At 71.9% G+C, this 80842-nt stretch carries 80 protein-coding genes, 1 rRNA gene and 1 pseudogene; 52 read left to right on the top strand and 30 right to left on the bottom strand.

Features of this window, described 5'->3' with window-relative positions; all coding sequences use genetic code 11:
* Positions 1 to 88: ribosomal RNA gene (rrf, locus tag AB0M08_RS34535) — 5S ribosomal RNA — on the top strand; the annotation flags it as partial.
* Here rrf and AB0M08_RS34530 read toward each other — a convergent pair.
* On the bottom strand, positions 89 to 1828 hold the full coding sequence (locus tag AB0M08_RS34530) for a hypothetical protein (protein ID WP_364502685.1): 1740 nt from the start codon (positions 1826 to 1828) through the stop codon (positions 89 to 91).
* Here AB0M08_RS34530 and AB0M08_RS34525 point away from each other — a divergent pair.
* A complete protein-coding gene (locus AB0M08_RS34525) occupies positions 1787 to 2758 on the top strand; it encodes a Replicase polyprotein 1ab (protein WP_364502682.1) in 972 nt (323 codons plus the stop codon). The genes AB0M08_RS34530 and AB0M08_RS34525 overlap by 42 nt on opposite strands.
* Positions 2755 to 3759 carry an HAD-IIA family hydrolase gene (locus AB0M08_RS34520; protein WP_364502679.1) on the top strand — a complete coding sequence of 335 codons (1005 nt, stop codon included), beginning with the start codon at positions 2755 to 2757 and terminating at the stop codon, positions 3757 to 3759. Before AB0M08_RS34525 ends, AB0M08_RS34520 begins: the two co-directional genes overlap by 4 nt.
* 224 nt (positions 3760 to 3983) lie before the next feature.
* Here AB0M08_RS34520 and AB0M08_RS34515 read toward each other — a convergent pair whose 3' ends face one another.
* Positions 3984 to 4268 carry a hypothetical protein gene (locus AB0M08_RS34515; protein ID WP_364502676.1) on the bottom strand — a complete coding sequence of 95 codons (285 nt, stop codon included), beginning with the start codon at positions 4266 to 4268 and terminating at the stop codon, positions 3984 to 3986.
* A 125-nt stretch (positions 4269 to 4393) separates the two neighbouring features.
* Between AB0M08_RS34515 and AB0M08_RS34510 the strand changes: the two genes are divergently transcribed.
* Positions 4394 to 5674: a methyl-accepting chemotaxis protein gene (locus tag AB0M08_RS34510; protein WP_364502673.1), complete on the top strand. Its 1281-nt coding sequence runs from the start codon at positions 4394 to 4396 to the stop codon at positions 5672 to 5674.
* A gap of 61 nt (positions 5675 to 5735) precedes the next feature.
* Here AB0M08_RS34510 and AB0M08_RS34505 read toward each other — a convergent pair whose 3' ends face one another.
* Complete coding sequence (locus AB0M08_RS34505) at positions 5736 to 6071, bottom strand: SCP2 sterol-binding domain-containing protein (protein WP_364502671.1); 336 nt, start codon at positions 6069 to 6071, stop codon at positions 5736 to 5738.
* Positions 6072 to 6167: 96 nt separating this feature from the next.
* Between AB0M08_RS34505 and AB0M08_RS34500 the strand changes: the two genes are divergently transcribed.
* From AB0M08_RS34500 to AB0M08_RS34440, 13 genes are all read left to right on the top strand, one after another.
* Positions 6168 to 6923 carry a hypothetical protein gene (locus AB0M08_RS34500; protein ID WP_364502668.1) on the top strand — a complete coding sequence of 252 codons (756 nt, stop codon included), beginning with the start codon at positions 6168 to 6170 and terminating at the stop codon, positions 6921 to 6923.
* A 4-nt stretch (positions 6924 to 6927) separates the two neighbouring features.
* Positions 6928 to 7155, top strand: a complete 228-nt coding sequence (locus AB0M08_RS34495) for a hypothetical protein (RefSeq protein ID WP_364502666.1) — start codon at positions 6928 to 6930, stop codon at positions 7153 to 7155.
* 22 nt (positions 7156 to 7177) lie between these two features.
* Positions 7178 to 8023, top strand: a complete 846-nt coding sequence (locus tag AB0M08_RS34490) for a TlyA family RNA methyltransferase (RefSeq protein ID WP_364502662.1) — start codon at positions 7178 to 7180, stop codon at positions 8021 to 8023.
* Positions 8020 to 8907 (top strand): NAD kinase, encoded by an 888-nt coding sequence (locus tag AB0M08_RS34485; RefSeq protein WP_364502659.1) that lies wholly within the window; start codon positions 8020 to 8022, stop codon positions 8905 to 8907. Before AB0M08_RS34490 ends, AB0M08_RS34485 begins: the two co-directional genes overlap by 4 nt.
* A 52-nt stretch (positions 8908 to 8959) precedes the next feature.
* Complete coding sequence (recN, locus tag AB0M08_RS34480) at positions 8960 to 10717, top strand: DNA repair protein RecN (RefSeq protein WP_364502656.1); 1758 nt, start codon at positions 8960 to 8962, stop codon at positions 10715 to 10717.
* A gap of 73 nt (positions 10718 to 10790) precedes the next feature.
* Positions 10791 to 11969: a putative cytokinetic ring protein SteA gene (gene steA, locus AB0M08_RS34475; protein WP_364502654.1), complete on the top strand. Its 1179-nt coding sequence runs from the start codon at positions 10791 to 10793 to the stop codon at positions 11967 to 11969.
* 7 nt (positions 11970 to 11976) lie between these two features.
* Positions 11977 to 12903 (top strand): copper transporter, encoded by a 927-nt coding sequence (locus AB0M08_RS34470; RefSeq protein WP_364502651.1) that lies wholly within the window; start codon positions 11977 to 11979, stop codon positions 12901 to 12903.
* Positions 12904 to 12928: 25 nt separating this feature from the next.
* Positions 12929 to 13756 (top strand): hypothetical protein, encoded by an 828-nt coding sequence (locus AB0M08_RS34465; protein WP_364502648.1) that lies wholly within the window; start codon positions 12929 to 12931, stop codon positions 13754 to 13756.
* Between the two features lie 89 nt (positions 13757 to 13845).
* Positions 13846 to 15423 (top strand): lipid II flippase MurJ, encoded by a 1578-nt coding sequence (locus AB0M08_RS34460; protein WP_364502645.1) that lies wholly within the window; start codon positions 13846 to 13848, stop codon positions 15421 to 15423.
* A 222-nt stretch (positions 15424 to 15645) separates the two neighbouring features.
* Entirely contained in the window at positions 15646 to 16752 is a 1107-nt protein-coding gene (locus AB0M08_RS34455; protein WP_364502642.1) for a glycosyltransferase family 4 protein, read from the top strand.
* Positions 16752 to 18953, top strand: coding sequence for a hypothetical protein (locus AB0M08_RS34450; protein ID WP_364502640.1), 2202 nt, complete (start codon positions 16752 to 16754; stop codon positions 18951 to 18953). Before AB0M08_RS34455 ends, AB0M08_RS34450 begins: the two co-directional genes overlap by 1 nt.
* A gap of 123 nt (positions 18954 to 19076) precedes the next feature.
* Positions 19077 to 20777, top strand: coding sequence for a CTP synthase (locus AB0M08_RS34445; RefSeq protein WP_364502637.1), 1701 nt, complete (start codon positions 19077 to 19079; stop codon positions 20775 to 20777).
* Positions 20777 to 21352, top strand: coding sequence for an NUDIX hydrolase (locus tag AB0M08_RS34440; RefSeq protein ID WP_364502634.1), 576 nt, complete (start codon positions 20777 to 20779; stop codon positions 21350 to 21352). The genes AB0M08_RS34445 and AB0M08_RS34440 overlap by 1 nt, the downstream gene beginning before the upstream one ends.
* A 9-nt stretch (positions 21353 to 21361) precedes the next feature.
* On the opposite strand, the gene AB0M08_RS34435 is transcribed toward AB0M08_RS34440, so the two are convergent.
* Complete coding sequence (locus AB0M08_RS34435; protein ID WP_364502631.1) at positions 21362 to 22723, bottom strand: alpha/beta hydrolase; 1362 nt, start codon at positions 22721 to 22723, stop codon at positions 21362 to 21364.
* Positions 22724 to 22870: 147 nt separating this feature from the next.
* On the opposite strand from AB0M08_RS34435, the gene AB0M08_RS34430 reads away from it, so the two are divergent.
* Positions 22871 to 24130, top strand: coding sequence for an MFS transporter (locus AB0M08_RS34430; RefSeq protein ID WP_364502628.1), 1260 nt, complete (start codon positions 22871 to 22873; stop codon positions 24128 to 24130).
* 141 nt (positions 24131 to 24271) lie between these two features.
* On the opposite strand, the gene AB0M08_RS34425 is transcribed toward AB0M08_RS34430, so the two are convergent.
* A complete protein-coding gene (locus AB0M08_RS34425; protein WP_364502625.1) occupies positions 24272 to 25249 on the bottom strand; it encodes an NAD(P)-dependent alcohol dehydrogenase in 978 nt (325 codons plus the stop codon).
* Positions 25250 to 25296: 47 nt separating this feature from the next.
* On the opposite strand from AB0M08_RS34425, the gene AB0M08_RS34420 reads away from it, so the two are divergent.
* On the top strand, positions 25297 to 25713 hold the full coding sequence (locus AB0M08_RS34420) for a VOC family protein (RefSeq protein WP_364502622.1): 417 nt from the start codon (positions 25297 to 25299) through the stop codon (positions 25711 to 25713).
* Between the two features lie 45 nt (positions 25714 to 25758).
* Here the strand turns inward: AB0M08_RS34420 and AB0M08_RS34415 are convergent, their stop codons facing one another.
* The 3 genes from AB0M08_RS34415 to AB0M08_RS34405 form a co-directional block, all read right to left on the bottom strand.
* Positions 25759 to 26394, bottom strand: coding sequence for a maleylpyruvate isomerase family mycothiol-dependent enzyme (locus tag AB0M08_RS34415; protein WP_364502619.1), 636 nt, complete (start codon positions 26392 to 26394; stop codon positions 25759 to 25761).
* 465 nt (positions 26395 to 26859) lie between these two features.
* A complete protein-coding gene (locus tag AB0M08_RS34410) occupies positions 26860 to 27645 on the bottom strand; it encodes an SAM-dependent methyltransferase (protein ID WP_364502616.1) in 786 nt (261 codons plus the stop codon).
* Between the two features lie 25 nt (positions 27646 to 27670).
* A complete protein-coding gene (locus AB0M08_RS34405) occupies positions 27671 to 28867 on the bottom strand; it encodes a barstar family protein (protein WP_364502613.1) in 1197 nt (398 codons plus the stop codon).
* A gap of 133 nt (positions 28868 to 29000) precedes the next feature.
* On the opposite strand from AB0M08_RS34405, the gene ald reads away from it, so the two are divergent.
* The 9 genes from ald (at position 29001) to AB0M08_RS34360 (ending at position 38760) form a co-directional block, all read left to right on the top strand.
* On the top strand, positions 29001 to 30116 hold the full coding sequence (gene ald, locus AB0M08_RS34400; RefSeq protein ID WP_364502700.1) for an alanine dehydrogenase: 1116 nt from the start codon (positions 29001 to 29003) through the stop codon (positions 30114 to 30116).
* Positions 30113 to 31012 carry a site-specific tyrosine recombinase XerD gene (gene xerD / locus AB0M08_RS34395; RefSeq protein ID WP_364502697.1) on the top strand — a complete coding sequence of 300 codons (900 nt, stop codon included), beginning with the start codon at positions 30113 to 30115 and terminating at the stop codon, positions 31010 to 31012. The genes ald and xerD overlap by 4 nt, the downstream gene beginning before the upstream one ends.
* Before the next feature lie 114 nt (positions 31013 to 31126).
* A complete protein-coding gene (locus tag AB0M08_RS34390; protein WP_364502611.1) occupies positions 31127 to 32059 on the top strand; it encodes an AAA family ATPase in 933 nt (310 codons plus the stop codon).
* A 12-nt stretch (positions 32060 to 32071) separates the two neighbouring features.
* On the top strand, positions 32072 to 32746 hold the full coding sequence (locus tag AB0M08_RS34385) for a hypothetical protein (protein WP_364502609.1): 675 nt from the start codon (positions 32072 to 32074) through the stop codon (positions 32744 to 32746).
* Between the two features lie 103 nt (positions 32747 to 32849).
* Positions 32850 to 34025: a hypothetical protein gene (locus AB0M08_RS34380; protein ID WP_364502606.1), complete on the top strand. Its 1176-nt coding sequence runs from the start codon at positions 32850 to 32852 to the stop codon at positions 34023 to 34025.
* Between the two features lie 22 nt (positions 34026 to 34047).
* Entirely contained in the window at positions 34048 to 35163 is a 1116-nt protein-coding gene (locus AB0M08_RS34375) for an adhesin (RefSeq protein ID WP_364502603.1), read from the top strand.
* Between the two features lie 534 nt (positions 35164 to 35697).
* Positions 35698 to 36870 (top strand): segregation/condensation protein A, encoded by a 1173-nt coding sequence (locus tag AB0M08_RS34370; protein ID WP_364502694.1) that lies wholly within the window; start codon positions 35698 to 35700, stop codon positions 36868 to 36870.
* 296 nt (positions 36871 to 37166) lie between these two features.
* Positions 37167 to 38030, top strand: a complete 864-nt coding sequence (gene scpB, locus AB0M08_RS34365) for an SMC-Scp complex subunit ScpB (protein ID WP_364502691.1) — start codon at positions 37167 to 37169, stop codon at positions 38028 to 38030.
* Positions 37999 to 38760 (top strand): pseudouridine synthase, encoded by a 762-nt coding sequence (locus AB0M08_RS34360; RefSeq protein WP_364502600.1) that lies wholly within the window; start codon positions 37999 to 38001, stop codon positions 38758 to 38760. Before scpB ends, AB0M08_RS34360 begins: the two co-directional genes overlap by 32 nt.
* Positions 38761 to 38814: 54 nt before the next feature.
* On the opposite strand, the gene AB0M08_RS34355 is transcribed toward AB0M08_RS34360, so the two are convergent.
* Positions 38815 to 39498, bottom strand: a complete 684-nt coding sequence (locus tag AB0M08_RS34355; protein WP_364502598.1) for an SDR family NAD(P)-dependent oxidoreductase — start codon at positions 39496 to 39498, stop codon at positions 38815 to 38817.
* 46 nt (positions 39499 to 39544) lie between these two features.
* On the opposite strand from AB0M08_RS34355, the gene AB0M08_RS34350 reads away from it, so the two are divergent.
* The gene (locus tag AB0M08_RS34350) at positions 39545 to 40465 is read left to right on the top strand and encodes an aminoglycoside phosphotransferase family protein (RefSeq protein ID WP_364502595.1); all 921 of its coding nucleotides are present in this window, start codon (positions 39545 to 39547) and stop codon (positions 40463 to 40465) included.
* Between the two features lie 162 nt (positions 40466 to 40627).
* Positions 40628 to 41269 carry a hypothetical protein gene (locus tag AB0M08_RS34345; protein WP_364502592.1) on the top strand — a complete coding sequence of 214 codons (642 nt, stop codon included), beginning with the start codon at positions 40628 to 40630 and terminating at the stop codon, positions 41267 to 41269.
* A 24-nt stretch (positions 41270 to 41293) separates the two neighbouring features.
* On the opposite strand, the gene AB0M08_RS34340 is transcribed toward AB0M08_RS34345, so the two are convergent.
* The 5 genes from AB0M08_RS34340 to AB0M08_RS34320 are packed head-to-tail and all read right to left on the bottom strand — an operon-like array spanning position 41294 to position 45696.
* Positions 41294 to 42265 carry a branched-chain amino acid ABC transporter permease gene (locus AB0M08_RS34340; RefSeq protein WP_364502589.1) on the bottom strand — a complete coding sequence of 324 codons (972 nt, stop codon included), beginning with the start codon at positions 42263 to 42265 and terminating at the stop codon, positions 41294 to 41296.
* On the bottom strand, positions 42256 to 43092 hold the full coding sequence (locus tag AB0M08_RS34335; RefSeq protein WP_364502586.1) for a branched-chain amino acid ABC transporter permease: 837 nt from the start codon (positions 43090 to 43092) through the stop codon (positions 42256 to 42258). The genes AB0M08_RS34340 and AB0M08_RS34335 overlap by 10 nt, the downstream gene beginning before the upstream one ends.
* Entirely contained in the window at positions 43089 to 43778 is a 690-nt protein-coding gene (locus tag AB0M08_RS34330) for an ABC transporter ATP-binding protein (RefSeq protein ID WP_364502583.1), read from the bottom strand. Before AB0M08_RS34330 ends, AB0M08_RS34335 begins: the two co-directional genes overlap by 4 nt.
* On the bottom strand, positions 43775 to 44455 hold the full coding sequence (locus AB0M08_RS34325) for an ATP-binding cassette domain-containing protein (protein WP_364502580.1): 681 nt from the start codon (positions 44453 to 44455) through the stop codon (positions 43775 to 43777). The genes AB0M08_RS34330 and AB0M08_RS34325 overlap by 4 nt, the downstream gene beginning before the upstream one ends.
* Positions 44452 to 45696 (bottom strand): ABC transporter substrate-binding protein, encoded by a 1245-nt coding sequence (locus AB0M08_RS34320; RefSeq protein WP_364502577.1) that lies wholly within the window; start codon positions 45694 to 45696, stop codon positions 44452 to 44454. The genes AB0M08_RS34325 and AB0M08_RS34320 overlap by 4 nt, the downstream gene beginning before the upstream one ends.
* 107 nt (positions 45697 to 45803) lie before the next feature.
* On the opposite strand from AB0M08_RS34320, the gene AB0M08_RS34315 reads away from it, so the two are divergent.
* Both AB0M08_RS34315 and AB0M08_RS34310 read left to right on the top strand, forming a co-directional pair.
* Entirely contained in the window at positions 45804 to 46829 is a 1026-nt protein-coding gene (locus AB0M08_RS34315; RefSeq protein WP_364502574.1) for a helix-turn-helix domain-containing protein, read from the top strand.
* Positions 46795 to 47544 carry an SDR family NAD(P)-dependent oxidoreductase gene (locus AB0M08_RS34310; RefSeq protein ID WP_364502688.1) on the top strand — a complete coding sequence of 250 codons (750 nt, stop codon included), beginning with the start codon at positions 46795 to 46797 and terminating at the stop codon, positions 47542 to 47544. Before AB0M08_RS34315 ends, AB0M08_RS34310 begins: the two co-directional genes overlap by 35 nt.
* 29 nt (positions 47545 to 47573) lie before the next feature.
* Here AB0M08_RS34310 and AB0M08_RS34305 read toward each other — a convergent pair whose 3' ends face one another.
* The gene (locus AB0M08_RS34305) at positions 47574 to 47855 is read right to left on the bottom strand and encodes a hypothetical protein (protein WP_364502571.1); all 282 of its coding nucleotides are present in this window, start codon (positions 47853 to 47855) and stop codon (positions 47574 to 47576) included.
* Between the two features lie 80 nt (positions 47856 to 47935).
* On the opposite strand from AB0M08_RS34305, the gene AB0M08_RS34300 reads away from it, so the two are divergent.
* The 5 genes from AB0M08_RS34300 to AB0M08_RS34280 all read left to right on the top strand — a co-directional run bounded on the left by AB0M08_RS34300 (position 47936) and on the right by AB0M08_RS34280 (position 51242).
* Positions 47936 to 48754: a sugar nucleotide-binding protein gene (locus AB0M08_RS34300; protein WP_364502569.1), complete on the top strand. Its 819-nt coding sequence runs from the start codon at positions 47936 to 47938 to the stop codon at positions 48752 to 48754.
* Between the two features lie 67 nt (positions 48755 to 48821).
* Positions 48822 to 49517, top strand: a complete 696-nt coding sequence (locus tag AB0M08_RS34295; protein ID WP_364502566.1) for a Panacea domain-containing protein — start codon at positions 48822 to 48824, stop codon at positions 49515 to 49517.
* Between the two features lie 16 nt (positions 49518 to 49533).
* Positions 49534 to 50139 (top strand): hypothetical protein, encoded by a 606-nt coding sequence (locus AB0M08_RS34290; protein WP_364502563.1) that lies wholly within the window; start codon positions 49534 to 49536, stop codon positions 50137 to 50139.
* 48 nt (positions 50140 to 50187) lie between these two features.
* Positions 50188 to 50727 (top strand): ATP-binding protein, encoded by a 540-nt coding sequence (locus AB0M08_RS34285; protein WP_364502560.1) that lies wholly within the window; start codon positions 50188 to 50190, stop codon positions 50725 to 50727.
* A gap of 23 nt (positions 50728 to 50750) precedes the next feature.
* On the top strand, positions 50751 to 51242 hold the full coding sequence (locus AB0M08_RS34280) for a hypothetical protein (RefSeq protein WP_364502557.1): 492 nt from the start codon (positions 50751 to 50753) through the stop codon (positions 51240 to 51242).
* Here the strand turns inward: AB0M08_RS34280 and AB0M08_RS34275 are convergent.
* Positions 51205 to 51996, bottom strand: coding sequence for an alpha/beta fold hydrolase (locus AB0M08_RS34275; RefSeq protein WP_364502555.1), 792 nt, complete (start codon positions 51994 to 51996; stop codon positions 51205 to 51207). The genes AB0M08_RS34280 and AB0M08_RS34275 overlap by 38 nt on opposite strands.
* A 78-nt stretch (positions 51997 to 52074) precedes the next feature.
* Here AB0M08_RS34275 and AB0M08_RS34270 point away from each other — a divergent pair, with 78 nt between their 5' ends.
* Positions 52075 to 52665 (top strand): flavoprotein, encoded by a 591-nt coding sequence (locus tag AB0M08_RS34270; RefSeq protein WP_364502552.1) that lies wholly within the window; start codon positions 52075 to 52077, stop codon positions 52663 to 52665.
* A 9-nt stretch (positions 52666 to 52674) separates the two neighbouring features.
* Here AB0M08_RS34270 and AB0M08_RS34265 read toward each other — a convergent pair whose 3' ends face one another.
* From AB0M08_RS34265 to AB0M08_RS34250, 4 genes are all read right to left on the bottom strand, one after another.
* A complete protein-coding gene (locus AB0M08_RS34265; RefSeq protein WP_364502549.1) occupies positions 52675 to 54576 on the bottom strand; it encodes a metallophosphoesterase family protein in 1902 nt (633 codons plus the stop codon).
* 52 nt (positions 54577 to 54628) lie between these two features.
* A complete protein-coding gene (locus AB0M08_RS34260) occupies positions 54629 to 56011 on the bottom strand; it encodes an AMP-binding protein (protein ID WP_364502546.1) in 1383 nt (460 codons plus the stop codon).
* Between the two features lie 692 nt (positions 56012 to 56703).
* The gene (locus AB0M08_RS34255) at positions 56704 to 57699 is read right to left on the bottom strand and encodes a phosphatidylinositol-specific phospholipase C (RefSeq protein WP_364502543.1); all 996 of its coding nucleotides are present in this window, start codon (positions 57697 to 57699) and stop codon (positions 56704 to 56706) included.
* Positions 57696 to 58751 carry a glycosyltransferase family 87 protein gene (locus tag AB0M08_RS34250; protein WP_364502541.1) on the bottom strand — a complete coding sequence of 352 codons (1056 nt, stop codon included), beginning with the start codon at positions 58749 to 58751 and terminating at the stop codon, positions 57696 to 57698. Before AB0M08_RS34250 ends, AB0M08_RS34255 begins: the two co-directional genes overlap by 4 nt.
* Before the next feature lie 104 nt (positions 58752 to 58855).
* Here AB0M08_RS34250 and AB0M08_RS34245 point away from each other — a divergent pair, with 104 nt between their 5' ends.
* The 3 genes from AB0M08_RS34245 to prfH all read left to right on the top strand — a co-directional run bounded on the left by AB0M08_RS34245 (position 58856) and on the right by prfH (position 61265).
* A complete protein-coding gene (locus AB0M08_RS34245; protein ID WP_364502538.1) occupies positions 58856 to 59389 on the top strand; it encodes a hypothetical protein in 534 nt (177 codons plus the stop codon).
* Between the two features lie 140 nt (positions 59390 to 59529).
* Complete coding sequence (locus AB0M08_RS34240) at positions 59530 to 60654, top strand: RNA ligase RtcB family protein (RefSeq protein WP_364502535.1); 1125 nt, start codon at positions 59530 to 59532, stop codon at positions 60652 to 60654.
* Positions 60651 to 61265, top strand: a complete 615-nt coding sequence (gene prfH / locus AB0M08_RS34235) for a peptide chain release factor H (protein WP_364502532.1) — start codon at positions 60651 to 60653, stop codon at positions 61263 to 61265. The genes AB0M08_RS34240 and prfH overlap by 4 nt, the downstream gene beginning before the upstream one ends.
* Before the next feature lie 2 nt (positions 61266 to 61267).
* On the opposite strand, the gene AB0M08_RS34230 is transcribed toward prfH, so the two are convergent.
* Entirely contained in the window at positions 61268 to 62155 is an 888-nt protein-coding gene (locus tag AB0M08_RS34230; RefSeq protein ID WP_364502530.1) for a LysR family transcriptional regulator, read from the bottom strand.
* Positions 62156 to 62237: 82 nt separating this feature from the next.
* Here AB0M08_RS34230 and AB0M08_RS34225 point away from each other — a divergent pair, with 82 nt between their 5' ends.
* Entirely contained in the window at positions 62238 to 63431 is a 1194-nt protein-coding gene (locus AB0M08_RS34225; RefSeq protein ID WP_364502527.1) for an MFS transporter, read from the top strand.
* Between the two features lie 67 nt (positions 63432 to 63498).
* On the opposite strand, the gene AB0M08_RS34220 is transcribed toward AB0M08_RS34225, so the two are convergent.
* Both AB0M08_RS34220 and AB0M08_RS34215 read right to left on the bottom strand, forming a co-directional pair.
* Positions 63499 to 64473 (bottom strand): hypothetical protein, encoded by a 975-nt coding sequence (locus AB0M08_RS34220; RefSeq protein WP_364502524.1) that lies wholly within the window; start codon positions 64471 to 64473, stop codon positions 63499 to 63501.
* A 292-nt stretch (positions 64474 to 64765) separates the two neighbouring features.
* Positions 64766 to 65188: a hypothetical protein gene (locus tag AB0M08_RS34215; protein ID WP_364502522.1), complete on the bottom strand. Its 423-nt coding sequence runs from the start codon at positions 65186 to 65188 to the stop codon at positions 64766 to 64768.
* A 365-nt stretch (positions 65189 to 65553) separates the two neighbouring features.
* On the opposite strand from AB0M08_RS34215, the gene AB0M08_RS34210 reads away from it, so the two are divergent.
* Together AB0M08_RS34210 and AB0M08_RS34205 are read left to right on the top strand one after the other, a co-directional pair.
* The gene (locus tag AB0M08_RS34210; protein ID WP_364502519.1) at positions 65554 to 66108 is read left to right on the top strand and encodes a helix-turn-helix transcriptional regulator; all 555 of its coding nucleotides are present in this window, start codon (positions 65554 to 65556) and stop codon (positions 66106 to 66108) included.
* A 238-nt stretch (positions 66109 to 66346) separates the two neighbouring features.
* Positions 66347 to 67534, top strand: coding sequence for a cytochrome P450 (locus AB0M08_RS34205; RefSeq protein ID WP_364502516.1), 1188 nt, complete (start codon positions 66347 to 66349; stop codon positions 67532 to 67534).
* Here the strand turns inward: AB0M08_RS34205 and AB0M08_RS34200 are convergent.
* On the bottom strand, positions 67531 to 69435 hold the full coding sequence (locus tag AB0M08_RS34200) for a hypothetical protein (protein WP_364502513.1): 1905 nt from the start codon (positions 69433 to 69435) through the stop codon (positions 67531 to 67533). The two genes, AB0M08_RS34205 and AB0M08_RS34200, sit on opposite strands and share 4 nt — an antisense overlap.
* A 41-nt stretch (positions 69436 to 69476) precedes the next feature.
* Entirely contained in the window at positions 69477 to 70391 is a 915-nt protein-coding gene (locus tag AB0M08_RS34195) for a 5'-methylthioadenosine/S-adenosylhomocysteine nucleosidase (RefSeq protein ID WP_364502510.1), read from the bottom strand.
* 123 nt (positions 70392 to 70514) lie between these two features.
* On the opposite strand from AB0M08_RS34195, the gene AB0M08_RS34190 reads away from it, so the two are divergent.
* Positions 70515 to 71213, top strand: coding sequence for an NUDIX domain-containing protein (locus tag AB0M08_RS34190; RefSeq protein WP_364502508.1), 699 nt, complete (start codon positions 70515 to 70517; stop codon positions 71211 to 71213).
* Here AB0M08_RS34190 and AB0M08_RS34185 read toward each other — a convergent pair.
* Together AB0M08_RS34185 and AB0M08_RS34180 are read right to left on the bottom strand one after the other, a co-directional pair.
* Positions 71200 to 72291, bottom strand: coding sequence for an EamA family transporter (locus tag AB0M08_RS34185; protein WP_364502506.1), 1092 nt, complete (start codon positions 72289 to 72291; stop codon positions 71200 to 71202). The genes AB0M08_RS34190 and AB0M08_RS34185 overlap by 14 nt on opposite strands.
* 66 nt (positions 72292 to 72357) lie before the next feature.
* Positions 72358 to 73512, bottom strand: a complete 1155-nt coding sequence (locus AB0M08_RS34180) for a histidine kinase (protein ID WP_364502503.1) — start codon at positions 73510 to 73512, stop codon at positions 72358 to 72360.
* Positions 73513 to 73530: 18 nt separating this feature from the next.
* Between AB0M08_RS34180 and AB0M08_RS34175 the strand changes: the two genes are divergently transcribed.
* From AB0M08_RS34175 to AB0M08_RS34165, 3 genes are read left to right on the top strand one after another with little or no spacing between them, the layout of a single operon-like run.
* A complete protein-coding gene (locus AB0M08_RS34175) occupies positions 73531 to 74211 on the top strand; it encodes a response regulator transcription factor (RefSeq protein WP_364502501.1) in 681 nt (226 codons plus the stop codon).
* Between the two features lie 10 nt (positions 74212 to 74221).
* On the top strand, positions 74222 to 74470 hold the full coding sequence (locus tag AB0M08_RS34170; RefSeq protein ID WP_364502500.1) for an AMP-binding protein: 249 nt from the start codon (positions 74222 to 74224) through the stop codon (positions 74468 to 74470).
* Complete coding sequence (locus AB0M08_RS34165) at positions 74449 to 75204, top strand: SDR family oxidoreductase (RefSeq protein WP_364502499.1); 756 nt, start codon at positions 74449 to 74451, stop codon at positions 75202 to 75204. Before AB0M08_RS34170 ends, AB0M08_RS34165 begins: the two co-directional genes overlap by 22 nt.
* Positions 75205 to 75652: 448 nt before the next feature.
* Here the strand turns inward: AB0M08_RS34165 and AB0M08_RS34160 are convergent, their stop codons facing one another.
* Entirely contained in the window at positions 75653 to 76720 is a 1068-nt protein-coding gene (locus tag AB0M08_RS34160; protein WP_364502497.1) for an SEC-C metal-binding domain-containing protein, read from the bottom strand.
* Positions 76721 to 77033: 313 nt separating this feature from the next.
* Between AB0M08_RS34160 and AB0M08_RS34155 the strand changes: the two genes are divergently transcribed.
* Genes AB0M08_RS34155 through AB0M08_RS34140 form a run of 4 tightly spaced genes read left to right on the top strand, consistent with a single transcriptional unit; the run spans position 77034 to position 79954 of the window.
* Positions 77034 to 77273, top strand: a complete 240-nt coding sequence (locus AB0M08_RS34155) for a hypothetical protein (RefSeq protein WP_364502496.1) — start codon at positions 77034 to 77036, stop codon at positions 77271 to 77273.
* Positions 77274 to 77311: 38 nt separating this feature from the next.
* Positions 77312 to 77554: a hypothetical protein gene (locus tag AB0M08_RS34150; protein ID WP_364502494.1), complete on the top strand. Its 243-nt coding sequence runs from the start codon at positions 77312 to 77314 to the stop codon at positions 77552 to 77554.
* 19 nt (positions 77555 to 77573) lie between these two features.
* Entirely contained in the window at positions 77574 to 78212 is a 639-nt protein-coding gene (locus tag AB0M08_RS34145) for a hypothetical protein (protein WP_157441118.1), read from the top strand.
* On the top strand, positions 78209 to 79954 hold the full coding sequence (locus tag AB0M08_RS34140; RefSeq protein ID WP_364502491.1) for a hypothetical protein: 1746 nt from the start codon (positions 78209 to 78211) through the stop codon (positions 79952 to 79954). Before AB0M08_RS34145 ends, AB0M08_RS34140 begins: the two co-directional genes overlap by 4 nt.
* Here the strand turns inward: AB0M08_RS34140 and AB0M08_RS34135 are convergent.
* Both AB0M08_RS34135 and AB0M08_RS34130 read right to left on the bottom strand, forming a co-directional pair.
* The gene (locus AB0M08_RS34135; protein ID WP_364502488.1) at positions 79941 to 80645 is read right to left on the bottom strand and encodes a hypothetical protein; all 705 of its coding nucleotides are present in this window, start codon (positions 80643 to 80645) and stop codon (positions 79941 to 79943) included. The genes AB0M08_RS34140 and AB0M08_RS34135 overlap by 14 nt on opposite strands.
* A gap of 9 nt (positions 80646 to 80654) precedes the next feature.
* A pseudogene (locus AB0M08_RS34130) lies at positions 80655 to 80759 on the bottom strand (PIN-like domain-containing protein); the annotation flags it as partial.
* Positions 80760 to 80842: the final 83 nt, after the last annotated feature.

Raw genomic sequence — 80842 nt, 5'->3', positions numbered from 1 at the left:
CGGTCTCATTCCGAACCCGGTAGCTAAGCCCTCCAGCGCCGATGGTACTGCACTCGGGAGGGTGTGGGAGAGTAGGACGCCGCCGGACTTAACTTACGGTCGAGGGCCACCCCACACGGGGTCGGCCCTCGACTGCGTTTATGAGCACGTTCCCTAGTAACTTTGTGTTGAGGCAAGGCCGCCCGCACCGAGGGCCCGCCGCCGTACTTGGAAGGATTGATCCGTGACTACAGGACCGCAGGACGGCGGCTCCAGCAACCGCGACGACGAGGCTCGTGGCCGCGGTCGCGACAGCGGCGACGCCCGCCGCGGTGACCGGGGCGGATACCAGGGCGGCGATCGCGGTAACCGGACCGGTGACCGCGGCGGTTACCGCGGTGACCGCCCGCAGGGCGACCGTGGTGGTTACCAGGGTGGCGGCGACCGCGGTGGTTTCCGTGGTGGTGACCGTGACCGTGGTGGCTATCAGGGTGGCGGTGACCGCGGCGGTTCCCGTGGTGGCTATCAGGGTGGTGGCGACCGCGGCGGTTCCCGTGGTGGTTACCAGGGTGGCGGCGACCGCGGTGGTTTCCGTGGTGGTGACCGCGATCGTGGTGGTTACCAGGGCGGTGGCGAGCGTCGTAGCTTCCAGGGTGGCGGTGACCGGGGCGGGTTCCGTGGTGGTGACCGCGACCGTGGTGGTTACCAGGGCGGTGGCGACCGGGGCGGTTTCCGTGGCGGTGACCGCGACCGTGGTGGCTACCAGGGTGGCGGCGACCGCGGTGGCTATCAGGGTGGCGGCGACCGCGGTGGTTTCCGCGGTGGTGACCGCGACCGCGGTGGCTACCAGGGTGGCGGCGAGCGCCGGAGCTTCCCGAGCGGTGACCGTGACCGTGGCGGGTTCCGTAGTGATCGTCCGCAGGGTGACCGTGGTGGTTATCAGGGCGGTGGCGACCGGGGCGGTTTCCGTGGCGATCGTCCGCAGGGTGACCGTGGCGGGTTCCGCAGTGACCGTCCGCAGGGTGACCGTGGTGGTTACCAGGGTGGCGGCGACCGGGGCGGTTTCCGTGGCGACCGTCCGCAGGGTGACCGTGGCGGTTACCAGGGCGGTGGCGACCGTGGCGGGTTCCGCGGTGGCGACCGTGACCGTGGCGGGTTCCGCAGTGACCGTCCGCAGGGTGACCGTGGCGGTTACCAGGGTGGCGGCGACCGGGGCGGGTTCCGTGGCGGAGACCGCGACCGGCCGCGCGAGGGCTTCCAGGGTGGCTCCGGTGGTTACCGGGGCGACCGGGACCGTGGCGACCGTCCGCAGGGCGGCGGCTACCGGGGTGACCGTCCGCAGGGTGACCGCGGTGGTTACCAGGGTGGTGGCGACCGCGGTGGGTTCCGTGGTGGCGACCGTGACCGTGGCGGTTACCAGGGTGGCGGCGACCGGGGCGGGTTCCGTGGCGGAGACCGCGACCGGCCGCAGGGCGACCGTGGCGGCTATCAGGGCGGTGGCGACCGGGGCGGTTTCCGGGGCGGCGACCGTGACCGTGGCGGGTATCAGGGTGGCGGTGACCGGGGCGGGTTCCGTGGTGGCGACCGGGACCGCGGTGGGTACCAGGACCGCGGTGGGTACCAGGACCGGGGTGACCGGGGCGGGTTCCGTGGCGACCGTGAGCGGGGTGGCTTCCAGAGCGCCGGCCGGGACGGTCAGGAGCGGGACGCCGAGCGCGACGAGAACGGGCAGGCGGCCTTCAGGGCCCCGGAGATCCCCGCGGACGTCGTCGCGACCGACCTCGACGAGGAGGTGCGCTCGGAGCTGGTGAGCCTCTCCCGGGAGGTGGCCGACTCCGTCGCGCGGCACCTGGTGGCGGCCGGCACGATCATCGACGAGGACTCCGAGCTCGCGCTGCGTCACGCGATCGCGGCGCGCCGGCTGGCCTCGCGCATCGCGGTGGTCCGGGAGGCCGTCGGTCTCGCGGCGTACGCGGCGGGCGACTGGACGACCGCCATCGCCGAGCTGCGCACCTACCACCGGATGACCGGGCGGCAGACGCACCTGGCCGAGCTGGCCGACTGCGAGCGCGCGCTGGGCCGTCCGGAGCGGGCGATCGACCTGTTCCGGGGCGCCGACGTGGCGAAGCTGGAGAAGTCCGGCGCGATCGAGCTGCTGATCGTGGCGGCCGGCGCCCGGACTGACCTGGGTCAGCACGACGCCGCCGTGGCGATGCTCCAGGTCAAGGAGCTGACCACGGAGGAGAAGGCGGACTGGGCCGCGCGGCTGCGGTACGCGTACGCGGACGCCCTGCTCGCTGCCGACCGCCGTGACGAGGCGCGGGAGTGGTTCGCCCGGGCCGCCGCGGTGGACGAGGAGCAGCTGACCGACGCCGCGGAGCGTCTGCTCGAGCTCGACGGCGTGACCATCGAGGGCGACGACGACGACGAGGAGGACGAGGACGGTGCCGAGGAGGCCCGTGACGAGTCCGCTCGCGCCGACGACGACGACCTCGACGACGATGAGGACGACGACTACGAGGACGACCAGGACGAGGACGACGAGGACGACGAGGACGACGAGGACGACCTCGACGGTGCCGAGTACTCGGACGACCCGGTCGACGTGGCGGACACCGACGTCAACACCGACGCCCTCGACGATGACGACGATGACGAGGACGACGATGAGGACGACGAGGACGTGGCGTCCGCGAAGAAGGCGGAGAGCGTGAAGGCCGAGTCGAAGGACGAGAAGTCCGGCGACGAGACGGCCGACACGGAGAAGCCGAAGGCATGAGCGACCACCTCGCCGGCGCCTACGATCTGGTCATCTTCGATCTGGACGGCGTCGTCCTCCTGATCGACAGGCCGATCCCGGGCGCCGTCGAGGCGGTCGAGCGGCTGCGCGCCGACGGGACGCCGATCGCGTACGCGACGAACAACGCGTCCCGGCGCGCGGCCGAGGTGGCGGCGTTGCTCGACGGCGTGGGCGTGAGCGCGGCACCCGCCGAGGTGCTGACCTCGGCCGGCGCCGCGGCGGCCCTGATCGCGGAGCGGCTGCCGGCCGGCTCACCGGTGCTGGTGGTGGGCGCGGAGGCGCTGCGCGCCGAGGTCCGGGACGCGGGCCTCACCCCGGTCGAGTCGGCCGGGGACGCGCCGGTCGCGGTGGTGCAGGGGTACGGCCCCGAGGTGGGCTGGACGATCCTGGCCGAGGCGGCGCTGGCCGTGCGGGCGGGCGCCACCTGGTACGCGACCAACACCGACCGCACCCTGCCGAGCCCGCGCGGCCCGCTGCCGGGTAACGGCTCGCTGATCGCGGTGCTGCGTACCGCGCTGGACCGGGATCCGGACGTGGTGGTCGGCAAGCCACAGCCGGCCCTGTTCACCACGGCCGCCGCGCGCAACGGCGCGGGGCGGCCGCTGGCGATCGGCGACCGGTTGGACACCGACATCCAGGGCGCGGTCGGCGCCGGGATGGACAGCCTGCTGGTGCTGACCGGGGTGAGCGGCCCGGCGGACCTGCTGGCGGCCCCGGCCGAGCGACGGCCCACCTTCGTCGCCGCCGACCTGTCCGGCCTGTTCCGTCCCGCGGACCGGGCCCGTGTCCCGTTCTCCGGGACCGAGGTCGGCGGCTGGCGGGTCACCCGCTCGGGAGGGACCGCGGTCCTGGACGGCTCCGGTGACCCGATCGATGCCCTGCGTCTGCTGTGCGACTCGACCTGGTCGGGTGTCCCGCTCTCCGCCCTGTCGGGCGTTTCCGGGGCGGCCACCGCCCTGCTGCGCTCCTGGAATCTCTGACCCGGCCCATCGCGGCTCCGGCGACCCGAGGAGGGTCCCGACGCCTGGGCGCGGTTCACGGTTTGAGAGGGTTTCGCGGCCTGAGAGCGTGGCTGGGCGAGTGAGGCGGGGCTGGCTGGTGCTGAGGGGTGTCTCGCTTCGCTTGAGACACCCCTCAGCACCAGCCAGAACCGGGGCTCGCGGCACCCTCCCGGCCACCGGGTGGATCGCGCGGGGCGGGTGGGTCAGCGGTGGTGCATCTGGCGGCTGAGGTCGGCGAGCATGCGGCTGCAGTCCGGGGCCGTGTCGTCGGGGCGGCGCGGGGCGGCGGACGGTCCGGGCGCGGTGACGCGGCGGCGGGGCGGGAACGGGGCGTCGGGGTCGATGTGCAGGAAACCGTCGACCACCGCCTCGACCGGGGTGCTCATCCAGTCGAAGTCGGGGACGGCGACCTGCTCGCAGCGCTCGTGCAGGGTGGCGTCGGTGACCGTCGCGTCGATCCGCGGGATGTCACGGCGTCTGATGGACATGGTTCCTCCCGGGTGCCCGGGCCGGCCGGAGCCGGCCGCGAAGTGCGTATCGCAAGCGTGGCACCGAACAGCGGCGATCGCCCGGTAAAGGTCAAGCCAACCTCGGATCGGCCGAACAGACGAGTGTGAGCTCTCTGACCCTCCCCAGGGGTGCGCGCCTCTCCGAGTCGTCGTGGCAGTCCCGGCACCGGATCATCAGCCGGCTGCTCTGGTTCCACGTGCCGGTCTTCCTGGTGCTCGGCTTCCTCGGTCCGCGGCCGCCCTGGGAGACGGTGGCACTGGTCGGCGGGCTCGCGGTCTGGGCGGCGCTGGAGCGGGCGCTGCCGAGCCCGACGGGGAGGGCGTCGCACGTCAGCGTGGGGCTGATCGCGTGCACGTTCATCGCGATCGAGCTCTCCGGCGGGCAGATGTCCGCGCACATCCACCTCTACGCGATCCTGATCTTCGTGGCGCTGTACCAGATGTGGTCGCCGCTGATCTCCGCCGTCGTGGTCGTCGTGGTGCACCACGGGGTGCTCGGGCTGCTCGCGCCGGGGCGGGTGTTCGGCATGGCCCACATGTCGATCATGGAGGCGATCGGGATGGTCGCCGTACACGCGGGCCTGGCCGCCCTCGAGGTGACCGGCATCGTGATCTTCTGGCACTTCGCGGAGCAGGCGGAACGCGAGAACGAGGTGCTCGCGGCGCGGGCCGACGAGGCGCGGCGGGAGACCGAGCGGGCCGAGCGGGAGGCGCGGGAACGGGCCGCCGAGGACGTCCGGCTCCGGGGCGAGGAGTCCGCCGAAAGGGCCCGCCGGATCACCGCGGACGTCGCGGAGATCAGTACCGAGGCGCACGCGGCGATCTCGGCGGTCGCCGCGGTGGACCGGGAGCTCGCGGCGCTCTCCACGTCGGTGCACGACATCGCGGCCCGGTCGGCGGCGGCCGCGACCACGGCGGCCGAGGGTAAGGACGCGGCGGCCTCGGCGGGGGAGAAGGTCCGCGCCCTGGAGCGCTCGGTCGGCGAGATCGCCGACGTCAACGCGATCATCGCCTCGCTGGCCGATCAGACGAACCTGCTGGCGCTGAACGCGACCATCGAGGCGGCGCGGGCCGGGGAGATCGGCAAGGGCTTCGCCGTGGTGGCGAGCGAGGTCAAGGACCTGGCCCGGGAGACGGCCGCCTCGGTGGAGAAGGTGAACGCGGTGATCACCGCGATCGTGGCGGAGACCGACGACGTGGCGCAGACGTTCGGCGCGACCACCGGCGCCGTGGACGGGATCCACGAACTGCAGCTGAACATCGCGTCGTCGGTGGAGGAGCAGGCGGCGGTGCTGGCCGAGGTCACCAAGCAGCTGTCGAACGCGACGGCCGCCGCCGATCAGGTGCTGGCCGGACTGGAGACGCTCTCCGCGTCCCGGATCTGACGCGGGCTTTGTTTGAACCCTTGAGCATTCACGCTCGTATCTGGCGGCAAGATCGCGTCGCTTAGAGGAGCTTGCGGAGCTTGAGCAGGTCGAACGGGTTCGCCTTGATGGAGATCTGGCGGGACGCCAGTGCCCGGGTCACGTCCAGCGCGCCGTTGACCAGGGCGATCAGGTCGTCGCTCGCGGCGATCAGCGCGATCTTCGCCCGGGGGTCGTCGCCGTCCGCGATGTCGACCAGCCGTCCGCCGGTGATCCGCCCGTGGAAGGCGACGGCGAGGTCGGTGACCCGGCAGGCGAGCGTCCGGTCCAGGTCCAGCCGGCCCCGGGCCTCCGCGTTCGCGTCGAGCTTCGCGGCCAGCCCCAGTAGGGCCGTGCGGCAGTCGTCCACGGTGGCCATCGGCGTCTCCCCTCGCGACACCAGCACCGTACCTCAGGAAGTTGTCCTGGCAGGCCCGGTAGCGTGGCACCGGACAAGGTGAGAGGAGGAGCGATCATGCCGGATGCATGGCGGGCTTACCTGGACTTGGCGCTCGGTCTGACCGAGGCGCCCCGCAAGCGTGCGCAGAAGGTGGCCGGGGACCTGCTCACCCGGGGCGGTGCGACCGCCGTCCAGGTGCAGGGACTGGTCGAGGATCTGCTCTCGGCGGGTGGGGCGAACCGCGAGGCGCTGACCAGCATCGTTCGTTACGAGGTGGACCGGGCGCTCGGCCGGGTCGGGCTGGCGACGGCCGAGGAGGTCGCCGAGCTGACCGGCCGGGTCCACGACCTGGAACGGCGGCTGCGCGAGGCACAGGCCCGGGTGTCGTCGCCGGAACCGGGGACCCACTCGGCTCCCGAGGCGCCGGCGACCGCGTCGTCGACCGTACGGAAAGCGGCGGTTAAAAAGGCCGTGGCGAAGAAGACCGCGGCCACGGCGACGCCGAATGCGATGCCCGCGGCGGCGAAGGCTCAGGCCGCGCCGGCCAAGAGGGCGACGCCGGTCAAGAAGGCGGCGCCGCTGAAGAAGGCCACGCCGGTCAAGCGGGCGCCGGCGAAGAGGACGGCGCCGGCGACGTCCACAGCGGAGGCGCCGGCACCCGCTGAGAAGGCACCCGCGAAGAAGGCACCGGTGCGGCGGAAGCCGACCGAGGTGAGCTTCGTGGCGCCGCCGGAGAGCCCGGCCGCACCCGCCGTCCCCCGGAAGAGGGCGACACCGCGGCCGCGCACGAGCACCCAGTCCGACCCGGTCGCCGACTCCACGGAGGCATGACGCCGTGACCTTCCCCCACCCGGGCCCGCGTCCCGGTCCGCCGCCGTCGCCGGTCGAGGCCTCTTACCGTACGGATGAGAACGGGACGGTGGAGGAGACCGGGCATCCGGCGGTGGACGCGGTGCTACGGTCGCTGGCCAATGCCGCGCGGCTGGCCCCGGCCGAGCAGATCGCCGAGTTCGAGGCCGCGCACCAGGTGCTCCAGGAGACCCTGGCGAGCATCGACCGCTGAACCGTGAGATAAAAGGATCCTGATGGCACGTCGCGCGCGCCTCGACGCCGAGCTCGTCCGCCGTAGGCTGGCCCGCTCCCGGGAGCAGGCCGCCCAGCTGGTGGCCGCCGGCCGGGTGCAGGTCCGGGGGACCGTGGCCCAGAAGGTGGCGGCCATGATCGACCCGGCCGACCCGGTGATCGTCACCGGCGAGGACCCGCAGACCGAGTACGTCTCCCGGGGCGGCCACAAGCTGGCGGGTGCGCTCGCCGCGTTCGCTCCCGGCGGGCTGACCGTCGACGGCCGCCGCTGCCTGGACGCGGGAGCCTCCACCGGGGGCTTCACCGACGTCCTGCTGCGTGCGGGCGCCCGGCAGGTGGTCGCGGTGGACGTCGGTTACGGGCAGCTCGCCTGGCCGATCCGGACGAACGAGCGGGTCGAGGTCTTCGAGCGGACGAATGTGCGTACGCTCACGCCCGAGGCGATCGGCGGGCCGGTCGACCTCACCGTCGCCGACCTCTCGTTCATCTCGCTGCGGCTGGTGCTGCCCGCGCTCGCCGCGTGCACCGACGGCGATCTGGCGCTGATGGTGAAGCCGCAGTTCGAGGTCGGCAAGGAGCGCGTCGGCACCGGCGGCGTGGTGCGCGACTGGCGCCTGCGCGCCGAGGCCGTGCTGGACGTCGCGGCGGCCGCCGCCGGCCTGGGCCTGGGCGTGGTGGACGTGACCGCCAGCCCGCTGCCCGGCCCGAGCGGCAATGTGGAGTTCTTCGTCTGGTTCCGTCGCGGCGCTCCCGCCGCCGACCGGGAGCGGATCGAGGCTGTGGTCGAGGCCGGGCCCTCCGGTCTCGATCCCGACAAGTCCGAGGATCTCAACGTGGAGGCAGAATGACCCGCTCGGCCCTGCTGGTGACGCACACCGGGCGCCGGCAGAGTACGCAGCACGCGAGCGCGGTCGCGCTCGACCTGATCGCCGCGGGCTTCGAGGTCCGGGTGATCGCCGAGGAGTTCGCCGACCTCGAACTACCCCCCGAGGTGAAGGCGGTCGACGGCCCCGGCGCGGCCGACGACGTGGAGATCGTCCTGGCGCTCGGCGGTGACGGCACGTTCCTGCGCGCCGCCGAGCTGGCCCGGCCGGTCAAGGCGCCGCTGCTCGGTATCAACCTGGGCAAGGTGGGCTTCCTCGCCGAGGTGGAGATCGACCACATCGACGAGGTGGTGCGCGACATCATCTCCGGCGACTACACCGTGGACGAACGGCTCACCCTGGACGTCCGGGCGGAGTACGACGGCCGCCTGATCGCCGAGTCGTGGGCGCTGAACGAGGTCACCGTCGAGAAGGGGCAGCGGGCGCAGATGCTCGAGCTCCTCGTCGACGTGGACGGCCGGCCGCTCTCCCGCTACGGCTGCGACGGTGTGGTATGTGCCACACCGACCGGGTCGACGGCGTACGGGTTCTCCTCCGGCGGGCCGGTGGTCTGGCCCGAGGTGGAGGCGCTGCTGCTGGTTCCGATCAGCGCGCACGCGTTGTTCAGCCGGCCGCTGGTGACCGCGCCGACCTCGACGTTCACGCTGACCGTGGACCCGTACACCTCGTTCGCCGTGCTCTGCTGTGACGGTCGTCGCACCTGGGACCTGCCACCGGGTTCCACCGTGACGATCGAGCGGGGTGACCTGCCGGTGCGGCTGGTCCGGCTCGCGCCACGCCCGTTCACGGACACGCTGGTCGCGAAATTCCAGCTCCCGGTGGTCGGCTGGCGCGGGAATCGACGCTGATCAGACCACCCGCGGTAGGCATTTGTCGGACCGGGCCACTACCCTCTGCCCTGTGCTGGAGGAACTGCGCATCACCGGGCTCGGGGTCATCGAGGACACGACCCTGCGGCTGACGTCGGGTATGAACGTGATCACCGGCGAGACCGGCGCCGGCAAGACCATGGTGGTGACCGGTCTCGGACTGCTCTTCGGCGGCCGGGCCGACGCGGGCCGGGTCCGCGCCGACCCGGGCCGCGCGCTCGTCGAGGGACGGCTCCGTCTGCGGGGCCCCCTCGGCGACACCGTGCGGACCCGGGTGACCGACGCCGGCGGCGAGCCCGACGAGGACGGCTCGCTGCTGCTGAGCCGGACGGTGACCGCCGAGGGCCGGTCCCGGGCGCACGTGGGTGGCCGCGGCATGCCGGTCGCCACGCTCAGCGAGCTGGGCGAGCAGGTGCTCGCGGTGCACGGCCAGTCCGACCAGCTGCGCCTGCTGCGCCCGGCCGAGCAGCGGTCCGCGCTCGACCGGTTCGCCGGGCCCGAACACGAGAAGCTGCTGGACGGCTACCGGGAGGCGTATTCGCGCTGGCGCGCCGTGGCGGCCGACCTGATCGACCGGCGGCGCAACGCCCGGCAGCGCTCGCAGGAGGCCGACCTGCTCAAGCTCGGCCTCGACGAGATCACCCGGGTCGACCCGCAGCCCGGCGAGGACGAGGACCTGCGCACCGAGGTGCAGCGCCTGGAGCACGCCGAGGGGCTGCGGATCGCCGCCGCCCTCGCCGCGCAGGCGCTCGCCGGTGGTGTCGAGGTGACCGACGAGACGCCGGACGCGACCACCCTGCTCGGCACCGCCCGGCGCACGCTGGAGGGCCAGTCCGGGGTCGACCCGCGGCTGGGCGAGCTGGCGCTGCGGATCGAGGAGGCGGCCACCCTGGTCGGCGACGTCTCCTCCGAGCTCTCGGCGTACCTGAGCGAGCTGGACGCCGACCCGGCGCGGCTCGAGGCGATCTACGAGCGGCGGGCCGCGCTGCGCGCCCTGACCCGCAAGTACGCGGACGACGTGGACGGCGTGATCGCCTGGGCGGAGAACGCGAGGACCAAGCTCGCCGTGCTGGACACCTCCGACGAGCTGCTGGAGGAGCTGGACCGGGAGCGCCAGCGGCTGGCCGCCACGGTCGGCGAGCTGGCCGGCCGGCTGACCGCGTCGCGGCGGGAGGCGGCGGGCCGCTTCTCCGAGGCGGTCACCGTCGAGCTGGCCGGGCTGGCCATGCCACACGCCCGGGTGGAGATCGCGGTGGTGACGCGCGCCCCGTCGAAGGACGAGCCCGCGGTCGCCGTCGACGGCGAGGAACTGGCCGCCGGCGCGGACGGCGCGGACGAGGTGGAGCTGCGGCTGCTGGCCCACCCGGGCGCCCCGGCGCTGCCCCTGCAGAAGGGCGCCTCCGGTGGTGAGCTCTCCCGGGTGATGCTCGCGATCGAGGTGGTCTTCGCCGGGGCGGGTGGCCCGCCGACGCTGGTCTTCGACGAGGTCGACTCCGGTGTGGGTGGCACCGCGGCGGTCGAGATCGGTCGCCGTCTGGCCCGTCTCGCGCGTACCCACCAGGTCTTGGTCGTGACCCACCTGCCGCAGGTCGCGGCCTTCGCCGACCGCCATCTGGTGGTGGCGAAGGATACCGGTGGCGCCATCACCACGAGTGGGGTACGCATCGTGGAGGAGACCGAACGGGCCCGGGAGCTGTCCCGGATGCTGGCCGGTCTCCCCGATTCGGACCTGGGTATCGCCCATGCGGAGGAGCTGCTGGCGGTCGCCAGTCGCGAGAAGCGTGGATGATTCGACCGTTTTGTCGGTGAGGCGGCGCATGTCAGACGGGGGACGGGTGCGACGCCGTGTCAGGATGGCCGTGATGCGACTTCCCACCTTGCGCCGTACGCGTGGCACCGAGCCGGGCCCCGTCTCCGGGGTCGCCCGGCTCGACCGGCGGACCAAGCGGCTGACCGGACGCCTGCGCCCCGGCGAGATCGCCGTGATCGACCACGTCGACCTGGACCGGGTCGCGGCCGACTCGCTCGTGGCCTCGGGCGTCATGGCCGTGCTCAACGCCAAGCCGTCCATCTCCGGGCGGTATCCGAACCTCGGTCCCGAGGTGCTGATACAGGGTGGCGTGATCCTCGTCGACAACCTCGGCGAGGAGGTCTTCCAGGGTCTGCGCGAGGGCCAGACGGTCAGCATCGAGGGCGACCGGGTGCTGCTCGGCGGCGAGCCGGTGGCCACCGGGACCCGGCAGGACGCGGAGACCGTGGCGACCTCGATGGCCGAGGCGCGCGAGGGCCTCTCGGTGCAGCTCGAGGCGTTCGCCGCGAACACCATGGACTACCTCAAGCAGGAGCGCGACCTGCTGCTCGACGGCGTCGGCGTGCCGGACGTGCAGACCCGGATCGGCGGGCGGCACGTGCTGATCGTGGTCCGGGGGTACGACTACAAGGAGGACCTGGACGTCCTCCGGCCGTACATCCGCGAGTACAAGCCGGTGCTGATCGGCGTGGACGGCGGCGCGGACGCGCTGGTCGAGAACGGGTACACACCCGACCTGATCATCGGGGACATGGACTCGGTCACCGACGACGTGCTGCGCTGCGGCGCCGAGGTGGTCGTGCACGCGTACCCGGACGGCCGGGCACCGGGCCTGGAGCGGGTGAAGAACCTGAACGTCGAGGCGCTCACCTTCCCGGCGGCGGCGACCAGCGAGGACCTCGCGATGCTGCTCGCCGACGAGAAGGGCGCGTCGCTGATCGTGGCCGTCGGCACCCACGCGAACCTGGTCGAGTTCCTCGACAAGGGCCGCGGCGGTATGGCCTCCACCTTCCTCACCCGGCTCAAGGTGGGCGGCAAGCTGGTCGACGCCAAGGGGGTGAGCCGGCTCTACCGGCAGAACATCTCCGGCTCGGCGCTGCTGCTGCTCGTCCTCTCCGCGCTGGCCGCGATGGCGTCGGCGGTGGCGGTCTCCACGGTGGGGAAGGCGTATCTCACCGTGGTGTCCGAGTGGTGGGACAATCTGGTCTTCCAGCTGGGCAACCTTTTCTGAGGGCGTTGTGATCAACTTCCGGTACCACGTGGTGTCGCTCACCGCGGTCTTCCTCGCACTGGCGATCGGCCTGGTGGTGGGCACCACTGCGCTCAACGGCCCGGTCTCGGAGAACCTGCGCGACCAGGTCACCGAGCTGAACAAGGACAACAGCGTCAAGCGCGACCAGGTCAACCAGCTCAAGGAGGAGACCAACCGGAGCCAGGACTTCGCCGCCGAGATCGCGCCGTTCGTGCTCGCCGGCAAGCTGACCGGCCGCAAGATCGCGGTGGTCGCCCTGCCCGGCGGGAAGGACTCCGCGGACGGCGTGGTGACCGAGCTCAACGTGGCCGGCGCGACGATCACCGCCAACGTGACGATCGAGGACAAGTTCTTCGACCCGAGCTACGCCAACGAGCTGCTCGACCTGGCCGACCAGTCCTCGCAGCCGAGCATCCCGGTCAGCGGCCTGCCGCTGAACAGCGACGGCGTCGAGACCGCGAGCGCGCTGCTCGCGCTCACCCTGATGCAGGGCACCACGGCGGTCACCGAGAGCGACGTGACGGCGGTGCTCGCCGCGTTCACCAAGCCGGGCTACCTCTCGGTCGCCGACGACGCGGCCGGCTCGGCCGAGGCGGTGGTGCTGGTGGCCGGCGCCCCGGCCACCGACAAGGACGCGGCGAAGAAGAGCAAGTCCGCGCTGACCATGGCCACCCAGTTCAAGGACCGGATGACCGTGGTGGCCGGTGACGGTGTCGGCGACGGTAACCTGGTCGCCGCGGTCCGCGACGACCCGACCCTGGTGAAGAGCATCTCCACGGTGGACAACGTGAGCACCGTGCAGGGCCAGGTCTCCACCGCGATGGCCACCGTCGAGCGCCTGGTGCAGAACAAAACCGGCCAATACGGTCTGGCCACCGGCGCCACCTCGATGGTGCCGTCAGCCGCTCCGTAGCGTCGATCTGGCAGACTTTCCCGCCATGGGAGTCTTCCGCTCGTTCGGGATCGGTGCGTCGACGGCACGGGCGGCCCTCGCCTGGGTGCAGCGCGATCCGAAGTCGGCCGCGCTGCGCCGGACCAACTTCCACGGTCGTGAGGTGACCCTCGCGGGCGGCCCGGCCCTCGCCCTGGGCGCGACCGCGGGCGCCGCCTCCGGCGCGGCGACGACCCGGCTCAAGGCCGCGGTGGTCACCGCGGGCGTGGTCGGCGGCGCGGTCGGCCTCTACGACGACATCGTCGGCAACCGTCCCGAGCAGAAGTCCGCGAAGGGGTTCGCCGGCCACCTCGGCGCACTCCGTGAGGGGCGGGTGACCAGCGGGCTCGTCAAGATCGGTGGGGTCGGCGCGGCCGGTCTGGTGGCCTCCGCGCTGATCGGCAGCCGTCGCCGGAGCGGGTTCGGCCGGGGCGTCGACGTGCTGCTCGGCGCGGGCGTCATCGCCGGCACGGCCAACCTGCTCAACCTGCTCGACCTGCGCCCGGGCCGCGCGATCAAGGCCGGCACGCTCCTCGGCGCCCCGCTCGCGATCGGTCGCGGCGGCGCGCTGGCCGCGGGAACGCTGGGCGCGAGCACCGCCCTGCTCCCGGCGGACCTGGACGAGGAGATCATGCTCGGCGACTCCGGGGCGAACGCTCTCGGCGCGCTGCTCGGGGTCGCCTTCACGGCGCGTACCGGCACCGCGGGCCGTCTGGCCGCCCTGGCCGCGCTCGCGTCGCTCACCGCCGCCTCCGAGAAGGTCAGCTTCACCAAGGTCATCCACGACACCCCGTGGCTGCGCCGCCTCGACGAACTCGGCCGCCGCCCAGCGTGACTACTTCTGATCATTCTGCCGGCGGCTTTTCTTCTTCCGGTACGCCCGATCCGGCCGGACGCCCGGCTCAAAAAGCGGACAGTCCACCCATGCCCCCCGCCACGGCGACCGTCACCCGGATCGCGGGCGCCGCCGCGCTGATCACCGTGCTGACGGTGCTCGCCCGGATCGCCGGGTTCGGCCGCACGTTCGTCTTCCTGCACACGGTCGGCCACGCCGGCCTCGCGGACACCTACAACGCCGCCAACTACATCCCGAACATCGTGTTCGAGCTGGTCGCCGGCGGTGCGCTGGCCAGCCTGGTGGTCCCGCTGCTCGCCGCCGCGGTCGCCGCCGGGGACCGGGAGCGGGTGAACGCGGTCGCCTCCGCGCTGCTCACCTGGGTGCTCGCCCTGCTCGTCCCGGTCGCGATCCTGGTCGCGCTCCTCGCCGGGCCGATCACCGGGCTGCTGCCCGACCTGCCACCCGAGCACCGCGAGATCGCCGCGAGCATGCTCCGGATCTTCGCGCCCCAGCTGCCGCTCTACGGTGTCGGCATCGTGCTCACCGGCGTCCTGCAGGCGCACCACCGTTTCGCCTGGCCGGTGATCGCCCCGCTGCTCTCCAGCGTGACCGTGATGGCCGCGTATCTCACCTACGCCGTGGTCGACGGTGCCCGGACCGACGTCGCGGGGCTCACCCACACCGGCGAGCTCACCCTCTCGGTGGGCACCACGCTCGGTGTCGTGGTTCTGTCACTCTGCCTGGTGATCCCGCTCCGGCGGCTGGGCCTGCGGCTGCGGCCCGGTTTCCGGTTCCCCGGCGGTGAGGGGCGGCAGGCGGTCCGGCTCGGATGGGCGGGCGCGGTCACGGTCGGCTCCCAGCAGGTGATGAACGTCGTGGTGCTCGCGCTGACCGCGAGTGACGGGCTCACCGTCTTCAGTACCGCGCAGACCGTTTTCCTGCTGCCCTGGGCGGTGCTGGCGGTGCCGCTCGCCACGGCGGTCTATCCACGGTTGTCCGCCTCCGCGGGGCAGGGCGACGAGGAGGGCTTCGGGGCGGCGCTGGCCGGGACCGCCCGTACCGTGATCCTGATGGCCGGACTCGGCGCCGGCGCCCTCGCGGCGCTCGCCGGACCGGCCGCCTACCTGATCGGCGCGGCACCGGCGGCACCCGGCATCGTGGGGTTCGCGCCCGGACTCTTCGGATACGCGCTGTTCGCCCTGCTCTCCCGGGCGCTCTACGCCCGGGGTGCGACGGCCGCCGCCGCCCTGGCCACCGCGGTCGGCTGGGCGATCGCCGCGGTCGCCGCGCTGGTCCTGGTACACCTCGGCGATGACCGGCAGATGTTCGGGCTGGGCCTGGCGAACGCGATCGGCATGACCGTGCTGGCCGCCCTGTTGATCCGGTCGGTGCGCCGCGTGGCCGGGCCCGCCGCGCTCGCCGGGCTGACCCGCGCGGGCGCGGTGGCGGTGCTGGCGGCGGGCCTCGCGGCTCTCGCCGGGTGGGGCACGGTGGCCGGCCTGGGTGCGGCGTTCTGGCCGACCCCGGGCGCACTGGGCAGCCTGATACAGGGCATTCTGGGCGGAGCGGTGGTCGCGGCGGTCTTCGCGGCGGTCGCGTTCGCGCTGGACCGGCGGGACATGGCGCCGCTGGCCGCCACGCTCTCCCGGAGGCTGCGCCGATGACTCGCTCTCCCGGCTGGCGCCGGCGAGTGCCTCGACGGCCGTGAGGCACCCCAGGGTGCCGGCCAGGACCGGACGCGGCAGCAGGCTGGCTGGTGTTCCGGGGTGTCTCAAGCATGATCAGGGACCCGTGAGCGCCGGCCGAGGGCAGGACGGCCTGGCCTAGGGTGTGACCGACTGTTGGGGAGGGCGGGTGCAGCCCGTCCAGAGAGGGGTGGACCGCTCGTGAGCAGCGACGACGGGTGGCGCGGTTCGGTCGTGCTGGTGCTGGGGTCGGCGACCGGCGGCACCGGGGAGCACGTCGCCTCGCTGGCCCGGGGGCTGGCCGCGTCCGGGAGCCGGGTGCTGGTCTGCGGCCCGGCCGCGACCGACGAGCGCTTCGGGTTCAGCGCCGCCGACGGCGTCGACTTCGCGCCGGTGGAGATACCCGCGAGCCCCGGGCCGCAGGACTCCGGGGCGATCCGGGTGCTGCGCCGGGCCATCGCCGGACGGGACGCCGACGTGATCCACGCGCACGGGCTGCGGGCCGCCTTCGTGGTGTCGCTCGCGCGTACCGGCGTGCCCACCGTGACGACCTGGCACAACGTCGTCCTGGCCAAGGGTCTGCGGGGCCAGGCCGGTGCGCTCGTCGAGCGGATCGTGGCGCGCAACGCCGACCTCACCCTGGGCGCCTCGGAGGACCTGGTGGCCCGCGCCGTCGCGGTCGGTGCCCGCAACGCCCGGCTGGGCCCGGTCGCCAGCCCGCAGACCACGCCGCCGAAGCGCACCCGCCAGGCGGTCCGCGCCGAGTTCCGCCTCAAGGGGGACACCCCGCTGATCCTCTCGGTCGGCCGGCTGCACCCGCAGAAGCACTACGACCTGCTGGTCGACGCGGCCGCCCGGTGGCGCGACCTGAACCCGGCCCCGGTGGTCGTGGTGGCCGGCTCCGGACCGAGCTACATGCCGCTGGCCCAGCGCGCGTCCCGGGAGCACGCCCCGTTCCACCTGCTCGGGCACCGTACCGACGTCCCCGATCTGCTGCTCGGCGCCGACGTCGCGGTGGTGACCAGTGACTGGGAGGCCCGGCAGCTCTTCGCCCAGGAGGCGCTGCGCGCCGGGGTGCCGCTGGTGACCACGGCGGTCGGCGGGCTGCCCGGGCTGGTCGGTGACGCCGCGCTGCTGATCCCGCCGCGCGACCTGGACGCGCTGGACAACGCGGTCCGCGAACTGCTCGCGGACCCGCAGATGCGCGCCGACTACGCGGCCCGCGGCCCGGTGCAGGCGGCGAGCTGGCCGGACGAGCGGGCCGTGGTCGACGACGTCCGGGCCGGGTACGCCGAGGTAACGACCTGATGTTCGGTGCGAAGACGGCCCGGAAACCCGGCGGCCTCACGCCGTACGTCCTGGTGGTCCTGGTCGTGGTGGCCAGCGTGCTGGGGCTCTCGATCCGGCCGGACGGCGCGGTCGAGCGCGGTCAGGCCGACTACGTGGTGGTGGCCGCCGCGGCCGGGCTGCGCTGGGAGGACCTGGACCCGGAGCGCACCCCGGCGCTGTGGCAGGAGGCGACGAAGGGTTCGGTCGGCTGGCTGACCGTACGCTCCGCGCACGCCGTGACCTGTCCCTCGGACGGCTGGCTGACCCTGGGCGCGGGCAACTACGCGGCCTGGGACACCGCCGAGGTCACCGGGCGGTGCACGTCCACCACGCCCGCGCTGACCCAGCCGGACGCGATCGGCGCGAACGTGGCCGACCAGAGCACGGTGGTCCGCACCAACCAGGACCGGCTGCCGTACGGCACCACGCCCGGCGCGCTCGCCGAGTCGGTCCGCTGCACGGTGGCGGTCGGCCCGAACGCCGCGATCGCCGCCGCCCGCCCGTTCGGCCGGGTCGACCAGTACGCCGCCACACTCCCCGCCGACCCCACCAAGCTGCTCTCCGACTGCGTGCTCAGCTTCGTCGACCTGGGCACCGTCTCGGGCACCGGCGCCGCCCGGCAGGCCCAGGTGGCGGCCGCCGACGCGCTGCTCGCCCGGGTGCTGGCCGCTCGCCCGGAGCGCTCGCTGATGCTGATCGCCGGGGTCGCGGACACCGACAGCACGTCCCGACTGCACGTGGCGATCGCCGAGGGCGACGGCTGGGAGGGCGGCTGGCTGACCTCGGCCGGCACCGGCCGGGACGGCTACCTGCAGCTGGTCGACCTGGCGCCCACGGTGCTCACCGCGCTCGGCAAGAGCTCACCGGAGAAGCTCTTCGCCGGGTACGCGGCCAGCGTCGCGGCCGGCCGTCCCGCGGACGTGGCGGCGGCGATGCAGGGCGGCAACGACGCGGACCGGCGGGCGATCGCCCAGCGCGGCGTCGCCGGGATCTTCTTCACCGTGCTCGCCATCGTCCAGCTGCTGCTCTTCGTCCTGGTCGTCCCGGTGCTGATCCGGGCCCGGCGGCACGCCGGCCCGGCCGCGCCACCGCTCCCGCCACGACGGCTGGTCGCCCTGGTGGAGGCCGCGCTGATCGCCGCGGGCCTGGCCATCCCGGCGGCGCTGATCGCCGACGCGGTGCCCTGGTGGAGCAGCGGGCACCCGGCCTGGACGTTCGGCACCGCGACCTTCCTGGTGATGGTGCTCGGCACGCTGCTGGTCCGGCTCTCGCCGCGCTACGGCCGTACGCTCTGGCCGCTCGGCACCGCCGCCGCGATCGGCGCACTGGTGATCGCGATAGACCTGTCGACCGGTGCCCGGCTGCAGCTCAACGGCGTGGCCGGCTACTCCGCCACGCACGGTGTCCGGTACGCCGGCCTGGGCAGCGTCGGGCTGGGCGTCTTCGTCGCCGGTCTGCTGATGACCGCCGGCTGCCTGGCGCAGCGGGTGGCCCGGCCGTGGCGCCCGCTGGTCGTGGTGTTCTTCGGCGGGGTCGGCGTGGTCATGGTGGGCAGCCCGTACCTGGGGGCCGACCCGGTGGGTGCGATCGCGGTGACCGCCGGGGTCTGCGTGACCGCCGCGATCAGCAAGGGCGGCTGGCTCACCTTCGCCCGGTTCGCCTGGTCGGCGCTGGCCGGTCTCGCGGTCACCGTCGGCTTCGCCGTCCTGGACCTGCACCGGGATTCGCCGGAGCAGGGCACGCTGGGCCGGTTCCTCTCCGCGCTCGGCAACGGTACGGCCGGCCCCGCGATGTCCCGGGCCGCCGCGGCGAACGGCCAGGCGCTCTTCGACAGCCCGCTCACCCTGCTCGCCCTCTTCGGCGCGCTGATGCTGGTCTTCTGCCAGTTCTCGCCCTGGGGCGGCCTGAACCGGGTGTTCGGCCTCTACCCGGCGGTCCGGGCCGCGCTGGGCGGCACGACGGCGGCCACCCTGGTCGCCGGGGTGCTCGGCGGCACCGCTCTCGGGGTCGCCGGCGCGGCGGCCGCGGCGGTCGTCCCGCTGGCCGTGCTCACCGTGCTGCGGGTGCTGCTGCACGCCGCGGACCGGACCCCGCCACCAGGGGAGACCGACGGCCCGGGCGGTCCGCTGCTCCGTAAATCCGACTCCGATCAACGGACGGTAACCGAACGGACCGGCTGACACGCAGCCCACCAGCCCGAACGTGGCGGCCCCGGCAATGAGTGTTACGGTGAACTCCCGTGGATGGGGCGCTCGCGTCCCGGTCCGCACGATCGGTAAAGACGGCGACCACGGGAGCGGGCCTTGGCCTCATCAGTGCGCGACACGCGGCACATCTTCGTCACCGGGGGCGTCGCCTCCTCGCTGGGCAAGGGCCTCACCGCCTCCAGCCTCGGCAATCTGCTCACCGCTCGCGGTCTCCGGGTCGTGATGCAGAAGCTGGACCCCTACCTGAACGTCGACCCGGGAACGATGAACCCGTTCCAGCACGGTGAGGTCTTCGTCACCGAGGACGGCGCGGAGACCGACCTGGACGTCGGTCACTACGAGCGCTTCCTCGACCGGGCCCTCTCCGGCAAGGCGAACGTGACGACCGGCCAGGTCTACTCCGCGGTCATCGCGCGGGAGCGGCGCGGCGAGTACCTCGGCGACACCGTCCAGGTGATCCCGCACATCACCAACGAGATCAAGAGCCGGATCTTCGCGATGGCCGACCCGGACGAGAACGGCCTCGTCCCGGACGTGGTCATCACCGAGGTCGGCGGCACGGTCGGCGACATGGAGTCGCTGCCGTTCCTCGAGGCGATCCGCCAGGTCCGCCACGAGGTCGGCCGGGACCGGGTCTTCTACCTGCACGTCTCGCTGGTGCCGTACCTCGCTCCGTCGGGTGAGCTGAAGACCAAGCCGACCCAGCACTCGGTGGCCGCGCTGCGCAACATCGGTATCCAGCCGGACGCGCTGATCTGCCGCAGCGACCGGGAGATCCCGGCGAAGATGAAGGAGAAGCTGGCGCTCTACTGCGACGTCGACGTCGAGGCCGTCATCGGCTGCCCGGACGCGCCGAGCATCTACGACATCCCGAAGGTGCTGCACGACGGCGGCCTGGACGCGTACGTCGTAAGGCGCCTTGGTCTTTCTTTCCGGGACGTCAACTGGAAGACCTGGAACGACCTGCTGGAGCGGGTGCACCACCCGAAGCGCACCATCACGATCGCGCTGGTCGGCAAGTACGTGGACCTGCCGGACGCGTACCTCTCGGTCACCGAGGCGATCCGCGCGGCCGGGTTCGGCAACACCGTGAAGATCAAGATCCGCTGGGTGGCGAGCGACAGCTGCGAGACCCCGGCCGGCGCCGCGACCGCGCTCAAGGGCGTGGACGGCATCGTGATCCCCGGCGGCTTCGGCGTCCGCGGCATCGAGGGCAAGGTCAACACTTCCCGGTACGCCCGGGAGAACGGCATCCCGATCCTCGGCCTCTGCCTCGGCCTGCAGTGCATGACCATCGACGCGGCACGCAACCTGGCCGGGCTGACCGGCGCGAACTCGCTGGAGTTCGACGAGACGGCGACCTACCCGGTGATCTCCACGATGGCCGACCAGGAGGAGATCGTGGCGGGCAAGGGCGACCTGGGCGGCACCATGCGCCTCGGTGCCTACCCGGCCACGCTCAAGGAGGGCTCCATCGTCGCCGAGGTGTATGGCGCGACGGAGATCTCCGAGCGGCACCGGCACCGCTACGAGGTGAACAACGACTACCGGGACAAGATCTCGCAGGCCGGCCTGGTCTTCTCCGGCACCTCGCCGGACGGGCGCCTGGTCGAGTTCATCGAGCTGGACCGTGCGGTCCACCCGTACTTCGTGGCCACCCAGGCGCACCCGGAGCTGAAGAGCCGCCCGACCCGCCCGCACCCGCTCTTCGACGGCCTGATCCAGGCCGCCGTGGTCTACGCGGCCGCGGACGAGCTGCCGGTCGGCGACGCGGCCGAGGCGGTCGAGGCGTCCTGATGGGCTTCGAGCACGAGACCCTGTCCCGCGCCGAGCGCTACCACGGCGCGATCTTCTCGGTCTACACCGACGAGGTCAGCATGTCGGACGGCGTGAGCGCCCGCCGGGACGTGGTGGAGAACCTCGGCGCGGTGGTCGTGGTGGCGCTCGACGAGCTGGACCGGGTGGTGCTGATCCACCAGTACCGGCACCCGGTGCACGCCCGGCTCTGGGAGCTGCCGGCCGGCCTGCGCGACGTCGACGGCGAGGACCCGGCGCTGACCGCGGCCCGTGAGCTGGCCGAGGAGGCCGACCTCACCGCCGGCCGGATGGACCGGCTGGTCGAGCTGCACACCTCGCCCGGGTTCACCAACGAGCACGTGCTGGTCTACCTGGCCCGGGACCTCACCCCGGTGGCGGACGCCGAGCGGCACCGGCGCACCGCCGAGGAGGCCGACCTGGAGATCACCCGGGTCGACCTCGACGAGGCGGTCGCGATGGTGTTCCGCGGCGAGATCACCAACGCCGCCGCGGTGGCCGGTGTGCTGGCCGCGGCCCGCGCTCGGGACACCGGCTGGGCGACTCTGCCGGTCTGATCAGGGCCTTCACTCCGCCGCCGGGCACGTGGTGCCCGGCGGCGGAACCGTGAGATCCACCAGGTAGCGGTCCACCGCCGCGATGGTGCAGGACGTTTCCCGGTACGAGCCGTGGCCCCACCCCGCATAGGTGACGAGCCGGCCGCCGGGGCCGAGTTCGGCGGCGACGTGGGTGGCCCAGGCATACGGCGTCCGCGGGTCGTGCACCGCGTTGAGCAGCAGCAACGGCGTCGCGGTGGAGACCCGCAGCCGGTGCGGCGGGTTCGCGAGCGGCCGCGGCCAGCCCAGGCAGGTGGCGACGGCGAGCATCCCGGCGCCGTACCGCACGTCGGGCGCCACGCTCCGCGCGGCGTCGAGCAGCCGCCGGTAGTCGCGGTAGTCACGGACCGGGGCGGGGAAGTCGGCGCAGAGGATCCCCTCGGCGACCGAGAGGTCCGGCGGATCGGGCACCTCGCCCCGGCGCAGCGCCGCGATCTGGTCGGCGAGTCCGGTCCAGGAGGGCGACGACAGGTAGCCCAGCGGCAGGGTGGCGATCTCGAAGACGGTGTTCGGGGCGTACTCGCCCGTCTCGGCGCGGGCCAGCACGTCCGCCCAGATCGCGGGCACGTCGGCGTCCTCGCCGAGACAGTCCGTGCTGTCGCACCAGGAGACGAACTCGTCGAACGAGTCCTGCAGCCCGGCCGCCTCGGTACGCACGAAATCGGTCAGCGGCAGGTCATGGTCGAAGACGCTCTCCAGCACGATCGCCCGGACGTGACCCGGGTACCGTTCGGCGTACATCTCGCCCAGCAGGGTGCCGTACGAGCTCCCGTGGAAGGTCAGCCGCTCCTCGCCGAGCGCCCGGCGCAGCGCGTCCAGGTCCCGCGCGGCACTGACGCTGTCGGCGTGGTCGAAGAGCGCACTGCTCTCCCGGCAGCGCTGCCAGTACGCCCGGTTCGCCGCGATCGCCGCGTCGAACTCGTCCTGGCTGCGCAGGATCACCGGCGGTCGTCCCGCGTCCGGCTCGCAGTCCGGGGCGGCGCTGTGCCCGACCGTCCGCGGGTCGAAGCCGACGATGTCGAACCGGTCGAGGATCTCCGCGCTGAACCGGCTGCTGCCGGTCAGCACCCGGCTGACCCCGGAGTCGCCCGGACCGCCCGGCCCGAAGACCAGCGTGCCGACCCGCTCCGCGGGCACCCGGGCCTCCCGTTTGGCGACCGCCAGCCCGAAGGTGCCCTGACGTGGATCGTCCCAGTCCACCGGCAGGGTGAGCGTCGCGCAGCTCACCCCGGTGGCCGGGCTGGAGCACTCTCCCCAGTCCAGGCCCGGCGAGGCGGGCACGGCCGGCGCGACGCTCAGGGACAGTCCCGCGACTATGGCGATCAGGCGCATCACGGACTCCTCGGTTCAGTGACGTGGACCGATTCATCGTGGTGCCGGGGCTGCGGGCGCACATCCGGTTTCGCCCCTAGAGGGTGACATTTCCCGGACAGCCTAGATATTGCTATTCGTCAATAACGCATGATCCGATGGTCATCGATGATCGCCGTAAGGGATGCCGTCCGCAGGATACTGCCCCCGCCGGGGATCGCGCGCACGCTGGCCGGGCAGAACGCGCTGTACGCCGTCGGGACCGGAACGTTCCTGACCGGCAGCGTGGTCTTCTTCACGTTCTACGTCGGACTGTCCGCCGTGCAGATCGGTATCGGACTGTCGGCGGGCGGGCTGGTCGCGCTGGTCGGGTCGATGCCGCTCGGCCACCTCGCCGACCGGATGGGCGGGCAGCGGGCCTGGACCGTGGGTGCGGCCATCCGCGCGATGGCGTTCGCGTCGTACCCGTTCGCCGGGGGGATGTGGGCGTTCCTGGTCCTGATGTGCGTGCAGATCGCGTCCGAGACGCTGGCGACGAGCGGGCGCGCGGTCTACACCGCAGCCGTGGTGCCGCCGGAGAACCGGGTCCGGGTGATGGCCTTCAGCCGGGCGTACCTGAACGTGGGGTGGACCCTGGGCGCCGGACTGGGCGCCGCGGCACTGGCCCTCGACTCGCGGGCCGGGATGCTCGCGCTGGTCTACACCGCGGCGGTGGCGGTGCTGGTCAACGCGGTGCTGGTGAGCCGGATGCCGCCGGCGCAGGAGAGCGCCGCGGCGCCGTCCGGGCCCCGGCCCAGCCCGTGGGGGGTGCTGCGGGACGCGCCGTACACGGCGGGCTCGGTGGTCTTCGGGGTGCTCTGGCTGCACGCGATCCTCTGGGGTGACGTGCTGCCGCTCTGGGCGATCACCCACACCGACGTGCCCAAGCCGGTGCTCGGCGGCCTGATCGCGCTGAACACCGTCCTCGCGGTCGCGCTGCAGGTCCGGGCCACCCGCGGCGCGGACACCCTGGTGGGCGCGCGGCGGCTGACCCGCTGGGCCGCGGCGGCCGCGGCACTCGCCTGCCCGCTCGCGGCGGCCACCGGGATGGTCCACGGCTGGGCCACGATCGTGCTGCTCGCGCTCGCGGTCACCCTCTTCACCGGCACCGAGCTGTGGATCTCGGCGGCCCAATGGCTGGTGCAGACCGAGATGCCGCCGGCCGGCCAGCGCGGGATCTACATCGGCCTGGACCGGTCGGTGCAGGGCGTCACCCGGCTGGCCGGACCGGCGGGACTCACGTTCCTGGCGATCCAGACCGGCGGCTGGGGCTGGTGGGTGATCGCCGGGATCTTCGCGGCGTGCGTGCCGGCGGTCGGCCCGGTGCTCTCCTGGATCGAGCGCACGCCCCGCAACGGCGCCGAGTCCTACGCTAGCCTCGGCGGGTAGGTGCTCCTCCCGGGCGGGCCCGGCGCGGCGACGGGTCCCCGACGGCGGGCTGAGCGGGTACGACATCGATCACGGTGCACGGTATGCCGACGTGGTGAGGCCGCGCCGTCCCGTTTCCCGCGTCCCGGGTCACGGTCCGGGTCAGATGGTGACGACGAGCTTGCCGGTGGTGTGACCGGAACCGATCAGGCGGACGGCCTCCGGCGCGCCGGAGAGCGGGAAGGTGCGCTGCACCGCCGGGCGCAGCGTGCCGGACTCGATCAGCTCGGTCAGGGCCTCGAGATCGGCGCTGTTCTCCTTCGCGAGCAGGCCGCGCAGCCGCTTCCCACTCACGAGCGAGGCGAGCGGCGCGGCGATCCACGGCCGGCTGATGCCGCCCAGGAACGCGGTGCCCCGGTCCTCGCCGCCGATCACCACGAGCGTGCCGCGTGCGGCGAGCGCCCGGCGCAGCAGGGAGACCGGCCGGCTGCCGGCGACATCGATGATCGCGTCGAAGACCGGGCCGCGGGCGTCGACCTCCTCGGTGGTGTAGTCGATGACGTCACCCGCGCCGAGCGAGCGGACCAGGCCGGCCTTGGCGCCGCTGCACACGCCGGTCACCTCGGCGCCGGTCGCGGCGGCGATCTGGACGGCGTACGTGCCGATGCCGCCGCCCGCGCCGATGATCAGGACCCGCTGTCCGGCCCGGACCCCGGCGCCGTCACGGACCGCCTGGAGTGCGGTCGTGCCGGAGACCGGGACCGCGGCGGCCTGCTCGAACGAGAGGTTCGCGGGCTTCGGGGCGAGGCGGGCGGCGGGGGCGGTCGCGTACTCGGCGAACGAACCGCCGGAGCAGGTCCCGTAGACCTCGTCGCCGGGGCGGAGGCGAGCCACGCCCGCGCCGACCGCCTCGACCACGCCGGCCAGGTCACGCCCGCGGATCCGGACCCGGGGGCGGCGCAGCCCGGTGGCGGCGCGCATCAGGTAGGGCTTACCGGTCATCATGTGCCAGACGCCCGGATCGACTCCGGCCGCCACCACTCGCACCAGCGCCTCACCGGGCGCGGGTGCGGGACGGTCGACGTCCCGGAGCACGAGCACGTCGGCGTCACCGTAGGTGTCCTGCACGATCGCTCTCATGGCACCGACGGTATGTACGCTCCGCAACCGCTTCTCAGGAGGGCTTGATGGGTGTTCCGAGGTTGCGCTCGGTGGTGCTGGACACACCGGACGCGCGCGGGCTGGCCGAGTTCTATCGGCAGATGTTCGGGCTGGCGTATCGGCCCGGCGATGAACCGCCGGCGCCGGGGGAGGACGATGAGAGGGGCCGGGACTGGGTGGTGCTGGTCGGCGACGGCGGGTTCCGGCTGGCGTTCCAGCAGGAGCCCCGGCTGACGCCGACCACCTGGCCGGACCCCGCCGTGCCGCAGCAGATGCACCTGGACACCGCGGTGTCGTCGGTGGCCGAACTGGAGGAGCAGCACGAGCGGGCGCTGAGCCTGGGTGCGACGCTGCGCTTCGACCGGACCGACGACCCGGAGGAGCCGCTCCGGGTGTACGCCGATCCGGCCGGCCACACGTTCTGCGTCCTCGTGCAGGCCTAGGCACGCCGGGCGCTGGGGGGCGCTTCGCTCAGGGGGGCGCTTCGCTCAGGGGGTGATGCGGGCGCGGAGAGTCGCCACGCCGCCGCCGTCGAGCTCGTCGAGGGGGATGGGGCGGCCGGTCAGGGCCAGCATCAGGGCCTCGCCCGGGCCGCGGACCGAGAGGCCCTGGCCGGCCTCCCACGCCGTGTCGGTGGCGACGAAGCGCAGGCCGTCGAAGAGGCCCTTCGGTACGAACGCGCCCCGCGCCCGGGGGCTGGCCAGGAACTCCAGGGCCGGCCGGATCCGCTCCGGTCTCAGGCCGTGTTCCAGGCCGAGGGGACGGCGGATGTCCTGGCCGTGCACCTGGACGTCGACGAGCTGCCCGAACAGGCCCGCGCCCGGCGGGGCGTAGGGGTTCTGCGCGTGCTCCCGGAGATCCAGGGCCAGTTCGTCGGCGCTGCGCTCCGCGGCGAGTTCGCGGGCGAGCAGGGCGGAGGCGCGGTGCGGCTTGAACCGGGTGCGTGCCAGGATCGGCAGCAGCCGGCGTGACCCGATCCCGAACGGCGTGACCAGGTGCGCGGCGACCTCGTGCACGGTCCACTCCGCGCACAGGCTCTGCGCGATCAGTTCGCTGGGCTTGAGCGACTCCACCAGCTCGGCCACACGGCGGCGCTCATCGGCGATCATCGACAAGAGGTCCACGGTGGACAAGTTACCGTGCGAATCCGCTCGATCACGTTTCGCCGCCAAATTCCCCAGCATCCTGATCCGCGACGCCTGGCGGGATGGTCGGCATCCGCCGTATGTGAGGCGGTGCTCGCGGTGCTCGCGGTGCTCGCGGTGCTGCGCCGGGGCGGTGGGCGCGCTCGATCGGGAATGGCGGGGCAGCGGGTGCACTCGATCGGGAATGGCGGGGCGGCGAGTGCACGCGATCGATCTCGGAGGGGTTGTGGGAATGCGCGATCGGCCTATTTCGGGGCGGTAGAGAAACCCAAAGAAAATCTCGTGTGCCAACGGACCCCATAAGGGCTGCGCGCACACTCGATCAGTTCATTGTGCCGAGTTGGTGCCCCTCTGAGCAGGGTTGATGAGGGCGGGGCGCGGGCTGACGGGCGTACAGTGAAAGGGCGGAAAAAGAAGGGGGAAAGAGAGGGGAAAGGGGGCGGGTCAGCGCTTGATGGCGACGCCGCCGGACATCTGGACGTGCTCGTCGTCCACCGCGGGAGCGGAGGGGGAAGGACGCCACCGGTGGACCAGTTGGACGCCGGGGGTGACCAGGTCCAGGCCGCGGAAGAGGCCGGTGACCTCGTCGTCGGTGCGGGGCTTGGCCGGGATGCCACGGGCCGTGTAGGTGGCGGCGGCCTGGACGGCCTGCTCGTTGTGGGCGGTGACCGTGGAGATGGCGAGGGCGCTGCCGGGGGCGAGCGGGGCCATCAGGGTGTCGAGGATCGCGTGGGCGCGGGCCTCGTCGGGGACGAACTGGAGGATGGCGAGCAGGCTGATGCCGATCGGGCGGCTGAGATCGAGGGACTGGACCTCGGGGGCGGCCATGATCTTGTCGACGTCGAGGAGGTCGGCGTCGAGGTACGCGGTCGAGCCCTGCGGGGTGGAGGTCAGCAGGGCGCGGGCGTGGACCAGCACGATCGGGTCGTTGTCCACATAGACGACGCGGGACGCCGGGTCGACGCGCTGGACGACCTCGTGCAGGTTGGGGGAGGTGGGCAGGCCGGTGCCGATGTCCAGGAACTGGCGGATGCCCAGGTCAGCGGCCATGAAGTGGGCGATGCGGGCCAGGTAGTCACGGTTGGCGCGCATCGAGATCGGCAGGCTGGGGGACGCCTTGACGATCGCTGCGGCGGCCTGCCGGTCGGCCTCGAAGTTGTCCTTGCCGCCCAACAGGTAGTCGTAGATACGGGCCGAGTGCGGGACGGCGGTGTTGAGATCAACCGGCATGGTCGGCAACGATAGCCGATCTTGATCACCGCAGTTCGACGTGGACACCCGAATCGGCGAGCCAGGCCAGCACGTGGTCCATGGTGATCGCGGGAGCCCAGAGCCGCCGGTCGTAACCGGGGATCAGATGCCGGCGGGCCACCGCGGCGTCGTGCCAGATCAGGCGGAAGCCGGGGGCGGCGCCCCAGCCGCCGAGCGCGCAGTCGTGCAGGGCGCCGGGGTTCCAGCCGAAGTAGCCGCCGGGACCGTTGATCGCCTCGCCGATCGCGCAGTAGAAGCCGTCCTCGTCGGTGACGTGGCTGCCGTCGAGGTGGAACTCGGTGCCGCCGGGGCGGTCGGGGCGCTGCTGGTGGTGGGCGAGCGCGGCGCCGGCCCACTCGTGGCGCAGCAGGGCGTCGTACCCGGACCAGCGGTTGAGCTCGGTGGGGCGCCCGGCCTGCCACACCTCCCAGACCTCGCGGGCGCGGGCCGGGCGGGGGCCGCCGATCACGTCGCCGTACTTGGGCTCGAAGGTGACGTCGACCAGGCCCTCGCCGAGCGGGGACGGGGTGACCGCGGAGACCTCGGCGCCGAAGCCGGCGTCGAGCACATGGGTGGCGCTGCCGTCGGCGCCGACGCTGAAGATCGACGCGCTGATCATGCGGCGGTTGCGGGAGCCGAGCGCGTCGATGGCCCGCTGCAGGCGGGCGCCGGGGCGGCAGCCGACCAGGGTGGCCGGGCGCGGCGGGGGTACCGGACGGGCGTGGAAGACCCCGGAGACGTCCTGGCAGAAGCCGAACTTCTCCTCGCCCTCACCGGTGATCCCGGCCAGCAGGTAGCCCTCGGCGTCGGGTGCGGTGGCGGTGCTGCGCCGGGTGAACCGGGGCAGATCGGTGCGGAGCCGTCCCTCCAGGGTGATGTCGAGCAGGCCCTGGCCGGCGGCCGCGGGCTGTGCGTCGGTCACCACCAGGTCGAGCAGCTCCTCGACGCACTCCCAGCACTCCGGGGGGTGTGCCGAGTCGGAGGGGTGGATCGCCTCCAGCCCGATGTTGCCGAGCCACGGCGGGCCGAACCCGTCGATGGCCGCGCGGAGGCGTCCCGAGGGCAGGCATGCGAGCAGTGTGTAACGCTCGGCTGGCGGCTCGGGCCGGTCGGCGAACAGTCCGTCGATGTCCGTGCACGCGGCCACCACGGTGTCGTCGTCGGCGTGCTGGTCCACCAGCAGCCAGGGAAGGCCGGTCATTGCAAGGAACCGTACCGTTCGCGTCCTCGTTGAGGGATCCCGGTGCATGAGGCGTGAATTCACCCTGCTCAGGGGTAGTGTCCGGCGCAGAGGGTCACAGGTCGCGCACGCGGAGAGAGGACAGGTGCCGCTCGTGAAGGTCGGCATTCCCAGCGAGGTGAAGAACAACGAGTTCCGGGTCGCGATCACGCCCTCGGGTGTCTTCGAATTCGCCCGCGCGGGGCACGAGGTCTTCGTGCAGGCGGGTGCCGGACTCGGTTCATCGATCACGGACGGTGACTACAAGGCTGCCGGAGCGACGGTTCTCTCCGGGGCCGACGCGGTGTGGGACGCGGCCGATCTGATCCTCAAGGTGAAGGAACCGGTCGCCAGCGAGTACCACCGGATGCGGGCCGGGCACGTGCTCTTCACCTACCTGCACCTCGCCGCGTCCCGGGAGTGCCTGGACGCGATGCTGGAGCGCCGGGTCACCGGGATCGCGTACGAGACGGTCGAGCTCCCGGACCGCTCCCTGCCGCTGCTGGCGCCGATGTCCGAGGTGGCCGGCCGGCTGGCGCCGCAGGTGGGCGCGTACCACCTGATGCGGCAGGGCGGCGGGCGCGGCGTGCTGATGGGCGGGGTGCCGGGCGTCTACGCGGCCAAGGTGGTGGTGATCGGCGCCGGGGTCTCCGGGATGAACGCGGCCACCATCGCGCTCGGCATGCAGTCCGAGGTGCTGCTGCTCGACAAGAACGTCTCCCGGCTGCGGGCGGCGGACGCGGACTACCGCGGGCACCTGCAGACCGTCGCGTCGAACGCGTACGAGATCGAGCGCGCCGTCCTCGACGCCGACCTGGTGATCGGCGCGGTGCTGGTGCCCGGGGCGAAGGCGCCCACGCTGATCTCGAACGAGGTGGTGTCCCGGATGAAGCCGGGCAGCGTGCTGGTGGACATCTCGATCGACCAGGGCGGCTGCTTCGAGGCGTCCCGGGCGACCACGCACGACGATCCGACGTACCGGGTGCACGGCTCGATGTTCTACTGCGTCGCGAACATGCCCGGGGCGGTGCCGCACACCAGCACCTACGCGCTCACCAACGTCACCCTGCCGTACGCTCTGGAACTGGCCAACCGCGGCTGGCGTGACGCGCTGCGGGCCGATCGGGCGCTCGCGGCCGGGTTGAACACCTACGACGGGCGCGTCGTCTACGGCCCGGTGGCGGAGGCGCACGGGCTGCGGCCGATACCCCTGACGGAGGTCCTGAGCTGAGTCTCGACCGGGCGATAACGGCGTACCTGGATCATCTCGGGGTGGAGCGCGGCCTGTCCGGCAACACCCTCGCCTCCTACCGGCGCGATCTGGACCGGTACGCCGGTCACCTGGCCGAGGCGGGCGTCGGCGATCTGGCCGAGGTCCGGGCGGCGCACGTCACCGGGCATCTCGCGGCGCTGCGCGACGGAGGCCTGGCCTCCTCCTCGGCGGCGCGGGCGATCAGCGCGGTCCGCGGCCTGCACCGGTTCGCCGCCCGGGAGCGCCTGGTCGCGCAGGACGTGGCCGCCGCCGTCCGCCCGCCGAGCCCGCCGCGGCGGCTGCCCAAGGCGCTCGACGTGGACCAGGTCACCCGCCTGCTCGCGGTGCCGGGTGAGGACACCGCGCTGGGGCTGCGGGACCGGGCGCTGCTGGAGTTCCTCTACGGGACCGGGGCGCGGATCTCCGAGGCGGTCGGCGCGGACATCGACGATCTCCAGCTCGAGGTGGACGCGGCCGCGCTCCTGCGGGGCAAGGGCGGGCGGACCCGGCTGGTCCCGGTGGGCGGTTACGCGCGGGCCGCGCTCGACGCCTACCTGGTACGCGCGAGGCCCGAGTTGGCGTCATCCGGACGGGGGACCCCGGCGATCTTCCTGAACGCGAGGGGCGGTCGCCTCTCCCGGCAGAGTGCCTGGACCGTGCTCCAGAAGTGCGCCGCGACGGCCGGTCTGCCGAGCGTGAGCCCGCACACCCTGCGTCACTCGTACGCCACGCATCTGTTGGACGGCGGGGCGGACGTTCGGGTGGTGCAAGAACTGCTCGGGCACGCCTCGGTCACCACGACGCAGGTGTATACCCTGGTGACCGTCGAACGCCTCCGGGAGGTGTACGCGACCGCTCACCCGCGCGCTCGTTGAGAACTGTGCATCCGTAGGCGCGACACGCCGAACGGGTGACCCCGGGGATGCGGCGCGTGTGGCGTACAGTCGGGCATCGGGCTCCGGCTGCGGGTCGGGAGGGGGCGAAGAAGCATGTCAGGGAACGGCGACCGGGCGGAGGCCTGGACCTCCGCGCTCCGGGACCAGCAGAACTCGCTCGACCTCGGTGCCGACCTGGGCCCGGCCGACCCCACGGCGTACACGATGCGCCGGCCGATCCCCGAGCCGATGCCGACCGACCGGCACGGCCCCGCGCGGATCATCGCCCTGGCGAACCAGAAGGGCGGCGTCGGCAAGACGACCACCACGATCAACCTGGGTGCCGCCCTGGCCGAGTACGGGCGGAAGGTGCTGCTCGTCGACTTCGACCCGCAGGGCGCCTGCTCGGTCGGCCTCGGGGTGAACCCGCACAACCTCGACCTGAGCGTCTACAACCTGCTGATGCAGGACGACGTCGCCACCGAGGACGTGATCATCAAGACCGATGTCGCCGGGCTGCACCTGCTGCCGGCCAACATCGACCTCTCCGCGGCCGAGATCCAGCTGGTCAACGAGGTGGCCCGGGAGATGGCCCTGGCCCGGGCGCTGCGCTCGGTCCGCAAGGAGTACGACTTCATCCTGATCGACTGCCAGCCCTCGCTGGGCCTGCTGGCGATCAACGCGCTGACCATCGCACACGGCGTGCTCATCCCGCTGGAGTGCGAGTTCTTCTCGCTGCGCGGCGTGGCCCTGCTGCTCGACACGATCGACAAGGTCCGCGAGCGGCTCAACTTCGACCTCGAGCTCGAGGGCATCCTGGCGACCATGTACGACTCCCGCACCACCCACTGCCGCCAGGTGCTGCAGCGCGTGGTCGAGGCGTTCGGCGACAAGGTGTACCAGACGGTGATCACGAAGACGGTGAAGTTCCCGGAGTCGACCGTGGCGGGCGCGCCGATCACTACGCTGGACCCTGCGTCCTCCGGTGCGCGCAACTATCGTCAGCTCGCTCGTGAGGTCATCGCCGCGAAGGCCGAACGAGGGTAAGGTCCCGACTCCGTGCTCTTCGCGCTCGGCGATCCGGTCGCGTTCGTCTGTCTGGTCGCCTCGTTCCTGCTCGCCCTGCTGCTCCGCGCCGTGGCGATCCGGTTCACCGCGCGCACGGTCGGGCTCTCCGAGCGCCGCGAGTCCATGCTGCCCCGGTTGCGCGAGGACGTCGACCCGTTCGGCGGGGTGGCCGCCGCGATCGGCGGGATGGGCTGGGGACGCCAGCTGACCGTGGACGACGTGCCCCGCTGGCGGGGCCGGGGACGGGCGGCGGCGGTCTTCGCGGCCGGGCCGGTCTTCTGCATCCTCGCCGGTGAGCTGGTCCTCGCCGGGTACGCTCTCGCCTTCGACGACACCGCGGTGCTCAGCGCGCTGACCCTCGGCGACGTGCTGCACGGCGTCGGCTACCTCCCGTACGCCGAGCAGATCGTGCTCTCGTTCGGCGTCGGCCTGCTCGCCTTCGGCCTGCTGGCACTGATCCCGATCCCGCCGCTGGACGGGTTCGGCGTGCTCTGGTACGCCCTGCGCCGCCCCGGTCCAGGCATGGCCTGGATGCGCCTCTGGTTCGAGGACAAGAACGTCGGCGTGCTGATCCTGCTGGTGCTGAGCATCTTCCCGACCAGCTACCCGATCCTCCTCCAGATCCTCGACGTCCTCGGCGTGCTCTTCCTGCGCGTCTGGAGCTGATCCGCCGCACCATCGGGCGGGGGATTCCGGACCGGGTATCCGACATCAGCCGATTGGTGTAACGTTCCGCTGTCTTGCGATGACCCTACGGGGGTGGCGGATTATGGGTTCTGCCGATGCCACGGTCGCCGGCCTCTGCTTCGGTTGCGGCGGTGGGCTGCCCGGTGGTCATGCGGTGTGCCCGTGGTGCGGCGCGCCGGTCGTGCTCGACCGGCCTCCCGCGCCTCCGGCGGCGGTTCCCCCACCCACCTCGGGTCCCTCCCTGACCTTCGGTTCCGCCGCTTCGGAGGTACGCCCACCGCGCTCCCGCCGTCCGGGACTGATCACCGTCGCGGTGCTGGCCGTCCTCGTGCTCGTGGCCGGAGCGGTCGGCGGCGTTCGCCTGCTGACCGAGAGGTCGCCCGAGTCGGCGGTGGCGGACTACTTCGGCGCGCTCGGTGACGGGGACGCCGTCGCGGCGTTGCAGCTCGTCGACGGCGGCGGCAGCGTCGACCCGGCCGGCTTCCCGCTGCTCACCGACGCGGCGTTGCGGGATCGCGGGCACCGCCCGTCGGACGCCTCGGTCGGCGAGGCCACCGAGGTCGGCACCCTCGACGCCCGGCCGGCCTGGCAGGTCGGGGTGACGTTCCGGGCCGGCGGTCAGGAGATCCGGCAGACCCTCGTGGTCAGCCGCACCGACGAGGGCGACTACCTGCTGAACTCCCCGTTCGTCACGGTCGCGGTGAGCGACCTGCGCGGCCGGGCGATCACCGTCAACGGCGCCGACCTGGGCTCGCTGGAGCACTCGATGGTCGCCTTCCCGGGCTCGTACGAGGCGGTCGCGGTGGGGAACGCGCTGCTCGGCGAGGCGCGGGCGTCCGCCGTGCCGCAGGCCTCCGGGCAGGGCTGGCTCGCCGTCTTCAACTTCGGCACCCCGCAGCTGGCACCCGGCGCCGAGGATCAGATCCGGACCCAGGTGCGCACCCGGCTCGACCAGTGCGCCACCAGCACCCAGGCGCAGACCACCGGCTGCCCGTTCGGCCTCACCGTCTGGGGCACCGGTGTCACGGTGAAGTGGACGATCTCGGCGTACCCCGGGGTGCGGGTGCTGCCCGGCGCGAACGGCTGGTACACCGGCAACGGCGTGCAGATCACTGACGACGGTGCCGGCAAGGTCGACTGGAGTGCCGAGTACACCGACTTCACCGGGGCCGTGAAGAAGGAGAGCGGGGACGCGTCGTTCCGTTTCGTCGGCAGCGCGTCCGTCTCCGGTTCCGGCATCGAGATCTCGCTGGTCTGATTCCCCTTCTTGGAGGTTCCTCATGAGCACACCACCGGGGCAGTTCGCCGCCGTGGGCCCGGGCAGCGGTGACGTGGCGTACCGGATGCAGGGTCTGCGGCACGGCCCGGTGGAGATCTCCCTCGACGAGGCGGTCTCGCTCCGGACGCTGCTGCGCCTCTGGGTCCAGGCCGCCGTCGCCGCGTTCGTGGTCTGGGCGTTCTTCCTCTTCCTGGCCCTGTTCGTGGTCCTCTTCGCCGGCGCCGACGGCTACGATCCCACGATCGGCGGCGGCTTCCTGGCCTTCCTGATCTTCTGGGTGGTCCTGCTCGCCTCCCGGGTCGAGGAGCCGATCACCGAGTGGAAGGCGCTGATCGAGGACCGTTACGCCACCGCCGACTCGGTCTACGCCGCCGTGTACGGCACCCTGCGACGGCGCGGCGTTCCGGTCGACGCCACCGCGGTCCGCATCCGCAGCGACCTGTTGGCGAGCGAGGCGATCAACAACCGTCTGGTCATCACCGACGGCGCCTATCAGATCAACATCACCATCTTCCCGTACGGCAGCGGGCTCTACCTCGGCTGGACGATGCGCCGCACCCGCCGCGGCGTGATCCTGATCGGTCACTTCCTCCGGGACCTGGCCGCCGGGATGACCGGCCGGACTCCGGCGATCACCGAGCTGCTGCAGGTCGAGCGCGTCCGGGCGATGCGCGAGGCGGTGCACGCCGCGGTGCGCGAGGGCGCCGACGTGGCGATCCAGGGCGTCTCGGTCCCGCTGGCCGCCACGTTCGGCGGCGAGGTCCCGGTCCACGACTTCCGCACCGCCACCGCTCCGCCCCCGGGCGCCCCGGGTGCGCCGGGTGTGCCGGGAGTGCCGGGTGCGCCGGGTGCTCCGGGAGTGCCGGGAGTGCCGGGTGCTCCGGGAGTGCCGCCGGAGTTCGCGTACCAGCAGCAGGCCGCCTACCAGCCCCCGCCGCCGCCCGGCCCGGTCCCGCCGCCCGCTGCCCCTGCTCCCGCCGCGCCTGTTCCCGCTGCTGCCGCGCCGGCTCCCAGCGCGCCCGCTCCGGCCTCGTCCGAGCAGGCGGCTCCCGGATCGGCTGCGCCGAACACGGCACCGCCGTCGCCGGGCGCCCCGGTCTCCGGTCCGCCCGCCTGACGGGCCACCTGTTCACCTCGGCGTGGTAGCCGCCCGGATTACGGCGGTTCCGGGCTGAAAGGGATATGCGGCCGGGCGCCGAAGTGAGCGTATATGGGCCTCCGGGCGTGGCTTGTCCGTTCCTTATCGGCCTTCCCGGGGAAACGGATGGTAAACATCTCAAAGACCGAAGGCCAATGACGATTCACCGATTGGCCATTAGTGTCGAAAGCATTGCTGGTCCGTCCGCCGAAAGGAGGCCTTCATGGCCAAGAAGTCGAAGAAGGACAAGAAGGACAAGGGCAAGAAGAAGAGCAAGAAGAAGTGATCTTCCGGGCCGTCATGCTGCGAGTGTGGCGGCCCGGGTCATTTTCGGACAGCCGATCTCCATAAAGGCACAGATCAATATCAAGGCGCTTTTCCGGTACGCCCGGAAACGCGTCCGGTGAGGAGTGGGAGCAACCGGCCGCGATCTTCGACGTTGGTAGGGACGAGAGCTGTCCCGGCGACGACGTGGAGGACGACAGCGTGAGCCCGGAGCAGCTGACGGCCGGTATGGACTACGGTCGGCACGTGGTTGAAGAGCCTGCCCCGCCGGCGCCCGGCGACCTGGTTCCCGTCCCGGACGCGGAACCCGTCTCCGATGATGCGGCCGTGGCGCTCGCCGAGGAGCCCGATTCCGGAAGGTTCCGGGTCAAGCTCGCCAACTTCGAGGGGCCGTTCGACCTGCTGCTGCAGCTGATCGGCAAGCACAAGCTGGACGTCACCGAGGTGGCGCTGCACCAGGTCACCGACGACTTCATCGCGTACATCCGGGCGATGGGCGACGACTGGGACCTCGACGAGACGAGCGAGTTCCTGCTGGTCGCGGCGACGTTGCTGGACCTCAAGGCGGCCCGGCTGCTGCCCGCGGCCGAGGTCGAGGACGAGGAGGACCTGGCGCTGCTGGAGGCGCGGGACCTGCTCTTCGCCCGGCTGCTGCAGTACAAGGCGTTCAAGGAGGCCGCCGCGGCGATCGCCGGCTACGAAGCGGCCGGGTCGCGCCGCTGGCCACGGATGGTGACGCTGGAGGCGCGGTACGCGGACGCGCTGCCGGAGCTGGTCCTCGGGATCGGGCCGCAGCGGCTGTTCAAGCTGGCGCTCAAGCAGTTCACCCCGAAGCCCGGCCCGCCCCAGGTCTCGATCGCGCACATCCACATGGTGCGGGTCAGCGTCCGGGAGCACGCGAACCTGCTGCGCGACCGGCTCCGTCGCGCCGGGACGACCACGTTCAGCCTGATCACCGCGGACTGCGAGAACACCCTGGAGGTGGTGGCCCGGTTCCTGGCGCTGCTGGAGCTCTACCGCGAGGGCCTGATCGACTTCGAGCAGCCGGTCTCGCTGGACGAGCTGACGGTGCGCTGGATCGGCGGGGACGACGCCGGCGGGGAACTGGAGATCGACGACTACGAGGGCACCCGGCCGGACCCCGAGGAGGCGGCCGATCAGCCCGCCGGGGACGCACTGGACGACGAGGACGCGGCCGATCAGCCCGCCGGGGACGCGCCGGACGACGAGGGGGCCGCCCTGCCCGACGGGGACCCCGCCGATGATGGGGCATACGGGGGTACCGGTTCGGACGAACTCGGCCCGGACGGCCTTGACGCGCCGGCGCCCGGTGGTGATCTTGGCGTGGGTGATGAGGCGGGGCCGGCGGGGGAGCCGGTGTCTCTGGAGGAGAGATCGTGAGCAGCGAGGAGCGTCCCGAGTCCCTGGCGGCACAGGCGAGGGCGTGGGTGCCACCGTGGGAACGCAACCGGGAGCCGGACCGGGCATACCAGGAGGCCGCGGAAACCGAGGCCGTCGAAACCGGGGCCGTGGAAACCGGGGCCGTGGAAGCCGAGTCGGGGCCCACGGAGACGAGCGCTGCGGAGGCGGGTGTCGCGGGGGCGGCGGGTGGGTCGGTCGTCGAGGCGGTGGATGCTCCGCGGGCGCTGCCCGGTGAGGAGGAGCCGGAGCCGACCGAGGTCGAGCCCGAGCCGGAGATGCCGCTGCCCGACGCCGTCGAGGAGGCCGAGCCGGAGGAGGATCCCGACGGCGACGGCGTCCCGGTCGACATGCCGGTCCACCCGGAGACCGACACCGCCGACCAGTCCGCGGCCTACCTGAGCGGCGTCGGGGACACGCTCGCCGCGCTCATTCCGCCGGATGAATCGGAGATGTCCGAGGAAAAGCCTCCAGAACCGGTACCGGTCGTGGTCGCGGTGCCGGCGGTCGTGGTCGCGGTGCCGGCGCAGGCCAAGGGGCCCCGCGAGGGCGGTGACGCGGCCGGGGGAGCGGCCGAGCGTACTGAGAAAGCTCTTGATGATGTGGAGCTGGCGGCGGCGCTCGAAGCGATCATGCTGGTGGTCGACGAGCCGACCGCGGAGCTGCAGCTGGCGCAGGTGCTGGAGCAGCCGGTGGAGCGGGTGGCGCGGATGCTCGACGACATCTCGGCGCGGTACACCGCCGCGGGGCACGGCTTCGACCTGCGGCGGGTGGCGGGCGGCTGGCGGCTCTACACCCGGCCGGAGTACGCGGCCTACGTCGAGCGGTTCGTGCTGGACGGGCAGTCGGTGCGGCTCACCCAGGCGGCACTGGAGACACTCGCCGTGGTCGCCTACAAGCAGCCGGTCACCAGGTCCCGCATCTCGGCCATCCGCGGTGTGAACTGTGACGGTGTGATGCGTACGCTGGTCACTCGCGGCCTCATCGAGGAATGTGGCACCGAGCCGGAAACCGGGGCATACCTGTACCGGACGACGGTCCTCTTCCTCGAGAAGCTCGGCCTCAACTCGGTCGATCAGTTGCCGCCGCTCGCCCCGTTCCTGCCCGACGATGTGGAAGAAGTACTCGATGCCTCAGGCTGACACCGCCGAACGCCTCCAGAAAGTCCTGGCGGCGGCCGGTGTTGGATCCCGGCGCGCCTGCGAAGACCTGATCTTCCGGAAGCGCGTCATGGTGAACGGAAAGGTCGCCAAGCTCGGCGACAAGGTGGACCCGGCCACGGCCGAGATCTACGTCGACGGATCGCGGGTGATCACGAACACCAAGCTGGTCTACGTCGCGCTGAACAAGCCGCGTGGCGTGGTCTCCAGCCTCGACGACGAGAAGGGGCGCACCGAGCTCGCCGACTTCCTCGACGTCAACTTCGAGCAGCGGCTCTTCCACGTGGGGCGGCTCGACGCCGACTCCGAGGGCCTGCTGCTGCTCACCAACGACGGGACGCTCGCGCACAAGCTGATGCACCCGTCGTACGGCGTCTCGAAGACCTACCTCGCCGAGGTGATGGGCCCGCTGCCGCGTACCGTGGGGCGCCGCCTGCAGTCCGGTGTCGAGTTGGAGGACGGCCCGGCCCAGGTCGACGGCTTTCGGCTGGTCGACGCGATCGGCAAGACCGCGCAGGTGGAGATCACCCTGCACGAGGGGCGCAAGCACATCGTCCGGCGGATGATGGACGAGGTCGGGCACCCGGTCACCCGGCTGATCCGTACCGCGGTGGGCCCGATCCGCCTGGGCGACCTGCGCCCCGGCGGCTTCCGTCACCTGGCGAACGCCGAGGTCGCGGCCCTCTTCAAGGCCGTCGGCGACGAGGACTAGCCCGTGTCTCGGAAGCCGGCCGAGCGCGGGACAGAGGCGAGGCACGGCTGACGGTCAGCCGTGGCGGAGACGGGCGGCGGTGCGCAGGAGCGGGCCGAGCGTGCCGGTGAGGGCGGCCATCCGGCGCGGGCGGGAGAGCACCGCCGGCCGGGTGCGGACGCACTGCATCAGCACGTCGACCGCCCGCTCCGTGGTGATTTTGAACGGGGTGACCGGGGACTTCGCCATCTTGGTGTCGACGAAACCGAACCGGACGGCGGTCACCGCCACCCCGCGCGGCCGTAGCGCCGCGTCCAGCCCGAGCAGGTAGGACGTCATCCCGGCCTTGGACGCGGCGTAGGCCGGGGCGTCCGCGGAGAGCACCGCGTCGGCCATGCTGGAGAGGCCGATCACGTGCCCGCGCCCGGCGGCGACCATGCCCGGCACGACCGCCTCGACGGTCCGGGCCAGGCCGAGCAGGTTGACCTCGAAGGTCCGGGTCTGACCGGCGAGCGCGAGCCCGGGGCCGAGGAGCTCGCCGATGCCGGCGGCGTAGACGCAGAGATCCACGTCGCCCACCCCGGCGAGCACCCGGGCGAGCAGCGCGGGGAACTCCGGCGAGGCCACGTCGGCGGTGTGCGCGACACCGGCCGGAGCGGGCCGCCGAGAGACGCCGGTCACCGTCCACCCGGCGCCGAGCAGCCGGTGGGTGAGGGCGAGCCCGATGCCGTCGCTGTTTCCCACGATCAACGCGTGCATGGGCGTGGATCCTGCCAGAGCCGGTTCCGGCCGCCAGGATGTGGCCATGAGCGAATCGACGATCGACGTTCCGGCGGGCCTGCGGGAGAGGCACGCGCTGAACTTCGGCGGCACCACAGCGGCGTGGCTCGACGCGCTGCCGGGGCTGATCGCCGCGCTGCTGGAGCGCTGGGACCTGACGCCGGACGGCACGGCCTCGCACGGGAACGTGGCGATGGTGCTGCCGGTCCGCCGGCCGGACGGCGGACCGGCGGTGCTGAAGCTCCAGCCGGTCGACGAGGAGACGGTGGGTGAGCCGGTCGCGCTCCGGGCCTGGTACGGGTACGGCGCCGTCACTCTCCTGAACCACGACCCGGTGACCGGCTCGATGCTGCTGGAACGGCTGGACGCGGCCCGGAGCCTGGCCGCGGTCCCGGACGTGACGACCGCCCTGCGCACGCTGAGCGGGGTGCTCGCCCGTCTGCACGAGGTGCCCGCCCCGGACGGCGTCCGCCGGCTGGCCGAGATGACGCCGCGGCTGCTGGACCGGGTGCCCCGCGGCCTCACCCTGCTCACCGGCCCCGGTGACCGGGACGTCGTCCGGGACTGCGCCGCGGCGCTCCGCGAGGTGCTGCCGGAGCCCGGCGACCGGCTGCTCCACTGGGACCTGCACTACGAGAACGTGCTGGCGAGCGTGGCCGGGGAGGGGTGGCTGGCGATCGACCCGAAGCCGCTCGCCGGGGACCCGGGATTCGACCTGCTCCCGGCCCTGCACAACCGCTGGGAGGCGGCCGGCGGCGTACCCGGCGTGCTGCGGCGCTTCGACCTGATGACCGAGGTGCTCGGGCTGGACCGGCCCCGGGCGGCACGGTGGACGCTGGTCCGGGTGCTGCAGAACGTGCTCTGGGCGGCCGAGGCGGGCGCCGGGTCGTGGAGCGCCGGCCCGGACCGGCTGATCGCGGAGACGCTGCGCGACCGGCGGTGCTGAGGCCCACCACAGTTTCGGGGCGCTGTCCGGCGAATCCCGGAAATCTGAGCGTCGGTCTGGAAAAACCCTCTGAAAGGGCTATATGGCCGCAATATGCCACCCAGCCGGAAAAGCGGTGATCAGCTGTGGGGGTCCATCGGGGCATCGACAGAAGGGTCAGACATGAACAGGACTCACGGCCTGCTCGCCGTCGGCATCGGGCTGGCGGCCGGCGCCGTTCTCGGGGCCGGTGCCGCCCAGGCCGCGCCCGCCGGTGGGGACGCCGTCGCCCGCGCGCAGGCGCCCGCCTACGACTTCCCGACCCGGGCGGAGTGCAAGACCGTGGGCGCGTCCGGCCAGCGCGCCAAACTCTGGAAGATCTACAAGTGCGTGCCGTGGGACGGCGCCTTCGTGCTGACCGTCGATGCCCAGTCGGCCACCCCGCCGGACAAGGGCACCAAGGGCACGAAGAGTACGAAGAGTACGAAGAGCACGAGGAGCACGAGGAGCACCAAGAGCACCAGGGGCGGCAAGCCGTCCACGGCCAGGCCGGCGTCGTCGGACGACCAGCGGGGCGGCACCCGTAGCGTGGGGCAGCCGACCCGGGCGAACCGTCCCGCCGCGTCGAGTGGCGACCCGGCGAGCACCACGCCGTCCCGGACCGAGCCGGCCGGGACCGGGATGTTCGATCCGTTCGCCGGGACGGGCTTCCCGGCCTTCCCTGCGTTCCCGGCCTTCCCGGGTGTGCCGGCGCTTCCCTCGATCCAGTCGCCGGCCTCCTCCCCCTTCGGCAACGGCTTCCCGTTCGGTCCGGCCACGCGCTGACCGCCGGGCTCGGAACGCCCGCCGTCAGGGAGAGGATCCCCGGGGGCGGGCGTTCCGGCGTACGCGCGACGGCCCGTACCGTGAAGAGATCGGGAAGAGTGACGCGCGCCGCGCCGCGGGACCGCCGCAGAGGCCGCGGGGTGCGAAGAGGGTGACCAGCATGGCGACCGTGCCGAGGACGACCAGGTACCACGGGCCGTACCCGGCGAGCAGTTGCTGCAGGCCGAAGTAGAGCAGCGCGCCGAGGATCGGGCCCTCGATCGTGCCGAGCCCGCCGATCAGGACCATGAAGAGCATCGCGACGCTGTACTGCGGCCCGAAGACCGAGGCCGGCGCGGCGTAGAGGTGATGGCAGAAGAGGACCGCGCCGACCGCGCCGGTGCCGAGCGCGGAGAGCAGGTACGCGATCCGCCGCACCCGTCCGACGGCGACCCCGGTGGCGGCCGCGGCGACCGGATCGGCGGCGACCGCGCGGGCCCGCAGACCGAAACGGCTGCGCATCAGCAGATAGACGCCGCCCACGCAGGCCGTCATCAGGCCCAGGGACCACCAGTACGTGATCGCCTGCCAGAGGACGAGCGGGTAGCGGCCGGTGCCGGGCAGGCTGACGCCGGTGTTCCCGCCGACCCGTGGGCTGAGCGTGACGAAGAGGCGCAGCACCTCGGCGACCACCCAGGTGGCGACCGCGAAGTACCCGGCGTTGAGACGCAGGACGACCAGCGAGACGGGCAGGGCGACGATCGCGGCGGTGAGCGCGGCCAGGACCACCCCGAACGCGGGGTCGATCCCGGCGGCGGCGAAGAGGTAGAGCGCGTACGCCCCGGTGCCGAGGTACGCCTGCTGCCCGAACGAGGTCAGCCCGGCGTACCCGGCCGGCAGGTTCCACAGGCTCGCGAGGCAGACCAGCAGGAAGAGGTCGACCAGGGCGTACTCGGCGCGCGCGAGCACGTACGGGATCGCGATCAGGGGCAGCACGGCGAGGAGTCTCACGTCCACCGCCGTACCGCGAGGACCAGCAGGAAGAGCAGGTGGACGGCGAGCACCGCGTACTGGGCGTGCCACTGGCCGACCAGCTGCTGGGTCAGGCCGAGGGCGATCCCGCCGATCAGCGTGCCCCAGAGCGAGCCGATCCCGCCGATCACCACCGCCTCGAACGCGAAGATCAGGATGAGGCCGCCGGACTGCGGGTCGAAGCCGGAGATCAGGCCGAGGAAGACGCCGGCCAGCGCGGCGGTGGCGACGGCGATCGCGGCGACCCCGGCGAGGAGCGGGCGGATCCGGATGCCGACCAGCCGGGCGGTGTCCGGGTCGTCGGCGGTGGCCCGGACCCGGCGGCCCCACGCGCTCCGGGCCAGCAGCAGCTGGAGCCCGCCGAGGACGACCAGGGCGGTGAGCAGCCCGGTGAGCCGGATCCAGGAGACCACCACGTCGCCCGGGAGCGCGATGCTGGCCTGGGACCACGCGCCGCCGGGGAGCCCGCGGGTGTCCGCGGAGGCGTACACGAGAAGGAGGTTCTCGATCACCACCGAGAGCCCGAAGGTGACCAGGACCGGGGAGAGCTCGCCGCCGCGCAGGGCCCGCTTCAGGACGGTGACGTGCAGGGCGGCGCCGGCCAGGGCCGCGGCGGGGAGCAGGAGCGGGAGCGTGTACCAGGCGGGTACGTGCTGCCAGTGGGCCAGGACGAGGGCGAGGTAGGCGCCGCAGACCGCGAAGTCGCCGTGTGCCAGGTTGACCAGCCGCATCACGCCGAACGTCAGGGAGAGTCCGCAGGCGATCAGCGCGTACCCGCCGCCGAGGAGGACACCCTGCACGGCGGCGTTCACTGAGATGTCCCGAAATACGCGCTGATCACCTTCTCGAGTGGCGCGTCGGCGGCCGCCGTGGCGAGGACCACCCGGCCCTCCAGCAGGCAGATCAGATGGTCGCCCGCCGCCCGGGCCCGGGCCAGGTCCTGCTCGACCAGGACCAGCGCGGTGCCCTCGGCGCGCAGCACGGCCAGCACGTCGTACAGGTCGTCGACCACCGCCGGGGCCAGGCCCAGGGAGATCTCGTCGAGCAGCAGCAGCCGGGGGCCGGAGGCCAGCGCCCGGGCGATCGCCACGGCCTGCTGCTCGCCGCCGGAGAGCAGGGCGGCCCGCCGGTTCCGGCAGCGGGCGATCAGCGGGAAGACGTCGTAGACCCGGTCGAGCGGCCAGGCCCGCCCGCCGACCTTGATGTTCTCCTCGGCGGTGAGGCTCGGGAACAGGCGGCGTCCCTCGGGGACCAGGGCGATGCCGGCCCGGACCCGGTGGTGCGGTGGCGCGGTGGTGATGCCGGTGCCGTCCAGCGTGATCCGGCCGCCGGTCGCCGGGTGCGCGCCGGCGATCGTACGCAGAAGGGTGCTCTTGCCCGCGCCGTTGGCACCGACCAGGGCGAGCGAACCGCCGTGATCGACCGACAGGGAGACGCCGGAGAGAGCCTGGAAGTCGCCGTAGTGGACGTCGAGGTCCTCGATCCGGAGCAGCGTCACAGGGCGGCCCGGCCCAGGTAGGCGGCGCGGACCGCGGGACTGCTCAGGACCTCGGCGGGGCTGCCCTCGGCGAGGACGCCCCCCTCGGCCAGGCAGATCATCCGGGTGGCGGTGGGGCGCAGGGCGCGGATGACGTGCTCGACCCAGACGACCGTGACGCCGTCGCGCCCCAGGCCGGTGATCAGCTCCAGCAGGGAATCGGTCTCGGCATCGGTCAACCCACCCGCTATCTCATCTAATAGTACGATTTTTGGGCGGCTTGCCAGCGCTCGGGCCAGCTCAAGACGCTTCCGGTCGAGGAGGCGTAACCGGGAGGCGGGTTCGTCGGCGCGATCGAGGAGACGGGTTCGCCGGAGTGCGGACTCCGCGTCATCGCCCGCGAGCAGGGCGGTCTCGTATACCGACATGTCGCCGAAAGGGCGTGGTGTCTGGAACGTGCGGGCGAGCCCCAGCCGATGCCGTCGATGGGGCGGCAGCCGGGTGACGTCGTTCCCGTCCAGGATCACCCGCCCGGCGTCCGCCCGCTGGGCGCCGGCGACGATGTCGAGCAGGGTGGTCTTCCCGGCGCCGTTCGGGCCGACGACGCCGACTATCTCGCTGCTCTCGGCTTTCCATCCGATATTTCGGAAGAGCTGCACCCCGCCGAAGCTTTTGGTGATCTCCCGCAGCACGATCATCGCAGGAACTGCAGTTCGCCCTGGACCGGGATCTCCGGAGCGGCGCTGTTGTCGACCACGACCAGATCGAACTTCCCGGCCGCGCCGAGCCGCCACTGCCCGACGAGATCCGGCGCGAGGGCGACGTTCTTCACCGGCCCACCGGAGAAATCGTACTTCCCGGTTATCGCCTCGCCCTTCAGCCCGCCGATCGCCGCCGCCACCGCCTGCCGGTCCTTCGGATCGCCGGACGCCTTCAGCGCCGCCACCGCGATCTCGAAGATCGCGTGGTCCATCCCCATCGGCTGGGTCCACTGCCGGCCACTGCTCTGCTGGTACCCGTCCGCGAACGCCCGCGCGGTCATCCCGTCCAGCGACGAGGCGAACGGGTAGTCCGCGTGCCACCAGGCCGGCGCGACCAGGTTGTCCCCCAGCCTCCCGAGCGCCTCCACCGCGCTGGGGAAGAGCAGCGCCTTCGCCACGGTGGCCAGCCGGGGCCGGAACCGGTTCTGGTCCGCCTGCTTCCAGAACGTGATGAAGTCCGGCGGGATCGGCGCGGCCTGCAGGATGTCGGCGTCCCTGAGCTTGGTGATCAGCGGCGTGAAGTCGGTGAGCCCGTCCTGGTAGGCGCCCGGGTCGACCAGCGTCCAGCCCAGCCCGCGCACGACCGGGGTGAAGTACTTCCGGTACGTGTCGCCGTCCACGTCGCCCGGCCAGAGCGCGCCGACCGTGTGCGGGCCGCCCGGCACCCGCTGCCAGAGCCGCGCGAACACCTGCGACTCGGCCTGCGTACCGATGAAGTAGAGGTAGGTGTAGGTGAAGTCCTTCCCGCCGCGGGGGTAATACCAGATCTCCCAGGGGCAGATGGTCGCGAGGCACGGCACCTTCGCGGCCTCGCACTGGTCGCTCACCGGGTTGGTGGTGTCCGGGGTGGAGGTTGCCAGCACGATGTCGACGCCGTCCCGGCCGATCAGTTCCCCGGCGACCTGCGCGGCCCGGGTGCCGCTCGACTGGGTGTCCCGGTCCAGGATCTCCACGGTGTACCTGCTGCCCCCGACCGTGAGGCCGTCCCGCAGCGCGTTCCGGATCACGCCGAGGACGTAGTCGTTCGACTCGCCGAAGACCGCGAGGTTGCCGGTCTTCGGGATCAGGTATCCGATCCGGATCGTCCGGTCGGTGGTGGCCGGGGTCTCCTGCAGGCCCCGGCCGCACCCGGCGACGAGGGTGGCCGCCCCCGCGGTGAGGATCGTGCGCCTCTTCATGTCCTGGTCCTATCCGCTCACCCCGGACCCGGTCTTGAACGACCACGCCCACCGCTTGACCCTGCGCGCCCGTGCGCCGCAAGCTGGACGGACACCGGAGGTTGACCATGATCGATGTGGTGCGGACCGACCGTTTCGAGGACTGGTGCCAGGCGGTCACCGAGGCCTTCGTCCCGCTCGACGCGTCCCGGCGGGACGGCGGGCCGTTCCACGGCGAACTGCGCGGGGCCACCCTGGGCGCGCTCCGGCTCTACCAGGTGGAGGCGGGCAGTCACCGGGTCCGCCGGACCAGCCGGTTGATCGCCGCCGAGCGGGGCGACTACTACAAACTCGGCCTCCAGTGCCGCGGCGGCAGCGTACTCAGCCAGGACGGCCGCAGCGTCGCCCTCCGGCCCGGGGACTTCTCGGTGTACGACACCACCCGGCCGTACACCTTCACCTTCGACGACCCGTGCCGCCTGCTCGTGCTGATCTTCCCGCGCGCCCTGCTCGGCCTGCCCGCCGCCGGGGTCGGCCGGCTCACCGCCACCCGCTTCTCCGGCGCCGGTGGGCTCGGCGGGCTGATCAGCTCGTTCCTCACCCGGGCCGCCGAGGTGCTCGACGACGTCGACGAGCGGGACGCCCACCGGCTCGGCGGCAACGTGCTCGACCTGCTCACCACCGGACTCGCCGGGCACCTGGAGACCCGTCCGGCCGACCCCGACGTGGCCCGCCGTGCCCTCTTCACCCGTGCGGTCGCGTACGTCGACACCCACCTCGGCGAGCCCGGCCTCACCCCCGGAGTGATCGCCGCCGTCCTGCACATCTCGCCGCGCTACCTGTACAAGCTCTTCCAGTCCGAGGGCGTCACGGTCGCCTCCTGGGTCCGGCGGCGCCGCCTCGAGGCCTGCGGCCGCGACCTGCGCGACCCGCTGCTCGCATCCTGCCCGGTCAGCCTGATCGGCGCCCGCCGCGGACTGACCGACGCGGCCCACTTCAGCCGCCTCTTCCACGCCGCGTACGGGCTCAGCCCCCGCGACTACCGCGCCCGGCAAGCGCTGTGCGCTCAGGGTCAAGACGTCCGCCCGTTCCTCCCCGGACCATGGCGTGGTGGGACGGATGGACGGCCGGGTGGCGCTGATCACCGGCGGTGAGGGCAGTGTCGGTGCGGCCACCGCGCGGGCCCTGGTCCGGGAGGGCGCGCGGGTGCTGCTGGCCGGCCTCTCCGCGACCGGCCTCGCGGCCGTCGACCGGGAGCTGGGTGCCTCCCGTTCCGCCTGGGTGGTCACCGACGTCACCGACGCTTCCCAGGTACGGCGGGCGGTCCAGCACTGCCTCGCCGCCTTCGGCCGCCTGGACGTGGTCTTCGCCAACGCCGGCGTCACCGGGGTGATCGCGCCGGTCGCCGACTACCCCGAACAGGAGTGGGACCGGGTGCTCGCGGTGCACGTCCGCGGGGCGTTCCTGACCTGCAAGTACGCCGTACCGGTCCTCTCCGACGGGGGCAGCGTCATCATCAACTCCAGCGTGGTGGGGCTGACCGCCGATCCCGGGATCTGCGCGTACGCCACCGCCAAGCACGCCCAGGTGGGCCTGATGCGCACGCTGGCGAAGGAGGTGGCCCCGCGCGCGATCCGGGTGAACACCCTGCACCCCGGCCCGATCGACAACGCCTTCCAGCACGGCATCGAGGTCGCCGCCACCGGCCTGCCCCCGGACCGCGCGGCCGCCGCCTTCGACGCGATGATCCCGCTGCGCCGCCACGCGACCCCCGGCGAGATCGCCGCCGCCGTCCTCTTCCTGGCCGGCCCGGAGAGCACGTTCATCACCGGCGCCACCATCCCGGTCGACGGCGGGATGAGCGTCTGAGCCCGTGACGTCCGTTCCCCGTCACGTGATCACCGGGAAGCCCGCGCCACCCCTGAGGTCAGCGCCTGCCCCTTCTCCCCGCCCTCGCCGATCCGCCGGTAGCAGGCACCGGTCGCGCAGATCAGCACCCGTGGCCGGTTCTCCCGCCCACCGTAGAACGCCGCGATCCGCTCCTGCGCCGCCGCGATCATCGGCGGGTAGGCCGGGTCCGCCTGCTCGGCGTAGACCCCGTCCCCGAGCCCGCTCAGCCCGTAACACGCCGGGCAGGCGCTCGCGGCCACCGCGGGCGCCGCGACCGCGACGGTACCCACGCCGGCACCCAGCACCGCCGCGACCGCCCCGAGAACGATCTGAATCGCCGGCGCCGGCCGGGCCACTAGGGTTCCCCACCATGACCGGACGGATTCTGATCACCGGGGCCAGCGGGCACCTCGGCGCGCATCTGGCCACCCGCGCCGAGGCCGGTGGGTGGTCCGTCACCGGGACCCACTTCAGCGCGCCTTCCGCGTACGCGAAGGAAGGTCTTGACGTTCGTGAACCGGCCGCCGTTCGGGCCCTGCTCGCCCGCACCCGCCCGGACGCCGTCATCCACACCGCCACCGGTACCGACGACTGGGCGGTGATCGCCGACGGCGCCGCCCACGTCGCGGTGGCCACGGCGGCCCTCGGCATCCGTCTGGTCCACATCTCCAGCGACGCCGTCTTCTCCGGCCGGGACGTCCGCTACGACGAGTCGGCGCACCCCGACCCGATCCACCGCTACGGCGCCGCGAAGGCCGCCGCCGAGACCGCGGTCCGCGCCGTCCACCCGTCCGCCGCGGTCGTCCGTACCTCCCTGATCCTCGGCGACGGCCGGGGCCGCCACGAGACGCACACCCGCGACCTGATCGCCGGCCGCGTCACCGGTGCCCTCTTCACCGACGTGTACCGCCGCCCGGTCCACGTCACCGACCTGGCCTCCGCCCTGCTCGAACTCGCCTCCTCCGACTACGCCGGCATCCTCAACATCACCGGCCCCGACACGATCTCCCGCTACGACCTGGGCGTCCTGATCGCCCACCGCGCGTCCCTGGACCCCACGCTGCTCCCGTCCGGCACCCTCACCGACGCCGGCCTGCGCCTCCCCGCCGACGTCCGCCTCACCACGACTCGCGCCACCGCCCTGCTGCGTACCACATTGCGCGGCGTCCACGAGTTCATGGCCACCTGAACGAGTGGCCACCCGGGCGAACTCTCGCGCTAAAATCGGGGAATCCTCGGTACCTCGGGAGCCGCTGATGCCCAGTAACGCGCATGACGTCGCGGCTGCTGTGCTGGCTCACGTCGGCCCGGTCGAGGCCATGCGGCTGCAGAAGCTCGTCTACTACAGCCAGGCCTGGCACCTCGCGCTCGTCGACGAGCCGCTGTTCACCGATACCATTCAGGCGTGGCGTGACGGCCCGGTGGTGGTGACGCTCTGGGATCGGCATCGGGGCCAGCGAACCGTCAGTAGTTGGCCGACCGGCGACCCCGGCCGGCTGAGCGCTGCCGCCGACAAGGTCGTGGCCCTGGTCTGTCAGGTCTATGGCGGTCTCTCCGGGGACGATCTGTCGGAGCTGACCCACAACGAACTCCCCTGGCGCGTCGCCCGGCAGGGCGTCCCGGATCATCAGCCCAGCAAGGCCGCGATCCCGGCAGAGGAGATGAAGCGGTTCTACCGGCGCCGCTCGCTGGCCGGGCTGAGCGCGGCAGACCTCGTGTCCGGCGGGCTCAACGGCCCCGGTGATCTCGGGATCGGCAGCGTGGAGAGGAAGCAGGTCCTGGCTGCCATCCGTGACGATTTCCGTCACCCCGTCACTGACGCCGAACCCGGCTTCCCGGAGCCGGTGTCCTCCGCGTTCGCCACGGATCGTGGCCATCGCAAGCCCTCGCGTGTCGAGGTCCGTCTCCATCGGGAGCGCCCACAACGTGGTAACACAGCGCGGCGAGGCTGAACCCGACCTCCACACGGTGGTCTTCGACGTCAACGTCCTCCTCGACGTCGCTGACCTGGTGGGGCCGCCATTCACCTGGGAGAAGTTCCGGGACGCTGCGACCCGTTGCGGTGCCGCGCCGGTGCCGTGCCAGGCTGATCGCCGTTTCGACAGTCTGCGGGCCGTCGCTCTGACGACCAGTGGCCGTTTCGCGGGCCCGGAGCTCGTGGAGGTCTGGACATCGGATCACATCGACGGCCTTCTCGTCCGCAAGGCTCGGCAGCCTCGTGACGGCGAGACCGCCGAAACCCGTGGTCTGGGCTGGTCGGCCGAGCACGCCGAGGATCTCCTTCATGATTTTCTCTACGACCTCGTCTACGACGTGACGGGTGGCGCCCGTATGGAGATCCTGGCGGTCGACGGCCATCCACCCCTCGACCACGAGGACGCATGTGTCTTCACCACAGCCCTGCAGGCGGCGAGGGACGTGGCGCCGCCGTCGATCAAGTATTGCGTGACCCGGGACCGGGGGTTCCGGCAGGCGACCGGTCTGAGCGGCAACGTCCTGGTTCTGTATCCCGATGAGTTCATCGCGCTGGTTCGCCGGTCGCGGAACGCCCTGGCCATGAGGAGAATGCGCTAGAGGACCTATGATCGCGCCCGGTGAAGGCCTCGAAGAGAGGGGGCGCGGATGCGCATCGCGATCTCCGGGACGCATGGGACCGGGAAGAGCACGCTGGCCGAGGCGCTCGGAGCGCGGCTGCCGGGGCACGTCGTGGCGGACGAGCCGTACTACCTCGCGGAGGAGGAGGGGTACGAGTTCTCGTTCCCGCCGGCACCCGAGGACTACCGGGCGATGCTGGCCTGCTCGATGCGGAGCCTGCGGGACGCGCCGTCCGGGACGATCTTCGACCGTACGCCCCTGGACTACCTCGCCTACCTGGCCGCGATCGGCGCCGACCCGGCCGAGCAGGTCGACGCCGCCGCGCTGCGCCGCGCGTTCGCGGGCCTCGACCTGCTGGTCCTCACGGTGATCACCCCGGAGACCGAGCGGATCCTGCCACCCGCCGAGCTGCCCGGCCTGCGCTCCCGGATGAACGAGGCGCTCCTGGAGCTGGCCTACGACGACCCGCTCGACGCCTGGCCGGACACCCCGGTCCTGGAGCTGACCGGCCCCCTCGACGCCCGGCTCGCCACCGTCCTCGGCGCCCTGCCCACACCCCGCCCGTAGCCCGCAGCCGGGATCATGGGTGGATGGCGGAACGGATCAGCTTCTTCGATGTCGAGTACGGGATCGGGCTCACCATCGACGGCGGTAGCGGGCGCAGCTGGATGGACCACCCCGACGGCGATCCCCGGCACGCGCACTGCCGGATCGACATCCCCCGCGACACGCTGCTCGCCACGGTCGAGGCTACGACCGAATCCGAACCCCGGCCCTCGTCCGGGACGATCTTCCTGACCTGGGATGAGCTGCTCGCCTTCGCGGATCGGCTCGATCGGCTCGCGGTGACCGGTCCGGGAACGGTCACCCTGGGCGACGGCGCGCTCCGGGTTCGCCTGCGCCGGGACGGGCGGCTGCGCGCCACGGCGGACTTCACCCAGGGGCACCGCGTGGAGATCCGGGTGCGCTGCCGGACGTCGTGGGAGCGGGATTTCGGCGTACGCCCGGAGCTCCCCGCCCTCGCCGCCCGCATCCGCCACGCGGTCAGAGCGTGGCGAGGAAGTCCCGGAGCACCCCGTTGAACGCCTCCGGCTGCTCCAGGTTCGGCAGGTGCCCGGCGCCCTCGACCACGGCGAGTTCCGCGCCGGGGATCAGCGAGGCCATCAGCTCCCCGTCGGAGACCGGGGTGAACTCGTCGTCCCGCCCGACCACGACCAGCGCCGGCACGGCCACCCCGGTGAGCAGCTCCCGGTAGTCCCGCCGTTCGGCCCGCCCGCGCAGTGCCGCCGCGGCACCCGCCGGTGGCGCGCCCAGCATCATCTCCCGGACGTGCGCGGCCACCCCGGGCAGCGCCGCCACGTTGTACGACGCCAGCATCCGCCCCAGGTTCTCGGCGGTGTACCCGCCCAGTCCTTCGGCGAGCAGCCGATCGGCGGCCCGGTTCCGGTGCGCCCGCCCCTGCGCCGTCTCGCCCTGCGGGAACGTGTCGGCCAGCACGAGTCCCCGGATCCGCGGTGCGAAGAGCCGGTGGCACTCCATCGCGATCTGCCCGCCCATCGAGAGTCCGGCCAGCACCACCTCGTCCAGCCCGAGGTGGTCGGCGAGCGCGAACGTGTCCCGGGCGAACGTCTCCAGCGCGGTCAGCCCGGGGACGACCGTGCTCTCGCCGTACCCGCGCAGGTCGGCCGCGACCACCCGCCAGCCCTCGCGGGAGAACGCCGCGGACTGCGGCCCCCACATCGACCGGTCGAACGGGTGCCCGTGCACCAGTAGCAGCGCCGGTCCCTCGCCCGCGTCGTCGTACCCCACCGTGATCCCGTTGACCGTCGCTCGCATGTGTCCGACGGTAGGAAACCGGCCACCGCGGCCGGTAGCGCCAATCGCCGGACGCTGGCCTGGGTGGATACTGGGCCCTTGAGTTCGCCGACCCTCTGCATCGTGATCTGTGGCGCCGGCGCGGCCGCCCGCGTCGGCGTCCTCGTGGGGCTCGCCCAGCGGGACGGCTGGACCGTCCGGCTGGTGGCCACCCCGTCGGCGCTGCCCTTCCTCGACCTGGCCGCCCTCGAGGCGCGGTGCGGCGCCCCGGTCCGCAGCGACTTCCGGCGACCGGGGGAGCAGCGGGTCTCGGCGAGCACCGCGGACGCGATGATCGTCGCCCCGGCCACCTTCAACACGGTCAACAAGCTGGCCGCCGGGATCGCCGACACGTACGCGCTGAACGCGGTCGCCGAGGCGATCGGCCGCGGCCGCCCGGTCGCGATCCTGCCCTACCTGAACACCGCCCTGGCCCGCCGCCACCCGTTCCGGAGGTCCGTCGAGGCGCTGCGGGCCGAGGGCGTCCACGTCCTGTTCGGCCCGGGTGAGTGGGAACCGCACCCACCCGGCGAGGGCGGCCTGACCATCGACGGCTACCCCTGGCACCTGGCGCTGGCCGCCGTCTCCGGCCGGTGCTCCGGGGCACCCGAGCCCTCCCGAGACACCCCGGAGGACCAGTCAGGAGGGTGAGTGGCGGCGTTACGGCGTGACGGTGCCCAGGCCGGCCGTACGGGAGAGGGTGATGCGGTCGATCTCGGTGTGTGATCTGCCGGTGCCGGGGAGCGCGTCGGCCAGCGTGCGGACCGTCATCGTGGTGGTGCCGCCGACCGCGGCCGGGACCACGTCCACCGCGATGAAGGCGTACCCGTCGTACCGGACCTGAGACCAGTCGACCGACTCCGGCACCTTGTCGCCGCGCGGCGCGGGCTTACCGGCCTTCGGCGTCCCCTTGGCCCAGACGAAGCTGTTCACGATGTTCTCGCTGTTGTTCTCGGTGCTGTCCGTCCCGCCCGGCGGCCGGTACCCGCGGTACCGCTGGCCCTCCGGGAGTTTCTGCGCGCCCTTGGGCACCACACCCTTCGGAGCCGGCGCGGCGGTGCCCGGTGCGGGCCGGAACGGGTACCGCGGCCGCCCGCCCGAGCCGACGCAGACGTACGTCACCCCGTCCTCGACCGGCCGGACCGTCGCGCCGTCCGGTGCCGCCCGGGTCCGCTTCCCGTGCCGGATCGGGTCGGTCCGCTCGAAGAGGTGGTTGTGCCCCTGCACGGCGAGGTCCACCTGGAACTTGCTGAACAGCGGCTCCAGCGCGGCCCGGACCCCGCCGTCGGACGCGTGGTTGTGTGCCGTGGAGAAGACGCAGTGGTGGAAGAAGACCACGATGAAGTCCACCCCGGACCCCGCCGTACGCCACTTCTTGAGGGTGTGGCGGACCCAGTTGACCTGCGCGCCGTCCGAGTACCCGGTGTTGGTCTGCAGCTCGAAGGAGAGCTCGTTCGCGTCCGCCGAGATCACCCCGACGTTGCCGTAGACGAACCGGTAGACCGAGGGGCAGCCCTTCGGCCCGTTGCCCGGCATGTCGAGGCGCTGCACGTGCCCGCCGTACCCGTGCAGCGTGTCGCCGTAGACCGCCTCCATGTCGTGGTTGCCGGTCGCGAACATCCACGGCGTGAACGCGGCCTGCGGCTCGATCTGGTTCAGGAACACGTCCCACACGTACGGGTTGAAGCGGTTGGTCCCGAGCGGGACCTCGCTCTTGAGGATGCCGTTGTCGTCGGCCGGCAGCCCGGAGCCGGACGGGTTCGCGTAGCAGATGTCCCCGGCGAGCAGGGTGAACGCCGGACGCTCGGCGCCCATCAGGGTGGTGATGGTGGCCGCCGGGCTCGGGTCGGTCCCGCCGGTCCCGCCGATCGGGTCGTCCACGGTGTACGCGTTCTCGAAGTACCCGTCCGGCCACCTCCCGCCCGCCTTGACGACCGCCGCCGGGTCCTGGCCCCAGGCGAACTTCGGGTCGGTCGGCGGCGTGTTGGTGCCCACGTCCGCGAAGGCGGTGAACGTGAACGGCGCGGCGACCGGTGCGCCCGGCGCCGTGGTGAAGTGCGCGTCGCCGGTGACCGTGCCGTCGGAGAGGCGTATCCGGTAGTGGTAGAGCGTCCCGGTGTGCAGCCCGGTGATCTTCGCCTTGGCGTAGAACTGGCTGCCCACCGGCCCGCCGGGGATGGCGTACCGGCCGACCAGGTGCTGGATGTCCGCCTCGACCCGGGTGCCGTACTCCTTCGGGGAGGTGCCGACGTCCACGTAGGCGCGCAGTCCGGTGGGGAGCGAGCCGCTCTTGCTGACCAGCTGGGCGGTGACCGCCATGCCGTCGCCCGGTACGTCGCCGGCGCCGGGCACGAACGAGAGGTGCCGCCCCGCGACCACCACGCCCGCGTTCCCGGCCCGGCCACCGCCCATCGCGAACCCGGCGCGCGCCCGGTGGAACTGGGCGTACGCGATCCCGCCGGCGCCCGCCATCGTCGCCACCAGCAGTGACCGGCGGGTCACCGCCTGCCGGCTCAGCTTCTCGCGGTTCCACTGGCTGTACTCGTCGATCGTGACCGTCACCCACCCATCCTGGCGGGTGACGGCGGCTACGTCGCGGTACTACACAGATTCATCATGCCAGCAGGTTCTTCTGCACCTTGCCCATCGCGTTGCGCGGCAGGCTCTCCACCCGGTGCACCACGCGCGGCCGCTTGTGCGCCGCGAGCCGCGCGGCGACGAACGCGATCAGATCCTCGGCGCTCACCGGGTCGGCCACCACGTACGCCGTGACCTGCTCACCCAGGTCGGCGTGCGGCACCCCGATCACCGCGGCCTCGTGGACCGCCGGGTGCAGCAGCAGCGCGTCCTCCACCTCGCCGGCGCCGATGCGGTAGCCGCCGCTCTTGATCAGATCGGTGGAGGCCCGCCCGACGATCCGGTGCCAGCCGTCCTGTCCGATAGTGGCCACATCCCCGGTGGGGAACCAGCCGTCCACCAGACCGGCTGGGCGGATGCCGTCACCGGCCAGGTACCCGTCCAGCAGGGTCGGCCCGGCGATCTGCAGGTGCCCGATGGTCGCGCCGTCGTGCGGCAGCTCCGCGCCGCCCTCGTCGACCAGCCGGGACCGGATCCCGGCCAGCGGCAGGCCGACGTGCCCGGCGCGCCGCTCGCCGTCCGCCCGTGCACTCACCGTGATCAGGGTCTCGGTCATGCCGTAGCGCTCGACCGGCGACTGACCGGTCAGCTCGGCCAGCGCGTCGAAGACCGGCACCGGGAGCGGGGCGCTTCCGGACACCAGGAGACGGGCCTTGGACAGGGAACTTGCGGCATTCTGGTCGGCCGCGATCCGGGACCACACGGTCGGCACACCGAAGTAGAGCGAGCCGGCCGCCTCGGCGTACGCGAAAGGGGTCGGCTTCTGGGTGTGCACCAAGGGTGACCCCACGCGGAGCGCGCCCAGCACGCCGAGAACGAGCCCGTGCACGTGATAGAGCGGCAGCCCGTGCACCAGGGTGTCCCCGGCGGTCCACTGCCAGGCCTCGGCGAGCGCGTCCAGATCGGCGGCGATCGCGGCCCGCGAGATCACCACACCCTTCGGCGCCCCGGTCGTCCCACTGGTGTAGAGCACCAGCGCGGCCCGCTCGGCACCCGCTTCCGGCGGCACCTCTCCTGTCCGCTTCAGATCAAGAGCCTTCTCCGGTACGCCCTCCGTCAGGCCCCCGCGCTCCGTGATCAGCAGCTCCGCGCCCGAGTCCTCGAGGATGTGCCGCCGCTCCCGATCCCCGGCGTCCGGCGGCACGGGCACGATCGGCACCCCGGCCAGCAGCGCCCCGGTGATCGCCACGATCGTGCTCACCCCGGGCGTGGCGTCCACGGCCACGATCCGCGCCCCACCGATCTCCGCCGCGAGCCCGGCCGCCGCCCCGAGCAACTGATGCCGCCCGACCCGCCCTTCCGGGGTGACGACCAGATCATCCCGATCCTGGGGATCGTGCAGCGCGCCGAGCAGTCTCATCCCCGGATCATAGGAGCCCGCGAGACCCAGCGCGGGTCCCGGCCGTAGCGCGCCCGCGGGTTCTGGCTGGTGCTCACGGGTGATTCTGCTGGTCGATTCTGGACCGCACGGGTGGGACGCCGGATCCCGCGGCGAGTGCCCGTCCGGAACACTCGCCGCCCGCGGATCGTCGGCTCCGTCGGCCGGGTTTCGGTCGCGGGCCCGCCGGGCGGCGGGCCCGCAGGCGGTGAGCCGGCGGTCCGGGGTGCCTCGGCCGGTCGGCTGGCGATCCGGGGTGCCTCGGGCCGATCGGCTGGCGATCCGGGGTGTCTCCGGCGTCCGAGAGACCCCTGAACACCAGCCGCGCCGGGAAAGCTGGCGCTCACGGGTCACTCCAGCCCGCCGACACACCCCAGAACGCCAGCCACCAAGATCCAACCCGCAGTTGATCATGAAATGTTGATCAAATCCGGCCAGCCGGGGCCCACCCCGACCGGGGGAAACCCCCATCCCTAACGGAACAGTGGCACAAAACGGTGATCTTGGCCCGGAACCCTGTGGACAAACCCCGGCTGTGGATAACCCCCAACCCGGGCCATGACCGAGAACGCCCACCCCGCGACCCCACCGGCGCCGATCCCGCCGGAATCGACCAGCGGGGTCACGGGTGTCTCGGCCCCTCTGGGGCACCCGTGGGCACCCGCCAGGAGGCGTCAGTTGAGGCTGATGATCTTGTTGATCAGACCGCCGCCGGGGAAGTCGAGCAGGACGGCGCCGGTGCGGTCCAGGGTGTTGTTGGTCAGGTAGTTCAGCAGGTACGGGTTGACGCCCTGGTAGCCGAGCGCGCCGCCGGCCGTCCAGTAGGGCGGGCAGAGGACGCCGGAGCCGCTGCCGAAGTTGACGTAGATCTTGCTGGTGTCGCCGGTGTTCGTGGTGACCAGGAAGTCGCTGACCGCGGTGCGCTTGGCGGGGATGTTGAACGCCGAGGTGACCGTGTACTCGTCCTGCACGTAGGTGGACGAGCCGTCGTTCCAGCCGGAGAACTGGGCCAGGCCGTAGTTCGAGTAGCGCCCGCCGTACGCGCCGTTCATCACCGCGAGCACCACCTTGCCGCGGACCGTGCCCAGCGCCGGCACCGAGGCCGCGGTGGACCGGTTGATCGACGAGGACCAGAAGAGGCCCGGGTAGGCGGCGGCGTACGCGTCGAAGATGTCCGGGAAGCTGTTCTGGCCGGTGGCGTCGGTGCACGAGCCGGTCTCGCCGGTGCACTCCTGCTTGAGGCGCATCAGCACGGTCTCGGTCGGGTGCGCGCTGAGGAACGACTGCAGCTTGGTGAGCACGTCGTCGAAGTTCGCGATCTGGTACGTCGATCCGTGGTGGATGGTGAACGTGTTCCCCTCGTTCACCCGGGCCCGGATGTCGATCATGCGGATGCCCGCGTTCAGCTGCGCGGTCAGGGTGGCCGCGCTGTCCCCGTAGTCCTCCTGGTCCTGGACGTAGTCGCCGCCGTGGATCGCGAGGGTCTCGTGGGTGCCGGGGATGGAGAGCGCGGCGAGGCTGGTGGCGTCGGCCAGGCCGCCCATCCACGCGGGGTTGCTGGCCGTGCTGAGGGTCCGGTAGGACGTGTCGGCGGCGAACGCCGGCTGGGGGAGGGTGATCAAGGCGAGGGCCAGGACGCTGGCCCCGAGGACGGCGGCGGCTCGTTTCATGCACGGAAAGATATAGATCGAATCGAATTCCAGGAAGACTGCTCGATGAAGAACGCGGTCAGCAGGAGCGACTCGGCGGCGACCAGCTGGGTCTGCGGCGTGACGACGCCGATCGAGGGCGCGGCGAGCAGCGCCAGGCCGGGGATCAGCCACCGCGACGGCGTCAGGAGTACGGCCGTCACCGCGACCGGCAGGTAGCTGGCCTCGGCGAGGCTCCCGCAGAGGAACGTGCCGAGCAGCAGCGCCGCACCCGGATTCTTCATCACGAGGAATCGGAACAGAACGGCGGCTGCGATCAGTACCGCCAGGGTCGTCGCCAGCGACTGCCGCAGCCCGTGCGCCTCCGCCCATCCATGCAGCGTCAGGTTGTTGACCGCGTTGTCCCCGTGCAGGTTGGTCCCGGTAACCCAATAACGGACTATCTCCGGAAATCTCGACCCGCCCGGAATGGCCACCATGCCGGCGAGGAGGACCACGGCGGCGGGCACCATGCTCGTGAGCAGCGGGCGCCACGCACGGTTGACCAGCGGCAGCAGGATCAATGGCGCCAGCAACGGCTTGACCAGCAACGACGCGGCGAGCAGCGCGCACCCCACGGTCCATTCCCCCCGGCGGAACGCGATCAGCACCCCGGCCACCACCGGCGCCAGGCAGGGCGTCAGGTTGCCGATCTCCAGGTACCGGGTCGCGGCGAGTCCACCCAGCATCGCCGCGATCGCCGCCGCGGCCACCGGCACCCGATCCCGTTCCCGGGCCTCCCGCGCGACCAGCACCGCGGCGTACAGCATGCAGGCCACCTGGAACGCGATCCAGCAGGTGAACGCGGTGCTCTCGCCGCCGAGCACGGTCGGCAGCAGCACCACGGCGGCCGTCGGCGGGTAGACGAAGAGCGGGTCCTGATAGATCGACTCCCCGTCCAGCAGTGCCCGGGCCGCGTGGCGCAGCGGAATGAAGTCCTGCCCGGCGCCGTCCGGGGAGATCGCCTGCCAGATCTGCAGCCCGGCCAGCAGCAGGGCGACGGTCAGGGCCAGCGGTCGCCAGGCGGTTCGCACGCCCCCCATCGTGCCCGCGCCGGTGACGTTGGGTGGTGGAGATGGCCGACTCGGCCACCCGGCGGATAAGCTCGGCGGGATCCACATGCGAGGAGGCCCCCGCCGTGAGCACCGACTATTCGCCGGTTCCGGAGCTCAACCTGCTCAAGGACCTGCAGGACGAGGTTGGCTACGGGGAGTATGCGGACGGCTTCGGCCTCGACGAGTTCGGCGACACCTCGGGGCTGGTGGCCGGCTGGTCCAAGGATCCGGCCTTCCTCGCCCGGCTGATCCCGTTCGCCCGCGCCACCGGCGGCGGCTCGTTCTACGCGTTCTGGCGCGTCGACGACCGCGACGACCTGGCCCGGCTGCCGGTGGTGGTCTTCGGCGACGAGGGCGGCCAGCACGTCGTCGCCCGTGACCTGCGCGAGCTGTTCCAGCTGATCGCGTATGACGCCGAGATCAGCGTCGACTGGGACGAGGCGTACTACTACCGGGGCGACGGCCACGAGCCCAGCGACGCCCACGCCGACTTCGTGACCTGGCTCGGCGAGCGATTCGGCCGGGCGCCGGCCGAGGACCCGGACGCCGTGGTCGCGGCGGCCCAGGCGGCCTACGGGCGCAGCTTCGGCGCCTGGGCGAGCGCGTACCTCGATTAATACGGTTGCCCGTCGTCGCCGGTCTCCGGCAGGCTGGGCGCATGACGTACTGACGGACCACCCCGAGCTTTCCCTCCCGCGGCGATCACTGCGACGCCGCGGTCCGTCATGCCTTCTCCCCTGAAGTGAGCGTCCACCCCTTGTCTCAGCACAGCACCACCACTCCGCCCGCGACCGTCACCGTCTTCGCCGCGCCGGGCAGCTGGATCGAATCGGCGGCCCGGGATCAGTGCGACCAGGTCGCCGCCCTGACCGGGATGATCCACGTCGCCGGGATGCCCGACCTGCACCCCGGCAAGGGCGCGCCGATCGGGGCCGCGATGAGCTCGACCGTGCTCTACCCGCTTCTGGTGGGCTCGGACATCGGCTGCGGAATCGCGGTGTTCCCGATCCGGCTCAGGAGGGCCGTACCCGAGAAACTCGCCGCCCGCTTCCCGGACCTGGACGTTCCGCTCGATCCCGCCTCGATCGAGGAGGAGATCCCGGCGGGCTACGCCGACCAGCTCGGCACGGTCGGCCGGGGCAACCACTTCGTCGAACTGGCCAAGGTCGGCACGGTCGTCGAGCCGGAGCACGCGAGCCGCCTCGGCCTGGCCGCCGGCGACCTGGTGCTGATCGTCCACAGCGGCTCCCGCGGCCTCGGTGAGCGCATCCTGCGCGAGCACACCGAGGTGCACGGCGCGGGTCCCGCCGCGGACCCGGCCGCCTACCTGGCCGCCCACGACGCGGCGGTGCGCTGGGGTTCGCTGAACCGGCGGCTGATGGCGGCCCGGGTCGCCGAGGCCCTCGGCGCCGAGCCGGAGCCGCCGATCGTCGACGAGTGCCACAACTCGGCCGAGGTCCTCGACGGCGGCGTCTACCTGCACCGCAAGGGCGCCGCGCCGGGCGACGGCCGGGACGTGCTGATCGCCGGCACCCGGGGCACCCCGTCCTACCTGGTCGCCGGGCACGCCGGTGCGGAGGCCGGGTACTCGGTGGCGCACGGCGCGGGCCGCAAGATGTCCCGGGCCGACGCGCTGCGCCGGGGGCGGGCCAAGCACACCGTCGAGGAGCTGCGGCGTACGCCGGTCGGCTCGCTCGTGGTCTGCGGCGACCGCCAGCTGCTCTTCGAGGAGGCGCCGACCGCGTACAAGCGGATCGAGCAGGTGATCGGCGACCTGACCGCGTTCGGCCTGGCCACCCCGATCCTCACGACGATTCCGCTGGTCACCTACAAGACCGCGGACCTGGGCCCGCGCCGGGACGCCAAGCGGGCCCGCCGATGACCGGCGTCCACCTGCTGCTCTCGGCCGGGCGTGGTCCGGCCGAGTGCGAGTGGGCGCTCGGCCACCTGATCCGGCGGCTGGAATCGGACGCGAAGCGCCGTACGGTGGCGGTCCGGCGGGTCGAGACGGTGCCCGGCGAGCGCGCCGGCACGTTCCGGTCGGTGCTGGTGCTGCTCGCCGGTCCGGGCGCCGCGGAGTTCGCCGCGAGCTGGACCGGGACGCTCTGCTGGCAGGCGCCCAGCCCGTACCGGATCGGTCACGGTCGCAAGAACTGGTACGTGATCGCTCAGCCCTGCGAGGTCGGCACCGCGCGGACCGTGTTCGACGAGTCCGACGTCGAGATGGTCCCGTGCCGTACGGGCGGCCCCGGCGGCCAGCACCGCAACAAGGCGAGCACCGCGGTCCGCGCCACCCACCGCCCGTCCGGCGAGGTGGTGGTGGTCGACACCGAGCGCCGGTTCAGCCTGAACCGCCGCCTCGCCCTCGACCTGCTCCGCAAGCGCCTGGAGCGCGCCGACGAGACCACCGCGACCGCCGCGGTGACCACCCGCTGGCGCATCCACGACGACCTGGTCCGCGGCGCCCCGGCCCGCGTCGAGCGCCCCGCCTGAGGTCACCCCGGCACCCGGGCGCGGACCAGGTCGATCATCGCCCGGGTGGCCGCGCCGGGTGACCGGTCGGAGGGGACCGCCAGGGAGAGCGGCCAGCGCAGGTCCGCCCCGCTGACCTCGGCGGTCACCACGCCCTCGGCGCCGGCCACCACGAACCGGGGGAGCAGCGCGATGCCCAGGCCGTGGCGTACGTGGTCCACCCCGGTGCCGATGTCGCTGATCTCGATGGTCACCCGCCGCCGGACCCGGGCCGCGGTGAACGCCCGGTCCGCCACCGACCGGTTGCCGTAGCCCTCCGGCGAGTCGATGAAGTCCAGCCCGTCGAGCTCGGCGATCGGCACCACGGCGCGGCCGGCGAGCGGGTGTCCCGGCGGCATGACCAGGTGCAGCGGGGCGCTGGCCAGCTCGATCAGCCGTACGCCCGCCGCCACCGGCCCGCTCACCGCGACGAACGCCAGGTCGAGCCGGTGCTCGGTGAGCGCGGTGATCAGCCCCCGGGTGCCGGACGGCGCCGCGCTGGTCCGCAGCAGCACCCCCGGATGGCGCCGGTGGAACTCGCCGAGCAGCGCGGGCAGGTCGATCAGCCGGATCGAGGTGAGCACCCCGATCCGCAGGGTGCCACGGAGCCCGCCGGAGACCTCGCCGACCGCGTCCCGGGCGTCCCGCGCGGCGTCGAGCGCGATCCGGGCCCGGGGGAGCAGCGCCTCCCCGGCGTCGGTGAGCAGCACCCGCTTGGCGTTGCGGTCCAGCAGGCGGGCGCCGAGCTCGCGTTCGAGGGTCTTGATCGCGGCGGAGACCGCCGACTGGACCACGTGCAGGCGGGTCGCGGCCCGGGAGAAGCTCTGCTCCTCGGCGACGGCGACGAAGTACTCCAGCTGGCGCAGCTCCACACATCGAAGTATCACTCATACTGATTCGAATGAGCTGTTTCTTTCGTTGGCGTTGATGATCGCCCGGCGTGACAGTGTGCTCATGACACTCCTGGCGGTTGAGAAAGACACGAAGCACGGCACCGGCTTCTGGCTGATCGCCCTGACGTTCCTGACGGCGATGGCGTTCTCCACCGTCCCCGCCCCGCTCTACCCGCTCTACATGGCCCGCGACGGCTTCTCCACGTTCACCGTCACCGTGGTCTTCGCCGCGTATGCCGTCGGCGTGGTGATCAGCCTGCTGCTCGGCGGCCACGTCTCCGACTGGGCCGGCCGCAAGCGCATCCTGGTCCCGGCGCTCGGCCTGGAACTCGCGTCGGCCGCCCTCTTCCTGGCCGGCACCTCGCTCCCGGTCCTGCTCGCCGCCCGCTTCCTCTCCGGCCTCGGCGTCGGCCTGATCACCGCGACGGCGACCGCGTACCTGCACGACCTGCACGTCGCGCACCGTCCCGGCGCGTCCCAGCAGCGCTTCGAGACGGTCTCCACCGCGGTCAACACCGGCGGCCTCGGCGCGGGTTCCCTGCTGGCCGGCCTGCTCGCCGCGTACGCCCCGGTCCCGCTCCGTACCCCGTACCTGGTCTTCGTCGTCCTGCTGCTGGCCGGCCTGGTCGCGGTCCTGCTCACCCCGGAGACCGTCCCGGACCGTGGCGCCGACCGTCCCGCCTGGCGCCCGCAGCGGATCAGCGCCGGTTCGGGCCTCGCCGGCTACGTCGCAGGTTTCGCCGCCTTCGCGGTCTTCGGCCTCTTCACCTCGGTCGCCCCGACCTTCGTCTCGGTCACCCTGCACCACTCGTCGCGGGCCCTGGCCGGCCTGGTCGTCTTCGCCGTCTTCGGCTCCGCCGCTCTGGCCCAGATCCTGACCGGCCGCCTCAGCGCCCCCGCCAAGCTCCGCCTCGGCCTCACCACCCAGGCCCTCGGCGTCCTCACGCTGCTCGCCGGCATGCACCTGACCAGCCTCCCGATCTTCCTCATCGGCGGCATGCTGGCCGGCATCGGCGCCGGCACCCTCTTCAAGGCCGCCGTCGGCACGGTTAGCGCCCAGTCCACGCCCGCCCGCCGCGGCGAGGCCCTCGCCGGTCTCTTCCTGATCGCCTACCTCGGCCTCACGGCCCCGGTGATCGCCCTCGGCCTGGCCACCCAGACCTTCTCCACGCTAACCGCGATGACCTATTTCGTCGCTTTCCTCCTACTCCTCCTCACCACGGTCGCCCTCATCAGCCGCCGCCGACCCCAATAAAGATCAACTTCCTTCTCCCGTACGCTCCTGCCTCCCCCACCCCACTCAAAAGGCCACCCCCGCCGGCCTACCCCAGCGCGAACACCCTCACCGTCCCGGCTACCGATTCCACGGCGACACGCGTCCCGTCCGGACTGAACGCCCGCACCGCGATCGCCGTGCCGGTGCGGACGGGACCGAGTCGTTCGGCCGGGCCGTGTGCGGGCACCCGAACAACCTGGACCGAGCCGGTCGCGGTGCCGATGTAGAGCGGCGTGCCGCCCGGACCGAAGGCGAGCGCCGTGACGGCTCCGCGCCCGGTGCCGCGGACCAGGGTCTGCGGCTCCTGGAACAGCGTCCGGCCACTCCGCAGCTGAACGCCCCCGGTGGCATCGCCGACCGCGAGGGTGGCGGCCCGGCTCCGGGCGCCCGGTCCGGCGGCGAGTGCGGTCACCCCGGCACCCGCCGCCGAACCACTCCAGACCTCGGCGTCGCTCCCGCTCTGGAGCCCGGCCCAGACCTGGCCGCGGTCGTTCCCGGTGAACAGCAGTCCGGAATCGGTGATCGCCGCGATCGCCGTCACCTGACCGGGATACTTCTCCAGGACCTCACCCCGTTGCGTCGCGGGCTTCCGCGTGTCCCACGCGTAGACGGTGCCGTCGGCGCTGCCCGCGGTGATCCGCGTGCCCCCGTCGACGACGGCGACCGTGTTGATCGCGGAACCCCGGCCGGCGAGGACGGTCCCGCGGAGAGGGGCGCCGGGGTCGTCGACGCTCCACAGCCGGACCGTGCCGTCGGCGGCACCGGCGACGAGGAGGGATCCGGTCGCGTCGAAGGCGGCGCTCGACATGCGGGTGGAACCGGTGTCGAGTGTGACCGGGTCCTCCGGTGACCGCCACAGGCGTAGGTCACCGTCGGTGCCGACGGCGGCCAGGAGATTCCGGGTGCCGTACGGCGGCAGTGCGATCGCCCTGGTGGGGCCGGTCGCCACGGTCGCGATCAGCGTCGCCGAGGGCGCGTTCGGGCTCAGCCCGCCGACGAGCCCGCCGATGACGACGATCATGAGGGCGCTCAGTACGGCCGGCCACCACCGCGGGGCGAGGTGCCGACGCGGCGGTGGTGGCCGGCGGGCGTCGTTCCGTCTTCGGTCCCGTCGGCCGGCGGTGGTCCGGGGCGCGGGGTGCGGCCCGTCGGCCGGCCGGGGTGGGCCGAGTGCCGGCGGGCTGGCGGCGAGAGCGGCGACCAGCGCCCGGCGCGGACGCGCCGGGCAGGGCGCCGGGGTGGCGGCGAGCGCCCTGACGAGACCGGACACCCGGTGGCCGCCGGATGCCGAGGGGACACCGGGTGTCCGAGGGTCAGGTGGTGGCATCGGAGCGGGCCTCCACGGTGGCCGGTTCGACCTGGGCGGGCAGGACTGCGGGGAGGACCGTCGGCGGGTCGGTCACGGTGAGCGATGGTGGCTGCGGGGGTGGCGGGGCCGGGTCGAGGGGGATGGACTGGAAGAGGCGGGCGATGATCAATGGGGCGGCCAGGCCGGCCAGAAAGGCGGCGAAGGGGGTGGGGAGTTGGCCGGAAGCGCCCATCGGGGCCGCCAGGCCGCAGCCGACAAAGAGGCGGAGGAGGACGGCGAAGATCACTAGTCCGCGTTCGGTGGTATTGCGCCACGGGCGGCGCCAGCGGCCGGTGTCGGAGGCCGGGCGCATGGAGGCGGAGAGGTTCAGCGCCTCGGCGACCGCGCTGCCGAGAAGGCCCCACTGTGCGGCGTCCAGGCCCGTCATGGGGTCCGATGCTAAACCCTCCATATTCGTATCCGGCGGACCGGATAGGGGTGGAATGGCGTTATTGGCGGTGCGGGGAGATCAAATATCCGACGGTGGTGTAAGTCAATCGCCAGAGCGTGTGAATGATGGGTCACAAATGGTGGACGCGATGGCGATCTTGAACGGGGAGGTGGCCGCGTCTTGAGTGGTGGGGGGCGCGATTGGGCGTACGAGAAAAGAAGCGTAACTAATTCACGCAGAGTGAGCACCTGGGGTGATGGGCCCTCCCGGGTGGGCGGGGTTCGTGCCGACTCGGTGGGCGGCGACCAGTTTTGCCGGTGAGGCGACAATGGTCCTAATAGGAATAGATCTACATTCCTGACATGTCACTGCATCCGCATCGAAGCCGCACTGGTGCCGTTGCGAACCGGCCAGTGTTGGCGCCACATCTGCAAGAGACGATCGAGTCTCTCGCCGCCGGAGAGACCATGCGGGAGATGGCGGCCCGTCTGTTCATCTCCACGAACACCGTCAAGTCCCGGCTCAAGTCGCTGTACCAACAGCTCGGGGCGCGTGATCAGGCACATGCGGTCGCGATCGCGTTCCGATTGGGGGTGCTGCCGGCCGGCGGGGAGGCGGCGCCGGAACGCGACGTCCAACCGGTCGTCGTGGCCGGACTCAACCAGGAGAGGCTGCGCGCCACCATCGCCGAACTGACGGCGTTGCTGCGCATAGCCGAACGAAACGTCGGCGCCGGGTCACCGGCCACCGACGGACACCAGCACCTGCTGCGACGGATCGGCGAGATCGCGCGAAGCGGCGCCGCCGAGCCGACCAGCGATCCATGGGCGACACTGGAACGGATCGCGGCGATCACCGAGGCGGCCGGCACCGCCGAGCTGAGCGCCGACGATCTGATCCTGTTGCTGACCAGCTGATATCCCTTCTACCCCTGACCGGCGACCCCTCGTCCGGTCGAGGAGGCGGCGGGACGAGGGTGCGCACATCGCTTTGCCGGTTCCTCCGCCCGCGCCGATCGCGCCAGCGGTGGTGCCACCGCCGGGGTCGCTCCCACTCCGGCGCTACCGTGCCGCCGGGATTCCGATCCCGGGCCCGTTGTGCTCCCGGGCGAGAATGGACCCCGGTGACGAGCACCGCCGAACCGGGGAGGTACGGGTGGATCACGAGACCGCACTGGCGTCGTTGTTCTCGGCGGAGGGGCGGCGGGATCCGTACCCCGCCTACGACGCGATCCGGGCACACGCCCCCGCGTTCCAGGCTCTCGACGGCCGCTGGTTCGTCACCACGCACGCCCTGGTCACCCGCCTGCTGCGGGACCCGGCCCTGCGGGTCGCCGACGCGAACGACTACGACGGGTTCTGGCCGGACTGGCGCGCGAACCGGGGCGTCGCGTCCATCGTGCTCTCGCTGCTCGGCACCAATCCACCCGACCACACCCGGGTACGCCGGGCCGCGGCCGCCACCTTCACGGCGCGCCGCGTCGCGGGCATGCGGGACGTGATCACCACCCAGGTCAAGGAGCTGATCACCGCGCTCCCCGCATCCGCCGACTTCATGAGCGCGTTCGCGTACCCCCTGCCGATCGGCGTGATCTGCGCGCTGCTCGGCGTCCCGGAGTCGGACCGCCCATGGTTCCGGCAGCGGGCCGCCGACCTCACGGTGGTGCTGGAGCCGATCAGCAGCCAGGAGGAGATGGACCTGGCCGACGTGGCGGGCCGCGAGCTGGAGGACTACTTCATCGGATTGATCGCCGAGCGCCGCCGCGATCCGCAGGAGGACCTGACGAGCGCGCTGGTCGGCGCCGGTTCGGGGCTGACCGGCGCCGAGATGCTGGCCAACCTGGTGCTGCTGCTGGTCGCCGGCTTCGAGACGACCACCAACCTGCTCGGCACCGGCCTGGAGCTCCTCCTGAGCCGTCCCCGGCAGGCCGCCCGGTTGCGCTCCGATCCGGAGCTCGCCCCCGCGTTCGTCGAGGAGATCCTCCGGTACGACTCCCCGGTGCAGCTGACCTCGCGTTTCACCACCACACCGGCCGACCTGGGCGACGGCGTCGTGCTGGCCCCCGGCGCGTCCGTGACGATGCTGCTGGGCGCCGCGAACCGGGACCCGGAGCGCTACCCTGACCCGCACCGCTTCGACCCGGACCGCGGCACCATCCAGCCGGTCTCCTTCGGCGGCGGAGCGCATTACTGCCTGGGCGCCCCGCTGGCCCGGCTGGAGGCCCAGGTGGCACTCCCCCTGCTGCTGACGATGCTCCCGAAACTGGCCCTCGACGGCCCACCCGAGCGCCGCGACCGCCTGGTCCTGCGCGGCTACTCCACCCTCCCGATCACCACCGGCTAACTCGCTCGCCGGTAGGCGGGGCCCGACCACCAGCGCCGCCCCTCGGCCGCCACCCCTTCGAGGACGAAGAGCGTGTGCCGCAGCCCGGTGACGTCCTGCACCGCGTCCTCCAGGATCCGCCGGTCCTCGTCCGATTCGGGTTGGCCGCCCTCGTTCACGTCGACATCGATGTCGGTGCCGTTGACGAGGAACAGCCGGAAATTCCGGGCGTCGTCGTAGCGCACGGTCACCCGGACGGCGGCGACCGCGTGATACCGATAGTTGGTCCGCTCCGGGTGGTGGAACGTGCCCCGCTCGAAGTCCAGCTCGGTGGTGAGCTGCCGGACCCCGTCCGCGGTCAGCAGGAAGACCAGCGGCCGGTAGCGGGTGTAGCGCCAGGGCCCGTTCTTCACCCGGGCCCGCCTACCGCCCGGCCCGCGCGCTTCCAGGCAGGCGTACGCCTCGACGTCGCTCCACTTCAGCTTGTAGCCCCGCAGCGCGCGGTCCAGCAGGATCCGGCGATCGCACTCGAGCCACCGTGCCATCTCCATGTCGGTGGGCCGGTCGGAGAGACGATCCCGCCAGCGCTGATATTCCGTCCGGTACGAGTCCATCCGCTGATCCCGGACGCGCCGCTCGGCGTCGGCGCGTTCCCGGTCGGCGAGGATGCGCAAGCCCACGGCGACCAGCACGGTGCCGGCGAGCAGGACGAGGAGGAGGGCGCCGACGGCACGGAGGACGTCCTGCCGCAGCGCGGACTGGAACACCCACAGAGCGCAGATCAGTGTCGCCGCGGCGCAGGCGGCGGTGCCGGCCCGGAGCCGCATCGGGACGGTGGGCCGCGGGTCGAGCGGTTCGCCGTCCGCCCAGCGCCGCCGCATGTCCTTGACCTGGAACCGGATGAGCCACTTGACGCGGTCCGTGCCGACCGGCTTCTCCCGGTAGGCCTCGACCAGGTCATCCCGGAGCCGGCACATCGGGATGAAGGAGTCGGCGAACCAGGCCGCGCGCTCCGGGCCGTCCTCCGGCGCGCACCGCTGGGAGTACCGGGTGTAGAGCCGGTTCACCTGATCCGCGAAGCCACCGCGCCGTGGGGCAGCGCGGCCGAACCGGATACTCCGCCGCTGCTGATCGTGGTCCCGCTGCCGCTCGGCGAGCGAGCGCCACTTCGCACCGTGGTGGACCCCGAGGCTCCCGAGCACGACAGCGCACAGCAGGACGACGATCGCCGCCGTGTCGCCTCGTCGCTGAACGAGCCAGCCGAGGGTTCCGCACGCGCCGACCAGGATCACCGCGGCGGTCGAGGCCAGGATCCGCTCCTCGATCGAGGCCGTGGCCGCCCGGACCTCCAGCATCCGCGGGGGCTTCGGATCGGCCTCGAAGAACTTCCAGACGCGCCACCTCCGGTTGTCGGCCATCTGATCCCGCCCGGCCTTCTCGACCTCCCGTTGCCACAGCCCGTCCTTGAGTGAGCCCTGCAGCATGCGGTCCAGATGGCGGGTGATCAGCTCCCGGACGCCGGGCCGCAGCCGGTCGAGATCGGCCATCAGACCGGGTGCCGCCGAGGGGTCGTCCTCGCGTGTCTGAGCGGCGGCGAAGAGCCTCTGGACGACCCGGATACCCGGCGACCACTCGTCGTCGGGAAGGTCGACGACGCGCTTGAGCGTCGCCGTCACCTGGTTCCGCTCCGCGGGGGAGAGCTCCCAGTAGGTACGCCCGCTGAAGAACGCGAGCAGCCAGTAGAAGCCGGTCCGGCCCGGATCGTGACCGTGGACCAGGACCTCGTCCAGTAGTTTCCGGGCGGTGGTCACCTGCTCGGAGGCGAGGAATTTGAGGGCGGCCTCGAACTTCTCCCGCGGCGTGGCGTCGGGAGGCACCTGGTAGTAGTTGTTCTGGACGCCGCCGTGGATCGTTTCCGCCACCGCGCCGTGACTACCGCCCACGGTGTGTACGCCGGGCCCGGTCATGACCAGCCCTGCCGGGTAGAGGTGTTGTGCACCCCGCCGTTGACGACCCCGGCGACCGCGCCGTGGCTCCCGCCGTACGTCTCGACGCGGGTCACCGGTGTCTCCGGCGGTGTCGCCGCGGGAGACACCTCCGTGGGGGTCCGGGGCCGGGCGTCGGCGGCCAGCTCGACGGCGAGGTCGACGGCGAAGACCGCGGCGTTGCGGACCGCCCGGGGCTGCCAGTCGTCGCCGTCGGTGGTGGACTTGGTGCCGTCGGCACGGTCGCTGACAGCACGGATCACCGCCAGTGGGGCGGCGTTGAGCTGTCCGGCCTTGGCCACGCCGGCCGCCTCCATCTCGATGGCGAGCGCGTCCTCGTAGTGCTGGCGGATCCACTGAAGGGCGACCGACTCCGCCCTGTCGTGCAGGATCTCGCCGGATGCGAGCGGGCCGAAGTGCACCAGTGGTCTGTTCGCTGGAGGGTTGGCGCCACGTTCCCGGTCGTACTGCCGTTTGATCTGATGGGCCGCCTGTTCGATGCCGTGGTCGATGTCCCAGACGCGGGGCCGTGACCGGATGCCGTCGTTACGGGCGGCGGCGCCGTGGTACGCGTAGACATGCGTGGCGACGACGAGATCGCCCAGCTCGATGCTCCTCTTCACGCGTCCCGCGACGCCGACGAAGAGGACCGCGGCCGGTGCGAACTCCCGGATGGCCCGCTCGGCGATCACCGCCGAGCTGTGGTTTCCCATGCTGGTGAGGGCGACGACGGCATCACCGGCGCCGCCGGGCAGGGTGCCGATCTCGAATCGGGTGCCGGCCACCGAGGGCGTCCGGCGGATGTCGGTGAGCTGTTCAACGACGGCCGAGTACTCCAGGTCCAGCGCCGTGAGGAACACGACGGGCGAGGCCTTCCATCGATGCTCGTTCATGCGGTCACGCTAACTTAATGTCAGATGTACATGAACTCTCCCGGGGCGCTCCGCGTCTCCGTGGGCATTCCGACCAGTCGGCAGAGTTTGTGTCAATCGGACATTAATCGCTAGGCTGCGGGCATGACCTCGCGCGACCATGCTGTGGTGCGGCTTGCGCTCGACCTCGCGATCCTCACCGTCCGGGAGGGCGCCCTGCAGGTGCTGACCGTCACGAGGGGCAACGAGCCGTTCCGCGGGCGGCCGGCACTACCGGGCGGATTCCTTCGGGACGGTGAGGACCTGCACGCCGCCGCCGTCCGCGAGCTCCGCGAGGAGACCGCCCTCGACGGCGGCGCCATGCACCTGGAACAGCTGTCGGTCTACGGTGCTCCGGACCGGGACCCGAGGGGCCGCATCATCAGCGTCGCCTACCTCGCGATCGTGCCCGACCTGCCCGCGCCGACGGCCGGCTCGGACGCCGTGGCCGCCGCGTGGCTGCCGGTCGCCGCGATCCGGGGTGGCCTCGCCTTCGACCACGACAGGATCCTCGACGACGCCGTCGAGCGCGCCCGCAGCCGCCTGGAGTTCACCACCCTGGCGACGGCGTTCTGCGCTCCCGTCTTCACGATCGGCGACCTGCGTACCGTCTACGAGGTGGTCTGGGGGCAGAGCCTCGACCCGCGCAACTTCAGCCGCAAGGTGCTCAGCACCGTCGGCTTCGTCGAGGCCACCGACGAGAAGCGCAATCCGCTGGTGGGCCGGCCCGCGGCACTCTACCGGCGGGGTGACCGGACGGTCCTGAACCCGCCGATCCTGCGGGGTGCCGCTACGGTCGCCTGACCTCCGAGGGATCGCGCCCGGTGGGGTGCCACTGCCTCGATACCTGGAGGTCGACGCGGTGGTAGGCGGCGGTCGGGGCCTCCGGAGCGCTGGGGCGGGCCACGCCGCGGCCCGCCGGGTGGGGGCGGCCCACCAGGTCCGGGCGCAGCGGGACGCGGACCGGCATCGGGACCATGCCGATCGCGAGGGCCAGGGACGGTGCGTCCGGGGACGGCGAACGGCTGGTGATCAGCAGGCCGGCCAGGATCGTCAGGCAGGCCGCCCACTCGGCCGGGGTGAGGCGCTCGCCGAGCAGGGTGGTGCTCAGCAGCGCCGCGGCCAGCGGCTCGCCGAGGCTCAGGGTGCCGGCCACGCTGGTGCGGACCGTACGCAGGCCCATGGCGTACAGGGCGTACGCGGCGGCGGTGGTGACCAGGCCGAGCCAGGCGATCACGGCGAGCACCCGCGGTTCCGCGAGGCCGTCCGCCTGGGCGGCCATCGCCGGGGTGAGCAGCACGCCGCCGACCAGCATGCTGGCACCGGTGCCCGCGTAGACCGGGACGCCGGTGGTGCCGAGTCGCTTCGCGGCGGCCGTGTACAGGGCGAAGAGCGCGCCGGCGGTGACACCGGCGGCGAGGCCGAGGGCGTCGACGCCGGAGCCGGCTCCGGGGAGCAGGAGCAGGCACGAACCGCCGACGGCGAGACCGGAACCGATCAGCCAGGCGGGGCCCAGCCGCTGACCGTCGGCGAACCGGGTGACCAGACCGCAGAAGAGCGGCACGGTCGCCACCCCGACCACGGTGCCCATGGCCGCGCCGCTCAGCGACACCGCGGCGAGGAAGCTGACCTGGTACGCGGCCCCGGCCGTGCCGGCGAGCAGCACCCACTTCCGGACGCGGCGGTCACCCAGCGCGCGGAGACCGGCGGGGCCGGCCAGCGCCACGGCACAGAGCGCGAGCCCGCCGACGACGTGCCGCCAGCCGGCCAGCGCCGCCGGGCCCAGCAGATCCCCGGCCAGCACCTGCCCGGGGCCGATCGTCCCCCACAACAGCGCGGCGGCCAGTACGAGCCCGGCGCCCCGGGATACCGAGCTGTTCAACGTCTGTTTTGTTCCTGTCCGCTGGATATCCGTTTCTTGAGCGGATCGGACAGTATTCGTGGCGACTCACCGCGTCGTCTCCCGTGATGGGTATCCCGGTGTACCCCGGCTGGGGTACACCGGGTTCGCGAGCGCCAGGTCGACCCGGAACCCGCCGTCCCCGGTCGGCCCGGCGTCCACGGTCCCGCCGCACGCCGCGGCACGTTCGCGCATGCCCAGGAGGCCGAACGACGCCGCGTCCGTGCGTACCGGAGAACGCTCGTGAATGTCGTTGGTGATCGAGATCCGTGCCTCGTGCGCGCGGTAGGCGATGAGGACCGAGGCGGACGGCCGGCCCGCGTGCTTGAGGACGTTGGTCAGGGACTCCTGGAGGACACGGTAGGCGCAGAGCTCCTGGGCGGACGTCATCGGCCACGCGGTGCCGGTGGTGGTGAGGTCGATCTCCAGGCCGAGACCGCGCAGGCGGTCCAGCAGTCCCGGAACGTCGCCGAGGCCCCGGTGCCCGTCCTCCCGGAGCACGCCCAGCAGCTGGCGCATCTCCGCGAGGGCCTCGTGGCCGGCCGCCGCGACCGCGTCCATGGCCTGGCGGGCGGTCGCCGGATCGCTCTCCAGCACCATGGTGGCCAGGCCGGACTGGAGGGTGACGACCGAGAGGTGGTGCGCGATGAAGTCGTGCATCTCGCGGGCGATCCGGAGTCGTTCCGCGGTCGCCGCCTCGGCCGCGGCGACCGCGATCCGCCGGGTCCGGGCGATCCACCGCCGCAGGGCGAGGCCGAGCGCCCACGCGGCCGCCAGGGTCAGCGCCGCCCGGAGCGCCTCCGGCCAGGTGAGCGACCCGTGCGCGGTCAGGTAGACCACCGCGACGTCGGCCATCGCGAACGGGAACAGCACGGCACCCCACCACGCCTCGCGGATCACCACGACGGCGAAGAAGCCGAAGATGATGCCGTTCCCGCCGATGGTGACCGCGCCGAAGCCCAGCAGCGCGTACCCGAGGACCGCCGACATCATGAGCAGGGTCGCGGCGACGGGGGAGCGGAGCACGAACGCCAGCGGCGCGATGGTCAGCACACCGAGGACCACCTGGCCGGGACCGGCGTGCTGGCCGATCAGGGTGGCGACGGCGAGCCCGGTGAGCAGGACGGCGAGGGTGCTCTCGACGATCGCCGGCCAACGCTCCCGCTCACTCATCTCGATCGGTGAGGCTACACTGTGGATCATGATGGGGGAGTCTCCCCGATGACGGTCCGTGTTCTGGTGGCGGATGATCACGACCTGATCCGTACCGGTCTGACGGCATTGATCCGGGCCGCACCGGGCCTGGACCTCGCCGGTGAGGCCCGCGATGGTGCGGAGGCGGTGGCGTCCGCCGCGGCGACCCGGCCGGACGTCGTCCTGATGGACATCCGCATGCCGGTCCTGGACGGCATCGCGGCCACCCGGCAGATCCTCGCGTCCTCGCCGTCCACGCGTGTCCTGGTGCTGACCACGTTCGACACGGACGAGTACGTGTACCGGGCGCTCGCGGAGGGCGCCGCGGGCTTCGTCCTCAAGGACACGCCACCGCCGAGGATCCTGGCGGCCATCGCGACGGTCGCGGCCGGCGACATGCTGATCTCACCCCAGATCACCGAACGGCTCATTGCGGCGTACGGCGAGAAGCAGCGTTCTCCCCGCCCGGGCCGCTCGCTCGACGGTTTGACGCCGCGCGAGACGGAGGTGCTCGGCCTCGTCGGCACGGGGTGGGACAACGCGCAGATCGCCGGGAACCTGGTGGTGAGCGAGTCCACGGTCCAGACGCACGTGAAGCGGGTGCTGGCCAAGCTCGGCTTGCGGAGCAGGGCACAGGCGGTGGTGGTCGCCTACGAGAGCGGCCTGGTGACCCCGGGCGATCGACATTTCGTCGACAGAGGACTTTGAGACTGTCCCGATGAGGCTCACCCAGGCTCTCCACATGGCGGCACGGCAGACCCCGGATCCTCCGGCGGCCGTCTTCACCGGGCGTACCCGAACGTGGCGGGAATGCCGGGACCGGGTCGCGCGGTCCGCCGCCGCCCTCCGCTCGAACGGCGCCGGCCCCGGCGACCGGGTGCCGATTGAACCTCCCCACCTCCGTCACGTCTGCGCGGGAGAGACCTCGTCGAAGGGACCACCGCCATGCTCCGCCGCAACATCCTGATCACCGGGGCCAGCTCCGGTCTCGGCCTGGGCCTGGCCCGGGAGTTCGCCGCCCGCGGTCGCAACCTGGCGCTGTGCGCCCGCCGCCTCGACCGCCTGACCGCCCTGCGCGATGACCTCCTCACGACCCATCCGAAGATCAAGATTGAGGTACGCCGACTCGACGTGACCGATCCGGATCAGGTTCGCGAGGTCTTCGGCGCTTTCCGCTCCACCCTCGGCACCCTCGACCGCGTCATCGTCAACGCCGGTGTCTCCGGCGGCGGCCCGATCGGTCAGGTCACCCACGAGGAGGGCAACCTCGCCCTGCTGCAGACCAACGTGATCGGCTCGTACCTGCAGTGCTCCGCCGCGATGACCATCCTGCGCGACCAGAACGCGGGCCACCTGGTCCTGATGTCCTCGATGAGCGCCAAGCGCGGCCTGCCGGGGTCCCTGGCCACGTATGCCGCGTCGAAGGCCGCGGTCGCGTCGCTCGGCCAGAGCCTGACGGCGGACACGGTAGGCACACCGATCACGGTGACCACGCTGTATCCCGGCTACATCCGCATGGAGATGACCGACACCAGCCGCGGCGAGATCCCCTTCATCATCGAGGCCGACCGCGGCACGCACCTGCTGGCCGCGGCCATCGAACGCGAGCCGTCCACGGCCATCGTCCCGTCCTGGCCCTGGAAGCCCATCGCAGCAACAGTCCGGCTGCTCCCGGCCCGAGTGATCGCCGAACTCAGCTGAGCACGATCCGTTGCAGCTCGAGCTGCCGACCGGGGAGGGCGTGCAGGAGTGGATGCGCGAGATCCCGGCATGCTTCCCGACAACCCGACCGTCGAGCAGGTGGACGCCTGGGTCGAGCTGGCCGACCTGGTCACCGACCCGGTGTTCGAGCGGCGCCTGCGGCAGATGCCGCTCGGCGGCGCCGGTGATGACCTCTACCAGCTGGGGTACGACCTGCGCCCGGTGGTGATGGAGTTCGCCAGCGAGGCGATCGCCGACGGCATCAAGCCGGAGTCCGAGCAGGGACTCGAGATCGTGAACCGCATCGTGGAGCCGACCCTGCCCAACATGCGTGCAGCGCCTCCGGCGCCGCACGGACCGCCTGGTCAGCGGCCAGTACGTACGGGTCGGGGCGGAGGGCGCGCAGCTGGCGCACGTGGTGGGCTCCACGACGCGATTGCCGGCGGGTTCAGCCATGGTCACCGGTCCGGGGTGCGCCGCAGCACTTCTTGTATTTGCGGGCCGAACCGCACCAGCACGGCTCGTTACGTCCCGGCGGCCAATCGATCAGTTGCTCGGGACGGGTTCTGGCCAGGTCTGCGGCGTAGGCGGCCCGGGCCTCTCCGGGGTTCCCGCCGCGTTCGGCGCACCAGGCCAGCAGGGCGTCGATCCAGATGGGGGCGATGCTGACGCGGGCCGCCCCGGTGTCGGCGGCTTCGGCGAGTTTGACCTGCATGATCCGGCAGTACTCAGCGTGCGATCGCCCGCCGGCGGCCGCTCCGCCGGGTTCGGTCAGTTCCGGCCATCGGGCGAGCGCTTCGTCGTACTCGTCGGCGGGGAACCATGCCAACGCCACAAGCATCGGGCCGGCCGCGACGCGATGTCCGGCGACCGGTGCCGGTGCCGCTGCCGGTGCCATAGTGCGCTGGATCCGTAGACGGGACTCGCCTTCCCGCTCGGCGTGGAAGTCCGCCGCGCGGGCCTGCAGGTCGTCGGCTTCCATGCCCAGCTGAGTCATGCTCGTCCGGCGCAGGCCGATGAGCTGGGGAATGAGCCGCTCGGGGTCACCGCTGTCCAGAGCGATGCGCATTCCATCGGTCAGCCAGGCCAGGGCGGTGGCATGGTCATCGACAGCGGCGTACTCCAGGCCTGCGTTGTTGAACAGCCACACGTCACCGGGAGTGTCGGCCCTGACCTGGGCCCAAATCGGTTCGGCCTCGCCGACACGTCCAGCCCGCATCAGGATCTCCGCGATCCGGCATCGGCTGTCAGGCTGCCCGCTCAGCCCGGCGTCCACAGCCTCGCGGATCGCCTGCAACGCCTCGTCGAACCGTCCGATGTCGGTGTAGGCCTGCGCCATCTCGTCGAGCAGTTCCGGGAGGTAGAACACCTTGGCGGCGTCCGCGTCAGTGCGGGTGAGCGCGACCGCATCCTGCAACGCGGCAAGGCAGGCGCCGTCGTCACGCGGACGCGCGGCCATCACCGACGCAAGCCGCAGCTCGACACGTTCAACCTCGGACAGGTGGTTCACCGACATCAGACCATCATGCCGTCGCAGGCGCCGGGCATGCGTGCCCCGGGCCGTGACGAGTACCCGCTGAACTTCGTGAGCAACGACTCCAGTCGATGGCTCTGGAGCCGCCCCGACAGGCCGATCAACCAGAGCCGAGACTACTGCGGACAATCCGGGACAAGCACCGCTAACTTCCGAACCCTGCGAGCAACCACGATCATGGAATCGCCGGCCCCGGACGGGAGCGGCGAACCTCAGCGAAGATCACCGTACGGGCGTTCGTGTCCAGCCCGGCGACCGTGGCCGCCGCGACCAGCGCGAGCACGACCGCGACTGGATGATCTCGACCCTGGTCGGAGCGGCCGCCAGAGACGGCGAGAAGCAAATCGAGCAGAACGTGATACGAAGGCGTGAACGAGACGTCCTCGGCCGGATGCTCATCCCCTTCGCCCGCAATCTCGCGTCCTGGCGCTCGACCGCCGAAGCGTGGTCCGACCCGCAACTCGCCCGCGAACTCCAGGGCCCGTTCGACGGCGACGGTCCCACGCTCGACCGCCCGGCAGGAAACCTGGCATGAGCGGACGCGGCGCAGAGCTCTGAACCACCCCCGTATTCATGGAGCTTCTGATCTTCCCCGGGTTCCGTGGAGCTCCATCGAACCGGGGGAAACTCAAAATTCCCGAACCGGACACCATCCGCGCTTTGGTGATCACCGGCCGACCCCACGTTCAGGCAAAGCGACATAAAGGTCAGCCCTCGGAGGCGCTGCAACTGCGAGTGCAGAAAACCGACAGTCTTCAAGACATCTATCTTGATCTCTTTACTCGCAGTAGCGTTGTCAGCGCTCTGAGTGTTTGACCTGAGATCAGGAGCTGGCGTGACTGATTCCGGAAGCCGAGTAGAACTCAACGGCACACAGCGCGCCGTTCTCTTCGCTCTCCTGACCGGTCCTGGCGAACAGACCAACCGGGAGCTCCGCCAGCGCGTGGGGCTCGGCCTGACCGGCCGGGACCGCCTCGGCTTGAGGAACGCCGGTCTCATCGAGAGTGAGATGGTCGGCAACGCGTACGTTCACACTCTCTCGCCGGCCGGAGCAGATCACTGTGTGGCGGCTCTCGATCCTGGCGCAGGTCCAGCAGAGCGTGTCCTCTTCGCACTGATCGCCGACCTGAGTGAACACCTGAACAGCACCGACTACGTGCTGGCCAAGGCGGTCCGCACCATCCTGCATGGAGGATCGATCCAGTACGACCTCGAAACTCACATCGGGACTGCCTATAGTCAAGCCGCCGATGGGCGAAGCGAATCCTTCGTACGGTTGACCGAACTTCGTCCGCTACTCCCACGAGGCCTCGACCGCGGCGCCGTCGATGAGGCTCTCCGGCAGATGTATCGGGATCACAAGATCAATCTGGTACCGATCGCCGACAACGCCTCGATCACTGCCGACGATCGTGCAGCGGCTCTTCACATAGGCAACGAGGAGAAGCATCGGATCTCCATGCAGCGCTCATGACGACGGAACTCGCCGCGCTCAAGGCGCTGAGATTTGATCATGTCGTCACCGAGGATGACGTCTGGAACAACGACCTCAGTTGTCACGTGGACGGACTGCATCCCGGCGTTGAGACCGCCGTCCAGGAGAATCTGGACGCGTTACGGGCGGACGGACAGCACAGCTCGACCGGCATCGTCGTCGAGGGAGAACTCGGCGTCGGCAAGACCCAGATGTTGAAGTGGACGCAGATCCAGACGCAACGCCGTGGCGGCTACTTCTTCCTTCTTTACGCCATCGAACGAGGGGTCCCCTTCCACACTCAGCTACTCCGCTCACTCCGGTTGGATCTGGAAGAAACCCGGTCCGGACAGCGGGCGCAAGCCTCCCGCTTTGTGGACGATCTCGCGAAGCGACTCGAGGTCGCACCTCTCACCGGCGTCGGCAACGGGTCACGGAGCCTGCCGCGAGTCGCGGTCGAAGCAATCGTGTCCGCACTTCCGGAGCATGACACCCGGCTCGGCAGCGAGTACCAGGACACCCTGCGCGCACTGATCCTTCTCGCGTCCCCGGCGCCGAACGACCGCAAGGTCGGAAGTGTCTATCTCCAGGGTGGCGAGATCAATGAATCGGCTCGCCGGCGCTGGGGATTCCAGATACCGGTCAAGTCTCCCAGCGTTTTGATCTCCGAGATCACCCGGCTACTCGCCCTGTCCGGACCGGTGGTCGTCGCCGTCGATCAGATCGATGCGCTGGTCAAGACGATGTCCTCATCGCCTCAAGCCGCGAACGTCCGAGAGCAGGTCATAGATCTCGGGCACGGGCTGATGGACCTGCACAGCCGATCACGCCGAACGCTGATCATCGTCTCGTGCCTGCCCGACTCCTGGGAAGCTCTGGTCGGCACTATGGTCAACTCGTTCGCCGACAGGTTCTGGCGAACGCAGCAGCTCCGGAACATCCCGGATCCCGAGATCGCCGAGCGTCTGGTCGCCCGGCGGTTCGCCATCGACTACAGACGCGTCGGCTTCCGTCCCGACTACGGAACCTGGCCGGTGCACCCGAGCGCATTCCGAACATCGACTGACTACACCGCGCGGCGGCTCATCGACCGAATCCGGCACCACGTCAAGGGATGCCTGAACAGCGGGATTCCCTCCGAGCTGTTCGACTTCGCCGAGGAGCGGCGCAGTGGGCAGTCACCGAGCGCGCTTCAGACCGAGTTCGAAAAGCTCGCTGCCGCAGCCGACGTGGAGACAATCCTCGGAACGCGGTCCGAGGACAGAGTTATGCCGCTGTTGCTGGGCGCCGCCCTCGATGCTTGGATCCGCGAGCACCCCACCAGAGCCGACCGCTTCGTCCGGCTCGAGGTCAAACCGGAACGCCCAGCCGCAGTGCACGCGCTACTCACGTCAAAGTCCAACACGTCGGCGTGGCACTTTCGCGTAGTCACGTCGGTAAGCCCGCAGCCCACGACGGTTCGCATCAAGGCGGCCATGGAGGGCTTCGACGGCTCGGCTGACAGCCGACTGTATCTCATCAAAGCAAAGCCATGGCCGACCGGATCGCCTGTCGGCTCCGCACGGCGAGCATTACGAGACGCCGGCGGGATCGAAGTGGACCTCGACGACGCAGACGTGCGGACTTTCGAGGCCCTCCGTCAGCTCATGAATCGTAGGCCGGATGGCCTCGAGGAATGGCTGCGATCACATCAGCCCGCGGGCAAGACCAAACTCTTGAGGCAGATCTTCACAGACGTGTGAGGTTCAAGGTCTCCTCCGCGACATTCACGCCTCTGGTCTGATACCCGCAGCCGGTAAGGGCTCGACCCATGGCGTTGGTACGGGATTGCCAGTAGCCGTTGGAGCGCCGGGCCACCGGTCGCAATTCCGCGCCGAGGATTGTCTCGATCTCAGAAAAAACCAGTTGAATCACAGGTTCGTTCCTGGACTCAAGGTATCTGATCAATGGCTGAAGATCCTGCTCATCCTGCAGGATATCAACGACTTCGTCCGGGATGCGGAATCCACTGGTGCGAACGTCATCCGGATAGAGCGCCTCCAGGATGGGTTTGACGCCAGCCGGCACCGAACCCTCATCCTGCAACTCGAGTGTTATCCGGCTCGTCGGCCTGGTGAAACCCCTCAGCATCCGGCTGCTGTCGTAACCGCATATCTCGTACACCGCCGCGCGATCGATGATGCCGCCCAGCCAGGCCGCCTCCTCGATGACCGCGGCCTGTGGAAGCCCTTCGTGACGAAGCCGGGAGAGTAGTTCGGTGACCCCGTCCGACGACCACAGGTTCTCCCCCTTGAAGGCCACCCGCTCCGCATCCTGTGCAGAGTCCGGGCTGACCAGGACACTCAGCGCCTTCTTTGAGCGTTTGAGCAGGTCAGGCGCCCGCAAGAGGTAGAGCCGGCGGCCTTCACTCTGCTTTCGGAACTCCTCCACCATCTCGAGCCGGGGACCGAGGAAAGAGCTGCCTTTCCTCCACCACCAGTCTTCCTTCTGGTCGTTGGTGACGATGACGAGGTCTTTACCTAGGTCCGCTGTATGGACCCTGGCTATTCAGACTGAATGGCGTGCATCGAGGGCGATAAAGGAAAGGTGCGCCTGACCTGCAAGGATGTGGGTGTCTACGCCATGTCCAC

The sequence above is a fragment of the Actinoplanes sp. NPDC051851 genome, from assembly GCF_040681165.1.
Classification (GTDB): domain Bacteria; phylum Actinomycetota; class Actinomycetes; order Mycobacteriales; family Micromonosporaceae; genus Actinoplanes.
This window is presented reverse-complemented; position numbering and strand designations above follow the sequence as displayed.

Coding starts and splice junctions, on each gene's coding strand:
- AB0M08_RS34520 (WP_364502679.1), top strand. CDS start 2,755: ATGAGCGACCACCTCGCCGGCGCCTACGATCTGGTCATCTTCGATCTG.
- AB0M08_RS34515 (WP_364502676.1), bottom strand. CDS start 4,268: ATGTCCATCAGACGCCGTGACATCCCGCGGATCGACGCGACGGTCACC.
- AB0M08_RS34505 (WP_364502671.1), bottom strand. CDS start 6,071: ATGGCCACCGTGGACGACTGCCGCACGGCCCTACTGGGGCTGGCCGCG.
- AB0M08_RS34500 (WP_364502668.1), top strand. CDS start 6,168: ATGCCGGATGCATGGCGGGCTTACCTGGACTTGGCGCTCGGTCTGACC.
- AB0M08_RS34490 (WP_364502662.1), top strand. CDS start 7,178: ATGGCACGTCGCGCGCGCCTCGACGCCGAGCTCGTCCGCCGTAGGCTG.
- AB0M08_RS34485 (WP_364502659.1), top strand. CDS start 8,020: ATGACCCGCTCGGCCCTGCTGGTGACGCACACCGGGCGCCGGCAGAGT.
- steA (WP_364502654.1), top strand. CDS start 10,791: ATGCGACTTCCCACCTTGCGCCGTACGCGTGGCACCGAGCCGGGCCCC.
- AB0M08_RS34465 (WP_364502648.1), top strand. CDS start 12,929: ATGGGAGTCTTCCGCTCGTTCGGGATCGGTGCGTCGACGGCACGGGCG.
- AB0M08_RS34460 (WP_364502645.1), top strand. CDS start 13,846: ATGCCCCCCGCCACGGCGACCGTCACCCGGATCGCGGGCGCCGCCGCG.
- AB0M08_RS34450 (WP_364502640.1), top strand. CDS start 16,752: ATGTTCGGTGCGAAGACGGCCCGGAAACCCGGCGGCCTCACGCCGTAC.
- AB0M08_RS34440 (WP_364502634.1), top strand. CDS start 20,777: ATGGGCTTCGAGCACGAGACCCTGTCCCGCGCCGAGCGCTACCACGGC.
- AB0M08_RS34435 (WP_364502631.1), bottom strand. CDS start 22,723: ATGCGCCTGATCGCCATAGTCGCGGGACTGTCCCTGAGCGTCGCGCCG.
- AB0M08_RS34430 (WP_364502628.1), top strand. CDS start 22,871: ATGATCGCCGTAAGGGATGCCGTCCGCAGGATACTGCCCCCGCCGGGG.
- AB0M08_RS34425 (WP_364502625.1), bottom strand. CDS start 25,249: ATGAGAGCGATCGTGCAGGACACCTACGGTGACGCCGACGTGCTCGTG.
- AB0M08_RS34420 (WP_364502622.1), top strand. CDS start 25,297: ATGGGTGTTCCGAGGTTGCGCTCGGTGGTGCTGGACACACCGGACGCG.
- AB0M08_RS34410 (WP_364502616.1), bottom strand. CDS start 27,645: ATGCCGGTTGATCTCAACACCGCCGTCCCGCACTCGGCCCGTATCTAC.
- AB0M08_RS34405 (WP_364502613.1), bottom strand. CDS start 28,867: ATGACCGGCCTTCCCTGGCTGCTGGTGGACCAGCACGCCGACGACGAC.
- AB0M08_RS34390 (WP_364502611.1), top strand. CDS start 31,127: ATGTCAGGGAACGGCGACCGGGCGGAGGCCTGGACCTCCGCGCTCCGG.
- AB0M08_RS34380 (WP_364502606.1), top strand. CDS start 32,850: ATGGGTTCTGCCGATGCCACGGTCGCCGGCCTCTGCTTCGGTTGCGGC.
- AB0M08_RS34375 (WP_364502603.1), top strand. CDS start 34,048: ATGAGCACACCACCGGGGCAGTTCGCCGCCGTGGGCCCGGGCAGCGGT.
- AB0M08_RS34370 (WP_364502694.1), top strand. CDS start 35,698: ATGGACTACGGTCGGCACGTGGTTGAAGAGCCTGCCCCGCCGGCGCCC.
- scpB (WP_364502691.1), top strand. CDS start 37,167: ATGCCGCTGCCCGACGCCGTCGAGGAGGCCGAGCCGGAGGAGGATCCC.
- AB0M08_RS34360 (WP_364502600.1), top strand. CDS start 37,999: ATGTGGAAGAAGTACTCGATGCCTCAGGCTGACACCGCCGAACGCCTC.
- AB0M08_RS34355 (WP_364502598.1), bottom strand. CDS start 39,498: ATGCACGCGTTGATCGTGGGAAACAGCGACGGCATCGGGCTCGCCCTC.
- AB0M08_RS34350 (WP_364502595.1), top strand. CDS start 39,545: ATGAGCGAATCGACGATCGACGTTCCGGCGGGCCTGCGGGAGAGGCAC.
- AB0M08_RS34345 (WP_364502592.1), top strand. CDS start 40,628: ATGAACAGGACTCACGGCCTGCTCGCCGTCGGCATCGGGCTGGCGGCC.
- AB0M08_RS34325 (WP_364502580.1), bottom strand. CDS start 44,455: ATGATCGTGCTGCGGGAGATCACCAAAAGCTTCGGCGGGGTGCAGCTC.
- AB0M08_RS34320 (WP_364502577.1), bottom strand. CDS start 45,696: ATGAAGAGGCGCACGATCCTCACCGCGGGGGCGGCCACCCTCGTCGCC.
- AB0M08_RS34315 (WP_364502574.1), top strand. CDS start 45,804: ATGATCGATGTGGTGCGGACCGACCGTTTCGAGGACTGGTGCCAGGCG.
- AB0M08_RS34310 (WP_364502688.1), top strand. CDS start 46,795: ATGGACGGCCGGGTGGCGCTGATCACCGGCGGTGAGGGCAGTGTCGGT.
- AB0M08_RS34300 (WP_364502569.1), top strand. CDS start 47,936: ATGACCGGACGGATTCTGATCACCGGGGCCAGCGGGCACCTCGGCGCG.
- AB0M08_RS34295 (WP_364502566.1), top strand. CDS start 48,822: ATGCCCAGTAACGCGCATGACGTCGCGGCTGCTGTGCTGGCTCACGTC.
- AB0M08_RS34285 (WP_364502560.1), top strand. CDS start 50,188: ATGCGCATCGCGATCTCCGGGACGCATGGGACCGGGAAGAGCACGCTG.
- AB0M08_RS34280 (WP_364502557.1), top strand. CDS start 50,751: ATGGCGGAACGGATCAGCTTCTTCGATGTCGAGTACGGGATCGGGCTC.
- AB0M08_RS34275 (WP_364502555.1), bottom strand. CDS start 51,996: ATGCGAGCGACGGTCAACGGGATCACGGTGGGGTACGACGACGCGGGC.
- AB0M08_RS34260 (WP_364502546.1), bottom strand. CDS start 56,011: ATGAGACTGCTCGGCGCGCTGCACGATCCCCAGGATCGGGATGATCTG.
- AB0M08_RS34255 (WP_364502543.1), bottom strand. CDS start 57,699: ATGAAACGAGCCGCCGCCGTCCTCGGGGCCAGCGTCCTGGCCCTCGCC.
- prfH (WP_364502532.1), top strand. CDS start 60,651: ATGACCGGCGTCCACCTGCTGCTCTCGGCCGGGCGTGGTCCGGCCGAG.
- AB0M08_RS34225 (WP_364502527.1), top strand. CDS start 62,238: ATGACACTCCTGGCGGTTGAGAAAGACACGAAGCACGGCACCGGCTTC.
- AB0M08_RS34220 (WP_364502524.1), bottom strand. CDS start 64,473: ATGATCGTCGTCATCGGCGGGCTCGTCGGCGGGCTGAGCCCGAACGCG.
- AB0M08_RS34215 (WP_364502522.1), bottom strand. CDS start 65,188: ATGACGGGCCTGGACGCCGCACAGTGGGGCCTTCTCGGCAGCGCGGTC.
- AB0M08_RS34210 (WP_364502519.1), top strand. CDS start 65,554: ATGTCACTGCATCCGCATCGAAGCCGCACTGGTGCCGTTGCGAACCGG.
- AB0M08_RS34195 (WP_364502510.1), bottom strand. CDS start 70,391: ATGAACGAGCATCGATGGAAGGCCTCGCCCGTCGTGTTCCTCACGGCG.
- AB0M08_RS34190 (WP_364502508.1), top strand. CDS start 70,515: ATGACCTCGCGCGACCATGCTGTGGTGCGGCTTGCGCTCGACCTCGCG.
- AB0M08_RS34180 (WP_364502503.1), bottom strand. CDS start 73,512: ATGATCCACAGTGTAGCCTCACCGATCGAGATGAGTGAGCGGGAGCGT.
- AB0M08_RS34175 (WP_364502501.1), top strand. CDS start 73,531: ATGACGGTCCGTGTTCTGGTGGCGGATGATCACGACCTGATCCGTACC.
- AB0M08_RS34170 (WP_364502500.1), top strand. CDS start 74,222: ATGAGGCTCACCCAGGCTCTCCACATGGCGGCACGGCAGACCCCGGAT.
- AB0M08_RS34165 (WP_364502499.1), top strand. CDS start 74,449: ATGCTCCGCCGCAACATCCTGATCACCGGGGCCAGCTCCGGTCTCGGC.
- AB0M08_RS34160 (WP_364502497.1), bottom strand. CDS start 76,720: ATGTCGGTGAACCACCTGTCCGAGGTTGAACGTGTCGAGCTGCGGCTT.
- AB0M08_RS34155 (WP_364502496.1), top strand. CDS start 77,034: ATGATCTCGACCCTGGTCGGAGCGGCCGCCAGAGACGGCGAGAAGCAA.
- AB0M08_RS34150 (WP_364502494.1), top strand. CDS start 77,312: ATGGAGCTTCTGATCTTCCCCGGGTTCCGTGGAGCTCCATCGAACCGG.
- AB0M08_RS34140 (WP_364502491.1), top strand. CDS start 78,209: ATGACGACGGAACTCGCCGCGCTCAAGGCGCTGAGATTTGATCATGTC.
- AB0M08_RS34135 (WP_364502488.1), bottom strand. CDS start 80,645: ATGGTGGAGGAGTTCCGAAAGCAGAGTGAAGGCCGCCGGCTCTACCTC.